105 protein-coding genes, 2 tRNA genes and 1 pseudogene (2 of these 108 running past the window's edge) are annotated in these 115,343 nt (G+C 57.1%); 72 read left to right on the top strand and 36 right to left on the bottom strand.

Annotation, left to right across the window (positions count from 1 at the left end):
- On the top strand, positions 1–59 hold the end of the coding sequence (locus tag ACP86_RS05940; protein ID WP_053113045.1) for an RnfH family protein. It extends 232 nt beyond the left edge of the window; 59 of the gene's 291 nt are visible here — the last part of the coding sequence; its start codon lies beyond the left edge, outside the window; it ends in the stop codon at positions 57–59.
- Here ACP86_RS05940 and ACP86_RS05935 read toward each other — a convergent pair.
- Entirely contained in the window at positions 53–379 is a 327-nt protein-coding gene (locus tag ACP86_RS05935) for an outer membrane protein assembly factor BamE (protein WP_053113044.1), read from the bottom strand. The two genes, ACP86_RS05940 and ACP86_RS05935, sit on opposite strands and share 7 nt — an antisense overlap.
- Positions 380–501: 122 nt before the next feature.
- On the opposite strand from ACP86_RS05935, the gene fur reads away from it, so the two are divergent.
- Positions 502–912, top strand: coding sequence for a ferric iron uptake transcriptional regulator (gene fur / locus ACP86_RS05930; protein ID WP_008171512.1), 411 nt, complete (start codon positions 502–504; stop codon positions 910–912).
- A 104-nt stretch (positions 913–1,016) separates the two neighbouring features.
- Here fur and recN read toward each other — a convergent pair whose 3' ends face one another.
- Positions 1,017–2,696: a DNA repair protein RecN gene (gene recN / locus ACP86_RS05925; RefSeq protein ID WP_053115472.1), complete on the bottom strand. Its 1,680-nt coding sequence runs from the start codon at positions 2,694–2,696 to the stop codon at positions 1,017–1,019.
- Between the two features lie 255 nt (positions 2,697–2,951).
- Here recN and grpE point away from each other — a divergent pair, with 255 nt between their 5' ends.
- From grpE to greA, 7 genes are all read left to right on the top strand, one after another.
- On the top strand, positions 2,952–3,551 hold the full coding sequence (grpE, locus tag ACP86_RS05920; protein WP_008171515.1) for a nucleotide exchange factor GrpE: 600 nt from the start codon (positions 2,952–2,954) through the stop codon (positions 3,549–3,551).
- A gap of 92 nt (positions 3,552–3,643) precedes the next feature.
- Positions 3,644–5,569, top strand: coding sequence for a molecular chaperone DnaK (gene dnaK, locus ACP86_RS05915; RefSeq protein ID WP_014578301.1), 1,926 nt, complete (start codon positions 3,644–3,646; stop codon positions 5,567–5,569).
- Positions 5,570–5,647: 78 nt separating this feature from the next.
- Complete coding sequence (gene dnaJ, locus ACP86_RS05910; protein ID WP_014578300.1) at positions 5,648–6,775, top strand: molecular chaperone DnaJ; 1,128 nt, start codon at positions 5,648–5,650, stop codon at positions 6,773–6,775.
- A gap of 26 nt (positions 6,776–6,801) precedes the next feature.
- Positions 6,802–7,602, top strand: coding sequence for a 4-hydroxy-tetrahydrodipicolinate reductase (gene dapB / locus ACP86_RS05905; RefSeq protein WP_053113043.1), 801 nt, complete (start codon positions 6,802–6,804; stop codon positions 7,600–7,602).
- 194 nt (positions 7,603–7,796) lie between these two features.
- Positions 7,797–8,927: a glutamine-hydrolyzing carbamoyl-phosphate synthase small subunit gene (carA, locus tag ACP86_RS05900; protein ID WP_008171520.1), complete on the top strand. Its 1,131-nt coding sequence runs from the start codon at positions 7,797–7,799 to the stop codon at positions 8,925–8,927.
- Between the two features lie 80 nt (positions 8,928–9,007).
- Entirely contained in the window at positions 9,008–12,226 is a 3,219-nt protein-coding gene (gene carB / locus ACP86_RS05895) for a carbamoyl-phosphate synthase large subunit (RefSeq protein WP_053113042.1), read from the top strand.
- A gap of 4 nt (positions 12,227–12,230) precedes the next feature.
- Entirely contained in the window at positions 12,231–12,710 is a 480-nt protein-coding gene (gene greA / locus ACP86_RS05890; protein ID WP_075267597.1) for a transcription elongation factor GreA, read from the top strand.
- Positions 12,711–12,786: 76 nt separating this feature from the next.
- On the opposite strand, the gene yhbY is transcribed toward greA, so the two are convergent.
- Positions 12,787–13,098: a ribosome assembly RNA-binding protein YhbY gene (gene yhbY / locus ACP86_RS05885; protein WP_008171523.1), complete on the bottom strand. Its 312-nt coding sequence runs from the start codon at positions 13,096–13,098 to the stop codon at positions 12,787–12,789.
- Between the two features lie 386 nt (positions 13,099–13,484).
- Here yhbY and ftsH point away from each other — a divergent pair, with 386 nt between their 5' ends.
- The 13 genes from ftsH to pnp all read left to right on the top strand — a co-directional run bounded on the left by ftsH (position 13,485) and on the right by pnp (position 28,109).
- Complete coding sequence (gene ftsH / locus ACP86_RS05880; RefSeq protein ID WP_169702170.1) at positions 13,485–15,428, top strand: ATP-dependent zinc metalloprotease FtsH; 1,944 nt, start codon at positions 13,485–13,487, stop codon at positions 15,426–15,428.
- A gap of 96 nt (positions 15,429–15,524) precedes the next feature.
- Positions 15,525–16,355, top strand: coding sequence for a dihydropteroate synthase (folP, locus tag ACP86_RS05875; protein WP_008171527.1), 831 nt, complete (start codon positions 15,525–15,527; stop codon positions 16,353–16,355).
- Positions 16,355–17,698: a phosphoglucosamine mutase gene (gene glmM / locus ACP86_RS05870; protein WP_008171529.1), complete on the top strand. Its 1,344-nt coding sequence runs from the start codon at positions 16,355–16,357 to the stop codon at positions 17,696–17,698. Before folP ends, glmM begins: the two co-directional genes overlap by 1 nt.
- A gap of 75 nt (positions 17,699–17,773) precedes the next feature.
- Positions 17,774–18,532 (top strand): triose-phosphate isomerase, encoded by a 759-nt coding sequence (gene tpiA / locus ACP86_RS05865; protein WP_075267595.1) that lies wholly within the window; start codon positions 17,774–17,776, stop codon positions 18,530–18,532.
- 24 nt (positions 18,533–18,556) lie between these two features.
- Positions 18,557–18,937, top strand: coding sequence for a preprotein translocase subunit SecG (gene secG, locus ACP86_RS05860; RefSeq protein ID WP_008171532.1), 381 nt, complete (start codon positions 18,557–18,559; stop codon positions 18,935–18,937).
- A 7-nt stretch (positions 18,938–18,944) separates the two neighbouring features.
- A tRNA-Leu gene (locus tag ACP86_RS05855) sits at positions 18,945–19,029 on the top strand.
- Positions 19,030–19,349: 320 nt separating this feature from the next.
- Positions 19,350–19,811, top strand: coding sequence for a ribosome maturation factor RimP (rimP, locus tag ACP86_RS05850; RefSeq protein WP_008171533.1), 462 nt, complete (start codon positions 19,350–19,352; stop codon positions 19,809–19,811).
- Between the two features lie 55 nt (positions 19,812–19,866).
- Positions 19,867–21,360 carry a transcription termination factor NusA gene (gene nusA, locus ACP86_RS05845; RefSeq protein WP_014578293.1) on the top strand — a complete coding sequence of 498 codons (1,494 nt, stop codon included), beginning with the start codon at positions 19,867–19,869 and terminating at the stop codon, positions 21,358–21,360.
- An 18-nt stretch (positions 21,361–21,378) separates the two neighbouring features.
- Positions 21,379–23,922, top strand: coding sequence for a translation initiation factor IF-2 (gene infB, locus ACP86_RS05840; RefSeq protein WP_053113040.1), 2,544 nt, complete (start codon positions 21,379–21,381; stop codon positions 23,920–23,922).
- A 25-nt stretch (positions 23,923–23,947) separates the two neighbouring features.
- Positions 23,948–24,370 (top strand): 30S ribosome-binding factor RbfA, encoded by a 423-nt coding sequence (rbfA, locus tag ACP86_RS05835; protein ID WP_008171536.1) that lies wholly within the window; start codon positions 23,948–23,950, stop codon positions 24,368–24,370.
- Positions 24,367–25,308: a tRNA pseudouridine(55) synthase TruB gene (truB, locus tag ACP86_RS05830; protein ID WP_053113039.1), complete on the top strand. Its 942-nt coding sequence runs from the start codon at positions 24,367–24,369 to the stop codon at positions 25,306–25,308. Before rbfA ends, truB begins: the two co-directional genes overlap by 4 nt.
- 78 nt (positions 25,309–25,386) lie before the next feature.
- Positions 25,387–25,656, top strand: coding sequence for a 30S ribosomal protein S15 (gene rpsO / locus ACP86_RS05825; protein ID WP_008171539.1), 270 nt, complete (start codon positions 25,387–25,389; stop codon positions 25,654–25,656).
- Between the two features lie 359 nt (positions 25,657–26,015).
- Complete coding sequence (gene pnp / locus ACP86_RS05820) at positions 26,016–28,109, top strand: polyribonucleotide nucleotidyltransferase (RefSeq protein ID WP_227507930.1); 2,094 nt, start codon at positions 26,016–26,018, stop codon at positions 28,107–28,109.
- Here the strand turns inward: pnp and ACP86_RS05815 are convergent.
- The 10 genes from ACP86_RS05815 to ACP86_RS05770 form a co-directional block, all read right to left on the bottom strand.
- The gene (locus tag ACP86_RS05815) at positions 28,106–28,336 is read right to left on the bottom strand and encodes a hypothetical protein (protein ID WP_053113037.1); all 231 of its coding nucleotides are present in this window, start codon (positions 28,334–28,336) and stop codon (positions 28,106–28,108) included. The two genes, pnp and ACP86_RS05815, sit on opposite strands and share 4 nt — an antisense overlap.
- The gene (locus ACP86_RS05810; RefSeq protein ID WP_053113036.1) at positions 28,323–29,201 is read right to left on the bottom strand and encodes an alpha/beta hydrolase; all 879 of its coding nucleotides are present in this window, start codon (positions 29,199–29,201) and stop codon (positions 28,323–28,325) included. Before ACP86_RS05810 ends, ACP86_RS05815 begins: the two co-directional genes overlap by 14 nt.
- Entirely contained in the window at positions 29,171–31,036 is a 1,866-nt protein-coding gene (locus tag ACP86_RS05805; protein WP_053113035.1) for a DUF4105 domain-containing protein, read from the bottom strand. Before ACP86_RS05805 ends, ACP86_RS05810 begins: the two co-directional genes overlap by 31 nt.
- Before the next feature lie 89 nt (positions 31,037–31,125).
- Positions 31,126–31,590 carry a DUF3015 domain-containing protein gene (locus ACP86_RS05800; RefSeq protein WP_008171548.1) on the bottom strand — a complete coding sequence of 155 codons (465 nt, stop codon included), beginning with the start codon at positions 31,588–31,590 and terminating at the stop codon, positions 31,126–31,128.
- Between the two features lie 240 nt (positions 31,591–31,830).
- Positions 31,831–32,532, bottom strand: a complete 702-nt coding sequence (locus tag ACP86_RS05795; RefSeq protein ID WP_008171549.1) for an ABC transporter ATP-binding protein — start codon at positions 32,530–32,532, stop codon at positions 31,831–31,833.
- A 9-nt stretch (positions 32,533–32,541) separates the two neighbouring features.
- Positions 32,542–33,297, bottom strand: a complete 756-nt coding sequence (gene livG / locus ACP86_RS05790) for a high-affinity branched-chain amino acid ABC transporter ATP-binding protein LivG (RefSeq protein ID WP_053113034.1) — start codon at positions 33,295–33,297, stop codon at positions 32,542–32,544.
- A 6-nt stretch (positions 33,298–33,303) separates the two neighbouring features.
- Positions 33,304–34,575, bottom strand: coding sequence for a high-affinity branched-chain amino acid ABC transporter permease LivM (locus tag ACP86_RS05785; protein WP_053113033.1), 1,272 nt, complete (start codon positions 34,573–34,575; stop codon positions 33,304–33,306).
- Positions 34,575–35,498 carry a high-affinity branched-chain amino acid ABC transporter permease LivH gene (livH, locus tag ACP86_RS05780; RefSeq protein WP_014578284.1) on the bottom strand — a complete coding sequence of 308 codons (924 nt, stop codon included), beginning with the start codon at positions 35,496–35,498 and terminating at the stop codon, positions 34,575–34,577. The genes ACP86_RS05785 and livH overlap by 1 nt, the downstream gene beginning before the upstream one ends.
- 162 nt (positions 35,499–35,660) lie before the next feature.
- Entirely contained in the window at positions 35,661–36,773 is a 1,113-nt protein-coding gene (locus ACP86_RS05775) for a branched-chain amino acid ABC transporter substrate-binding protein (protein WP_053113032.1), read from the bottom strand.
- 154 nt (positions 36,774–36,927) lie between these two features.
- Complete coding sequence (locus tag ACP86_RS05770) at positions 36,928–37,836, bottom strand: tetratricopeptide repeat protein (protein ID WP_053113031.1); 909 nt, start codon at positions 37,834–37,836, stop codon at positions 36,928–36,930.
- A 165-nt stretch (positions 37,837–38,001) separates the two neighbouring features.
- On the opposite strand from ACP86_RS05770, the gene ACP86_RS05765 reads away from it, so the two are divergent.
- The gene (locus ACP86_RS05765; protein WP_008171562.1) at positions 38,002–38,496 is read left to right on the top strand and encodes a MarR family winged helix-turn-helix transcriptional regulator; all 495 of its coding nucleotides are present in this window, start codon (positions 38,002–38,004) and stop codon (positions 38,494–38,496) included.
- A 28-nt stretch (positions 38,497–38,524) separates the two neighbouring features.
- Here ACP86_RS05765 and lon read toward each other — a convergent pair whose 3' ends face one another.
- On the bottom strand, positions 38,525–40,975 hold the full coding sequence (lon, locus tag ACP86_RS05760) for an endopeptidase La (RefSeq protein WP_053113030.1): 2,451 nt from the start codon (positions 40,973–40,975) through the stop codon (positions 38,525–38,527).
- A gap of 207 nt (positions 40,976–41,182) precedes the next feature.
- On the opposite strand from lon, the gene trxA reads away from it, so the two are divergent.
- The 3 genes from trxA (at position 41,183) to ACP86_RS05745 (ending at position 42,755) form a co-directional block, all read left to right on the top strand.
- On the top strand, positions 41,183–42,046 hold the full coding sequence (gene trxA, locus ACP86_RS05755; RefSeq protein ID WP_014578279.1) for a thioredoxin: 864 nt from the start codon (positions 41,183–41,185) through the stop codon (positions 42,044–42,046).
- Positions 42,047–42,131: 85 nt separating this feature from the next.
- The gene (locus ACP86_RS05750; RefSeq protein WP_014578278.1) at positions 42,132–42,458 is read left to right on the top strand and encodes a hypothetical protein; all 327 of its coding nucleotides are present in this window, start codon (positions 42,132–42,134) and stop codon (positions 42,456–42,458) included.
- A 63-nt stretch (positions 42,459–42,521) separates the two neighbouring features.
- Entirely contained in the window at positions 42,522–42,755 is a 234-nt protein-coding gene (locus ACP86_RS05745; protein ID WP_014578277.1) for a hypothetical protein, read from the top strand.
- 54 nt (positions 42,756–42,809) lie between these two features.
- Here ACP86_RS05745 and ACP86_RS05740 read toward each other — a convergent pair whose 3' ends face one another.
- Positions 42,810–44,174, bottom strand: coding sequence for a KamA family radical SAM protein (locus ACP86_RS05740; RefSeq protein WP_053113029.1), 1,365 nt, complete (start codon positions 44,172–44,174; stop codon positions 42,810–42,812).
- Between the two features lie 661 nt (positions 44,175–44,835).
- Between ACP86_RS05740 and aceE the strand changes: the two genes are divergently transcribed.
- From aceE to ACP86_RS05715, 5 genes and pseudogenes are all read left to right on the top strand, one after another.
- Complete coding sequence (gene aceE, locus ACP86_RS05735) at positions 44,836–47,499, top strand: pyruvate dehydrogenase (acetyl-transferring), homodimeric type (protein ID WP_053113028.1); 2,664 nt, start codon at positions 44,836–44,838, stop codon at positions 47,497–47,499.
- A 10-nt stretch (positions 47,500–47,509) separates the two neighbouring features.
- Complete coding sequence (gene aceF, locus ACP86_RS05730) at positions 47,510–49,174, top strand: dihydrolipoyllysine-residue acetyltransferase (RefSeq protein ID WP_053113027.1); 1,665 nt, start codon at positions 47,510–47,512, stop codon at positions 49,172–49,174.
- Between the two features lie 305 nt (positions 49,175–49,479).
- On the top strand, positions 49,480–50,013 hold the full coding sequence (gene abiEi, locus ACP86_RS05725; RefSeq protein WP_053113026.1) for a type IV toxin-antitoxin system AbiEi family antitoxin: 534 nt from the start codon (positions 49,480–49,482) through the stop codon (positions 50,011–50,013).
- The gene (locus ACP86_RS05720; RefSeq protein ID WP_227507828.1) at positions 50,006–50,932 is read left to right on the top strand and encodes a nucleotidyl transferase AbiEii/AbiGii toxin family protein; all 927 of its coding nucleotides are present in this window, start codon (positions 50,006–50,008) and stop codon (positions 50,930–50,932) included. The genes abiEi and ACP86_RS05720 overlap by 8 nt, the downstream gene beginning before the upstream one ends.
- 51 nt (positions 50,933–50,983) lie before the next feature.
- A pseudogene (locus tag ACP86_RS05715) lies at positions 50,984–51,208 on the top strand (2-oxo acid dehydrogenase subunit E2); the annotation flags it as partial.
- Between the two features lie 251 nt (positions 51,209–51,459).
- Here the strand turns inward: ACP86_RS05715 and ACP86_RS05710 are convergent.
- Positions 51,460–52,704: a DcaP family trimeric outer membrane transporter gene (locus ACP86_RS05710; protein WP_053113024.1), complete on the bottom strand. Its 1,245-nt coding sequence runs from the start codon at positions 52,702–52,704 to the stop codon at positions 51,460–51,462.
- Positions 52,705–53,080: 376 nt separating this feature from the next.
- On the opposite strand from ACP86_RS05710, the gene ACP86_RS05705 reads away from it, so the two are divergent.
- The 5 genes from ACP86_RS05705 (at position 53,081) to astB (ending at position 59,304) form a co-directional block, all read left to right on the top strand.
- Positions 53,081–54,295: an aspartate aminotransferase family protein gene (locus ACP86_RS05705; protein WP_014578271.1), complete on the top strand. Its 1,215-nt coding sequence runs from the start codon at positions 53,081–53,083 to the stop codon at positions 54,293–54,295.
- A 9-nt stretch (positions 54,296–54,304) separates the two neighbouring features.
- A complete protein-coding gene (locus ACP86_RS05700) occupies positions 54,305–55,324 on the top strand; it encodes an arginine N-succinyltransferase (RefSeq protein WP_053113023.1) in 1,020 nt (339 codons plus the stop codon).
- Positions 55,325–55,385: 61 nt separating this feature from the next.
- The gene (gene astA, locus ACP86_RS05695; RefSeq protein WP_014578269.1) at positions 55,386–56,486 is read left to right on the top strand and encodes an arginine N-succinyltransferase; all 1,101 of its coding nucleotides are present in this window, start codon (positions 55,386–55,388) and stop codon (positions 56,484–56,486) included.
- On the top strand, positions 56,474–57,949 hold the full coding sequence (astD, locus tag ACP86_RS05690) for a succinylglutamate-semialdehyde dehydrogenase (RefSeq protein ID WP_053113022.1): 1,476 nt from the start codon (positions 56,474–56,476) through the stop codon (positions 57,947–57,949). The genes astA and astD overlap by 13 nt, the downstream gene beginning before the upstream one ends.
- Before the next feature lie 14 nt (positions 57,950–57,963).
- Positions 57,964–59,304, top strand: a complete 1,341-nt coding sequence (gene astB, locus ACP86_RS05685; protein ID WP_008169251.1) for an N-succinylarginine dihydrolase — start codon at positions 57,964–57,966, stop codon at positions 59,302–59,304.
- Between the two features lie 22 nt (positions 59,305–59,326).
- On the opposite strand, the gene ACP86_RS05680 is transcribed toward astB, so the two are convergent.
- Entirely contained in the window at positions 59,327–59,962 is a 636-nt protein-coding gene (locus tag ACP86_RS05680) for a TetR/AcrR family transcriptional regulator (RefSeq protein ID WP_008169253.1), read from the bottom strand.
- A 166-nt stretch (positions 59,963–60,128) separates the two neighbouring features.
- On the opposite strand from ACP86_RS05680, the gene ACP86_RS05675 reads away from it, so the two are divergent.
- A complete protein-coding gene (locus ACP86_RS05675) occupies positions 60,129–61,208 on the top strand; it encodes an efflux RND transporter periplasmic adaptor subunit (protein WP_053113021.1) in 1,080 nt (359 codons plus the stop codon).
- Positions 61,208–64,234, top strand: coding sequence for an efflux RND transporter permease subunit (locus tag ACP86_RS05670; protein ID WP_008169259.1), 3,027 nt, complete (start codon positions 61,208–61,210; stop codon positions 64,232–64,234). The genes ACP86_RS05675 and ACP86_RS05670 overlap by 1 nt, the downstream gene beginning before the upstream one ends.
- Before the next feature lie 16 nt (positions 64,235–64,250).
- Here the strand turns inward: ACP86_RS05670 and astE are convergent, their stop codons facing one another.
- From astE to ACP86_RS05640, 6 genes are all read right to left on the bottom strand, one after another.
- Complete coding sequence (gene astE / locus ACP86_RS05665; protein ID WP_053113020.1) at positions 64,251–65,306, bottom strand: succinylglutamate desuccinylase; 1,056 nt, start codon at positions 65,304–65,306, stop codon at positions 64,251–64,253.
- A 160-nt stretch (positions 65,307–65,466) separates the two neighbouring features.
- Positions 65,467–66,189 (bottom strand): ABC transporter permease, encoded by a 723-nt coding sequence (locus ACP86_RS05660; RefSeq protein ID WP_008169264.1) that lies wholly within the window; start codon positions 66,187–66,189, stop codon positions 65,467–65,469.
- Between the two features lie 3 nt (positions 66,190–66,192).
- Positions 66,193–66,897 (bottom strand): ABC transporter permease, encoded by a 705-nt coding sequence (locus ACP86_RS05655; protein WP_053113019.1) that lies wholly within the window; start codon positions 66,895–66,897, stop codon positions 66,193–66,195.
- A 51-nt stretch (positions 66,898–66,948) separates the two neighbouring features.
- Entirely contained in the window at positions 66,949–67,701 is a 753-nt protein-coding gene (locus ACP86_RS05650) for a transporter substrate-binding domain-containing protein (protein WP_053113018.1), read from the bottom strand.
- A 99-nt stretch (positions 67,702–67,800) separates the two neighbouring features.
- Entirely contained in the window at positions 67,801–68,571 is a 771-nt protein-coding gene (locus ACP86_RS05645; RefSeq protein ID WP_008169270.1) for an ABC transporter ATP-binding protein, read from the bottom strand.
- Positions 68,572–68,725: 154 nt separating this feature from the next.
- The gene (locus ACP86_RS05640; RefSeq protein WP_008169272.1) at positions 68,726–69,484 is read right to left on the bottom strand and encodes an FCD domain-containing protein; all 759 of its coding nucleotides are present in this window, start codon (positions 69,482–69,484) and stop codon (positions 68,726–68,728) included.
- 344 nt (positions 69,485–69,828) lie between these two features.
- Here ACP86_RS05640 and dctP point away from each other — a divergent pair, with 344 nt between their 5' ends.
- The 8 genes from dctP (at position 69,829) to ACP86_RS05600 (ending at position 78,000) form a co-directional block, all read left to right on the top strand.
- Positions 69,829–70,875, top strand: a complete 1,047-nt coding sequence (gene dctP, locus ACP86_RS05635) for a TRAP transporter substrate-binding protein DctP (protein ID WP_008169277.1) — start codon at positions 69,829–69,831, stop codon at positions 70,873–70,875.
- Between the two features lie 100 nt (positions 70,876–70,975).
- Positions 70,976–71,680, top strand: coding sequence for a TRAP transporter small permease subunit (locus ACP86_RS05630; protein WP_008169278.1), 705 nt, complete (start codon positions 70,976–70,978; stop codon positions 71,678–71,680).
- Positions 71,677–73,209 (top strand): TRAP transporter large permease, encoded by a 1,533-nt coding sequence (locus ACP86_RS05625; RefSeq protein ID WP_008169280.1) that lies wholly within the window; start codon positions 71,677–71,679, stop codon positions 73,207–73,209. The genes ACP86_RS05630 and ACP86_RS05625 overlap by 4 nt, the downstream gene beginning before the upstream one ends.
- A 22-nt stretch (positions 73,210–73,231) precedes the next feature.
- Entirely contained in the window at positions 73,232–73,657 is a 426-nt protein-coding gene (locus ACP86_RS05620; RefSeq protein ID WP_008169282.1) for a GlcG/HbpS family heme-binding protein, read from the top strand.
- 39 nt (positions 73,658–73,696) lie between these two features.
- Entirely contained in the window at positions 73,697–75,169 is a 1,473-nt protein-coding gene (locus ACP86_RS05615) for an FAD-linked oxidase C-terminal domain-containing protein (RefSeq protein WP_053113017.1), read from the top strand.
- The gene (gene glcE, locus ACP86_RS05610) at positions 75,162–76,229 is read left to right on the top strand and encodes a glycolate oxidase subunit GlcE (RefSeq protein ID WP_008169285.1); all 1,068 of its coding nucleotides are present in this window, start codon (positions 75,162–75,164) and stop codon (positions 76,227–76,229) included. Before ACP86_RS05615 ends, glcE begins: the two co-directional genes overlap by 8 nt.
- Positions 76,230–76,231: 2 nt before the next feature.
- The gene (glcF, locus tag ACP86_RS05605) at positions 76,232–77,440 is read left to right on the top strand and encodes a glycolate oxidase subunit GlcF (protein ID WP_008169287.1); all 1,209 of its coding nucleotides are present in this window, start codon (positions 76,232–76,234) and stop codon (positions 77,438–77,440) included.
- Between the two features lie 119 nt (positions 77,441–77,559).
- Positions 77,560–78,000, top strand: coding sequence for a DUF4124 domain-containing protein (locus ACP86_RS05600; protein WP_008169290.1), 441 nt, complete (start codon positions 77,560–77,562; stop codon positions 77,998–78,000).
- Positions 78,001–78,012: 12 nt separating this feature from the next.
- On the opposite strand, the gene rhtB is transcribed toward ACP86_RS05600, so the two are convergent.
- Both rhtB and ACP86_RS05590 read right to left on the bottom strand, forming a co-directional pair.
- Positions 78,013–78,633: a homoserine/homoserine lactone efflux protein gene (gene rhtB, locus ACP86_RS05595; protein WP_008169293.1), complete on the bottom strand. Its 621-nt coding sequence runs from the start codon at positions 78,631–78,633 to the stop codon at positions 78,013–78,015.
- A gap of 3 nt (positions 78,634–78,636) precedes the next feature.
- Complete coding sequence (locus ACP86_RS05590; protein ID WP_008169295.1) at positions 78,637–79,599, bottom strand: calcium/sodium antiporter; 963 nt, start codon at positions 79,597–79,599, stop codon at positions 78,637–78,639.
- 189 nt (positions 79,600–79,788) lie between these two features.
- Between ACP86_RS05590 and ACP86_RS05585 the strand changes: the two genes are divergently transcribed.
- The 9 genes from ACP86_RS05585 to ACP86_RS05545 all read left to right on the top strand — a co-directional run bounded on the left by ACP86_RS05585 (position 79,789) and on the right by ACP86_RS05545 (position 88,478).
- Positions 79,789–80,229, top strand: a complete 441-nt coding sequence (locus ACP86_RS05585) for a universal stress protein (RefSeq protein WP_053113016.1) — start codon at positions 79,789–79,791, stop codon at positions 80,227–80,229.
- A 166-nt stretch (positions 80,230–80,395) separates the two neighbouring features.
- Positions 80,396–80,584, top strand: coding sequence for a hypothetical protein (locus tag ACP86_RS05580; protein WP_008169300.1), 189 nt, complete (start codon positions 80,396–80,398; stop codon positions 80,582–80,584).
- Between the two features lie 253 nt (positions 80,585–80,837).
- Complete coding sequence (locus ACP86_RS05575; protein WP_075267593.1) at positions 80,838–82,214, top strand: tyrosine-type recombinase/integrase; 1,377 nt, start codon at positions 80,838–80,840, stop codon at positions 82,212–82,214.
- 84 nt (positions 82,215–82,298) lie between these two features.
- Positions 82,299–83,351 carry a tyrosine-type recombinase/integrase gene (locus tag ACP86_RS05570; RefSeq protein WP_053113014.1) on the top strand — a complete coding sequence of 351 codons (1,053 nt, stop codon included), beginning with the start codon at positions 82,299–82,301 and terminating at the stop codon, positions 83,349–83,351.
- 268 nt (positions 83,352–83,619) lie between these two features.
- Positions 83,620–83,772, top strand: a complete 153-nt coding sequence (locus ACP86_RS22030) for a hypothetical protein (protein ID WP_075267591.1) — start codon at positions 83,620–83,622, stop codon at positions 83,770–83,772.
- A 48-nt stretch (positions 83,773–83,820) separates the two neighbouring features.
- Positions 83,821–84,039, top strand: a complete 219-nt coding sequence (locus tag ACP86_RS05565; protein ID WP_053113013.1) for a hypothetical protein — start codon at positions 83,821–83,823, stop codon at positions 84,037–84,039.
- Positions 84,032–86,302, top strand: a complete 2,271-nt coding sequence (locus ACP86_RS05560) for an ankyrin repeat domain-containing protein (protein WP_053113012.1) — start codon at positions 84,032–84,034, stop codon at positions 86,300–86,302. Before ACP86_RS05565 ends, ACP86_RS05560 begins: the two co-directional genes overlap by 8 nt.
- 115 nt (positions 86,303–86,417) lie before the next feature.
- Positions 86,418–86,588 (top strand): helix-turn-helix transcriptional regulator, encoded by a 171-nt coding sequence (locus tag ACP86_RS22025; protein WP_075267589.1) that lies wholly within the window; start codon positions 86,418–86,420, stop codon positions 86,586–86,588.
- Positions 86,589–87,336: 748 nt separating this feature from the next.
- A protein-coding gene (locus ACP86_RS05545) for an IS3 family transposase (protein WP_094182501.1) occupies positions 87,337–88,478 on the top strand; the annotation gives its coding sequence in 2 pieces (ribosomal slippage) (positions 87,337–87,589 and positions 87,589–88,478; 1,143 coding nt in all).
- A 488-nt stretch (positions 88,479–88,966) separates the two neighbouring features.
- Here the strand turns inward: ACP86_RS05545 and istB (ACP86_RS05540) are convergent.
- Positions 88,967–89,722 (bottom strand): IS21-like element helper ATPase IstB, encoded by a 756-nt coding sequence (gene istB / locus ACP86_RS05540; protein ID WP_053113009.1) that lies wholly within the window; start codon positions 89,720–89,722, stop codon positions 88,967–88,969.
- 14 nt (positions 89,723–89,736) lie between these two features.
- Positions 89,737–91,281 (bottom strand): IS21 family transposase, encoded by a 1,545-nt coding sequence (istA, locus tag ACP86_RS05535; protein ID WP_176443039.1) that lies wholly within the window; start codon positions 91,279–91,281, stop codon positions 89,737–89,739.
- A 215-nt stretch (positions 91,282–91,496) separates the two neighbouring features.
- Between istA (ACP86_RS05535) and ACP86_RS23675 the strand changes: the two genes are divergently transcribed.
- On the top strand, positions 91,497–91,706 hold the full coding sequence (locus tag ACP86_RS23675; protein WP_053113008.1) for an MbcA/ParS/Xre antitoxin family protein: 210 nt from the start codon (positions 91,497–91,499) through the stop codon (positions 91,704–91,706).
- 118 nt (positions 91,707–91,824) lie between these two features.
- On the opposite strand, the gene ACP86_RS05525 is transcribed toward ACP86_RS23675, so the two are convergent.
- Complete coding sequence (locus ACP86_RS05525) at positions 91,825–92,793, bottom strand: integron integrase (RefSeq protein WP_053113007.1); 969 nt, start codon at positions 92,791–92,793, stop codon at positions 91,825–91,827.
- A gap of 801 nt (positions 92,794–93,594) precedes the next feature.
- On the opposite strand from ACP86_RS05525, the gene ACP86_RS05520 reads away from it, so the two are divergent.
- The 4 genes from ACP86_RS05520 (at position 93,595) to ACP86_RS05500 (ending at position 97,232) form a co-directional block, all read left to right on the top strand.
- Positions 93,595–93,912, top strand: a complete 318-nt coding sequence (locus ACP86_RS05520) for a hypothetical protein (protein WP_053113006.1) — start codon at positions 93,595–93,597, stop codon at positions 93,910–93,912.
- A gap of 108 nt (positions 93,913–94,020) precedes the next feature.
- The gene (locus tag ACP86_RS05515; RefSeq protein WP_053113005.1) at positions 94,021–94,563 is read left to right on the top strand and encodes a DinB family protein; all 543 of its coding nucleotides are present in this window, start codon (positions 94,021–94,023) and stop codon (positions 94,561–94,563) included.
- A gap of 496 nt (positions 94,564–95,059) precedes the next feature.
- On the top strand, positions 95,060–96,385 hold the full coding sequence (gene ltrA / locus ACP86_RS05510) for a group II intron reverse transcriptase/maturase (protein WP_053113004.1): 1,326 nt from the start codon (positions 95,060–95,062) through the stop codon (positions 96,383–96,385).
- 496 nt (positions 96,386–96,881) lie between these two features.
- Entirely contained in the window at positions 96,882–97,232 is a 351-nt protein-coding gene (locus ACP86_RS05500) for an Imm8 family immunity protein (RefSeq protein WP_053113002.1), read from the top strand.
- A gap of 651 nt (positions 97,233–97,883) precedes the next feature.
- Here the strand turns inward: ACP86_RS05500 and ACP86_RS05495 are convergent.
- Positions 97,884–99,185: an IS1380 family transposase gene (locus ACP86_RS05495; RefSeq protein ID WP_041336316.1), complete on the bottom strand. Its 1,302-nt coding sequence runs from the start codon at positions 99,183–99,185 to the stop codon at positions 97,884–97,886.
- A gap of 318 nt (positions 99,186–99,503) precedes the next feature.
- On the opposite strand from ACP86_RS05495, the gene ACP86_RS05490 reads away from it, so the two are divergent.
- From ACP86_RS05490 to istB (ACP86_RS05460), 7 genes are all read left to right on the top strand, one after another.
- Positions 99,504–100,145 carry a group II intron maturase-specific domain-containing protein gene (locus ACP86_RS05490; protein ID WP_227507827.1) on the top strand — a complete coding sequence of 214 codons (642 nt, stop codon included), beginning with the start codon at positions 99,504–99,506 and terminating at the stop codon, positions 100,143–100,145.
- A 117-nt stretch (positions 100,146–100,262) separates the two neighbouring features.
- Entirely contained in the window at positions 100,263–100,661 is a 399-nt protein-coding gene (locus ACP86_RS05485) for a GFA family protein (protein ID WP_053113001.1), read from the top strand.
- Positions 100,662–100,789: 128 nt separating this feature from the next.
- Positions 100,790–101,203 carry a hypothetical protein gene (locus ACP86_RS05480; protein WP_053113000.1) on the top strand — a complete coding sequence of 138 codons (414 nt, stop codon included), beginning with the start codon at positions 100,790–100,792 and terminating at the stop codon, positions 101,201–101,203.
- 623 nt (positions 101,204–101,826) lie between these two features.
- Entirely contained in the window at positions 101,827–102,075 is a 249-nt protein-coding gene (locus ACP86_RS05475; protein WP_053112999.1) for a type II toxin-antitoxin system Phd/YefM family antitoxin, read from the top strand.
- Positions 102,065–102,355: a type II toxin-antitoxin system RelE family toxin gene (locus ACP86_RS05470; protein WP_053112998.1), complete on the top strand. Its 291-nt coding sequence runs from the start codon at positions 102,065–102,067 to the stop codon at positions 102,353–102,355. The genes ACP86_RS05475 and ACP86_RS05470 overlap by 11 nt, the downstream gene beginning before the upstream one ends.
- Before the next feature lie 358 nt (positions 102,356–102,713).
- Complete coding sequence (istA, locus tag ACP86_RS05465) at positions 102,714–104,219, top strand: IS21 family transposase (protein WP_082220543.1); 1,506 nt, start codon at positions 102,714–102,716, stop codon at positions 104,217–104,219.
- A complete protein-coding gene (gene istB, locus ACP86_RS05460; protein ID WP_053112996.1) occupies positions 104,206–104,946 on the top strand; it encodes an IS21-like element helper ATPase IstB in 741 nt (246 codons plus the stop codon). Before istA (ACP86_RS05465) ends, istB (ACP86_RS05460) begins: the two co-directional genes overlap by 14 nt.
- 441 nt (positions 104,947–105,387) lie before the next feature.
- Here istB (ACP86_RS05460) and ACP86_RS05455 read toward each other — a convergent pair.
- The 4 genes from ACP86_RS05455 to ACP86_RS05440 form a co-directional block, all read right to left on the bottom strand.
- Positions 105,388–105,463, bottom strand: a tRNA-Phe gene (locus ACP86_RS05455).
- A gap of 121 nt (positions 105,464–105,584) precedes the next feature.
- Positions 105,585–105,857 (bottom strand): oxidative damage protection protein, encoded by a 273-nt coding sequence (locus ACP86_RS05450; protein WP_008169302.1) that lies wholly within the window; start codon positions 105,855–105,857, stop codon positions 105,585–105,587.
- Between the two features lie 75 nt (positions 105,858–105,932).
- A complete protein-coding gene (gene mutY / locus ACP86_RS05445) occupies positions 105,933–107,000 on the bottom strand; it encodes an A/G-specific adenine glycosylase (protein WP_008169303.1) in 1,068 nt (355 codons plus the stop codon).
- Positions 107,000–109,165 carry an AsmA family protein gene (locus ACP86_RS05440; RefSeq protein ID WP_053112995.1) on the bottom strand — a complete coding sequence of 722 codons (2,166 nt, stop codon included), beginning with the start codon at positions 109,163–109,165 and terminating at the stop codon, positions 107,000–107,002. The genes mutY and ACP86_RS05440 overlap by 1 nt, the downstream gene beginning before the upstream one ends.
- A 193-nt stretch (positions 109,166–109,358) precedes the next feature.
- On the opposite strand from ACP86_RS05440, the gene ACP86_RS05435 reads away from it, so the two are divergent.
- The 5 genes from ACP86_RS05435 (at position 109,359) to hisF (ending at position 112,779) form a co-directional block, all read left to right on the top strand.
- Positions 109,359–109,820 (top strand): SRPBCC family protein, encoded by a 462-nt coding sequence (locus ACP86_RS05435; RefSeq protein ID WP_008169307.1) that lies wholly within the window; start codon positions 109,359–109,361, stop codon positions 109,818–109,820.
- 138 nt (positions 109,821–109,958) lie between these two features.
- Complete coding sequence (gene hisB / locus ACP86_RS05430; protein WP_007153401.1) at positions 109,959–110,552, top strand: imidazoleglycerol-phosphate dehydratase HisB; 594 nt, start codon at positions 109,959–109,961, stop codon at positions 110,550–110,552.
- A 71-nt stretch (positions 110,553–110,623) separates the two neighbouring features.
- The gene (gene hisH / locus ACP86_RS05425) at positions 110,624–111,265 is read left to right on the top strand and encodes an imidazole glycerol phosphate synthase subunit HisH (RefSeq protein ID WP_053115467.1); all 642 of its coding nucleotides are present in this window, start codon (positions 110,624–110,626) and stop codon (positions 111,263–111,265) included.
- Complete coding sequence (gene hisA, locus ACP86_RS05420) at positions 111,259–111,996, top strand: 1-(5-phosphoribosyl)-5-[(5-phosphoribosylamino)methylideneamino]imidazole-4-carboxamide isomerase (protein WP_008169315.1); 738 nt, start codon at positions 111,259–111,261, stop codon at positions 111,994–111,996. Before hisH ends, hisA begins: the two co-directional genes overlap by 7 nt.
- Before the next feature lie 9 nt (positions 111,997–112,005).
- Positions 112,006–112,779, top strand: coding sequence for an imidazole glycerol phosphate synthase subunit HisF (gene hisF, locus ACP86_RS05415; RefSeq protein ID WP_008169318.1), 774 nt, complete (start codon positions 112,006–112,008; stop codon positions 112,777–112,779).
- Here the strand turns inward: hisF and ACP86_RS05410 are convergent.
- The 3 genes from ACP86_RS05410 to ACP86_RS05400 all read right to left on the bottom strand — a co-directional run.
- Positions 112,776–113,591, bottom strand: a complete 816-nt coding sequence (locus tag ACP86_RS05410) for a divergent polysaccharide deacetylase family protein (protein ID WP_008169319.1) — start codon at positions 113,589–113,591, stop codon at positions 112,776–112,778. The genes hisF and ACP86_RS05410 overlap by 4 nt on opposite strands.
- Complete coding sequence (locus ACP86_RS05405) at positions 113,588–114,994, bottom strand: S41 family peptidase (RefSeq protein WP_008169320.1); 1,407 nt, start codon at positions 114,992–114,994, stop codon at positions 113,588–113,590. Before ACP86_RS05405 ends, ACP86_RS05410 begins: the two co-directional genes overlap by 4 nt.
- Before the next feature lie 97 nt (positions 114,995–115,091).
- Positions 115,092–115,343, bottom strand: partial view of a murein hydrolase activator EnvC family protein gene (locus ACP86_RS05400; RefSeq protein WP_014578244.1) — the 3' portion only. The gene runs 882 nt beyond the window's last position; only the last 252 of its 1,134 coding nucleotides appear in the window; its start codon lies off the right edge, out of view — the gene reads right to left on this strand; the stop codon is at positions 115,092–115,094.

Here is a 115,343-nt window from a genome sequence, read left to right as displayed (position 1 = left end):
AGATCGATCCGAAGCAGGCGCGACTGAATCGGGCGAAAAAGAAAGGTCAGGCTCAGTAGGCCGGCGTTTCTTCCAGCAGTTGTGCCTCGTAATAGGCGTACTGGTCGTTCTCGTAGTACACGATAATGCGCTGTTCCTGGATGTCCCCGCCTTCTCTCTGGAAGGTATACACGTAGTATTCGCGGGAGGGGTCAACCGGGTTGAGCATGAGCGGTGTTCCCATCACGGCGTGCACCTGGCTGCGTGGCATGCCCTCGGTCAGCTGCGTCAGCTCCTCATCGGTAACGATGTTTCCCTGCTGGACGTTGATTTTGTAGACGCCCGGGAAAACGCAACCGGATAGAACGAAAGTGAGAATGAGAGCTGTGAGCTTTTGCATCGCCGGGGGAAATCCTCTATCTTGAAATCGCCTGCCAGAGGCAGGTGTGACACGGGTTAACCGTTCAATGGCGGCTTCATCATACCGGAAGCCGTGAGGCACACCAAAGAGTGAATAGTAACATGTCATCCGAAAACGCCGAATTACGAAAAGTCGGTCTGAAAGTGACTCTGCCGCGGGTCAAAATCTTCAACATTCTGGAGACCGCGGAGGAGCATCACCTCAGTGCCGAAGATGTATACAAGAAGCTTCTGGAGCAAGGCGATGACGTGGGGCTGGCAACAGTCTACCGGGTGCTGACGCAGTTTGAAGCAGCAGGGCTGGTACTGCGCCATAATTTTGAGGGCGGCCATGCCGTGTTCGAGATGGCCGGCGACGACCACCACGACCATATGGTGTGCACCCAGACGGGTGAGGTAGTCGAGTTTGTCGACGAGGTCATTGAAGAGCGACAAAAGAAGATTGCCGAAGAGCACGGTTACGAAATCGTCGACCACAGCCTGATTCTGTACGTAAAGCCGATCAAGTCCTGAGCCTGGCTCGGGTCGTTGGCTGAAGGAACGAAAAAAGGGGCGGGTTTATGGCCCGCCCCAACAGCTCTCAGGATCGAGAGGGGTAGTGGATCGTTGCTCGCGGCTCAGTGATGGGTTGCCTGCCCCTTTGAAAACATTTCCCTGGCATGAGCGATCGTATGTTCGGTCATGTCCACGCCTCCCAGCATTCTCGCCACTTCACTGATTCTGCCCTGATCGTCCAGCGTCTCGATTTTCGAGAAGGTGGCATCCTGCTCGGTGAACTTGCTGACAAACAGGTGCTGATGACACTGGGCCGCCACTTGCGGCAGGTGGGTGACGCAGAGCACCTGTCCGTTGCCGCCAAGAGTCCGTAACAGTCGGCCAACCACCTCGGCCGTGCCGCCGCCAATGCCGACATCCACTTCATCGAAGACCAGTGTGGGTGTGGTTGATGTCTGGGCAACCACCACCTGGATGGCAAGGCTGATCCGCGACAGTTCGCCGCCGGAGGCTACTTTGGCCAGTGGCCGCGCAGGTTGCCCCGGGTTGGCGCTGACCAGGAATTCAATCTCTTCCAGTCCGTGGGGTGCCGGCTCCCCACCGTTGCTGCGGTTCAGGTGTGTAATGAACTGCATGTTGGGCATGCTTAACTGGGCGAGCTCCGCTGCGACCCGCTGATCCAGTTCGGCGGCGGCCCTGGCACGGGCCTCTGACAGCTCCGCGGCCAGTTCATCGAAGTGTCCGCGCTGGCTGTCCAGCTCTGCGGCCAGCTGCTCCAGGCTGCCTTCGCCACCGTCCAGCTCGGCCAGCTCCGCACTCAGGCGCTGATGCAGTTCCGGTAATTCTTCCGGTGTGATCCGGTGTTTGCGGGCCATCTGGTAGATGGCGCTCAGCCGTTCTTCCACTTCCGCCAGTCGAGCCGGATCGGCCTCGTAGTCCTCGACGAAATGGCGAAGGTTGTCGCCGGCCTCACTGATCTGGATCTGGGCTTCGTTCAGCATCTGGATCGTGTCTGCCAGTGCGGGAACATCCACCGGAAGCTGCTCCAGCTGCTGTAACGCCTGGCGCACCAGATCCACTGCGCTGGTTTCATCTTCGGTGCAAAGCAGGGCGGCCTGATGGCTGTTGTGCAGAACCGTATCAGCCTGGCTGAGCTGCGCCTGTTCCTGTTCCAGGTTTTCCTGCTCGCCCGCTTCCAGGGCCAGACGATCCAGTTCTTCCACCTGATACCGCAAAAGCTGGAGTTTGGCCTCTGCTTCATCGGCATTCTGCTGGCGTTCGGTCAGCCGCTGGCGGATCTGGTTCCAGGATTTCCAGGCTTCCCGTGTTTCAGCGGCCAGGGTCTCAACGCCGGCGAACTCGTCCACCAGCTTGCGGTGGGTTTCCTTGCGCAAAAGAGACTGGTGCTGATGCTGGCTGTGAATATCCATTAGCACACCGCCCAGTTCCTTGAGGTGGTTCAGGGGGCAGGGTTGGCCATTGATGTAGGCGCGGGAGCGGCCATCCTTGCTGATGACCCGGCGCAGGATGCAATCGTTGTCGTCATCCAGCTCGTGTTCTGCCAACCATTCGGTTGCCTCGGGAATGCCGGATACGTCGAAGGTCGCTGTGATGTCGGCGCGTTTGGCGCCATGCCGGACGGCGCCGGCATCGGCTCTGCCACCCATGGCCAGGCCGAGGGCGTCCAGAACGATGGATTTTCCGGCGCCGGTCTCGCCGGTCAATGCGGTCATGCCCTTGCTGAACTGGAGTTCCACCCGTTCAGCGATGGCGTAATTGGAAACCGTAAGTTGAGTCAGCATGCAGATAACCTCCGCGTTGTTCCTGAAACCGGCAAAACACTGTGGATGTATACAGTGACTGTGAATATATACAGGGTTTTTGTGGTTTGCAAACCTGAGGCAGGTATTTTCTTCAGGATTGCAGGCTTTGGTGGTTGAAACCTGGAGAGCGGGCCCCATATCCGTTCGCAACGACATTTTCCGGCTCGAGGCGGCCGGAGCCCATGTTCAACCGGCCACTGACAGCGGGCCGCTTTAGATGAAGCAGGAGTAGCCATGAGCACTGACGAGAACCGCAACGAGCATGAGGAACTGAACGAAGCCCTCGAGGCTGCGAAAGAGGAGGCCCAGGCCGCTGAAGGCGAAGCCGGCGACAACGAAACCTCCGAAGTGGAAGCGCTCCAGGCTCAGGTTCAGGAATTCCAGGAGCAGATGCTGCGCTCCCAGGCGGAAATGCAGAACGTGCGCCGTCGGGCCGAGATCGACGTTGAGAAGGCGCACAAGTTTGCCCTGGAAAAGTTCGTCAAGGAGCTGTTGCCGGTAGCTGACAGCCTTGAGAAGGCGGTCGAGAGCACCGAGGGTCACGATGAGTCCGGCGAACTGGTTGCCTCAATTCGCGAAGGCGTGGAAATGACCCTGAGTCTTTTCATGTCCAGCCTGAAGAAATTCAACGTTGAGCAGATCAACCCGGTGGGCGCACCCTTCGATCCCCAGCATCACGAGGCCATGTCCATGGTGCCTGCGCCGGATGCCGAGCCGAACAGCGTGGTAGCCGTGGTGCAGAAAGGGTATCTGCTGAATGGTCGTGTTGTGCGGCCGGCCATGGTGGTGGTCGCGAAAGCGGAAGATGCACCAAAAATTGATGAGCAGGCTTGAAAAGCCGATTAAAGCGCCAATATAGCCAGTAAATAGCGAAAGCGGAGGCAAATGGCCTCCTGGAAAGCATTCAGAAGAATTGGAGTGACTCAATGAGCAAGATTATCGGTATCGACCTGGGAACGACCAACTCTTGTGTAGCCATCATGGATGGCGACAAGGTGAAGGTAATCGAGAACGCCGAGGGTGATCGCACCACCCCGTCCATCATCGCCTACACCGACGATGGTGAGACCCTGGTTGGCCAGTCAGCCAAGCGCCAGGCGGTTACCAACCCGAACAACACTCTGTACGCCATCAAGCGTCTGATCGGTCGTCGTTTTGAAGACGATGTGGTCCAGAAAGACATCAAGATGGTGCCCTACAAGATTGCCAAGGCAGACAACGGTGATGCCTGGGTTGAAGTGAAGGGCGAGAAAATGGCGCCGCCGCAGGTGTCTGCAGAAGTTCTCAAGAAGATGAAGAAGACTGCAGAAGACTACCTGGGCGAAAAAGTGACCGAAGCCGTCATCACTGTTCCGGCCTACTTCAACGACAGCCAGCGTCAGGCTACCAAAGATGCAGGCAAGATCGCCGGTCTGGAAGTGAAGCGGATTATCAACGAGCCGACCGCAGCAGCCCTGGCTTATGGCCTGGACAAGAAGAGCGGCGATCGTACCGTGGCGGTATATGACCTGGGCGGTGGTACCTTTGACCTGTCCATCATCGAAATTGCCGATGTTGACGGTGAGCACCAGTTCGAGGTTCTGGCCACCAACGGTGACACCTTCCTGGGTGGTGAAGACTTCGACCTGAAGATCATCGAGTACCTGGCAGACCAGTTCAAGAAAGACAGCGGTATCGACCTGCGCGGCGATTCCCTGGCGATGCAGCGTCTGAAGGAAGCGGGCGAGAAAGCCAAGATCGAGCTTTCCAGCAGCCAGCAGACCGACGTTAACCTGCCGTACATCACCGCAGACGCGTCTGGTCCCAAGCACATGAACGTGAAGCTGACCCGTGCCAAGCTGGAATCTCTGGTAGAAGACCTGGTTCAGCGCAGCCTCGAGCCGTGTAAAGTGGCGCTGCAGGACGCAGGCATGAAGGCAGGCGAAGTCGACGAGGTTATCCTGGTCGGCGGTCAGACCCGCATGCCGCTGGTGCAGGAAAAAGTGAAAGAGTTCTTCGGCAAAGAAGCTCGCAAGGACGTTAACCCGGACGAAGCTGTGGCGATGGGTGCTGCCATCCAGGCGGCCGTTCTCTCCGGTGATGTGAAGGACGTTCTGCTGCTGGACGTAACCCCGCTGACCCTGGGTATTGAAACCATGGGCGGTGTGGCAACTCCGCTGATCGACAAGAACACCACGATTCCGACCAAGAAGTCGCAGACGTTCTCCACAGCGGACGACAACCAGACCGCGGTAACCATCCACGTGGTTCAGGGTGAGCGTAAGCAGGCTGCCCAGAACAAATCGCTGGGCCGTTTCGATCTGGCTGATATTCCGCCGGCAGCGCGTGGTGTGCCGCAGATTGAAGTTACCTTCGATATCGACGCCAACGGTATCCTGAACGTGTCCGCCAAAGACAAGGCGACCGGTAAAGAACAGTCGATCGTGATCAAGGCCTCTTCCGGTCTGAACGATGACGAAATCGAGAAGATGGTTCAGGACGCCGAGGCCAACGCCGAGGAAGATCGCAAGTTCGAAGAGCTTGTCCAGGTTCGCAACCAGGGCGACGCGATGGTTCACGCCGTTCGCAAGACATTGAACGAAGCCGGTGACAAGGTCAGCGACAGCGAGAAAGAATCCATCGAAGCGTCCATCAAGGAGCTTGAAACCGCTCTGGAAGGTTCCGACAAGGAAGACATCGAAGCCAAGACTCAGAAGCTGACCGAGGTCTCTTCCGAGCTGGCCCAGAAGATGTATGCAGATCAGGCGGATCAGACCCAGCAGGCCGGTGGGCAGGAAGAAGCCCAGGGCCAGAAGTCTGACGATGCTGTCGACGCTGAGTTCGAAGAAGTCAAAGACGACGACAAGCGATAAATCTGACGTACATCAGGTAGTTGGAAAACGCGGGGAGATCCCCGCGTTTTCCGCGTTTAAAAACAGGGTTTTAAAAGCATGGCCAAGCGCGATTATTACGAGATTCTCGGGATTTCCCGGGACGCGGACGAGAAGGAAATCAAGCGAGCCTACCGAAAGCTCGCCATGAAGTACCACCCCGACCGTAACCCGGACGACACCGAAGCCGAGAACAAGTTCAAGGAGGCCAGCGAAGCCTACGAAGTACTGGCAGAGCCGTCCAAGCGGGCTGCCTACGACCAGTTCGGCCACGCCGGCGTTGACGGCCAGGCCGGTGGCGGCGGATTCGGAGGCGGCGGTGCCAGCTTCTCGGATATCTTCGGCGATGTATTCGGCGACATCTTTGGTGGCGGCGGTCGTGGCCGCAACACCCGGGGTGCGGACCTGCGCTACACCCTGGAGCTGGATCTGGAAGAGGCCGTGAAAGGCAAGACGGTCCAGATCAAGATCCCGGGGCATCGCGAATGTGAAGTATGCGACGGCAGCGGCGCCGAGAAAGGCTCCCGCCCGGAAACCTGCAGTACCTGTAAGGGTATGGGGCAGGTGCGCATGCAGCAGGGCTTCTTTACCGTACAGCAGGCCTGTCCGACCTGTCGGGGCTCCGGCCAGATCATCAAGAACCCCTGTAAGGCCTGTCACGGCCAGGGCAGGGTTCAGGAAGAGAAAACACTGTCGGTCAAGGTGCCGCCCGGCGTTGACACCGGTGACCGCATTCGCCTTTCCGGTGAAGGCGAGATGGGCGTCGATGGTGGTCCTCCCGGAGATCTGTATGTGCAGATAGCCGTGCGGGAACATTCCATCTTTACCCGCGATGGCCGCAACCTCTATTGCGAAGTTCCCATCAGCATCGTTGATGCCTCCCTGGGTGGAGAGCTCGAGGTGCCGACACTGGATGGCCGGGTGAAACTGAAGATTCCACCGGAGACCCAGACCGGAAAGCTGTTCCGTCTGCGTAACAAGGGTGTCAGCCCGGTTCGTGGTGGTCCTGCTGGTGACTTGCTGTGCCGTGTGATCGTGGAAACGCCGGTGAATCTGACCAAGCGCCAGAAAGAGCTGCTGGAAGAGTTCCAGAAAACTCTGGATGCCAGTAACGGCACAGAGCACGGCCCGAAGAAGACCTCCTGGTTTGAAGGTGTGAAAAGCTTCTTCGACGAAATGAAATTCTGATCGGCGCGACAAGAAGGAACGCGAGCATGAGGGTAGCAATCATCGGCGCCGCCGGGCGCATGGGAAAAGTCCTGATCGAAGCGGTTGACGGCACTGAGGGTCTCGAGCTGGGTGCCGCCGTGGTCGAGCCCGGCAGTAGCCTGATCGGCGCCGATGCCGGCGAAATGACCGGGATCGGCAAAACCGGCGTCAAAATGGCCGGCAGCCTGGCCGATGTGAAGGATGATTTCGATGTGCTTGTCGACTTCACCTTCCCGGACCTGACCCTGGAAAACGCCGAGTTCTGCAAGGCCAACGGCAAGATGCTCGTGATCGGCACTACCGGCATGTCCGACGCCGAAAAGCAGCAACTGGCCCTGGCCGCCGAGTCCACGCCGGTGGTGTTTGCGCCCAACATGAGTGTGGGTGTTAACGTCGTCCTCAACCTGCTGCGCACCGCCGCCGCAACCCTGGGTGACGACTACGACGTGGAGATCATCGAAGCCCATCACCGGCACAAGAAAGACGCGCCCTCGGGAACGGCCCTGCGCATGGGTGAAGTTGTTGCCGATGCCCTCGGTCGTGACCTGAAAGAGTGTGCCGTCTATGGTCGTGAGGGCTTCACCGGCGAACGAACCCGCAAGGAAATCGGTTTCGAAACCATTCGGGCGGGTGATGTGGTCGGTGATCACACCGTCTTGTTCGCCACCGAGGGTGAGCGTATCGAGGTGACCCACAAGGCAAGCAGCCGGATGACCTTTGCCAAGGGTGCCATGCGGGCCGCTTTATGGCTGAAGGATAAGCCGGCCGGGCTTTATGATATGCAGGACGTGCTGGACCTCAAGTGAGGCCATTTCTCGTGGACACAAAGCGCCATATTTTTTACAATAAGGCGGTTTGACTGCACCAAGCGTACCTTTGCACAAAGATTCTGAAAAAGCGGGACCGAGTTAAGACTCCGTCTCGCTTTTTTGCAACCTGAATTTGCGCTTGCGTTCCTGTTCGTGACGAACCGATACGCCACTCGATGAGGATACAAGCCTTGAGCACACCAGCAATCCTTGCACTCGCAGACGGAAGCCTGTTCTACGGCACAGCCATCGGCGCTGACGGAGAAACCAGCGGCGAAGTGGTGTTCAACACCGCCATGACCGGCTACCAGGAAATCCTGACCGACCCGTCCTACTCCCGCCAGATCGTGACCCTGACCTACCCGCATATCGGTAACACCGGTGTGAACGAAGAAGACATTGAGTCAGACCGCATCCAGGCCGCCGGCCTGATTATCCGCGATCTGCCTCTGCTGGCCAGCAGCTGGCGTAGCAAGGGAACTCTGGACGATTACCTGCGAAGCAACAACATTGTTGGGATCGCCGACATCGATACCCGCCGTCTGACCCGCATCCTCCGGGACAAGGGCTCCCAGAACGGTGCCATCGTTGCCGGTGAAAACGCCACTGCCGAGCGGGCTCTGGAACTGGCAAAAGCCTTCCCGGGCCTCAAGGGTATGGATCTGGCAAAAGAGGTTACCTCCGACAAGATCTGGTCCTGGAAAGAGACGGAGTGGACCCTGGGCGAGGGTTACGGTGAGCGTGAGGAATCACGGTTCAAGGTGGTTGCCTGGGATTACGGCGTCAAGCTGAACATCCTGCGCATGCTCGCCTCCCGGGGCTGCGACATCACCGTGGTGCCGGCGCAGACTCCGGCCTCCGAGGTTCTGGCGATGAACCCGGACGGTGTGTTCCTGTCCAATGGTCCCGGGGACCCCGAGCCCTGTGATTACGCCATCACCGCCATCAAGGAAGTGCTGGAAACCGAGATTCCGGTGTTTGGTATCTGTCTGGGGCACCAGTTGCTGGCCCTGGCCAGCGGTGCCAAGACCATGAAGATGGGGCATGGCCACCACGGAGCCAACCATCCGGTTCAGGATATCGCCACCGGCACCGTGATGATCACCAGCCAGAACCACGGGTTTGCCGTGGATGAGGCAACTCTGCCGGCCAATGTCGAGGCGACTCACAAGTCCCTGTTTGACGGCACCCTGCAGGGCATTCGCCGGACCGACAAGCCGGCCTACAGCTTCCAGGGCCACCCGGAAGCCAGCCCCGGCCCCCATGATGTGGCCCCGCTGTTTGACGAGTTTATCCGCCTGATGGAGGCGCGATCGGCCTGAGACCGATCGCTACGGAAAGCTCACGGGCGCCGCGTGTTGCGCTGCCAGAATTCAAAAGTTGCTGACAGGTTTACCAAGACATGCCAAAACGTACCGACATCCAAAGCATCCTGATCCTGGGCGCCGGCCCCATCGTGATCGGGCAGGCGTGCGAGTTTGATTACTCCGGAGCCCAGGCCTGCAAGGCGCTGCGCGAAGAGGGTTACCGGGTTATTCTGGTTAACTCCAACCCGGCAACCATCATGACCGACCCGGTCATGGCCGATGCCACCTACATCGAGCCGATCACCTGGAAGACCGTCGAGAAGATCATCGAGAAAGAGCAGCCGGATGCGCTGTTGCCCACCATGGGCGGCCAGACCGCGCTGAACTGCGCCCTGGACCTCGAGCGCCACGGCATTCTGGAAAAGCACGGCGTGGAAATGATCGGCGCCAACGCCGACACCATTGATAAAGCCGAAGACCGGGACCGCTTCGACAAGGCCATGAAGAAGATCGGCCTCGAGTGTCCGCGGGCCACGATTGCCCACTCTATGGAAGAAGCCTGGAAAGTGGCTGACGACATCGGCTTCCCGTGCATCATCCGCCCGTCTTTCACCATGGGCGGCTCCGGCGGCGGTATCGCCTACAACCGCGACGAGTTCGAGGAAATCTGTACTCGTGGTCTGGACCTGTCCCCGACCAACGAACTGCTGATTGACGAATCCCTGATCGGCTGGAAAGAGTACGAGATGGAAGTTGTCCGGGATAAAAACGACAACTGCATCATCGTCTGCGCCATCGAGAACTTCGATGCCATGGGTGTGCACACCGGTGACTCCATCACCGTGGCCCCGGCCCAGACCCTCACCGACAAGGAATACCAGATCATGCGGAACGCCTCGTTGGCAGTCCTGCGTGAGATCGGTGTGGAAACCGGCGGCTCCAACGTGCAGTTCGGCATGAATCCGGACACCGGCCGCATGGTCGTCATCGAGATGAACCCCCGGGTGTCCCGCTCTTCGGCGCTGGCCTCCAAGGCCACCGGCTTCCCGATCGCCAAGGTCGCGGCCAAGCTGGCAGTGGGCTACACCCTGGACGAGCTGCGCAACGAAATCACCGGCGGCGTCACCCCGGCTTCGTTCGAGCCGTCCATCGACTACGTGGTCACCAAGATCCCCCGGTTCACCTTCGAGAAATTCCCCCAGGCCGACGCCCGCCTGACCACCCAGATGAAATCCGTGGGTGAGGTCATGGCCATTGGCCGCACCTTCCAGGAATCCCTGCAGAAAGCCCTGCGCGGCCTGGAAGTGGGTTCCGAAGGCTTTGACGAGAAACTCGAAGACCTGGATTCCGAGAATTCCCGGGAAACCCTGACCCGCGAACTGAACGTGCCCGGTGCCGACCGCATCTGGTACATCGGCGACGCTTTCCGGGCTGGCATGACGGTGGAGGACCTGCACGAGCATACCCACGTGGATCCCTGGTACCTGGTGCAGATCGAGGACCTGATCAGGGAAGAGCAGGCGCTGAAGAGTGCCGGTAAGGCCGACATTGACCAGGCCACCCTGTTCCGTCTCAAGCGCAAGGGCTTCTCCGATGCCCGCCTGGCGAAACTGCTGGGCATCTCCGAGGTAAGCCTGCGCAAGCTGCGCCACGATCTGGATATCCGCCCGGTGTACAAGCGCGTGGATACCTGCGCTGCCGAGTTTGCCTCCGACACCGCGTACATGTACTCCACCTATGAGGAAGAGTGCGAGTCGGACGCCAGCGACCGCGAGAAGATCGTGGTGATCGGTGGTGGCCCTAACCGGATCGGCCAGGGCATCGAGTTCGATTACTGCTGTGTGCATGCGGCCCTGGCCATGCGTGAAGACGGCTACGAAACCATCATGATCAACTGCAACCCGGAGACCGTGTCCACCGACTACGACACCTCCGACCGGTTGTACTTCGAGCCGATCACCCTGGAAGACGTGCTGGAAATCATTCACGTCGAGAAGCCCAAGGGCGTGATTGTGCAGTACGGCGGCCAGACCCCGCTGAAACTGGCCCGTGGCCTGGAAGCGGCCGGTGTGCCGATCATCGGCACCAGCCCGGACGCCATTGACCGTGCCGAGGACCGGGAACGGTTCCAGCAGATGATCACCCGCCTGGGCCTGAAGCAGCCGGAAAACGCCACCGTGCGTAGTCACGAGGAAGGCATCCTGGCGGCCCGGGAAATCGGTTACCCGCTGGTGGTACGTCCCTCCTACGTTCTGGGTGGCCGTGCCATGGAAATCGTTTATGACGAGGAAGAACTGGTTCGCTACATGCGCAATGCAGTGCTGGTCTCGAACGACAGCCCGGTGTTGCTAGACCACTTCCTGAACGCCGCCATCGAGGTGGACATCGACGCCATCTCCGACGGTAAAGACGTAGTGATTGGAGGCATCATGCAGCACATTGAGCAGGCCGGCGTTCACTCCGGTGACTCCGCCTGTTCACTGCCGCCTTACACCCTGTCCCAGCAGGTTCAGGACGAAATGCGCGATGCCGTCAAGAAGATGGCCATCGAGCTGGATGTGGTCGGTCTGATGAACGTGCAGCTGGCCTGGCAGGACGGCGAGATCTACGTGATCGAGGTAAACCCGCGGGCCTCGCGTACCGTGCCGTTCGTGTCCAAGGCCATCGGTGTGTCCCTGGCCAAGGTGGCGGCCCGGGTGATGGCTGGCAAGACCCTCAAAGAGCTGGAGTTCACCCAGGAAATCATCCCCAGCTATTATGCGGTGAAAGAGTCGGTGTTCCCGTTCAACAAGTTCCCGGCGGTGGATCCGATCCTTGGGCCGGAAATGAAATCGACCGGTGAGGTCATGGGCCTGGGTGACAGCTTCGACGAAGCCTTCGCCAAAGCCGCGTTGGCTGTTGGTGAGCGTCTGCCGGCCAAGGGCACTGCGTTCATGTCTGTGCGGGATGTTGACAAGCCCGGCGCCGCAAAAGTGGCCCGGGATCTGGTCGAAGCCGGCTTCAAGCTTGTGGCTACCACCGGCACCGCCAAGGCCCTGAAAGAGGCCGGAATCGAGGTTGATCGGGTGAACAAGGTCCGTGAAGGCCGTCCGCATATTGTGGACGCCATCAAGAACGGACAGGTTCAGCTGATCATCAATACCACTGAAGGTCGCAAGGCCATTTCCGACTCGGCCCAGATCCGCCAGTCGGCGTTGCAGACCAAGGTAACCTACACAACAACACTGGCGGGCGGCGAAGCCTTCTGCCGGGCCATCAAGTTCGGCCCGGAGCGCACTGTACGCCGCCTCCAGGATCTTCACGCAGGAAAGTGAGACTATGGCTGACAGAGTACCGATGACAAAGGCGGGCGAGACCCGCCTCCGCGAGGAGCTTCAGAAGCTGAAGTCCGAGGATCGTCCCCGGGTTATTGCGGCGATTGCCGATGCCCGGGAGCACGGCGACCTGAAAGAGAACGCTGAATATCATGCTGCCCGCGAGCAGCAGAGCTTTATTGAAGGCCGTATCCAGGAAATCGAGGGCAAGCTTTCAGCCGCTCAGGTAATCGATGTGACCACCATCGAGAATACCGGCAAGGTGATCTTCGGCACCACGGTACACCTGCTTAACATGGATACGGACGAACAGGTGATCTACAAGATCGTTGGTGAGGATGAGGCGGATATCAAGGCAGGCAAGCTGTCGATTTCCTCACCGATTGCGCGGGCGCTGGTAGGCAAGAGCGAGGGCGATGTGGTCGCCATTCGCGTGCCTTCCGGTACCGTGGAATACGAGATTGAGCAGGTCGAGTACATCTGATCTCGTCTGTGCTGAACGAAAAAAGCCGGCTGGGGTTTTCCCGAGCCGGCTTTTCTGTTTCTGGGTTCCGGGCGGATCAGTGTTTGTGGCGCAACAGGTTGGAGAGCTTGGGGTTCGGCTTTTTGGCCCGGCGCAGTATGACGGCGATCTTGCCGATGGTCTGGACGAGCTCGGCGCCAGAGGATTCGCACAGCGCGGTGATCGCCTCGTGCCGGGTTTCCCGGTCTTGGCTCGCCACCTTGATCTTGATCAGCTCATGATCATTCAGTGCGCGCTCGAGTTCTTCCTGCAGTCCCTCGGAAAGGCCTTTGTCGCCAACAATGATGACGGGCTTGAGGTTGTGGGCAATCGCCCGGTATTCCCGGCGCTGTTCCGGTGAAAGACTCATGATGTAATCTCTTTATTGGTGCAATTAACAAAAGGTCAGCGGCGGAAAGGCTGACTTGAACGTATAATCGACGAATTGTAACAGATCGTTCCGCTGTAAGAATGGCCGTTAACACGTATCGACGTGGGGGCAGCAAGCAGAAGGAACCAACCCGGGTGGCAAGGGTCAAAAGGTTCGCGGAATTGGGGGCGTATTGAGGGTTGCTGTTGTAATTTCAGATATGGCGCCCAATATGAAGGTTAAGGCGACTTTTCATTAAAAAACTGTGTGCTGCGTGTGGCCGATACGGATGGGCCGTTTCTGGTGGACGGGCGTACAATTGGTGTAAGGTGTCAGAAAAGGGTGCTTTGAGAAAGGTTAACCCTACAATTCACAGGTGATGATCCTTGAACGATATGGCAAAAAATCTGGTTCTCTGGCTAATTATAGCCGCCGTGCTGCTGATGGTGTTTCAGAACTTTTCTCCCACCACCACCGGCCAACAAGTCAACTATTCCCAGTTTGTGGAGATGGTCCAGGAAGGCCAGGTCCGTCAGGTCACAATCGATGGGTTGCAGGTTCAGGGTACCCGTGGTGACGGCTCCCAGTTCCAGACAATCCGTCCTCAAGTGTCTGACAACAAGCTGATGGACGATCTGCTCGCGAACAACGTTGAGGTTATCGGTAAGGAGCCTGAGCGCCAGAGCCTGTGGACACAGCTTCTGGTAGCCGCGTTTCCGATACTGATCATCATCGCACTGTTTGTGTTCTTCATGCGCCAGATGCAGGGCGGCGGTGGCGGCAAAGGCCCCATGTCGTTCGGCAAGAGTAAAGCGCGTCTGATGAGCGAAGACCAGATCAAGACCACCTTCGCGGACGTGGCCGGTGTTGATGAAGCCAAGGAAGATGTTAAGGAACTGGTGGATTTCCTGCGAGATCCCAGCAAATTCCAGCGTCTTGGCGGCAGCATCCCCAAAGGTGTCCTGATGGTTGGTCAGCCGGGTACGGGTAAAACCCTGCTCGCCAAGGCTATTGCCGGCGAAGCCAAGGTGCCCTTCTTCTCCATCTCCGGTTCTGACTTTGTCGAAATGTTCGTGGGCGTGGGTGCTTCCCGGGTTCGTGACATGTTCGAACAGGCCAAGAAGCAAAGCCCCTGCATTATCTTCATCGACGAGATCGATGCTGTTGGTCGCCACCGTGGCGCCGGCATGGGTGGCGGTCATGACGAGCGTGAACAGACGCTCAACCAGCTGCTCGTTGAGATGGACGGTTTTGAGGGTAATGAAGGCGTTATCGTAATTGCCGCTACTAACCGTCCCGACGTTCTCGACCCGGCACTGTTGCGCCCGGGCCGTTTCGACCGTCAGGTTGTTGTTGGCCTGCCAGACATCATTGGTCGTGAGCAGATCCTCAAGGTGCACATGAAAAAAGTGCCCCTGGCGGATGGCGTAGAGCCGGTTCTGATCGCTCGTGGCACGCCCGGATTCTCCGGTGCGGACCTCGCAAACCTGGTCAACGAGGCGGCGCTCTTCGCGGCCCGTCGCAACCAGCGTCTCGTGTCCATGGAAGAGTTCGAGCTTGCCAAAGACAAGATCATGATGGGCGCCGAGCGCAAGTCCATGGTGATGAGCGAGAAAGAAAAGCGGAATACGGCTTACCACGAGTCTGGCCACGCTATTGTGGGTCGTCTGATGCCGGAGCACGATCCGGTGTACAAGGTGAGCATCATTCCGCGCGGCCGCGCTCTGGGTGTCACCATGTTCCTCCCCGAGGAAGACAAGTACAGCCATAGCAAGCGCTTCCTGATCAGCTCGATCTGCAGTCTGTTCGGTGGCCGCATCGCGGAAGAACTGACGCTGGGCTTTGATGGTGTGACGACCGGTGCGTCGAATGACATCGAGCGGGCGACCAGTCTGGCCCGCAACATGGTGACCCGTTGGGGTCTGTCCGAGAAGCTGGGTCCGTTGCAGTATGATACCGACAGCGAAGAGCCGTTCCTCGGCCGGTCTGCGGGTCAGTCCCAGACGGTGTACTCACCGGAAACGGCCCAGCGCATTGATGAGGAAGTTCGCAACATCATCGACAGCTGCTACGAAAAAGCCAAGCAGATTCTGGTCGATAACCGGGACAAGCTCGACATGATGGCCGACGCGTTGATGAAGTACGAAACCATCGATCGTCACCAGATTGATGACATCATGGAAGGCCGCACACCTCGCCCGCCGAAAGGTTGGGGAGACAGTGGTCCCGCTGGTGGCGTCAAGGCCGACGAGCCTGAGACGGCGCCGGAGCCAAAGGCTTCCGATGACGGTCGTCATCCCGGCGTTGGCCGGCCGGCCGGAGAACACTGACGGCTAGCAGCTTTTGGTTATAAAAAGAGTGTAGTTCCCTGCGCCGCCCGGATTCCGGGCGGCGTTTGTTTTTGTCATTGTGAAAAAAGGTTTGCCATGAAAATGAATTTTGCCGGGCGGGAACTGGATATGTCCCGCTGCCACGTGATGGGCGTTCTGAATGTAACACCGGATTCGTTTTCCGATGGTGGCCAATATAACCGGCCGGATGCGGCTCTCGTCCGGGCCAGGCAGATGGTTGCCGATGGCGCCACGTTTATCGACATCGGTGGCGAATCCACGCGCCCGGGTGCCACGCCCGTGTCGTTGCAGGAAGAGCTGGACCGGGTCTGCCCGGTGGTTGAGGCAGCAGCCCGGGAGCTCGACGCGGTTATCTCGGTAGACACCAGTGCGCCGGAAGTGATGGCTGAAACGGCAAAACTCGGGGCCGGCCTGATCAATGATGTGCGGGCCCTGCAGCGTGACGGTGCTCCGGAAGTGGCTGCAAAAGCGGGCATACCGGTTTGCATCATGCACATCCAGGGGGAGCCGGATACCATGCAGGATCGTCCCGAGTACCGGAATGTGCGTCGGGAAGTCAGTGCTTTTCTGACCGAGCGCATCCGCGTTGCGGAGCAGGCCGGAATTCGCCCTGAAAACATCCTGCTGGATCCCGGCTTCGGTTTTGGGAAAAGCCTTGAGCACAACCTGCAGTTGCTGGCCTCCCTTGAGCAGATGCACATCCTCGGGCATCCCCTGCTGGTTGGCGTTTCCAGGAAGTCCATGTTGGGCCATATCACTGGCCGTGAGGTGAATGAAAGGTTGCCTGCGAGCCTTGCGGCCGCGACAATAGCGGCCATGAAGGGTGCCAGTATTATTCGTGTGCACGATGTCAGGGAAACAGTGGACGCTATCCGTGTGGTGGCGGCAGTGAAGGAGGCAGGTTAATGTCCGAGAGAAAGTACTTTGGTACGGACGGTATTCGCGGGCACGTGGGTGAGTTTCCGATAACGCCGGAATTCATGCTGAAACTTGGCTGGGCTGCGGGCCAGGCCTTCAAGCGCGATGGTCAGCGCAACAGCGTACTGATCGGCAAGGATACTCGCCTGTCCGGTTACATGTTTGAGTCGGCCCTTGAGGCTGGCCTTGCGGCGGCGGGTGTGGATGTAAAGCTGCTTGGTCCGATGCCAACGCCGGCAATCGCTTACCTGACTCGCACTTTCCGCGCTTCGGCCGGCATTGTGATCAGCGCCTCCCACAATCCCCACCACGACAACGGCATCAAGTTCTTCTCAGCGGCCGGCACCAAGCTGGACGATGCTCTTGAAGCCGAGATCGAGCGCTGGCTGGACAAGCCCATTGAGGTTTGTGGCCCGACTGAGCTGGGCAAGGCCTCCCGCGTTGACGACGCGCCGGGCCGGTATGTGGAATTCTGCAAGAGCACTGTGCCCAATGAGTTTACGCTCGACGGCATGAATATCGTATTGGACTGTGCCCATGGCGCCACCTATCACGTGGCCCCCAAGGTATTTCGGGAGCTTGGGGCCAAGGTTTCGGTTATCGGTGGCGATCCCGATGGGCTCAATATCAACCTTAACGTTGGCTCCACTCATCTGCAGGCGCTCAAGGCAGCAGTGATCGAAAAAAACGCTGATCTGGGGATCGCATTCGATGGGGATGGCGATCGGGTTCTGATGGTGGATCGGGACGGATCCGAGGTCGACGGCGATGAGCTGCTCTACGTCATCGCGTCCCAACGCTTTGCCGAGGATCGCCTGAAAGGCGGTGTGGTCGGTACGCTGATGACCAATCTGGGTGTCGAGCTTGCTTTGAATGAAATCGGAATCGAGTTCGAGCGTGCAAAAGTCGGCGACCGTTACGTGATGGAGCGGCTGCTCGCCAACAACTGGGTGCTCGGTGGCGAAGGCTCTGGCCACATGGTTATCCGCGACTGCACCAGTACCGGTGATGGTATTGTTTCGGCGCTGCAGGTCCTTCTTTCAGTGTGGAAGTCCGGGAAAACCCTTGCGGATCTGCGGAAGGGGATGAGCAAGCTCCCCCAGAAAATGATCAACGTTCGGGTGGCGCAGCGTTTCGATCCGTTCAGTCGTGATGATATCGTAGCTGCGGTGCGCAAGGCCGAAACCGAGCTGGGCAGTTCCGGCAGGATTCTGTTGAGGGCTTCTGGCACAGAGCCGCTGATCCGTGTGATGGCGGAGGGGCAGGACGCCAGCGAGATTCTTCGGGTAGTCGAGGAACTGGCAAAAGTTGTGGAGAAATCCACCGCTTAATTTTGTGTTTTCAGGCGGTTGTCTGCCGGGAGGGAGTGCTGTATAGTTCGCCCTCCCTAACGTTCGGGAACTGTTATGCGTCGGAAGATTGTAGCCGGAAACTGGAAAATGAACGGGTCAAAAGACCTGGCACAAACGCTGGTAAGCGATGTGCGATCCCAGGCGGCCTCTCTTGATAATGGCGTTGAGGTTGTTATCATTCCTCCCGCTATTTACGTCCCGGGCGTAGTTGCCAGCGCAGGCGATGTACTGTCGGTCGGTGTTCAGAACGTGGCGCAATGGGCGTCCGGAGCCTACACCGGTGAGATTTCCGCGGACATGGCGTTGGATCAGGGCTGTCAATACGTCTTGGTCGGTCATTCCGAACGTCGCCAGCTCTTCGCTGAGACAGACGCTGCAGTGGCCGAAAAAGTCGGTCGCATTCTCGCTTCCGGGCTCCAGGCCATGGTTTGTGTTGGTGAAACCCTGGAAGAGCGTGAGGCTGGTAAGGCCGAGACCGTTGTTGCCGCCCAGGTAAAGGCCGGCCTTGCGACGGTCACAAGCGAGCAGTGGCAGCGTGTAGTGGTTGCCTATGAGCCTGTCTGGGCGATCGGAACAGGTAAAACCGCTACGGCACAGGACGCGCAGGCAATGCATGCGTCGATTCGGCAGGTGCTTTCAGAGATGGGCGCGCCGGCCAATGAGATTTCCCTCCTTTACGGGGGCAGTGTAAAAGCGGATAATGCAGCCGCTCTTTTTGCCGAGCCGGATATTGACGGCGGTTTGATCGGCGGAGCGTCGCTCAAAGCAGAAGATTTTGTAAGTATTTGCCGGAGTGTTCCGGCGGGTACCTGAATTTAAAGGTTCGCGAGAGTCGTTATGGATTGGGTAGAAACGCTGGTAGTCGTTGTGCACGTGGTGATCGCGGTGGCGCTGGTGGGTCTGGTGCTGATCCAGCAGGGCAAAGGCGCAGATGCCGGCGCTGCCTTTGGTGGTGGTGCATCGCAGACTGTGTTTGGTAGTCAGGGTAGCGGTAGCTTTCTCACCCGCTTCACGACTCTGCTCGCAGTGGTATTTTTTGTAACAAGTTTCTCGCTGGCGATTTTTGCCAAGCAGCGTGCCGAAGTGGCAGGCGAAGCCGGTATTCCTGTTGTTCAGGAATCCAGCAGCGCAGCCCCTGCTGATACCGCTGCTGACAATGGCGAAGCCGCAGCCAGCGAAGCCGAGGGTGGGGAGTCTGATCTCCCTGAACTCGAGTAAGAATGTTGCCCGGGTGGTGAAACTGGTAGACACGCTATCTTGAGGGGGTAGTGGCGAAAGCCGTGCCGGTTCGAGTCCGGCCCCGGGCACCATATTAGAAGAAAAACGGCTTGGAGTTTCCAGGCCGTTTTTTTTGGTCAGTCCTTGACCAGTCTGTCCGGCGTCTCTATACTCCGGCGGATATTGGGACCTGCCGCTTGGTGCTGGCGGGTTTCTGGCAGGCCAGGTGTCTGTCAGCAGGAAGCGGTACACCGGTTTGCTTCCTGCGAGTTCTTGCAACAAAAGGCCCCATTGTCAGGGGCTTTTTGATTAAGGGGCCTGGCGCAAAGGGCCCTGGTGCATAAAAAGGGCTGATAAAACAGCCCTTTTTTTGTTTTTGGGGCCGGTAAATTGATAACGGAGAAGGCACAACTTGTCAGCCAAGCTTAAGCAACTGGAAGACATTCTTCAGCCCGTGGTGGAAGGTCTGGGGTATGAGTTCTGGGGCATTGAATTCCGCTCGCAGGGCCATCATTCCCTGTTACGGGTGTTTATTGACGATGCCGAAAACGGCATCGGAGTCGACGACTGTGAGAAAGTCAGTCGCCAGATCAGCGGTGTGATGGATGTGGAAGATCCCATCCAGACCGAATACACACTGGAGGTCTCATCCCCGGGGATGGATCGCCCGCTGTTTCGTCTAGAGCAATACGAGGCCTTTGTTGGTCATCAGGTTCAGATTCGTCTCCGGATGGCATTTGAAGGTCGCCGGAAGTTTCAGGGGCTGATCAAAGGCGTGGAAGGTGATGATGTGGTTGTGGTCGTTGATGATCACGAGTATCTGCTGCCATTCGACAGCATTGAAAAAGCCCACATCGTGCCGGTATTTGAGTGAGCGATTTGAATAAAGTCCGTGGACGCACAGTTGATTTTAAGGGCAGGGCAATCCAATGAGTAAAGAGATCTTGCTGGTGGTTGAATCCGTCTCGAACGAGAAAGGTGTCGAGAAGGATGTGATTTTTGAAGCGATCGAGCTGGCACTGGCCACCGCTGCCAAAAAACGCTTTGAAGACGAAGAGGCGGATATCCGCGTATCAATCGACCGGAAAACCGGCGAATACGAAACCTTCCGCCGCTGGCTGGTGGTGGATAACGATGCCGTTCCTGCGCTGGGCACTGAGCTCACCCTGCAGGAAGCCGAGGAAATCGACCCGGCCCTGAAGCCTGGCGATATCCACGAGGAGAAAATCGAATCCGAAGCCTTTGGCCGCATTGGCGCCCAGGCTGCCAAGCAGATTATCTTCCAGAAGGTTCGTGAAGCTGAACGCACCAAGATTGTGGACAGCTACCGCGACCGCGTTGGTGAGCTGGTGTCGGGTACCGTCAAGAAGGTTACTCGCGACAACGTGATTGTCGATCTGGGCGCCAATGCCGAGGCGCTGCTGCCCCGCGAATTCCTGATCCCCCGCGAGACGTTCCGGATGGGTGACAGGGTGCGTTCGCTGCTGCTGGAGATCCGTACGGATCACCGCGGTCCCCAGTTGATTCTCAGTCGCACCTCTCCGCAGATGCTGATCGAGCTGTTCCGCATCGAAGTGCCGGAGATTGCTGAAGATCTGATCGAGATCCGCGGTGCTGCTCGTGATCCCGGTTCCCGGGCCAAGATTGCGGTGAAGACCAACGATCGCCGTATTGATCCCGTTGGCGCCTGTGTTGGTATGCGTGGCTCCCGGGTTCAGGCCGTGTCCAATGAGCTGGGCGGTGAGCGCGTTGATATCGTGTTGTGGGACGACAACCCGGCCCAGCTGGTGATCAATGCCATGGCGCCTGCAGAAGTGGCGTCCATCGTTATGGATGAAGACCGGCACACCATGGAAGTGGCTGTGGCGGAAGACAACCTGGCCCAGGCAATCGGCCGTAACGGTCAGAACGTTCGCCTGGCCACCGATCTGACCGGCTGGACCTTGAACGTGATGACGGAGGAAGAAGCCGGTGAGCGTCAGGAGCAGGAATACAGCCGGCTTGTCGAGCATTTCACTGGCAATCTGGACGTTGATGAAGAATTTGCCGGTGTACTGATCGAGGAAGGGTTTACCTCCATTGAAGAGGTGGCCTATGTGCCAATGGAAGAGATGCTGGCGATCGAAGGTTTTGACGAGGAAACCGTCACCGAGCTGCGCCGTCGCGCCAAGGACGTCCTGCTGAACCAGGCCCTGGCAAGCGAGGAAGCGCTCGAAGGCGCTGAGCCGGCAGAGGATCTTCTGGGAATGGATGGCATGGACCGTAGCCTGGCCTTCAAGCTGGCCGGCATGGGTGTGCGCACCATGGAAGATCTGGCAGAGCAGTCGGTTGGCGATCTGCTCGAGATTGAAGGTATGGATGAAGAGCGTGCCGGTCAGCTTATCATGACTGCACGTGCCCCCTGGTTTGAAGACCAGGCTTAATTCGGGAGGAGGACCAGTATGGCTGAAGTAACGGTAAAACAACTGGCCGAAGATGTAGGCGCTCCCGTGGATCGTTTGCTGAAGCAGATTGTGGAGGCTGGCCTGAAAGCCCGCTCCGAGAATGATTCTGTCTCCAGCGATGAGAAGCAGCAGTTGCTGGCCTATTTGAGAAAGACCCACGGTGAGGCCGACGCCGAACCGCGCAAGATTACCCTGAAGCGCAAGACCACTACGACGCTCAAGGCCGGCAAGGCAAAGACCGTCAACGTTGAGGTTCGCAAGCGCCGTACCTACATCAAACGGGCGGAATTGCAGCCTGAGGCTGAAGCGCCTAAACCGGAAGAGCCGGTAGCTGAGCAGCAGCCGGAGCAGGCACCGGTGGAAGAGGCGCCAAAGGTAGCGGCCGAGCAGGCCCAGCAGCCGGAAGCGGAGAAGCCCGCAGAGGCAGCGACTGCAGAGCAGCCGGAGCAGGCAGAGAAGGCCGAGCCGAAGAAAGAGCCGGAGCCCGAGCCGGTTCCCGCTCCGGAAGATATGCCGATGCCTCCGCCCGAGGGCGATGGCAAGGACCGCAAGCCGAAGAAAAAGAAAGAAAAAGTTCGCGAGCGCGGCGACGAGATCGAAGAGGGCAAGCCGAAGAAGAAGCAGGCAGGCCATCGTGGTCCTCGCAGTCGTCCGGTGGAAGAGCCGCTGGTTATCTCCGAGGATGAGGAAGAGACCACGCTGCGCAAGCCGCTGCGTGCGAAAAAGAAACCCAAAGAGAAGCGTCATGCTTTCGAGAGGCCGACCAAACCAATGGTCAGAGAAGTAGAGATTCCGGAAACGATATCTGTCGGTGACCTTGCCCAGCGTATGGCAGTCAAATCGGCTGATGTTATCAAGACCCTGATGGGCATGGGCGTCATGGCCACCATCAACCAGGCACTGGACCAGGAAACTGCCGTTCTGGTGACCGAGGAATTGGGTCATAAAGCCAAGACCGTCAGCGACGATGCGTTCGAGGAAGAGGTTCTGAGCGAATTCTCCTTCGAGGGCGGCGAAAAGACCAAGCGGGCTCCGGTTGTGAGCGTGATGGGTCATGTTGACCACGGTAAGACCTCCCTGCTGGACTACATCCGCCGTACCAAGGTGGCCTCCGGTGAGTCTGGTGGTATTACCCAGCACATTGGTGCTTATCACGTAGAAACGGATCACGGCATGGTGTCCTTCCTGGATACCCCGGGCCACGCGGCCTTTACCGCCATGCGTGCCCGCGGTGCCCAGTGCACGGATATCGTTGTCCTGGTTGTTGCCGCCGATGACGGCGTGATGCCACAGACCAAGGAAGCCGTCCAGCACGCGCGCTCCGCCGGGGTGCCGATCGTTGTTGCCATCAACAAGATGGACAAGGAAGAGGCCGATCCCGATCGCGTCAAGACCGAGTTGGCGGGCATGGAAGTCATTCCGGAAGACTGGGGCGGTGACGTTCAGTTCGTGCCTGTTTCAGCACACACCGGTGAGGGCATTGAAGATCTGCTGGAAGCGCTGCTGCTTCAGGCAGAAGTGCTCGAGCTTGAGGCGGCAACCGATGCGCCTGCCAAAGGCGTGGTCGTCGAATCCAGCCTTGAGCGTGGCCGCGGTTCCGTTGCGACTGTCCTGGTACAGAACGGTACCCTGCGTCAGGGCGACATGGTTGTAGCCGGTTCCTACTTCGGTAAGGTCCGGGCGATGACCGATGAAGCCGGCAAGCAGGTCAAGGAAGCAGGCCCGTCTATTCCGGTCGAGATCCTCGGTCTGAACGGTACACCGGATGCCGGTGACGAGTTCTTCGCCGTTGCCGACGAGAAGAAGGCCAAAGAGCTGGCCGAGTTCCGTCAGAGCCGTGAGCGGGAGCAGCGTCTCCAGCGTCAGCAGGCCGCCAAGCTTGAGAACCTGTTCGAGAACATGGGCAAGGACGAGGTCAAAACCCTCAATGTTGTGCTCAAGACCGACGTTCGGGGTTCGCTGGAAGCCATCACCAAGGCCTTGCAGGACTTGGGTAACGATGAGGTTCAGGTCAAGATCGTGTCGTCCGGTGTTGGCGGTATTGCCGAGACCGACGTCAGTCTGGCCATGGCAACCAATGCGGTAATCTTCGGTTTCAACGTCCGTGCCGACACAGCGTCCAAGCGCCTGGTTGAGCAGGAAGGTCTGGACCTGCGCTACTACAGCATCATCTATAACCTGATTGATGATGTGAAAGCAGCCCTGACTGGCATGCTGGCACCGGAATTCCGCGAAGATATTGTTGGCATCGCCGACGTGCGTGATGTGTTCCGTTCGCCGAAGTTTGGTCAGGTGGCCGGTTGCATGGTTACTGAAGGCACGGTTTACCGTAACAAGCCGATCCGGGTTCTGCGGGACAATGTGGTTATCTTTGAAGGCGAGCTGGAATCCCTGCGTCGCTTCAAGGACGACGTACCTGAAGTCCGTAACGGTATGGAATGCGGTATTGGCGTTAAGGGTTACGACGTGAAAGTCGGCGACCAGATCGAGGTTTTCGATCGCGTCCGGGTCGAGCGCAAGCTTGAGTCCACCGGCGCGTGATGCGCCCGATTTTGAAGGAAGCCTAATGCCAAGAGAGTTCAGTCGTATTGATCGCATCGGCGATCAGATGCAACGGGAACTGGCCCAGCTCATCCAGCGGGAAGTCAAAGACCCGCGGGTGGGTATGGTCACGGTCAACGCAGTCAAGGTCAGTCGTGATCTTGGCTACGCCGATATCTATGTTTCCCTGCTTTCCACCGAAGAACTGACGGAAGAGTCTCCGGAGGTCCGGGAATCGATTGCGGTGCTCAACAAAGCCTCGGGCTTTCTGCGGGGCCAGGTAGGTCGCGCAATGAAGCTGCGGGTTGTGCCACAGCTGCGTTTCCACTTCGATACGCTGCAGGGATACAGCCGCAAAATGGATAGCCTCATTCGGGAAGCGGTCGGCGACAAGCCGGCCGTTGACCGCACCGACGATGATCAGGATGACCCGGAGCGTAACGCTTGAGCCGCAGACGCAAAGGCCGTGACGTTAACGGTATCCTCGTTATCGACAAGCCGGCAGGTGTTACCTCCAACGGCATCCTGCAGCAGGTGAAGCGCCTGTTCGGGGCCGCCAAGGCGGGCCACACCGGTGCTCTTGATCCCCTGGCCACGGGCGTGCTGCCGCTGTGCTTCGGTGAGGCCACCAAGTTCTCCCAGATGATGCTCGACAGCGACAAGGCCTACATTGCCACCGCCCGGCTCGGAGTCCAAACCGAAACCGGTGACAGTGAGGGCGCCGTCGTTGCCGAGAAACCGGTACCGGCCGGTCTCACCGCGGAGGTGTTGGAGCCGTTACTTGACGGTTTCCGGGGTGATATCCAACAGGTTCCCTCCATGTACTCGGCGCTCAAGCACAAAGGGCGTCCGCTCTACGAATATGCTCGCGAAGGTATCGAGGTGGAACGTCCGGCAAGACCGGTGACCATTTACGAACTGACGCTCCTGGATATTCGCGAGAATGAACTGGATATCGCGGTCAGCTGCACCAAGGGTACGTACATTCGCTCACTGGTTGAGGATATCGGTGAAGCCCTGGGCTGCGGAGCCCATGTGACGGCGCTGCGCCGTACCATGGCGTCCGGGTTCACCCTGGCCGATGCCCATGCCGTGAGTGATCTGGAGGCGATGCGTGAACGGGGTGAAAGCCTTGATGGTCTCCTCGTGGCACCGGATGCCGCGCTGTCCATGTTCCCCGAGCACCGTCTGGCGGGGCAGGCGCTGGTATCGATCTTGAACGGACAACCGGTTAGAATACCGGGTCAGGCTTACGACGGGTTCGTGCGTCTCTATGCGAATGAGAGCGCTAACGAAAGCTTCGTCGGGCTTGCAGAAGCATTCCCGGAAGGCGAGCAGACCAATCTGGTCCCACGCCGACTGGTGAAAAGCAGCGGAAAGCGTTAGGCGCGTCGCTGTCTAGCCGGGCTGTAGAGATGCGCGGTTCGGCCGTATTCGAAAGCATCGCAAACAATGAGGTGAGTTATGGCACTTTCTGCCAACGAGAAAGCACAGATCGTTAAGGATTTTCAGCAAGGTGATGGCGATACCGGTTCCCCTGAAGTTCAGGTGGCACTGCTGAGCGCGAACATCAACAAGCTGCAGGATCACTTCAAGGCCAACAAGCAGGATCACCATTCCCGCCGCGGCCTGATCCGGATGGTAAACCAGCGTCGTAAGCTGCTGGATTACCTCAAGCGCAAGAACGCCGATCGTTACCTGGAGCTCATCCAGCGTCTGGGTCTGCGTCGCTAATCCGGGTCTTTACGACCTGAGGGCTGTGCCGGTACGTCCGGCGGCAGTCGTCAACCAGCAGTCCTCCTCGCGGGGACTGCTGGTTGTGTTTTTCTCCCACTGCAGTTGGATTGTCTGTGTGTTCGAAGGATTCCCTGTCGTAATGGAAAGCCGAAATTGATAGCAGGTTGTTGAAAAGCCCGGGCCTGGCGGCCTCCGGAACCGCCGCCTCCCAGACCGGGGTTTTGCAACAGCCTGTTAGCTTTCAGACGGGTTGCTCTTCAGACCACAGCACATCATCTGCAGAACTATGGTTTCGAGCGCAGGGGCGCCCGGAACGAATCAATCTGGAACAGATAGACCAGGAGTTTTTTGTGGATCTGAAACCTTTCAAGAAATCATTTGAGCTTGGCGGCAAAACCGTCACTCTGGAGACCGGCCGCATTGCCCGTCAGGCAACCGGTTCCGTACTGGTAACCGTGGATGATATTTCCGTTCTCGGCACCGTTGTTGGCGCCAAAGAAGCCAAGCCCGGCCAGCCGTTCTTCCCGCTGACCGTGAACTACTTCGAGAAGACCTACGCCGTGGGCAAAATCCCCGGTGGCTTCTTCAAGCGCGAAGGTCGTCCTTCCGAAAAGGAAACGCTGACCTCCCGCCTGATCGACCGTCCGATTCGTCCGCTGTTCCCGAACGGCTTCATGAACGAAGTTCAGGTCATCACCACGGTCATGTCCTCCAGCAAGAACCAGGACCCGGATATTGCCGCGATGCTGGCGGCTTCTGCCGCTCTGTCCATCTCCGGTATTCCGTTCGATGGCCCCATCGGTGCGTCCCGCGTGGGTTACACCAATGAGCGCGGTTACTTCCTGAACCCGACGTTTGAAGAACTGCAGACCTCCCTGCTGGATATGGTCGTTGCCGGTACTGAAGACGCGGTTCTGATGGTTGAATCCGAAGCCAAAGGCCTGACCGAAGACCAGATGCTGGGCGGCGTGCTTTATGGTCATCAGGAAATGCAGACAGCGGTTACCGCCATCAAGGAATTTGCCGCTGAAATAGGCAAGCCCCGTTGGGACTGGCAGCCGGCCGCCGAGAACACCGAGCTGCTGAATGCCATCAAGGCCGACTTTGCCGGTGCTATCGAGGAAGCCTACGGCATTCGTGACAAGATGGCCCGCTACGAGCGCCTTGGCGAAGTAAAAGCCGCTGCCGTTGAGAAACTGGCCGGTGAAGAGGAAGGCCAACCTTCGGAAGACGAAGTCAAAAAGTACTTCGGCAAGATCGAGAAGAGTGTGGTTCGCCAGCAGGTCATTGATGGCAAGCCGCGGATCGATGGTCGTGACAACAAGACTGTCCGTCCGATCGAAATTGAAGTGGGTGTTCTGCCCAGCGTTCACGGTTCCGCCCTGTTTACCCGTGGCGAGACCCAGGCCATCGTGACCACTACTCTGGGTACGTCCCGTGATGTGCAAATCATTGATGCACTGGAAGGTGAGCGCAAGGATCCGTTCCTGTTCCACTACAACTTCCCTCCGTACTCCGTGGGTGAAGCTGGCCGTGTAGGCACCCCGGGCCGCCGCGAAGTTGGTCACGGTCGTCTGGCCAAGCGTGGTGTTCTGGCTGTTATGCCGACACTGGAAGAATTCCCGTACGCTATCCGTGCGGTTTCCGAGATCACCGAGTCCAACGGTTCCAGTTCCATGGCCTCTGTCTGTGGTTCCAGCCTGGCGCTGATGGACGCGGGTGTACCCATCAAGGCACCGGTTGCCGGTATCGCCATGGGTCTGGTCAAGGAAGGCGACAAGTTCGCGGTCCTGACTGATATCCTGGGTGACGAAGATCACCTGGGCGACATGGACTTCAAGGTGGCCGGTACCCAGGAGGGCGTGACCGCCCTGCAGATGGATATCAAGATCAACGGCATCACCGACGAGATCATGGAAATCGCTCTCGAGCAGGCTCACGCTGCGCGTCTGCATATCCTGGGCGAGATGAACAAGGTGATCTCCGAGCCGCGTGCCGAGCTGTCTGCCCGTGCGCCGAGCATTACCACCATCAAGATCAATCCGGAGAAAATCCGCGACGTTATCGGTAAGGGCGGTTCTGTTATCCGCGCGATCTGTGACGAAACCGGCGCTTCCATCGATCTGGATGATGATGGCAACGTGAAGATCTACGCCGACAACCAGGAAGCTGCCCAGGCGGCGGTGAACCGGGTCAAGGAAATCACGGCCGAGATCGAAGTGGGTGCTATCTACAAGGGCCGCGTTGAGCGCATTGTGGACTTCGGTGCCTTCGTTAACATCCTGCCCGGCAAGGATGGTCTGGTGCACATTTCCCAGATCTCTGATCGCCGTATCGAGAACGTGACTGACGAGCTGAGCGAAGGTCAGGAAGTTCTGGTGAAGGTGCTGGATGTCGACAACCGTGGTCGCGTGAAGCTGTCCATGAAGGAAATCAAGGAAGGCGATTAGCCGACCGATTTCTCTGCCTGATCGTTTTCGGGCTTGATAAAAACCCGCCTTTCCTCTGGATTGGCGGGTTTTTTCTTGCGCTTGGCTTGGTTGCAAGCGGCTGTTGGGTTTCCCTTTTCAAAAGACGCTACGAGCACATCCATGTGCGCTTGTTTCGGGCCGTCCTTGGCCCTCAACACTTTTGAAAAGGGAAACCCAATAGCCGCCCACACTCTATCGCCCAGCATTCATGAAGCGAAGCACCTCTCTCCGGTACCCGGGAATAACAAACGTCGCCCCGTGAGGCGTATCCGTCTGCAAGAACTCTTTGGGCTCCTGTGCTGCCTCAAACAGCGCCTCTCCATGATGAAAGGGAATAATCCCGTCTCGAACGCTGTGGATTACCATCACCTGCACCGGACTGATCCTAGGAATATGATCCACACCTTCGTAGTCGTCGGGTATGGTCCAGCTTAGCGGGATCTGCAACGGCCAGGTAAGCCAGAACCCACCTAATTTCTCCCGGGCGATCTTGCGAAAGCCGGAGAAGGTACCATCCAGGATTACACCGTCCAGCCGGGGCTGTTCCTCCCTCTGAGTCCATTCACTGGCCAGGGCGATTCCGAGACCGCCGCCGAGGCTCTGGCCGAGGATGTATAGGGGGCGGTCGGTCACGTCAGGTTTTTTGGCCAGCCAGCGCAGGCCGGTTTCCACGTCGTGCAGGGCGCCTTCGATGTCCGGGTCGCCAGTAGATTTGCCGTAGCCCCGATAGTCGATGGTAAAGACGTTGTAGCCCTTCTCAGGCAACCACGCCACGTTGAGGATGTGACTGCTGATGTTCTGTGCGTTGCCGTGCAGGAAGTAGACCGTGCCCCTGGCGTTGTTCTCAGGTGCTTGTGCGGGCAGCCACCAGCCATGCAGGGTCTCGCCGTCCTCGGTATCAAGGTAGACGTCCTCGTATTCGAGATTTAGTCGGTCCGGGGTGATGTAGGTGACCCTGTCCGGGTAGAAGAACACGCTACTGCAACCGGACAGCATGAGAACTGCAGCCAGAAGCCCGGGCATCCGGGCGTTGGCGGCGATCAGAAGTAGGCGTGAAGTCCGGCGTGCCATGTGCTCTGGTACCTGTCGTAGTGATCTTCGCGGGTGAATTCGGCGAACAGGCTGAATTCCCGGCCGATGTGCCAGTTGGCTTTGGCGTAAAGCTGATCCTGGCGGTGTTGGCTGCTAACGATCCAGGCCTTGGTTTTGGCACCGGCGAGCAGGCTGAACTGGTTGTTCTGATGGAGCAGGCCGATGTCGGCGCCCGGGGCAGCATCGTAGCCTCGGCGCAGGTCGTCGTCGATTTCAAGGTCGGCGGTGGCGATGGCAAAGGCCTGGGTCTGGTTGCCAAGGCGCCAGCTGCCGCCAGCTCCGCCCTCGAGATAGGGCGTCAGGACCCGATCGTTGCCAGTATCCGTGCGGCGGCCACCAAAACCTACCTGCCAGGACAGTGGCGAGAAAAAGGCGTTCCGCGGGCTCAGGGAGCGGATTTCCACGCCGGTAAGCTGTTCCAGTTGAAGTTCGTCGTTGTCGGTATACAGGCGCGCGTCGAGTCGGAGGAACTGCAGCTGGGCACCGGTACGGTAGCCGGCCGGCGGGTCCAGCACATCGTGGTAGGCCGGGCGCAGGGTCAACTGGGTGAATTCCCTGTGTGCCTGCTGGCCTGCTCCGAGGCTCAGTCGGAAGGTGTCGTGGCCCTGATCATCCCGAACTACCGGTTCGGGTGGTTCCTCGGGCGGTGCGACGTCGCTGATCTGGCTGCGCTCTCTCAACAGGTCATGGGAGAGTGGTGCGGCGATTTCACGGGGCCAGCCGTCGGCCTCGCTCTTGTATCGAACATAATCGTAGGTGGCGTCCAGAACATGTGCTCTTTGCTCGGCTGGCAGTGACTTCACTTCGCTACCATCAGCGGCTACATATCCGTTGGCGACGGCTGCCGCAAGGGTCTGTTGATCGTCGGGCAGGCTAGAGAGACTGTAGGCCACCGACGTGGCAGCCGAGGGGCGGTAGTAGACTTCGCTGACCAGATCCTTGTCGACCACCCAGCGAACCGTGTCCGACGGAATGGCGTGAGTGCTTACTTCCCCCAAAAGGTCCGTGCCCGGGCGGGCAATGTCTATCAGCGCCAACAGGCGATAGGCGCAGTTTTCATCGAAGAAGTAATAATCAAAATTCCGATCCCGTATTTCCCAGGCGTGGGCAATCATCAGGTCCACTTCATCCTGGGTAAGGTTCAGTTTGTACTCCCACAGGTCACGATGTTCGATGTCGGAGTAAAGCCGAATTTTCTCGTAGTACGGCTGGACCGTAGTGATGCCGGGATAGCCGCCGAAAATGCCCTTGTACGCGAACAGCAGTTCACTGTCGTGGGCGGCGGCATCAGCGGCATAGGAGATTGTGTTGGCCAGCAGCAGGTTGGTTTCGTCGTCATCCTGGGGTGGGTCCAGGCGCAGAAACGTGTGGCCGAACATGGAAGACGGGCTGTTGAGGTAAGAGGCGGCAAACACCAGGGTCACCGTCTCGGTGTTCAATGTTTCCGACCATTCCTGGAAGCCGGGACACTCGATTTCCGGTAGCGACAGATCGAGTTGCTGACTGAGCCAGGTCGCCCGTGCCGGGAAGCGGCAGAGGGCGTGGTCGTCGCCTTCCCCGTCTATCTGGATAGCATCCAGGGTGGCTTTGAGCTCTGCCCGGGGGGAGTGCTTGCCATTTTCGCTCAGGAAAAAGGCCGGATCATCGGCCTGGCTGGTATATCCGCTACCAAACCTGTCGGGTTGATAATGAATGAGTGTGAGCCAGGCAGGGTCGAGATGGAGCTCGGTTGCGTGTTCAGGCGAATTGGCCTGGGTCGGCAGGCTGACTGCAAGCCAGATCAGGGCTGGCCCAATGCGAAGCATGTTGCCCATGGGTTGGTGCTGCATCCGGGGTTGAACAGGGTAGAGAATGGAACGATGCGCCGTCCCTGGCGCATGAGAGTCCCTTCAAGGAGCCTGGATCAGGCTGCTACGTATTTGCTGAGTGACTCGTTTTGCTCCAGGAGCGCGACGATGGCGTCCACGGCTTCGCCGGAGGTGGTGTCAGAGTCCGGGAAAATGGTGGCAAAGTTGTCCTGCAGCACCTTGCGGAACGCATCGCGATCCGCTTCGTCAACACCCAGAAGTACTGCCAGGGTGTCCAGGTTCTCGCCGGAACCGCGGGACATGTCCCGGGCCACCTTGTCGATGTTGCTGTCCATGTACATGGCCATGGACTGAACAGACTGGTTGGTCTGGCAGCCAAGGGTACCTGTGGTCATACCAAACGTCTGGTTACCAAAGGTACCGTTGGTGGTTGCAGCGAGTACGTGGGGGGCAATGCCGGATTGTCCTTTCCAGATCATGGCACCGACGCCACAGCCCGGTTGGGCAAAGGCCATGGAAGAGGCACCAAGAAGAATTGCACCTGCGATCAGTTTTTTCATTATCCACTCCTTCCTGTGGTTTAAAGCTGTCGTCGCAATACACAATGCTGCTCCTGACGTGGAGCAGCATTGCGAAAACGGCCCTGACTGGTCTTGTGGAGACAGGTTGACCGTTGATCTGAGTATAGTTGAAATCCAGCCAACGCAAGTTTAAAGATTGGTGAGTATTTGATTTAGCCCCAAAAAAAACCGAAGCAGCGTGCATGCTCCGGTTTTATGCTTCGAGGCAAGGATCCAGGATCAGCCGCCCAGATAGGCGTTCTGGACATCCGGGTTGTTGAGCAGATTCTTGCCCGTGTCGTGCAGGCGAATCTTTCCGGTTTCCAGCACGTAACCCCGGTCTGCCAGGTTGAGGGCCTGGTGGGCGTTCTGCTCGACGAGGAAAACCGTAATGCCTTCCTCGCGAAGCTGGCCGATGATCTCGAAGATCTGCTTGATAATCAGCGGTGCCAGGCCCAGTGATGGTTCATCAAGGATGATCATCTCTGGCCTGCTCATCAGGGCCCGCCCGATAGCCAGCATTTGCTGCTCGCCGCCGGACATGGTGCCGGCACGCTGATGTTCACGTTCCTTGAGGCGCGGGAAGAGCTCGTAGACGTGCTCCTGGCTCTTGCGGATTTCGGCCTTGGTGTTGAAGAAACCACCCATGTGGAGGTTTTCCTCCACGGTCAGGCCCGAGAACACCCGACGCCCCTCCGGAACAATGGCGATGCCGGAGCGCATGATCTGCGCCGTGGATTCGTTGGTGATTTCCCGGCCCTCCAGGAAAATGCGTCCTGAACTGGCCCGGGGGTTACCGCAGACGGTCATCAGCAGCGTGGTCTTGCCGGCGCCGTTGGCGCCGATCAGCGAGACGATCTCACCCTTTTTGACTTCGACAGACACCCCGTGCAAGGCCTCGATCTTGCCGTAGTGGGTATGGACATCTTCTAGTACTAACATGTGTTTACCTCAGGCCTCGCCCAGATAGGCTTTGATCACGTCGTCGTTCTGGCGGATTTCTTCCGGTGTGCCACTGGCCAGGGGGCGGCCCTGGTTGATGACGTTGATGCGGTCGGAAATATCCATTACCAGGCTCATGTCGTGCTCAATCAGCACTACGGAAACGTTGTAGTCCTCTTTCAGGCTGATGATCAGCTGGTTGAGTTCCTTGGTTTCCGCCGGGTTGAGGCCGGCTGCCGGCTCGTCGAGCATTAACAGCTTGGGCTCGGTGACCATGCAGCGGGCAATCTCCAGACGCCGTTGCTGACCGTAGGCGAGGTTGCCGGCTTCCCGGTTGGCCAGATCCAGCAGGCCAACCCGATCCAGCCAGTAGGCGGCCCGATCCAGGGATTTCTGCTCTTTGGTCCGGTAACTGGGGGTTTTGATCAGGCCCGAAATCAGGTTGGTGTTCAGGTGGCGGTGTTGAGCCACCAGCAGGTTTTCCACCACCGTCATCTGGCTGAACAGCCGCACATGCTGGAAAGTGCGCACCATACCCAGTCGGGAGATCTTGTAGTCGGGTTTACCCTGTACTTCCTTGCCCTCGAACAGGATCTTGCCGCCCGTGGGCTTGTAAAAACCGCTCATGCAGTTGAATAAAGTGGTTTTTCCAGCCCCGTTGGGGCCGATGATGGACACAATCTCGTGTTCCTGAACGTCCAGAGACACTTCGTCTACCGCCAGCAGGCCGCCAAAGCGCATGGACAGATTCTGTACTTCAAGCATCGTCTGTCACTCCTGCCTTTTGAGTTCAATATGAATGCGGCGCATGGGCATCAGGCCCTGCGGACGCCAGACCATCATCAGCACCATAGCGGCACCGAAGATCAGCATGCGGTATTCGGAGAACTCACGGGCCAGTTCCGGCAGGATGGTGACAGCGATTGCCGCCAGTACCACACCGATCTGGGAACCCATGCCGCCGAGAACCACGATCGCCAGGATGATGGCAGACTCCAGGAAAACAAACGATTCCGGGCTGATGAAGCCCTGCTTGGAGGCGAACACAGTGCCGGCAAAACCGGCAAAGAAGGCGCCAATGGTAAAGGCGGACAGCTTCACTGCGGTGCGGCTGAGACCCAGGGAGCGGGCAGCGATCTCGTCTTCCCGCAGTGCTTCCCAGGCCCGGCCCACGGGCATCCGCATGAATCGACGGATTACGAGCGCGGTGAATACCGCCAGAACCAGGGCAATGAGGTACAGGAAGATAACCTTGTGCTCACCGCTGTAGGCGATGCCGAAGGTTTCGTGGAACGAGGTGTTGCCCTCTTCCTTCACCCGGCGCCCGAATTCCATGCCGAACAGGGTTGGATCGGGGATGCCACCAATGCCGTTGGGGCCGCCAGTCAGCGTCGTCCAGTTGTTCAGGAGTATCCGGATGATCTCGCCAAACCCGAGGGTTACGATGGCCAGATAATCCCCCCGCAACCGGAGTACCGGAAAGCCCAGCACCAGACCGAACAGGGCGGCAAGCAGAGCACCGATAGGCAGTGCCAGCCAGAACGAAATGCCGGTGTACTGGGAGAGCAGGGCAAAGGTGTAGGCGCCCACGGCGTAGAATGCCACGTAGCCAAGATCCAGAAGTCCGGCCAGACCGACCACGACGTTCAGGCCAAGGGCCAGCATCACATAGATCAGCACCAGTGTGGCCAGATCCACGGAACCGCGGGACACGAAGAAGGGCCAGAATAGTGCAAGAACCACGATGCCGGTCAGTACCCAGGACTCAATCTTTGCCCGACGGTTTTCCGCCATCGGCTCTTTGTTGGATTCGGGCAGAGGATGGGGAATGCTCTTCAGGCCTCCCATGATCTGTTCCCGGAACATCTGGAACAGGAATACGATCACTGCCGCGAGCAATACCATCACGATGGTGGTGGCATCGGCGCCGGTCAGGGTCACGTTGATGCCCTGGGCCTCAAGATTGAACCCAATGATCGGGTAGGAAATGATCAGTGTAATGAACGCGCAGAAAAGTGCGTGTCTGAAATTGTTAGCAGCCATCAGATCTTCTCAACCTCCGGTTTGCCGAGCAGGCCGGTGGGTTTGAACAGCAGAATCAGAATCAGCAGGCTGAATGAGATCACATCCTTGTACTCACCGCTGAGGTAGCCGGAGGTCATGCTCTCTGCCACGCCCAATATCAGTCCTCCCAGCATCGCGCCGGGTATGCTGCCAATGCCGCCAAGTACCGCTGCGGTAAAGGCTTTCAAGCCGGCAATGAAGCCGAACAGAGGATCAACCGAACCGTAGTACATGCCCAGAAGCAGGCCGGCAACGGCTGCCAGTGCCGCACCGATCACAAAGGTTGCCGAGATGATCCGGTTGGTGTCGATGCCCAGCAGGTTGGCCATACCCAGGTCCTGTGACACGGCCCGGCAGGCGCGGCCAGTCCGTGAACGGGAAATAAACAGGGACAGGGCTGTCATACAGATCAGTGTGGTGATGAAGATGGTGATCTGCATATAGGACAGGGACATCTGGAAACCGTCACCGGAACCGAAGTTGAAACCACCGTCAATCAGGGCCGGGAAACCAATGTTGCGGGATCCCTGTGCCAGGTGAACGTAGTTCTGCAGGAAGATGGACATGCCGATGGCGGAGATCAGCGGGATCAGGCGGTGACGCCCCCGCACGGGCCGGTAGGCCACCCGTTCCACTGCCCAGCCCATGGAGCTGGAGACGATCATGGCACACAGCAGTGCGACGATCAGTATCAGTGGCAACCAGGCAATGCCAAGAGCGGCGAGGCCGGTAATGGCAATCAGCGCCGTGTAGGCACCGATCATATAGATTTCACCATGGGCAAAGTTGATCATGCCGATGATGCCGTAAACCATCGTGTAGCCGATGGCGATCAGGGCGTAAGTGCTCCCGATCGTCAGCCCGTTGATGAGCTGCTGTGAGAAATAAAGGAGGTCTTGCATTGTTATGGGACTCCGAAAGCCTGCTCCCTCCGCTACCACACCCCGTGTCCGGGATATCCGGGCAGGAAGTGGGGGAGGATCAACAGGAGCCTAGAAAAACACCTTCTCCCGGATCGCGGTGAGAAGGTGTTCTCATGATTACCGTTTGTTAACGATTTTGGCTTAGTTTACCGGAGTTTTGCTTCCATCTGAATGCCATTCGTACACAACAAACTCGAATGACTTCATGTCGCCGGCCTTGTCGTATTCAACGGTGCCGATCGGAGTCTGGAAGGTGCCTTCGCGCAGCGCAGCGGCAACATCGAACGGATCGGTGGAGTCGGCCGCTTCAATACCTTCTGCCACCAGTTGAACCGCGGTGTAGGAGGTCAGAACGAACGGACCGGAAGGATCCTCGCCTTTGTCCTGGAACGCCTTCACGAGCGCCTGGTTTTCAGCTTTCTGATCGAATGCCGGTGGCAGGGTTACCAGGAGGCCTTCGGCTGCTTCGCCGGCGATAGTATTGATGTCCTTGTTACCCACGCCCTCTGGGCCCATGAAACGGGCATCCAGACCAGCGGAGTCAGCCTGGCGCAGGATCAGACCCAGCTCCGGGTGGTAACCGCCGTAGTAAACGTAGTCCACATCAGCTTGCTTGAGCTTGGTGACCAGTGATGAGAAGTCCTTGTCACCGGCGGTGATGCCTTCGAACATGGCGATTTCAACGCCAGCGTCCTTCAGGGTGTCACGAACCGCGGTGGCAATACCTTCACCGTACTGCTGCTTGTCGTGAACGATGGCCACGCGCTCAGGACTCTGTGAGGCGATGTAGTTGGCGGCAACCGGGCCCTGCATGCTGTCGAGGCCGATCGTACGGAACACCAGTTCATAGCCACGCTCGGTAATTTCCGGGCTGGTGGAAGCCGGCGTCACCATCAGGATGCCTTCATCTTCGTAGATGTCAGATGCGGGCTGGGTAGAGCTGGAGCACAGGTGGCCGATTACAAAACGAACGCCATCGTTGACCAGGCTGTTGGCAACCGTTACGGCCTGCTTCGGGTCACACACGTCGTCGTATTCAACGGCAACGAGCTCTTCGCCCATGACACCGCCATTGGCGTTGATCTGCTCGATCGCCATGCGGGCGCCAGAGAATTGCATGTCACCATACTGGGCAACGGGGCCAGTCATGGGGCCGGCGATACCGATCTGGATTTCTGCGGCGGCGTGGCCGGCACCCATCAGGGCGACGGAAGTACTAACAGCGGTTACGAGTTTTTTTACTGAAGTTCTCATTGAGTCTGTCCTGTTTTATTTCAGGGTTATTCTTGTGTTCTCAGAGAGTTAAAAAAACACCACACCTCACTGCTTGTCAAGCAGATGGCTCTGGAGTTTGCTCCGGAACACGGGCCAGTCTGCAAAGGCAAAACCCGTGCCGCTCTGAACGTTGTCACGCGTCCCTGCCGTCTTCTTCATCCTCTGAGACCAGCACCCGGAAGCTCTCATGTTCGCGGAGCTGATCAAAACTCACGTCTACGGAAGCATCGTCGCGGTATGCCTCGGAAATTTCAATAGCTTTCTTCAAGGTGCTTACTGCGTCCTCCCAGCGGCCGATTTCCGCATAGGCGCATGCCAGCTGATAGTGCGCGTGGCCATTATCCGGTGCAAGCTTCAGCGCGCGTTGGCAGAGACTGATGGCCCACAACGGTTCCTGCATTTCCAGGACAGCGTCGGCCTTGTAACTCAGAGCTTCCACATCATCCGGGCGAAGATCCAGAATCTGGTCGTAGGCGGAAATCTTGTTCTGCTGTGAGGTTTCCTGGCTGGCTTTCAGCCACAGGGAATGCACTTCGTTGGTGCGCTCGATCTCGGCCTGGTTCTGGTGAATGATGTCGGATTTCTGCTTGAGCTGGTCCTCGATGAACTCGAGCCGTTGCTCATACTCGATCACCAGCTCGTTGACCCGTTTTTCGGCCAGACTGGTCAGCTGATTGCGCATGTCCCGGATGGAGTTCCAGCCGATCACCACGAGAATGGAGGTGGCGCCGGCGATCAAGTAAAAGAAGTAGGTAACGGTATCGGTGGCATAGGACATGGTTTTGTCGGCAACGGACAGTTCCTTGTCTACCACCTTTTCGATCAGTTCTGCGCGGGTGTTCTGCATTTCTTTGCGCAACGCTTTGCTCTCTTCTAACAGGTAAAGCTCGATGAAAGGGGTATACATCGGCTTTTCCAGCGTCTTGATGCTCTCTCTCAGGTCTTCTGAGGTGAGTTCTCCCTCTGGCCCCAGTTTATCCTGGGCGAAGAGGGTACCGGCGAACGTCGTCATCAAAAGAAAAGGCAGGAAATACTTGATCATCGGGCGCATTCCGTCCGTCTGTCGTAAGTGGAACAAGTGGGAAACCTTAGCATAGTGGAAGGCCGAAGAAATGCCGGGAATCTCCCTGACTTGCAATCATGGGTGCAAAGACCTCTAATAGTTAGGGGTATAAAGAAATTCCCATGACCGAATCGGAGTATTGCTGTGAACAGTTATGAAGATGTACTGGTAGCTCTCAGGCGGGTTATCCGGGCGACGGACCTTCATTCGAAGCGTCTCAGCAAGCATGCCGGGCTCACGGGGCCCCAGCTGCTGATCATGAGAACGATTCGGGATCTGGGCGAGGTGACTATCGGCACCATTGCGGAAAAGGTCAGTCTCAGCCAGGCGACGGTAACCACCATCCTGGATCGCCTCGAGCATCGGAAACTGGTTTATCGGGTACGCAGCACCCAGGACAAACGTAAGGTTCACGCGCACCTGACCGAGGAAGGTGCAGATCTTCTGGCCCGGGCGCCCAATCCGTTGCAGGAGGATTTCATCCAGAAATTCCAGAGCCTGGCAGAATGGGAGCAAACGATGATCCTGGCTTCGCTTCAGCGGGTGGCCAACATGATGGATGCGGATGATATTGATGCATCACCGGTGCTAACCGTTGGGTCGGTTCTGAAGGATGACGGGTGGAAGGAGAAAGCCTGACCTCAATGAGCCAGGCTTTCTCCTGCCATTAGTGCACCGAAGACCCTTTCCTCGGCTTATTGGCGAAGCACACCTGGAAAACATCGCTGTAATGCTTGGCAAAGTTCACCGCCAGGCCTTCCTTCAGGTACTGCGGCAGCTCCTCATAATCCCCCCGATTGGCTTCCGGCAGGATCAGGTTACTGATTTTCTGCCGACGCGCCGCAATGACCTTCTCTCGAATGCCGCCTACCGGCAGCACCTGTCCGGTCAGGGTGAGCTCTCCGGTCATGGCGATGTTTTGTTGTGGCGCCTCTCCGCGTGCGATCGACAGCAGGGCGGTGGCCATCGTGACACCGGCGCTGGGGCCATCCTTCGGCGTGGCGCCTTCGGGCACGTGCAAGTGCACGAAGGACTTGTCGAAGAACGTCGGGTCGCCTTTGAAGCGCTTGAGGTTTGAGGACACATAGCTGTAGGCGATTTCTGCGGACTCTTTCATGACATCACCCAGCTGGCCCGTCAGTTTAAAGCCGCGTTGTGCGCTGTGAATCCTGGAGGCCTCGATGCTCAGGGTGGCTCCGCCCATGGCGGTCCAGGCCAGGCCAGTGACAACGCCGGTGCCTTTCAGGGATTTCTCTTTCTTGAACGAAGGCCGCCCCAGATAACTCTGCAGATCCGACACGCCCACCTTGACCGGCTGGTCCGGGTTTTCCAGCAGCTTCACGATCCCCTTGCGGAGTATCTTGTGCAGGAGTTTTTCCAGGCTCCGCACGCCGGCCTCTCGCGCATAGCCCTCAATAACCTGCTTGATCGCTGCGTCCGTGATGTTGAGCTGCTTTTTCAGCAGCCCAGCCCGCTTCAGCAGTCTGGGAAGCAGGAAGTGCTTGGCGATGGCCAGTTTCTCTTCCGCGATATAGCCGGACAGACGAATGACATCCATGCGGTCCAGCAGCGGCCGCGGAATCGTGTCCAGCTGGTTCGCGGTGCAGATGAACAGAACCTTTGAGAGGTCCATGCGAACATCGAGATAGTGATCAAGAAAGTCCCGGTTCTGTTCCGGGTCCAGCGTTTCCAGCAGGGCGGATGCCGGGTCACCCTGGAAGGAGGCGCCGATCTTGTCGATCTCATCCAGCATGATCACCGGGTTCGCAACCTTGGAATCCTTCAGCGCCTGAACAAACTTGCCCGGCATGGCGCCGATGTAGGTGCGACGGTGGCCTTTGATTTCGGCTTCATCACGCATGCCGCCCACGCTGAAGCGGTAGAATTTCCGGCCAAGTGCGTCCGCCACGGAATGGCCTATGGACGTCTTGCCAACGCCCGGTGGGCCGACCAGCAAGAGGATCGAACCGCTGACCTCGCCCTTGAACGTTCCTTCCGCCAGAAATTCGATGATTCGGTCTTTCACATCGTCGAGGCCGTCGTGGTCGCGGTCGAGTATCCGACGTGCTTCGGCCAGATCGAAGTGATCTTCCGAGTGAACGCCCCAGGGAACCTGGGTTAGCCAGTCGAGATAGTTACGGGTAACGCCATATTCCGGGGAGCCCTGTTCCAGCACCTGCAGTTTTTCGAGTTCATCCCGGAAACGCTCCTGCACAGCCTCGGGCGGTTGCAGCTCTGCCATGCGCTGCTCGAAACGCTCCACGTCTGCGGTCTTGTCGTCCTTGGCCATGCCCAGCTCACGCTGGATGACCTTGAGCTGTTCCTTCAGGAAGAACTCGCGCTGGTGCTTCTGTACCTTGGCGTTAACCTCTTCGCTGATTTCCGACTGGAGCCGAGCGACTTCCTGTTCCTTGCGCATCAGGAGCAGGACTTTTTCCATGCGGCGGAGCAGGGGAACGGTGTCCAGCACATCCTGCAATTCGTTACCCGGAGCGCTGGTCATCGAGGCGCCAAAGTCGGCAAGCGGAGAACTGTCATCCGGCCCGAACCGGGACAGGTATTGTTTTACCTCCTCGCCGTATAACGGATTGGTGCGCAGCAGCTCCTTGATCGCGCTAATAATGGCGAGGGTGTAGGCCTTGAGTTCGTCTGCCTCTTCTTCCGGTTCTGCCGGATATTCCACTTCAACCAGGTACGGCGGTTTGCGGCGCAACCACTGGACAATCCTAAAGCGTTGAAGCCCCTGAGCGATGAACTGAACCTTGCCGCTTTCATTCTGGGCATGATGTACGCGCACGGCGCAGCCGATAGTCTCCAGCTGTTCGCTGGCAGGTACGCCTGCCTCCGCATCCTCTTCTTCCACAAAACAGATACCCATGACCTTGTGGTCGGTTTCGCCGACCCGCTTCAGGGTTTCCTGCCACGGATTCTGGTTGACCACCACAGGCTGCACCTGGGCCGGGAAAAACGGACGGTTCGAAACCGGCAGCACGTACATGCGCCGGGGCATCATCTGCTGGGGCAGGGCAAGGCTCTTGCTGTGCTCGTCCTTGCCGATATATTCGGTCACGTCCTCTTCGAATTCCTCTAGTGAATCGTTTTGCGTCTCATCATTCATGCCGCGAGTATCCATCCGGAAAGGTTGTGAATCTGCCCGGGACGGGCTGCTGCGTCATTGCCCCGGGGCGTTGCTTATTAGCTATGTAACGGCAGATACGGTGATTTCAAGGAGTTGGGTTGGCGCTGTTGGCGCTTGAATTTCCGGGAGTTGGCCCCATGTCTCTGGCAGTTTCCGATGATTCATACGACTTTTCAGGTGCCTTGCATGAGCAACTCTCCGTATATTTTTGACGCCACCATGGAAAACTTTCAGCAGAAGGTGATGGAAGCCTCTGCCAGCACACCCGTTCTGGTCGATGTCTGGGCTGAGTGGTGCGCTCCGTGCAAGCAGTTGATGCCCTTGCTGGAAAAACTCGCTGAGGATTACCAGGGCGCGTTCATGCTCGCCAAGGTGAACGCCGACGAGCAGGAGCAGCTTACCTCCAGCCTTGGTGTGCGCAGTCTGCCAACGGTCATTCTGGTCAAGAACGGCCAGGCGGTGGATGGATTTAACGGTGCGCTGCCGGAAAACGAAATCCGCAAGGTTCTGGACAAGCATGTTGAAGCGCCGAAGGAGGATCCGTATGACAAGGCCCATCGGATCTGGGAAGAGGGCGATGTTGAGGGAGCGCTGGCCATCCTGTCGCAGATGAACCAGGAGGATCCCGAGAACCTGAAGGTACTGATTGATCTTGCCCAGCTGAAAGCGGAGATGGGTGATCTTGAGACGGCTGAACAGGTACTGGAAAGCCTTCCGCCGGAGGAGAAGATGCAGCACCAGGCAAAGCAGTTGGCGGCCCGCCTGAAGTTTCTCCGGCAGTCTGCCGAGCTGCCACCGATCAAGGATCTCGAAATGGCGCTGGAGCAGGATCCCAAAGACCCGAACGCTCTGCATCAGTTGGCGCTCCACCACGTATTACAGGAGAACAACGCCGAGGCCATGGATCTTCTGATCCGTTTGATGCAGGTGGACAGTAAATACAAGGACGAAGTGGCCAAGACAACGCTGATCGAGCTGTTCGACAAGCTGGGTAACAATAACCCGGATGTGCGGACCTATCGGCGAAAGCTCTATACCCTGATGCACTGATTAGGTTGCTCGGGGAGATCAGAACCCGAGGTTGAATCCGGGGCCGGGTGAATGTCTTCATCCGGCCCTCGTTCAAGCAAACACAATGCTCAAGCTCCCACCCCAGCCAGACAATTGCGAACTCTGCGAACGCCCGGTTGCCAGGCTCACCCGGCACCACCTTATCCCCAAGCACCTGCATCGGAAGAAGCGCTTCCAGAAACTGTTCACCAAAGAAGATCTGATCACCCGAACCCTGTGGGTGTGCAGGCCGTGTCATAACGCCATTCATAAAGCTCGCTCGGAATACGAACTGGGTCTGTACTTCAACACCCGGGAAAAGCTGCTGCAGCTGGAGGAGTTGCGGACGTTTGTTGAGTGGCTCAGGGACAAGCCAGAGGGGTTTGTGCCCAAGTTTGTGAGGCAAAAATAACGAACCTGATCCAATGACTAATAGATGCAGTATTCATAGGCTCATTTATTGGGAGAGGTCATTATGCGTAGTCGAAAAGATGATCGTCGAATTCAGCGATTTCTGGCTTTGAGCGCCCTTATTCTTCTCACTCCATGGATCCTCATTGCCGGCTTGCTGGCGATGGAGAACGTCCAGGATGGGGTTCTGGGTAATGGTGGTCTGCAGGTAGCGTTGATTGGCATTATCGGGGCTGTGTTCGGAGCCCTGGTCTTTTGGGTTATTCCCAACTGGAAAGCGCGTCGTTCCAATCGCTGAAAAGCAAAGCGGCCCCGTCACTGGGGCCGCTTTTTATCACGCCAGGGCCGGCCTTTAGCCGTTGCCCCTCTTCATGGCTTCATACTCATCTTCAAAGAAGAACTTCTCTTCGCCAAAGGCCGGTTCCAGCTCGTGTAGCCAGGTGGCCGTCTCGCTGTACTTGGCGAAGAACGGGCGCTGAACCCAGTCCGGATTACGACCCTGCAGGAAGCGCAGGACGAACACCTTCTCGCCGTTGATTTCAGTTATACCCTGAATCTCCACCTTGCCGGGGCCGGCGCTCATGGAGGGGCCGCGGGCGGTCCGGGCCAGGCCGCTGACCTTTTTCATGGCTTCCCGATAGATGTGGAAGGCTTCGGCGAGAGGTACTTCAAAGTAGTTTTTGGCACCGGTGTCCCGCTCTACAAACATGTAGTAGGGGATGATGCCCAGCTGCACTTCCTTCTTCCACAGTTTTGCCCAGGCGTCGGCATCGTCGTTGACGTGCTTGATCAGCGGGCCCTGGGCTCGGATCTCGGCGCCGGTGGCGCGGATACGTCGGATGGCCTCTTCGGCGATCTCGGTGGTGATTTCCTGCCAGTGGTTGTAGTGGGCCATGATGGCCACGTGCTTGCCGGCGTCCACGAGACGAGCGAACAGATCGATCAGCTCATCCGCATCCTTGTCGGTCACAAAGCGGTAGGGCCAGAAGGTGAGGGCCTTGGTGCCGATGCGGATGGTCTGGATGTGGTCGAACTCGGGCTGCAGCAGTGGCTCGAGATACTGCACCAGGTTCTTGGTTTTCATGACCATTGGATCACCACCGGTCACCAACAGGTCGGTTACCTCGGTGTGCTCCTGCAGGTAGCCGTGGAGCTTCTCGGCTTCGGTGCTGGCCATTTTCAGGTCCTTGTCACCGACAAACTGTGCCCAGCGGAAACAGAAGGTGCAGTAAGAGTGGCAGGTCTGACCCTGGGCCGGGAAAAACAGCACTGTTTCGCGGTACTTGTGCTGAACGCCGTCCAGCACCTCACCGTCGAGCTCCGGCATGTTCATTTCCATCTGGCCTGCCGGGTGCGGGTTCAGTTCATCCCGGATTTCCTTGGCAACCGCCTGGATCTCTTTTTTGTCGGCACCTTCCCGGTGCATTGTTGCCATGCGCTCGTAATGCTCTTCTTTCAACATGCCTTTCTGGGGGAAGACAAGCTGATAGATCGGGTCGTTGGGAACCTTGTCCCAGTTGATCAGTTCATTGATCACATATTCGTTGACCCGGAACGGTAGCACGCTGGCTACCACCTTCATTTCAAACAGCGTCTCCTCAGGGAGATTCTGAATAACTTCAATCTTGTCGAGCTGGCGGTCTGTGTAGACCTTGAAACGCCGTTCCTCGAACTCGGTAGTGGGAATCCGGTTCGGAAAGGTGACGATGGAGTTCATAGATCGCCCTCTGTTGGTGCCAATGACGGAAAAAGTGGTCCGACCACTTTTCGGTGGTTAAAAATCAGGCAGGCGAGTATACATAAACGGGGGATTATTTTCAGGTCTAATTAAAAAGTTCCGGTAAATTAGATGGGTAGAAGAGTTGAAGGCTCAGAATATTCAACAAAAATCGCTAACGGCGGCGAATGTGTAGCGAATTGCGGCGAGGATATCGTTTAGCGTGGTAATCAATTTTCCGGTTGATAAGAATGCTACGACATTGGTCGCAGTCTGGTTGTCTGATGGTCCAAAAACGGTCATTCTTCCGTAAGTAACCGCAAAGAGCGCCCCTGAAATGGATTTGGATAGGGTGTAAATTGAATTTAGCGTTAAAAATGTAGTAAAAAGACGACAAAATGGGTTGGCTGATCCGCGCGCTTCATCGGCATACCGATCATTCGTGGGGCCAAAAGCCCGTAAATCGGGTGCGATCGGGCAGGAAAAGTGTGAAAGCTGTTCTATGCTTTGTACAGGTTCTGTGTACTGGGAGCCGGTACACCTGTCAGGCTGACATACCCACAACAAAACACTGCATTTCATCGCAGCTTATCGACACCGCAACGCGCCCGGCTGCTGATCGTGGCGGCGCTGCACTTTTTGATGCCAAGGGGAGGGTTTGATGTACCAGGACGATGATCCCATTGAAACCAGTGAATGGCTGGACGCGCTGGAATCTCTGATCGAGAACGAAGGCGTAGACCGGGCCAAATACATTCTTGAGAGGCTCTCTGAACGGGCGAGCCGTGACGGAACCGAACTGCCATATTCCATTACCACGCCATTCCGGAACAGTATTCCTGTGTCCCAGCAGGCGCCGATGCCCGGCGACCTCTTCATGGAGCGCCGTATTCGCTCCCTGATCCGCTGGAATGCCATGGCCATGGTTATGCGCGCCAACCAGCGTCCCGGAGATCTTGGCGGCCATGTCTCCTCGTTCTCGTCGGCTGCGACCCTCTACGATGTTGGCTTTAACTACTTCTTCCATGGTGGCGACGAAAAGCGCGAATCCGATCTGGTTTATTTCCAGGGGCACTCATCTCCGGGCATCTATGCACGTTCCTATCTTGAAGGCCGGTTCGATGAAAAAGATCTCGACAAGTACCGCGAAGAGGTAGATGGCACCGGCCTTTCGTCTTACCCGCACCCCTGGTTGATGCCGGATTACTGGCAGTTCCCCACGGTTTCCATGGGTCTGGGCCCGATTCAGGCCATTTATCAGGCCCACGTAATGAAGTACCTGGACAGCCGGGAGCTCATCGAGATGGGCGATCGCAAGGTCTGGTGCTTTGTCGGTGACGGCGAGTGTGACGAGCCGGAAACCCTGGGGTCTATCTCCATGGCCGGCCGGGAAAACCTCAGCAACCTGATCTTTGTGGTTAACTGCAACCTTCAGCGTCTGGACGGCCCAGTCCGTGGTAATGGCAAGATTATCCAGGAACTTGAGGGTGTCTTCCGCGGTGCCGGCTGGAACGTGTTGAAGGTCGTTTGGGGTCGCCACTGGGATCCCCTGTTCGAGAGGGACAAAGAAGGGAAGATGCAGCGCGTCATGGACGAGGTCTGTGACGGCGACCTTCAGAACTTCAAGAGTAATGGCCCGGCCTATACCCGTAAGAATTTCTTCGGCAAGTACCCCGAAACAGCCAAGCTCGTTGAGGACCTGTCGGATGAGGAGATCAACAAGCTCAACCGGGGTGGCCATGATCCTTACAAGATCTATGCAGCCTTCCATCATGCCATCAATAAGAACGGTGGGCGTCCGACCGTCATACTGGCTCATACCATCAAAGGCTATGGCTTTGGTGAGGCCGGCGAGGCGCAGAATACCGCTCACTCTCTTAAGAAGCTCGATATCGAGCAGCTTAAATCGTTCCGCGACCGCTTTGCAGTGCCGCTGAAGGATGAGGAGCTCAAGGACGTTCCCTACTACCGGCCAGCGCCGGATAGCCCGGAAATCGTCTACATGAAGAAGCGCCGGCAGGAATTGGGTGGTTTCTATCCCAAGCGCCGCAAGGATTGCCAGCCGCTGCAGATTCCTGATCTGGACATCTTCAAAGCGGTACTGGAGGGCTCCGGCGACCGGAAGATCTCCACCACCATGGCCTTCGTCCGTATCCTGACAGCTCTGACCAAGGACAAGCGCATCGGCAAGCGTGTGGTACCCATCGTGCCCGACGAAGCCCGTACCTTCGGTATGGAAGGCATGTTCCGTCAGCTCGGCATCTACACCGCCGAGGGCCAGAAGTATGTGCCGGAAGACCGTGACCAGATCATGTACTACCGGGAAGACAAGAAAGGCCAGATTCTTGAGGAAGGCATCAACGAAGACGGCTCCATGGCAGCGTGGATGGCGGCAGCGACCTCCTACAGCACCAACAACTTCCCGTTGATTCCGTTCTACATCTTCTATTCCATGTTCGGTTTCCAGCGGGTTGGCGATCTGGCGTGGGCATCCGGTGACATCCAGGCCCGTGGTTTCCTGATCGGCGGTACCGCCGGCCGGACCACCCTGAACGGCGAAGGCCTGCAGCACCAGGACGGCCACAGCCACGTGCTGGCCAACACCATTCCGAACTGTAAAGCCTACGATCCGGCTTATGGTTATGAAATGGCGGTCGTGCTCCGCAAGGGTATGAAGGAGATGTTCGAGGACAACCAGAACGTCTTCTACTACCTGACCATCGAAAACGAGAACTACGAACAGCCTGCCATGCCCAAGGATTGCGAAGACGGCATTATCAAGGGCATGTACAAGTTCGAGTCTGTTGAAACCAAGGGCAACAAGAAGACGCCTCGGGTTCAGTTGCTTGGTGCGGGCGCTATCCTCAACGAGGTGCGCGCTGCCGCCCAGATGCTGAAAGACGACTGGGGTGTTGCCTCCGATGTGTGGAGTGTTACCAGCTTCAACGAGCTCGCCCGTGAGGGCCTGCACGTAGAGCGCTGGAACCGCCTGCACCCAGATGACAAGCCGAAGAAGGCGTATGTTACCCAGTGTCTGGAGAAGCAGACCGGGCCAGTGGTTTCTTCCACCGATTACATCAAGCTGCACTCCGAGCAGCTCCGGGCGTTCATCCCGAAAACCTTCCTGACCCTGGGCACCGACGGCTTTGGCCGCAGCGACACCCGGGAAAAGCTGCGCAGCTTCTTTGAAGTCGACCGTTACTACGTAACAGTCACGGCGCTGTCAGCTCTGGCCAAGGACGGTGAGGTGAAGAACGATGTGGTTCTCGAAGCCATGCGCAAGTACGGAATCGATCGCAACAAAACGAACCCGGTGCTGAGCTAAGGAGACCGCCATGAGTGAACAGGAAATCAAGGTTCCGGATCTCGGCGGTGCGGATGAGGTCGAGGTTATCGAAATCACCGTCAGCGCAGGGGATTCGGTTGAAGCAGAAGATCCGATTCTGACCGTAGAGTCAGACAAGGCCTCCGTGGAGCTGCCGTCGCCCGGAGCCGGCAAGATTACCAAGATCACCGTTAAGGTGGGCGACAAGGTCAAGGAAGGCGACGTCGTAGGGATGATGGAAGCCAGTGCCGATGGTGGTGGCTCTGACGATTCCAAGAAAGAGCCGGAAGGAAAAGCCGAGGAAAAGAGCGAAGCCAAGGAGCAGGAGAAATCCGAAGAGAGCAAGCCGGCGCCGAAGAAGGCTTCCGGTGGCTCACGCAAGGAGACCGTGAAGGTTCCTGCGCTGGATGGCTTCGACAATGTTCCGGTAATCGAAATCAATGTCGCCGAAGGCGATACCATCGAGGCTGACGATCCGCTGGTTACCGTGGAATCGGACAAGGCCACCATGGAGATTCCCTCGCCGTACTCGGGCAAAGTGGGCAAGATCCTGGTGTCCGAGGGTGACAAGCTCTCCGAGGGCCATGAGCTGCTGGAGATGACCGTTCAGGAAGAGGGCGGCGAATCGGAAGACGACTCCGAGCCGGCGTCTGAAGAACCGGCGAAGGAAGCGAAGTCGGAGCCCGAGTCCGAAGAGAAGCCAAAGCAGCAAGTAGAGTCTGCCCCTGAACCTCAGGGTGCAACCTATGAGCCGCCCACGCCTGGCGCGAAGGTCCATGCTGGCCCTGCTGTTCGCAAGCTGGCCCGTGAGCTGGGTGCCGATCTGGCCCGCATCAAGGGCTCTGGCCCGAAGAGCCGGATTATCAAGGACGATGTCCACGCCTATGTGAAGAGCCAGTTAAAGCAGGCTCAGCAGGGTAGCGGTGTTGCCACCGGCTCCGGTATCCCCGGGGTCAAGCTGCCAGACTTCAGCCAGTTTGGTGAAGTGAAGCGTGAGGCCATGTCGCGGATGATGTTCGCCACGGCCAACAACATGCAGCGCAGCTGGCTTAACGTGCCTCACGTCACCCAGTTCGAGGATGCGGACATCACCGATATGGAGGATTTCCGCAAGGCCCAGAAGGCAGCCGGCGAGAAGAAGGGCGTTAAGATGACGCCGCTTCCGTTCCTGCTGAAGGCCTGTGCCACGGCGCTGGCAGAACTGCCCCAGTTCAACGTGTCTCTGGACATGGAGCGCAAGGAGGTGGTTCGCAAGAAGTACATTCACATCGGGATTGCGGTGGATACGCCCAACGGGCTGATGGTGCCGGTTATCAAGGATGTGGACAAGAAGGGCTTGTGGGAGCTTGCTGCCGAGAGCGCCGAGCTTGCCCAGAAAGCCCGGGACAAGCAGTTGAAGCCGGCAGAGATGCAGGGTGCCTGTTTTACCATCACCAGTCTGGGTGGTATTGGCGGCACCGCATTTACGCCGATTGTGAATACGCCGGAGGTGGCGATTCTGGGTGTTTCCAAGGCGGCGATGAAGCCGGTTTGGGATGGCCAGGCGTTCCAGCCCCGGTTGATGCTGCCGCTGTCGCTGTCTTACGATCACCGGGCGGTGAACGGGGCCGATGCGGCGCGGTTCACTTCGGTGCTCAGTCAGCTTCTTGGGGATATTCGGACTCTGCTGCTGTAACCGTTTAGCCCCGTGCTGTGTGTCCTCCCAGCCTTCGAGCTGAGGGGGCAACAAAGGCGGGCATACCTTTTCAGAACACGCTACAAGCACATCCATGTGCGCTTGTTTCGGGCCGTCCCTGGCCTTCAACAGTTCTGAAAAGGTATGCCCGCCTTTGTCGTTCCGGCGCTTCTGTTTTCTCCTTAGGTTCTCCGTCAAGTGGACAATAACCACGCTTTAAAGTGGTTTATTTGAACACCCTGGTTTACTATGTAGACATTAATCGCGTTTTAAAGTGTTTTTAGTGATCACCAGCGGGGGAGGTAATGAAGCAATCAGACGCCATTAAACGCCTGGCAACATTCGACCTGGAGGGGCGGTACGTCTATTCATCCAAGGACCTGGCAAAGCTGTTTTCTGAAGAATCCGACCGTAGCCGGCAGGCAACGGTTGCGCGCCTGGTAAGCAGCGGTATTCTTGAGCGGCCCTCCAAAGGCGTCTATGTGTATAAGCTCTCCCGTCACAAGGATTCAGATCTACTTGAACGGGTGGCGAAGACTCTTCGTCGTGGGGAGTACAACTACATCAGCCTGGAATCCGCGCTGTCTGAATACGGTGTGATTTCCCAGGTGCCGGTAGGTCGCATTACGGTTGTTACCACGGGGCGGAAAGGGGAATACAAAACCCCGTATGGGGTGATTGAGTTCACCCACACCAAGCGGTCTGTTACCGATATTCTCGCTGGAGCGAGGGATAGAGGGCGTCCACTGCGAATCGCGACCAAAGAGGCAGCGCTGCGAGACCTCAAGCGAGTGGGTCGAAACACTCATTTGATTGACCCGGAGGAAGCGCGTGCGTAAATACAATCAAGAGAACTTTCAGCGGCTTGTTGCATTGGCCATGCGGGATCCCAATCTTGCCAATATGCGGCCCGTGATTGAAAAAGAGATCATCCACTTCGATCTTCTTTTTGTGCTGGATCAGGAGGGCCTGCTGAACGATCTGGTGTTCCAGGGCGGCACGGCTGTCCGCCTTTGCTATGGTGGCAAGCGGTTTAGTGAGGATCTGGATTTCGCTGGTGGCGTAGATTTTTCATCCACCCGGCTCGCGCAGATGAAGGATTGCATCCTTGATTATCTGAGCACCCGTTCCGGTGTTGAGGTTAGTGTTAAAGAACCAAAGTCATTGCGCAAGGAGCCAGCATACTCTGAACGCAATGTGGATATGTGGCAGATCGCCATTACCGCTTCACCTGAGCGGCCAGACCTTCCCAGGCAGCGAGTCAAGCTTGAGGTGGCAAATATTCCAGCCTACACATCTGTTCCGCAGGCGCTGATTCGTACCTACGATTTCTTGCCCGACGGGTATGAAGACTTGTTGATCATGACGGAGGATAAAAGCGAGATCATGGCCGACAAGCTGGTATCGTTGCCGGCCACGCAAAAGTATGTTCGTCATCGTGATATCTGGGACCTGGCGTACTTGTCTCAGGAAAAGGCAGTTGTGCGCCCGGATCTGGTATTGAGCAAGATCCGGGATTACCAGATCGAGGACTATGGAGCAAAACTGGAAGCAATTATTGGCAGGCTGCCCGAAATCATCAGAGGTAAATCCTTCAGGGATGAGATGAACCGGTTTCTGCCAGTGGATGTGATAGAACGGACGCTGGCAAAGGAGAAATTCACTGAATTTTTACACAGCCGTGTTCTCAGTTTGCTCGAGCAAGTCAGGGATGAAATCGATTCTGATCAATCGGCCAACTCTTCGTTTTTGATGTAACTGTGCACGCGACTGTTATTGCCGAGCGGGTGGGCCATTCCGAACCGGTTTGGCGGCACGGCATTTACGCCGATTGTGAATACGCCGGAAGTAGCGATTCTGGGTGTTTCCAAGGCGGCGATGAAGCCGGTTTGGGATGGCCAGGCGTTCCAGCCCCGGTTGATGCTGCCGCTGTCGCTGTCTTACGATCACCGGGCGGTGAACGGCGCCGATGCGGCGCGGTTCACTTTGGTGCTCAGTCAGCTTCTTGGGGATATTCGTACCCTTCTGCTGTAATGACCGCTGGATCCGCTCCCGGCCTTTGAGGTTTGGGGGCGGCTCCTTTGACTTGAAAGGGTGGTGCGCCTGTTTCCCAAAGGACATGCCGAAGCTGTTTCCCGAAGAAGCGGAACCTAGCCGACAGGCAATGCTCGCCCGGTTGGTGGCCAGCGGTATCCTTCGCTCTGGTTTGCCATTCTGTTCCTCCAAACAAAAACCCCGGCCGGAGCCGGGGTTTTTGCTGGATCAGTTAACTTCGGAAGGAGAAATCAGAAGCTGAACTGAGCCGCCAGTTGCAGGCGGGTGTTTTCGGCTGCATCGCCGTTGGCATCTTCTTTGTTCTGGTAGGACACTTCCACACCCACCGTTACAGGATCAGCCACCTGGTAGAAGTTGCTCAGGTGAGCGCTCTGCAAGGTTTTGAATGAGTTCGGGAACAGGGCTTCATCCTGATCGCCTTCTGCAAAACCGTAGGACAGGCTTGTGGTGAACTTGGGTGTCCAGGCGTGACTGGCTGCCACGTTGAAGCCGTAGGCTTCGATGGTTTCCAAGTCGCCATTGGCGCCGATGTAGGCTTCGCCGATGCCGCTACGAGTTGAGTCGCTTTGGTTGTTGCTGAACGAGGTGTAAAGATAACGACCCACACCATCACCGTAAATGGCGCCTGCCATCAGTGTGGTGTCTGAGGTCACGTTCAGGCGACCGGCTGCCATCAGACCATAGCCAAACGCTGAATCATCACCTGTGGCGGTGTCGCTGGTGAAGGAGCGGCCCAGGGCGCCCACCTCGAAGCCACCGCCAGAGCCGGACCATTTGTACCGCGCGGTCAGATCCGGCATGGTATCCCGTGCGCCCGCGAAACCGGTGGTTTCGGAGTTCTCCGCCGACATGGACAGCTGGCCGTCGCCGAGGCCCATGGTGTAACGGAGCTGTGCCTGGCGGATGAAGGTGACACCCACCGGGCCGTTAAAGTCTACCGTGCTTGGGTAAGCGATAAACTGCATGAAGTTACTCCACGTCTGGCCCGCAAGCCATCCGTTGAGCTGGCCGTAGGCGTGGCGAATGCGAAGTGAACGGGAGTTGGAGAACACTTCGTTGCCGCCGTTGCCGTAAAAATCGGCTTCGACGACGGTCTTGGCTTCGCCAAGCTCGGTCGGGGTGCTGGTGCCAAGACGGATCCGGGACTGGCGCGCATGGGCACGGAATGAAGCATCCCCGCCATCACTTGATGTGTCAAGCGCGGTTACGTCGCCGAGGTCGCCAAGATCCTGGTCGGTGTCATAGATCATGTCCAGCTTGACATAACCGCCAATGGTTACCGAGGTGTTGGTGCCCGGCAGAAGCCAGCCCTTGGAATCGCTGGCTGCCTTCATTTCGCTGACCTGGCTGCGCAGATCGTTGATTTGCTTCTGAAGTTCATTTGCCGATTGTGCCAGGGCGGGTTGGGAGGTGATTCCCAGAACTGCTGCCGCTGCGGTCGCACGAATGGCCAATCTCAGTTTGTTGCTTTGCATCGTTGTTGTCTCCACACATTTTTTTTGTCGGACCCGGAGAATAAGGTAGTTACGAATTGGTGACAATTCAAATAAATAATTTCGAACGTTAGACCAATGTCTATGCTGGCTTTTCGAGCAGATACAGCCATCTGCGGTTATCTGCAGGTTGCAGACCGGCATCGCCTTGCCTGAAAGTACCCCTTCGGGAACAGCCCGGTTTCCGTTGGCTGCGGGTTCCGCTGGCGCAGTCGGTTGTCACCGGATGTTCTTATGCCCTCAGTGGCGTATTATGGTACATGAGGTCTGGCGGCCGGGTGCTGATCTGGCGCGGGCCGCCTGATGATTTTCAGTTAATTGCCTGGCAGGCCGCCAGCCGCTTTCCCGAGAGAGATTTATGAATAAAGAACCCGTCAGCCGCGAACTGTTCGATGAAGTCATGGTGCCCAACTACGCTCCCGGTTCCATCATTCCGGTGCGAGGAGAGGGCTCCCGGATCTGGGATCAGGAAGGCCGCGAGTTCATCGATCTCCAGGGCGGCATCGCAGTGACCTGCCTGGGCCATTCCCATCCGGGGCTGGTGGGCGCGTTGCACGATCAGGCTGAGAAAATCTGGCACCTGTCCAACGTGATGACTAACGAACCCGCCCTGCGTCTGGCGAAAACTCTGTGTGACCTCACCTTTGCCGAGCGCGTGTTCTTCGCCAACTCCGGAGCCGAGGCCAACGAAGCGGCGTTCAAGCTGGCCCGTCGGTACGCCTGGGAGCATCACGGTAAAGAGAAGAACGAGATCATTTCGTTCAAGAATTCGTTTCACGGGCGCACCCTGTTTACCGTGAGCGTAGGCGGCCAACCCAAGTACCTGGAAGGTTTCGAGCCGGCACCCGGCGGCATTCACCATGCCGAGTTCAACGATCTGGAATCCGTGAAGAAACTGATCTCGAAGGAGAAAACCTGTGCCATCGTGGTTGAGCCCATTCAGGGTGAGGGTGGTGTTATGCCCGGCGACCAGGCATTCCTTCAGGGGCTGCGAGATTTGTGCGACGAAAATGACGCATTGCTGGTGTTTGATGAGGTTCAGTCCGGCGTTGGCCGAAGTGGCCACTTCTACGCCTATCAGATGTATGGCGTGGTGCCGGATATTCTCTCCAGTGCCAAGGGGCTTGGCGGCGGTTTTCCGGTCGCAGCCATGCTGACCACGGCCAAGGTTGCAGCCAGCCTGGGCGTCGGTACTCACGGTAGTACCTACGGCGGTAACGCACTGGCCTGCGCCGTGGCGCAGCGGGTAGTGGATACCGTCAGCCAGCCGGAGATTCTCAAGGGTGTGAAAGCCCGTTCCGACAAGCTCCGCAAGGGCATGATGGATATTGGCGAACGCTACGGCGTGTTCACCGAAGTGCGCGGTGCCGGCCTGCTGCTCGGTTGCGTGCTCACCGAGAAATGGCAGGGCAAGGCCAAGGACTTCCTGAACGCCGGGCTGGAAGAGGGCGTGATGGTTCTGGTGGCCGGCGCAAACGTGATTCGTTTGGCGCCATCCCTGATTATCCCGGAACCGGACATTGAATTAGCCCTCGAGCGTTTCGAAGCGGCAGTGAAAAAACTGACGGCCTAAGGAGATCTTATGTGGCTGGTACGTCCGGCTGAGCCGGATGATCTGGACCAGATTCTCGCCATTGCGGGCACCCAGTGTGCCCGTCTTTCTTCCACCCTGCCCAAACAGGGCGACGCCCTGGCCTACAAGATCGAGCAGTCCCTGGCGTCGTTTGCCGGCCGGATCAGCGCAGAGGATGACCCTCCCAGGTTCCTGTTCGTGCTTGAGGACACTGAGACCGGAGACATCGCCGGCACGGCCGGTATCGATGCCCATGCCGGCAATGGCCAGCCTTTTTACAGTTACCGGCGGGATGCCCTGATCCATGCCTCCCATGAACTGGGAGTGTCCCGCCGTGTGGAGGTGTTGTACCCCTCCCACTCGCTGACCGATGTATCGCTGCTGTGCTCTTTCTCGATCCGCCCGGAGCTGCAGGGCACGGATGCGTTCGAGTTGCTGTCGCGGGCCCGGATTCTGTTTATTGCTGATCACCGTGAATGGTTTACCCAGCGTATGGCCGTCGAAATTCAGGGCGTTCAGCTCGAAGACGGGAGCGTGCCCTTTTGGGACAGCCTTGGCCGGCATTTCTTTGATATGGATTTTGAAACGGCGGACCAGTACTCCGGGCAGCTCAGCAAAACCTTCATTGCCGAGCTCATGCCGCCCAATCCCATTTATGTGACGCTGCTGAGTGAAGCGGCCCAGAAGGCGATGGGGCAGCCGCACCAGATTACCGTACCCAACTTTGAGTTGCTCCAGCGGGAAGGGTTCCAGCCCGGAAACTATCTGGACATTTTTGATGCCGGTCCGGTTCTTGAAGCTCGTACCGACAGCCTGAAAACCCTCGTGACCAGTCACCCGAAGGAACTTCATGGGACCAACGAGGACTCCGGCGAAACCTGTCTCATTGCCGCTGGCGAGGGTGAACAGTTTCGCTGCACCCTGACACCGGTCGCCGAAACACTGGACGACAAACTCAAGGTGCCGGTCTCGACCTGGCATACGCTGAACCGGACCGCAGGTGACCGGGTAAGGATCGCGCCGCTATGACCTATTCGGGAACCGAGGACGCAGTTAAGTATCAACCCGCCGGGATCACGGAGGCGACACCATGCTGGTAATTCGCCCGTTGCAGGAAAACGATCTGGACGACCTGTATGCCATGGCCCAAAGCGCCGGGAAAGGGCTGACCACCCTGCCGGCGGATCGCGAGCTGCTGCAGAAGAAGATCAATCACGCCCGTGAAACCTTCAACCAGCGCATTGCACCGGAAGCAGGGCTCTATCTCTTCGCTCTGGAGGATACCGAACGCAAGAAAACGGTCGGTATCAGCGGTATCCAGGCTCGCGTTGGTCTGGATGAAGTTTTCTACAATTACCGTCTGAGCGTCACCGTCAATGCCTCGAAAGAGCTGGGTGTGCACGTGCGGACTCCAACGCTGCATCTGTCAAACGACATGACCGATACCAGCGAAATCTGCTCCCTGCTGCTCTCCGATGAGTACAAAGGCGGAGGCAGCGGCCTGCTGCTTTCCCGCTGCCGGTTCATGTACCTGGATGAATTCCGCAAACACTTCTCGGAAAAAATCTTCGCGGAAATGCGGGGCGTGTCGGATGCCAACGGCCGGAGCCCTCTGTGGGACGCGCTGGGAACCAAATTCTTCGACATGGAGTTCAGCGAAGCGGACATGCTCTCGGGGCTGGGCAACAAGTCGTTTATTGCCGAGTTGATGCCCAAGTATCCGATATACCTGTCCATGTTGCCGGATTCCGCACGTGCCGTGATCGGCCGGGTCCATGACAACACCGCTCCGGCACTCCGGATGCTTCAGTCCGAGGGGTTCAACTTCAACGGACTGGTAGACATATTTGATGGCGGGCCCGTGGTTGAAGCCTTCGTTCACAATGTCCGGACGGTTCGCGAAGGCATGAACCGGCACGCCATGGTCACTCGCAAACCGGTCAACCTGGACGTTCCATCTGAGGAGCGGGTCATGGTTTCGAACCGCTCATTCCGGGATTTCCGGGTGACTACCGTGCCGATAGATTGTATCGGACCGGATACCGTCAGCCTGCCACCTGAAGTTGCCGAAGCCTTGCAGATTGAATCTGGCGATCCGGTTCGCCTGGCCCCCTTGAAAGACTCGGGGCTGCTGACCAAACATAGTTATAGAAGCTCAGTACCGGGAGGTGCATCGAAATGGCAAAGCTGACGGGTGAACTGTTTATCGACGGGCTCTGGCTACCGGGCCACGGGCCGGTATTCGAATCTGTCCAGCCGGTGACCGGTGAAACACTCTGGGATGGCGAAAGCGCCAATCTGGAGGATGTGGATGCGGCCGTTCGTGAAGCCCGCAATGCCTTTGTGAAGTGGCAGCGCAAGAGCTTTGCCGAACGCCAGGCCGTTGTTGAAGCCTTTGGTGAACTGCTTGAGGCTCACAAGGAAGAGCTGGCACACCAGATTGGCCTGGAGACCGGCAAGCCGCTGTGGGAATCCCGCACGGAAGTGGCGGCGATGATCGGCAAGATCGGCATTTCCGTGAAAGCCTACAACGACCGTACCGGGACATCTGAATCCGATGTTGCCGGTGGTCACGCCGTGCTCAGGCACCGGCCCCACGGGGTCGTTGCGGTTTTCGGCCCCTACAACTTTCCAGGGCATTTGCCGAATGGCCACATAGTGCCGGCTTTGCTCGCCGGTAACACGGTGGTGTTCAAACCGAGTGAGCTGACCCCGGGGGTCGCCGAGCTGACGGTAAAACTCTGGGAGAAGGCCGGCATTCCCGATGGAGTGATCAACCTCGTCCAGGGCGCTTCTGCCACGGGCAAATCCCTGGCCGGCCACCCGTTGATTGACGGCCTGTTCTTTACCGGCAGTTCTACCGTGGGTCATCTGTTGCACAAACAGTTCGGTGGCCAGCCTGAGAAAATCCTGGCCCTGGAGATGGGCGGCAACAACCCGCTGATCGTTCAGGATGTGGCTGATGTGGATGGTGCAGTGCACCATGCCCTGCAGTCGGCCTTCCTGTCGGCCGGTCAGCGCTGTACCTGTGCACGTCGCCTGCTGGTACCCAAGGGCAAGAAAGGTGACGCGTTCATCGACCGGCTGGTGGAAGTCTCCGCCCGAATCAAGGTCGGCGAGTTCGATGCCGATCCGCAGCCGTTTATGGGCTCCGTGATTTCCGCGGAGGCCGCCGAAAAACTCCTGGCGGCCCAGGCCAGCCTGCTTGAGAAGGGCGGCAAATCCCTGCTGGAGATGAAGTCCCTGAAGTCCGGAACCGGCCTGCTGTCGCCTGGTATCGTGGATGCCACAGGTCTGGACGTGACCGATGAAGAGTTCTTTGGCCCCTTGCTGAAGGTGTATCGCTACAAGAGCTTTGATGATGCACTGGCACTGGCGAACGATACTCACTACGGGCTGTCAGCGGGCATCCTGACGGACGACCGGAAACTCTATGAACGGCTGGTGGAAGAAGTGCGCGCCGGTATCGTGAACTGGAACCGGCCGCTGACCGGCGCCAGCAGCGCGGCGCCCTTTGGTGGTGTTGGCGCCAGTGGCAATCATCGCCCGAGCGCCTACTACGCTGCCGACTACTGTGCCTGGCCCATGGCTTCTCTGGAGGCCGGCAAGAGTGAGATGCCAGAGTCTCTGGCACCCGGCCTCAATTTCGATTAACGGAACCCAGTGCCATGGTGAAACACGCGGTTGAAGCAAACTTCGATGGTCTGGTCGGTCCCACCCACAATTACGCGGGACTGTCCTGGGGCAATGTAGCCTCCAAATCCAATGTCAGTTCCGTCTCGAATCCGAAAGAGGCGGCACTGCAGGGCCTGGCCAAAATGAAGCGCCTTGCGGACCGGGGCTATGTGCAGGGCGTTCTGCCTCCCCATGAGCGGCCGCATATTCCGACACTTCGGGCCCTGGGGTTCGAAGGTCCGGACGCTCGCGTTCTCGAGCAGGCGGCCAAATCCAGTCCATCGATCCTGGCGGCAGTCTCTTCTGCGTCGCCGATGTGGACGGCCAATGCGGCCACGGTATCGCCGAGTGCCGATACCTCTGACCATCGCGTGCATTTCACTCCGGCCAACCTGAGCGCCAAGTTCCACCGTTCCATTGAGCATGCGGTGACCGGACGGGCTCTGAAATCCATTTTTGCCGACGAGAGCTATTTTGCGCACCATCCGGCGCTGCCATCAGTGAGCCACTTTGGCGATGAGGGCGCGGCCAACCACACCCGGTTGTGTGCCGGTTACGGTGAGCCCGGCGTGGAACTGTTTGTGTATGGCCAGATGGCGTTCAACGAGCAGGCTCCGGCTCCGAAGAAATACCCGGCACGGCAAACGCTTGAGGCATCCCAGGCGGTGGCACGGCTGCATGGTCTCAGGGACCAGAATGCGGTGTTTGCCCAACAGAATCCGGACGCCATTGATGGCGGCGTTTTCCACAACGACGTGATAGCGGTGGGCAACGGTAATACGCTTTTCTACCATGAAATGGCGTTTCTTAACGAAGCGCAGGTGCTGGCGGACATCAGGGAGCGGCTCACCGGTGCCGAGCTGGAAGCGGTCCGGGTCAGCAGTGCCGATGTGCCGCTGGAAGATGCCGTGGCCTCCTACCTGTTCAACAGTCAGTTGCTGAACACACCCGACGGCATGCTGCTGGCGGTGCCCGGCGAGTGCCGAGAAGTGGCTTCGGTCAGCCGTTATCTGGATGGCCTGGTGAAGTCCGGCGGGCCGATCACCGCGGTGGAAGTGTTCGACGTCAAGCAGTCTATGCGCAATGGCGGTGGCCCGGCCTGTCTGCGGTTGAGGGTGGTGCTCAACGACGATGAGCTGAAAGCCATCAACCGGGGTGTGTTGCTCACCGATGAACTCTATGAGCGCCTGACCACCTGGGTGGAAGCCCATTACCGGGATGAACTCAGCCAGAACGAGCTTGGCGATCCGATGTTGCTGGAGGAGGTTCGCAAAGCCCTGGACGAACTCACCGGGATCATGGGCCTGGGCTCCATCTACGATTTCCAGCTCTAGCAGCCTGCCGGGCTGCGAGTTGTCAGGCAGAAATCGACGACGTCAGCATATCCATGGTGTGCCGGATCAGCTGCTCGGCCGGAAACGCCGGGTTACCCTCGCCCATTTCCGACTGGCAGAGCAGGATCACCCCGTGCAGGGCCCCGCGCAGGTACAGTGCGGTCTGAACGGGGTCGTTGATCCGGTCGCGGTTCATGGTGCCGTCCCGTAGCCCCAGTTCGATGGCCCCCACCATCAGCTCCATCAGGTCTGATTTGGAGCACAACATTTCCTCTGCCTGACTTTCGTCTGCCTCTGCCATGGCGGTGGACGCCTTGGTCAAAGCCGAGAAGTAATCCGGTTCCTCCAGATAGAAGCGATAATAGGATTCTCCCATCGCCCGGATCTGGCTCAGCCCGTTATCCGCGGTCTGTCTTGCCTCTTCAAATCGACGGAACAGGCTATGGCCAGCCCTGAGCATAATGCCCCTCTGTATCGCAGCCTTGTCCTTGAAGTACACGTACAGCAAGGCCCGGCTAAGGCTGGCGGTACGGGCGATGTCGTCCATGGACGTGCGTTCGTAGCCCTTTTCCGAGAACACCAGTTCGGCGGCGTCCAGGATGGTGTCGTAACGGGCCTGTTTCTCACGCTCGCGACGGGTTTTCAGCGGTTCGCTCATTCAATCATCCGGTAAGTTGGCAACAGCACGCATAGGATACCTGAAATCGAATCAAACCCGATTATTGACAAAATGTCAAAGAATGACATGATGTCTAAATCAATCATCGGGTTTCTCCAGGGACAGGACCCCGCCAACTACACAAGCAAGGATGAAAGGAAGAGTCATGACACCACTTCGAATCCCCGTTGCCATCGTTTCTCTTGCGGTTTTTTCACTGTTTCTGTCGGGCTGTAAAGCCAGTGACGTAGCCCCGGAGTCCGGGCAGCAGAAGGTTTCAGTGCGTGTGTCTGAAGTTTCCGGCGGCGAGAGCCAGGATATGCCGCTGCGGTTTTCCGGAATTGTTCGTGCTACCCAGCGAGCGACACTGACCTTCCAGGTCAGTGGCACCCTCAAAGAGCAGGCGGTGGAGCTCGGTCAGAAGGTGCAGGCCGGTGATCTGCTCGCCCGGGTCTACAATCCAGGCCTGGAGCCGGCCCGGGATTCTGCCAGGGCCCGCCTGGAAGAGTTGAGAACCCAGTATCAGCAGGCTCAGCGGGAGTGGGAACGCTCCAGTCGATTGCACGAGCGCGGTGTGGTGTCCGAGCAGACGCTGGAGCAGCTTGCCGCTCGGCGGGATTCCCTGGAGGCCAGCGTAGCAACGGCGCGGGCCTCCCTGGCGGAGGCAACCCAGCTGCTCGAGGAAAGTACACTTCGGGCGCCCTTTTCCGGACGGGTTGAAGCCCTGCTGGTGGAGCGGGACGAATTCGTGGCGGCCGGACAGCCGGTGATGCGGCTTTCCTCGCCCGAGGGCCGTGAGGTCGAGGTGCGGGTACCGGCGTATCTGCTGGATCATGTCGAGCTGGAGCAAACCTTGCCTGTCTGGTCCGTCCAGGACCGCAGCCGCCCCGCACAATCCGGTTCGGTGGTCGAGATTGCCCAGGCCGGCGCCATTCGCGGCGAGCTGCATCCGGTTCTGGTGAGCCTGCCGGTAAACACCCTGGAGCCCGGCCAGCCGGTAGAAGTGGGCATCACGCCTGTTCGGGAATCTGCCATCACAGTGCCCCTGCTGTCGGTGATCCGCAACGCCGAGGGCGTCAGTGTGTTCCGGGTCCGGGATAATGTGGCCTCCCGTGTTGCGGTGGAAGTCGACCGGGTCGTGGGCGAGCGGGTGGTGGTTACCTCTGGCGATTTGTCCCCGGGTGACCTGGTGGTTTATGCCGGCATGACACGGCTGGCGGACGGTGATGCCGTGGAGGTGCGCTGATGACCCGCCGGCTTCTGAACTGCCAGCGTCTGCTGGGCATGGTGGTGACCATGCTCTGCCTGTTGGGTATCGCGGCTTACAGCACCATGCCACGCCAGGAAGACCCGTCGTTTCCCTACCGGGCCGGCCTGATCAGCATCAACTATCCGGGTGCCAGCGCCGAGGCCGTTGAACGGCTCGTACTCAGGCCCCTGGTGGATGAACTTCGGCAGGTGGAGGAGGTGGATTATACCCAGTCCACCGCCCGTACCGGCGTTGCCATCGTGCGCCTGCGCCTGAATGACGACATCTACGACACCGACCCCGCCTGGGACCGAGTGCGCCAGGCCATGGAGCGCGCGAAGCAGGACTTCCCGGACGATGTGGGCCGGATGGTACTTGATGACCGTCTAATCGATATTCCTGCCATCGTCATGGCCGTAGGTGGCTCGCCCTCGGTAACGGAACTATCCGACGTTGCTGAACGGTTGAAGCAGAACCTCTCGGATTTGCCGGGGGTTTCCCGGATTGAGCTGGAAGGCGATGCAGACGAGCAGATTACCCTGGCACTGGACGATGCCGCGCTCTTCCGGCTTGGTATCTCACCGGCGCGGGTGCTGGACACGCTGGCGCGGCGAAACCAGACCATTCCCGGCGGCTTCGTGGTGGTCAATGGCCGCCGCCTGTCGGTCCTTCCCAACAGCGAGTTTGCCGATATTGACGCCATCCGCGCCACGCCCATTGAACTTCCGGATGGCTCACAGGTGCCCCTGGCCGCGGCAGCGGATGTCTGGCGTGGACCAGTAGAACCCAGACAGCCGGAAACCTGGTACGACGGCGAACGGGTGGTGCTGGTCTCCATCATTATGGAAGAGGGCACCACCGATGCGATCCGCTTTGGTCAGCGGGTGCGCGAACGCATGGAGCAGATTCGCGGAGACTTTGAACCCTACGAGATCCGGGAGATGTTCTTCCAGCCGGACAAGGTGCAGGAACGGCTCGATAACCTGGCCTGGAGCCTGGTGCTTTCAGTGCTGATCATCGTGGCGGTGGTCTTTACCGGCATGGGCATTCGTATGGGGCTGCTGGTCGCGTCCATTCTGCCCATGGTTGCCCTGATCAGTGTCGGGCTCTATGACCTCGGTGGGGGCGTGCTGCATCAGATCGCCGTCATTGGCATGGTGATCTCATTGGGCATCCTGATCGACAACGCCATCGTGATCGTCGAAAACATCCAGGGGCACCTGGATGAGGGCATGCGGCGGCTGGATGCCCTGCGCCAGGCCGTCAGCGAGCTGGCCGGCCCGCTGGGTGCCTCAACGGGAACGACACTGGCGGCCTTCGCACCCCTGCTTCTGGCCAAGGGCGGTGCTGCGGATTTCACCCGTGGCGTGCCGGTTATGATCATGCTGACACTGTCCGTCAGCTATCTGTTGGCTATCTCCGCCGTTCCCTTGCTGGCGGCCAGATTCCTGAAGCCCCGCCGCAAGGCGGGCCAGGACCGATTGATCGGAGTAGCCCGTTTTCTGGGTGGCCTGGTATCCCGTTACCCCGGACGGCTGATTACCGCCGGCGCCATACTTGTGGGCATCAGCCTTGCGATGACCCCCTTCATGGCCCAGCAGTTCTTTCCGAATGCCGATCGCCCGAGGGTGATTGTCGAAGTCTACATGCCCGAAGGCACCGACCAGGCCCGCACGGCTGAGGCCACGGAAAGTCTGGAGCGAATTATCCGTTCACAGCCGGACGCCCTGAAGGTCCACCGGTTCGTAGGCTTCACCGGACCTTCATTTTATTACAACCTGCAGCGCGCCCCCCAGGCACCGAACCGGGCACGGCTGGTGGTTACCACACCCACACTGGAAGACACTACCGGCATGATCCGCTGGATTCGCGCGCACGTGAAAGACCAGATGCCGGAACTGGATGTGACCGTGGGTATCCTCGGGCAGGGGCCGCCCAGGGCTGCGCCGGTGGAAATCCGTGTCTACCATGCCAATGATGGTGCCCGGATCGAAGCGGTGGAGCGGATCTTCAGCATTCTGAGAGGCGTTGAGGGCACGGTTGATGTCCGCCATGACCTGGATATTGGCGTTCCGAGTATTGCCATCAACGTCGACGATGCCACGGCGGCCCGCTACGGCCTGACCCGGGCCGATGTGGCCCAGAGCCTCTATGGCCAGAGCTTTGGTGTGGTGGCTGAGCGCTATCGCCAGGAAGAGGATCCCATCCCCTTGGTGCTGCGTTCCCGCGAGGGCACGGCCCTGTCGCTTTCACGGTTGCTGTCAGTGAATATCTACAACGACCGGGGGGACGCCGTACCGCTCTCAGCAGTAGCGACAGTGGATACCACCTGGGAACCGGCGGCTCGATACCTGCGTGATGGCGTAAGAATGAACACCGTCACGGCTAATCTCGAAACCGGTTACAGCTTCAGCCAGGCTCTGGACGGCCTTTACGCAGGGCTTGAGAGAAACCCGTTACCGCCGGGTACCCGCATGGCCATGGGCGGCGATGCTGAGGGCTCCGGTGAAGCCAATACCGCATTGCTCACCGCAGCCCCCATCGGGATGCTTTTGCTGCTGTTCTTCCTGCTGCTGCAGTTCAACTCCTTCCGCCGGGTCGGCATTATCCTTCTGACGGTGCCGCTGGCTACCGTCGGTATTTTCCCCGGATTGGTGCTGTCCGGCTCACCCTTCGGTTTCCAGTCTCTGCTTGGCGTGATCGCCCTCGTGGGAATCGTGGTGAACAACGCCATCGTTCTGCTGGACGTGATGGATCGGGAACTGGAGAAAGGAAGAGACATCCGCGACGCCATGCGCAACGCGGTAGAGCAGCGCACCCGCCCGATCCTGCTGACCACAGCAACCACCGTGGCCGGCCTGCTGCCATTGGCGTTCTCAAGCTCCACGCTCTGGCCACCCATGGCCTGGGCCATCATCTCCGGCCTGCTGGCCTCAACGGTGCTCACGCTGCTGGTCATCCCGGCTGTCTGCACCCAGTTGATCAAAGCCAGCGTGCCGGAACCCGAAAACGCCCCGGCCTGATCAGCCGGAACGAGGGTCAGATGAAACTTTCATCTGACCCCGTTTCTGGCCGGATCATCAGCCCGACTCGATGGCCCACCGGAACCTCCGGATTGGGGAACACAATCGCCTCTGGTGAATGCCCCACCCGGTAACTGGTCTCGTCGTCCTCCCAGATGACTGTGCCGGGCTGATACTCGGTGAAATTGGCGACATCGTCCGGAATGTGGAACCGGAAGTTCTTCCCGGTGTTCAGAATCTCATGCACCACCTCGAACACCGTCAGGTGATCAAACGGCGGCTGCGGCGCAGGTGAGGGTAGCCCCCGGAACCGCCGTCGCAAGGCATCCTGGATGCCGGAAAAGCGCCCCAGATCATTCTGACCAAACGGCCGAACCTTACCCAACTCCATGGTAAAACTCTCGGCCTTCAACAGCGACGAGGAAAACGACGAAAACGTGGTGCCCGCCTTGTGCTGCAGCAGAAGCGTCTCCACCTCCGCCTCCAGCAGAAAATCACGCTGGTCGACCGGAACCGTCCGGCCCTCAACAAACGGATACAGTGCAAACCGCTCCCGGTGTGACGGCCGAATGGCCGTGTGCAGGTCGTAGTGATAGAGCGCCTGGGGATTGGCCATGGCAAACTGCCGGCAAGCCTCCTCAAGCTCCTGCGCCCGCGCAGCCTCGGCCAGCCCCTCATACTCGTTCCGACTATGCGCGCCATCGAACAGCCGATTGAGGTTCACTTCCAGAAAGCGCTTCCCTGCGACCATCGCGGGGGGATTACCCAGAATCAGCAAGACCGGGCAAGCCAGCTCCCATTCGCCCTCAATCAGTTCGGAAACCAGTCCGTTAAGAACCTCAATGGGCGCTGTTTCGTTCCCGTGAACACCTGCGGAAACGATGATGGCCTCGGCATTCGGGTTGCTTCGGCCAGCCGGGGGAACAATGTCCAGAACACCCACGGCCTTGCGGCTGATTCGGGTACCGTCGGGGAGAAAGGTCTTGATTTCTGGGAGTGATGCGGCTGGGTTGTCCAGGGCGTGGGAAAGCCAGTCACAATTCGTTCCGAACAGATCTTGTTTTGCCGACATAGAAGCCCCGAACCAGGTTTGGGGGCGGGCAGGGTATTGCCTCCCGGGAATGTCTGAAGCCATGGATGGCTTCAGTCAAGCGCACATGGATGTGCTCGTAGCGTTTCCCGGGAGGCAATACCCTGCCTGCCCGGGCACTGAAGTATGATGTTCCGCGGGCTCAGCCGTTCACCGGCCGCTGATGCTTCAGAAGATGAGTTTCGAGTTTGCGGAAAGCAAAAACCAGTATAAACGTGAGCGCCATATAGCAAAGTGCCACAAAGATAAACGCATCAAACGGCGCATAAAACCGGGAGTAAATATTACGGGCTGCTCCCGTCAGATCCACAATGGTTACTACACTCGCAATCGCACTGGCGTGCAGCATGAAGATCACCTCGTTGGAGTAGGCCTGCACCGCCCGCCGCGCTGCACTTGGCAGCACAATCCGCCGCATCCGCATAAACCAGTTCATGCCATAGGCTTTGGCTGCTTCAATTTCACCGTTGGGTGTAGATATGATCGCACCGCGGATAATCTCCGTGGTATAGGCCGCCGTGTTCAGTGTGAAAGCCAGCAGTGCCGGGTAGAAAGGCTCCCGGAAAATCTCCCACCAGAAGGTCTCCTGGATGCCCTCAATCTGGGCCAGCCCGTAATAGATGATGTAAAGCTGGATCAGCAATGGTGTGCCGCGGAACAGATAGGTGTAAAGCCACACCGGGCCGGAGACGAAGGGGTTGCGAACCGTCCGGAGGATGGCCAGCGGAACCGCCACCAGCAAACCGATAACCAGGGACAGAAACACCAGATGCACGGTGGTCACCATGCCATCCCAGTATTCCATGATGGTCATGGCGGTAAAGATTTCGTTCTGGTTCAGCCACTCGGCAATGAAATCAGGCATCCGTTAACCCCCCTGAACCACGCCGACATTGGCCCGTTTATCGAGCCACTTGATGAACAGCTCAGACCCCGCCGTAAGGGCCAGATAGACAAATGCCACCGGAATGAAAAAGTGGAACGGCATGCGCTCCGCCTTGGCGGCTTCCTCCGCCACACGAACCATGTCGGTCAGGCCAATGATCGAAACCAGGGCGGTGGTCTTCAGCAGAACCTGCCAGTTGTTGCCCAGACCGGGCAGGGCATGGCGCAGCATCTGCGGCAGCATGATTCTGCGGAAGGTATGAAAACGGGTAAAACCATAGGCCCGGGCAGCCTCAATCTGGCCGGTTTCAACAGCCAGGAACGCGCCCCGGAAAGTTTCGGTCATATAGGCGCCGAAAATCAGCCCGATCGTTACAACGCCGGAGATAAACGGGTCGAACTGAAAGAAAAAGTCGATCTCGTAAGTTTCCCAGATGTAATCCGAGAGCATATTCACTGCAACCTGGCCGCCATAGTAGAACAACAGCATCATGACCAGATCGGGCACGCCACGAATCAGAGTGGTGTAGGTGGTCGCGATACCTTTGGCAACCCGGCTTTGCGACAGTTTGGCAGACGCGCCAATCAGTCCCAGGGCAACCGAGAGAGCAAGAGACAGGAAGGCCAGTTCAATGGTGACTATTGCCCCATCCATCAGGGCCGGGCCATAGCCTTTCAGATCAAGCATGGGAAAGTCCGGTAAGCAGGGGCGGCCCCAACGGGCCACCCCTCGGCAGATTTACATCTTGATGTCGTAAGCGAAGTACTTCTGCATGATGGTGTCGTAGGTACCATCTTCCTTCAGGGTGCGAAGGGCAGCGTTCACTTCTTCGGCAAGCTCGGTATCGCGCTGGCGCATGGCAACACCCACGCCCTGACCCAGCTTGACCGGCTCACCGACTTCCTTGAAGCCTTCCTTGGTGAGGACGGTCTGCTCGCCAACCGGATAGTCTACGAACACAACGTCCAGACGCTGGCCTTCGAGGTCCAGAACCATGTCATCGGCGGTGGTGTAACGCTTGATGTTGACAATGCCACCCATGTTTTCGGTGACGTAGGTGTCCATGGTGGTGCCGCGCTGAACGCCGACGGTCTTGCCTTCCATCGCATCCATGTCGGTGACGTCGCTGTTGAAGCTCTCAGGGCCGAACCAGCCACCCGGGGTGTTGTAATACGGCTCGGAGAACAGAACCCGCTCTGCGCGCTCCGGCGTGATGGACATGGACGACATGATCAGATCGAATTTACGTGCCAGCAGGCCCGGGATCATGCCGTCCCATGCCTGGATCACGAATTCGCAGTTGGCGTTCATTTCTTCGCACATGGCTTCGGCCAGTTCCACTTCGAAACCGGTCAGTTCGCCATTTTCGTCTTTGTACTCAAACGGCTCGTAGGGCACGTCGAAGGCGATACGCAGATCCCGTTCCTGGGCCTGTGCGCCACCAGCAATCAGGGCGAGGGCGCAGCTTGCTGCAAAAATCATTTTTTTCATGTGTCACTTCTCCAGTGGTTTGCCTTTTGGGCTTTATTTTTGATGGAAGTTTTTGGTTCCAGCATTTTATTTTTCACCGGTTCAAGATAGCACCGAGTGTCAGAAGTTGGGAGTCAGGAACTGCTTCATGCGTTCCGAATCCGGGTGATCAAACACTTTTTCGGGGGTACCCTGTTCCTCGATCACGCCCTGATGCAAAAACAGGACCTGACTCGACACATCCCTTGCGAACGCCATTTCGTGGGTAACCACGATCATGGTGCGGCCTTCCTCGGCCAGGCTTTGCATAACCTTCAGTACTTCCCCCACCAGCTCAGGGTCCAGCGCCGACGTGGGTTCGTCAAACAGCATGACTTCCGGTTCCATGGCCAGGGCCCGGGCAATAGCCGCCCGCTGCTGCTGGCCACCGGACATCTGGGCCGGGTAGTAGTCCTTGCGCTCGTAGATGCCCACCTTGTTCAGATAGGCTTCCGCGCGCTCGATGGCTTCCTTCTTGGGAACCTTGAGCACGTGGATCGGCGCTTCAACGATGTTCTCCAGCACCGTCATGTGAGACCAGAGATTGAAGCTTTGGAACACCATGGAAAGTTTGGCGCGGATCAGCTCAACCTGCTTGTTATCCGCGGGAATGCGTTCGCCCCTGCGGTTGGTCGTGAACTTTATTGGGTCGCCGTGCACGATAATGTCGCCGGAAGTGGGGGTTTCCAGCAGGTTTATACAACGCAGGAGGGTGCTCTTGCCGGAGCCGGAGCTGCCGATCAGGGAAACCACGTCGCCTTTGCGGGTCTCCAGTGAAATACCTTTGAGCACTTCAAGCTGGTCAAAGGTCTTGTGAATGTCCCTGCAGATCAAAGGCGACTGGTCCGCCATGGGTGACTCCTGGGGCTGTAATTCAAAGGCGCATGTTTTACGGACTGTGGATACGGAAATCAATCCCTTAAAGAGAGCGTTTTACCGAATTTCACCGCCGTTCGCTGCATGACATTGTGGTCGAATGATTGTTCAATGCAAGCTTTTTGCCATGCTAGGCTTCTGCCCGCAAATGATCATTCGCTTTGTCCTGTTCAATGGGCAGCCTGATCAGTTTGCCTCCGTCTTTCTCCATGTCTCTCATGGCCTCACTGACAAACCGTACGTGGGCCATCGCCACCTTCTGGGCGTTGGCCGGCTTGCCAGCGATGACGGCCTCATACAGCTGCCGGTGCTGGCGGACGATTTTCTTCCGCATTTCTTCTCTCGGGTTCAGGTTGGCAACCGAGGCCTGAACGGTCAACAACATCATGTTTTTCAGGCTGTTGAGCACATGCACCAGTACCGGATTATGGGATGCCTCGACAATCGCAAGATGGAAACCATGGTCGAGACGGGCGTTACGAAGCGGGTCGGTATCCTCAAGCGCCCGGAACGCCTTCGTGATGCGATGCCGGTCGAGGCGGGTTGCCCGCAGGGCAGCGAGATAGGCGGCCTGGCCTTCCAGTTGTTCGCGTACTTCCAGAAGGTCGAAAAGTGTGCGGGGATGTCCCTCGAAAAGATGCATCAGCGGACTCTGTTCTCCCAGCTCGCTCGCGCCGGGCACCATGCTGGCCACAAACGACCCCTTGCCGTGGCGGGTCTCAATAACGCCGCGGCCCTGAAGCTCATGCAGGGCTTCCCGGATCACTGCGCGGGAAACACCCAGCCGGGTCGCCAGTTGGCGCTCGGACGGTATCTTCTGCTCCGGAGCCAGCCCGCCGTCGAGAATAAGGCGTTCCAGCCGATATGAGATTTCCTGGGAGATTGCCATTTGGGGGCCTGTTTATGCTCTCTGGTCTGACCAGTGAATGCTTCTGATTGTAGGTGTTTCCGTTCTCAGCTGATGTGCGTCCGAGCCCGTTAAATATGGCCGATTCAGAGTATTTCGTCCATTTTTAATACTTCAAAAACTGGTCAGACCAGTGCTCACCGAACTGGACTAAACCCGGATTGGCTACGAATATCATTCTAATGTCGGCCTGCGCCGGCGTTGCCATAGACGCTGATAAAAACAAAGCCAACGGAGACGTTTCGATGAATTCGAAGAATAACATCCGAAATAGCTGTGACACTGGCGAGACCCCACCTCGCAGAAGTTTCCTCAAGACAATCGCCATGGGCGCCACTCTGGCAGGCGCAATGCTCATGGGCGCAGGTCAGGTCCAAGCTGCTACCACGTGGAAAATCCAGTCGACCTGGGACGCGGGTACGGTGGGCTACACGCTCTTCGAGGAGTGGTGTAAGAGTATTGAGGCCAAGTCCGGCGGAGAGCTCAAGTTCCAGTGCTTCCCGGCCAAGGCGGTTGCTGCCGACAACAACGCGCTGTTTGACGCTGTTCGTAACGGCGTGCTGCAGGGTATGAACCCGTTCACCCTGTACTGGGCGGGCAAGATCCCTGCCTCTGTGTTCCTGTCTTCCTACCCAGCGGGTCCGGATCAGCCCCATCAGTGGGACACCATGTTCTACTCCATGGGTATGCTCGAGAAGACCCGGGAAATCTACAAGAAGTTCGGCCTGTTCTACGTTGGCCCGATCCAGCACGATGCCAACATCATCCATTCCAAGCAGCCGGTAAACAGTCTTGACGACCTGAAAGGTATGAAGATCCGCGTACCCGGAGGCATGGTTGCCGAGGTTTTCCAGCAGTTTGGCGTGTCCACGGTCAGTCTGCCGGGCTCGGATATTTTCCCGGCTCTCGAAAAAGGCACCATTGACGCGGCGGACTTTGTAGGTCCTGCGGTCAACTACGAGCTGGGCTTCTCCCAGGTTACTGACTACATCATCTTTGGACCTCCCGGCGTGATGTCTATCTACCAGCCGGTGGACCTGATGGATCTGACCGTCAGTCTGCGTGCCTGGAACTCTATCTCGCCTGAGCTTCAGCAGCTGGTTGAGGACGAGGTTCGGATCTACTCCCAGAAGCACTACCTGGCCATCCAGGCGCGCAACATCGAGGCGATGGAGAAGTTCAAGGCGGATGGCGACACGGTTACCCGCCTGAGCCAGGAAGATCTGGAAACCTGGCGTAAAGCTGCGATCCCCATCTGGTTCAACTGGGCCAACAAGAATGATGACGCGCGCGCCATCCTGGATATCCAGCTGAAGTACATGATGAACGACACGGTTGGCTACATAACCGAAGAAGACATCAAGGGCTTCTGAGTTCCAAAGCTCAAATAAAAAACGACACACGAGGAAGGCAGGGTTAGCCGACTAAGGATTAGCCCTCCCTTCCTCGCTCTTTGATCTGGGTGGTAACAACATGTCTGATCTGAGTTCCTTTGGCTTTGTTTTGCCGCACTGGTTCTACTGGGGCTGGCTTGCGGTAATGCCATTGCTCATGATGGCTTGGGATAAGTGGAGCAGTAAGCACGGCGGAGATGACGCCGAGCCCGAGAAAACGGTTTCCGAGCTGCAGTCTGAAGAAGATGATCCTCTTGCTCACTTTGAGTACGAGGGTAACTGGTTTACGAAAATCGTTGACTGGATGTGCGAGAAGTCAGGTCTTTTCGTTGCGTTCTGGACCATCAACGCCGTGCTTTTCTATTTCTTTGAAGTGGTGATGCGATACATCTTTAACATGCCAACGATCTGGGTGCATGAGGCCAGCTTCCTGATCTTCGGTATGCAGTACATCCTTGCCGGTGCCTTTGCGCTGTTGCACGGAGCGCACGTTCGGGTAGACGTCGTCTACAACTTCCTGCCGGTTCGCGGGCGCGTGGGCATGGATATTTTCACCTCCATGTTCTTCTTCATATTTGCAGCCGTTCTGGCCACCACATCCTGGACCTTCTTCCAGGACTCCCTGATGATGCAAGAGACCACTGTCGAGACCTGGGGTATCCAGTATTACCCCGTGAAAGGCGTGATGTTTGTGGGCGCAATCCTGTTGCTGCTCGCCGGCTTTTCGAAGCTGCTTAAAGACATCGTACTGTTCATCCGTCTCGGTCAGGAGCGCACATCATGAGTACAACAACTGCAGCGCCCAGCAGCGGCATGGCCGGAAAACTGGGTACATGGTTAATGATCATCGCCACCGTGGGTCTGGCGTTTGTCATCTGTGTTGAACTGATCAACATTCTCTTTTATGACCCATGGAGTGATGACAAATTCCTCTTCAAGCTCTCGGGTAGCTTGTCCGGCGTCGAAATCGGGCCGTTGACCTACCTGATGTTTGGATCTCTGGCTGTCGCCCTGATGATGGGGCTGCCGCTTGCTTTCGTGACCGGTGGTCTTGGTGTCATGTTCATCTACCTGGTGGGTGACGCCATGATGTTGAACATTGTCCCCGGCCGGATCTTCCCGTTGATGGCAAACCCCGACATTGCTGCGATCCCTCTGTTCATCTTCATGGCGTCGATGCTTGAACGCGCGGGCCTGATCGAAGAAATGTTCAGCGTGGTTTACAAGTGGATGGGCGGCATCAGTGGCGGCCTTGCTGCTGCAACCATTGTCGCCTCTACGATTCTGGCTGCGATGGTCGGTGTTATCGGTGCCGCCGTTGTCACCATGGGCATTATCGCACTGCCGGCCATGTTGAAACGTCATTACGACCACAAGATTGCCATCGGCTCCATCATGGCGGGTGGAACCCTGGGTATCCTCATTCCGCCTTCGATTCTGGCCATTCTGTATGCCGTTGTTGCACAGCAGTCTGTGGGCGAGCTTTATCTGGGCTCTCTGTTGCCCGGTCTGATGCTCTCCGGTCTGTACCTGACTTATGTTCTGGTGCGCAGCTGGCTGAATCCGAAGCTGGGCCCGCCCATTCCGGTGGAAGACCGGATCAGTCTGAAAGAAAAGCTCAAGCTTCTGGGCAACCTGATTGCACCCCTTGCACTGGTTGGTCTGGTTCTGGGCCTGCTTTTCGGTGGTATTGCCACGCCGGTTGAAGCGGCTGGTATCGGTTCGTTCGGTGCCATTATCGTTGCGATGATGCACAAGAAGTTCTCGATTGCCGGCCTTCGCGAAGCCTCCGTGACCACGGCCAAGGCGTCTGCCATGGTTCTGTGGATCATGTTCGGTGCATCGGTATTCGTCGGTTTCTACATCCTCCAGGGTGGTCAGCAGTTTGTCACCGACGCCATACTTGGAACCGGCATGTCGGCGTACGGGATCCTGCTCCTGCTGATGGTCTTGCTGGTGGTTCTGGGTATGTTCCTTGACTGGGTTGGTATCCTGCTGCTGGCAGTGCCCATCTTCATTCCGATTGTGAAGGCGCTGGAATTCCCTGGCTTGTTCGGCTTCCCGCCGGTAGCCGGTGACGACGTGGTGCTCTGGTTCGGTGTGTTGTACCTGGTGAACATGCAGATGTCTTTCCTGAGTCCGCCGTTTGGTTACGCACTGTTTTACATCCGCGGCGTTTGTCCTCCGGAAATCTCCATGGGTACCATCTTCAAGTCTTCCCTGGTGTTCCTGGCGATTCAGGCGTTCGGACTGTTCATGTGTGTCCTGATCCCCGGCATCGTAACCTGGCTGCCAGGGCTGGTTTACGGTTAATCAAATCAAGGAGTAAAGCTTTATGTTGACGATCAAACGACTGGACCTTGCCGAGGCGCGCATCCTCATTGAGGGCGCGGCTGAAAAGGCCCGTGAAATCGGTGTGCCCATGTGCATCGCTGTGGTGGACGAATCCGGCAATCTGGTGGCCTTCGAGCGCATGGACGGCGGCAAGATCACCAGTGTGACCATTGCCCAGGACAAGGCCTTCACGGCGGCTGCGGCCAAGAAAGCCACCCATGACTACAACAAGGTGAACGTGCCCGGCAGTCTCGCTTTCGGTATCCACACCGAAGTTGGCGGGCGCATCAGCTCTGTTGGCGGTGGTCTGCCGGTGATCGTCGACGGCGAAGTGGTGGGTGGTATCGGAATCAGTTCCGGTACCCCCCAGCAGGATATGGACTGTGCCCAGGCCGGTCTTGACCACTTTGAAACAAAACGCGGTTGATGACTGTCACACTGACGTAATTCGAACCCAGAGAGTGCTATGACTACCAAGCCGAAAGTCAGCAAAGCCGAGCTGGCGGAGCAGTTCCGGGCGTTTATCGACCCGGACTACGTCATCACCGATGACGAAACCATGAAGCCCTACGAATGCGACGGCATGTCGATGTATTGCGAAATGCCGTTGCTGGTGGTGCTGCCGGAAACCGTTGAACAGGTGCAGCGGGTGATGCGCATCTGTAACGAGAACGCGGTACCTGTGGTGGCCCGTGGAGCCGGAACGGGACTCAGTGCCGGTGCCATGCCCAACAAGGAGGGCGTGGTACTGTCGCTGGCCAAGTTCAATCGCATCGTGGAGATTGATCCGCTGGCCCGAACGGCAAGACTGCAGCCCGGGGTGCGAAACCTCGCCATCAGCGAAGAAGCGGCCCAGTACGGTCTGTATTACGGGCCAGATCCTTCCTCGCAGATCGCCTGCACCATTGGCGGTAACGTGGCCGAGAACTCGGGCGGCGTGCATTGCCTCAAGTACGGTCTGACCGTTCACAACATCCTGAGCGTGGAAATGGTCACCGCCGAGGGTGATGTCGTGACCGTGGGCAGTGATGGTCTGGACGGCTGTGGGATGGACCTGCTTGCGCTGATGACCGGCTCCGAGGGGCTGCTGGGTGTGGTGACGGAAGTCAAAGTGAAGCTGTTGCCGAAACCCGAAGTAGCCCAGGTTGTCATGGCCGGGTTTGATGACGTGCAGAAAGGTGGTGACGCCGTGGGCGGGATTATCTCCCACGGCATTATCCCTGGTGGCCTTGAAATGATGGATGGCCACGCCATCATCGCAGCGGATGACTTCGCCCAGGCCGGCTACCCGCGGGACGCCAAGGCGTTGTTGCTCTGTGAAGTGGACGGCACCGAGGAGGAAGTTCACGAACACATTGCCCAGGCCGAAGAAGTCTTCCGAAAGCTGGGTGCCACTTCGGTTCGGACCTCTCAGAGCGAGGAAGAGCGAGCCCTGCTGTGGAAAGGCCGTAAGTCTGCGTTCCCGGCCGTGGGCCGGATTTCACCGGACTACTACTGCATGGACGGTACCATTCCCCGTCGTGAGATCGCCTATTTTCTGACGGAAATGGAGAAGATGTCCGAGGAGTTTGGTCTGCGCGTCGCCAACGTGTTCCATGCCGGCGATGGCAACCTGCACCCGCTGATCCTGTTTGATGCGAATGTGCCCGGCGAATTCGAGCGCACGGAGGCCTTCGGTTCACGCATCCTGGAAATGTGTGTGGAGGTAGGTGGCTGCATTACCGGTGAACACGGCGTTGGCGTTGAAAAGATTCGCCAGATGGCAGTGCAGTTCAACGATGAGGAGCTCCAGCAGTTCCACGACGTAAAGGCCGCGTTTGATCCCGCCGGTATCCTGAACCCGGGCAAGGGCGTACCGGCCCTTCGGTTCTGCCAGGAATACCGCTCCCTTGAGCACAAACAACACACGCACGAACATACGGAAGCCGCCCATGGCTGATATTTCCCAACAGTTGAAGGAGCAGGTGCTCCAGGCCCGGGAGAGCGGGCACAAACTCAATATTGTCGGCGGTGGCACCAAGGCCTTTATGGGCCGGGAAGCCGACACCGATGCCGGAACCCTCAACGTGGGCGAGCATACCGGTATCGTTGACTATCACCCGGTGGAGCTTGTTTTGACCGTCCGTGCCGGTACGCCGCTGAGCGAAATCGAGGCGACTCTGGCTGAAGAAGGTCAGTGCCTGCATTTTGAGCCACCCCATTTTGGTGCCGCCTCCACCATCGGCGGCACCCTGGCCTGTAACCTTTCCGGTCCGGGACGCCCCTGGGCCGGCTCGGTGCGTGACCAGGTGCTGGGTATCCGGCTGCTCAATGGCAAGGGCGAACATCTTCGCTTTGGTGGTCAGGTCATGAAAAACGTGGCCGGCTATGACGTATCACGTCTTCAGGCCGGTGCCCTGGGAACTCTGGGCGTAATCACTGAAATCAGCATGAAAGTGATGCCGAAACCGGCCGCTTCCCTGACCCTGGTTCAGGAAATGGGCATGGACGAGGTGGTTCACTATATGAACAGCCGGGCGGCCGAGCCCAAGCCCATCACCGCCGCCTGCTGGGTGGACGGCAAGGTTTACCTGCGCCTGGCCGGTGCGAAATCCGGTGTGGAAGCCACCGCTGAAAAGTGGTCCGGCGAAGTGATGGAAGAGGGCGACCACTTCTGGCGACAGGTGCAGGATATGCGTCACGAATTTTTTGCCGGTAACGACGTGCCTTTATGGCGCTTCTCCGTTGGTTCGACAGCTGCCACACCGAAACTGGAAGGTAACTGGTTTATCGACTGGGCCGGTTCCCAGCGCTGGTTCCGTGGCGCCGGTGAGCTGAAAGATCTGGAGCCTGCGGCCCGAGCTGCCGGTGGCCAGGTCAGCCTGTTCCGTGGTGGCGATCGCACCGGTGAGGTGATGCATCACCAGCCGGAGGCCCTGAAGGGCATTCAGCGCCGCATCAAGAATGCCTTTGATCCGGACAATATCTTCAATCCCGGACGTTTATACAGCTGGTTGTAATTATGCAGACGAATCTGGTTCAACAATTTGCTAACACCAAGGAAGGCCAGGAAGCCGAGTCGATCCTGAGGGCCTGTGTGCATTGTGGCTTTTGCACCGCGACCTGCCCGACCTATCAGGAACTGAACGACGAGCGTGATGGTCCTCGTGGCCGGATCTACCTGATGAAGATGTTCCTGGAAGGGGCGGAAGTTACCGAGAAAACCCGCGAGCACCTGGACCGCTGCCTGACTTGCCGCAGCTGTGAGACCACCTGTCCGTCCGGTGTCCAGTATGGGCGTCTGGTGGACATCAGCCGCGGTCTGATGGAAAAGGAGATGCCCAGGGAGCCGAAAGACAAGTGGCTGCGCTGGGCCCTGGCGCGGGTGATTCCCAACCGCCAGTTGTTCGGTGTTCTGCTTCGTCTGGGGCAGGTTTTCCGCCCGGTATTACCGGAAAAACTGCGCACCAAGGTGCCGCCCAGAAAGCAGGCCAGCCCCTGGCCTGCAGCCAGTCACAGCCGTATTGTGCTGGCACTGGCCGGTTGCGTGCAGCCTTCGGCCACTCCGAATACCAATGCAGCCGCCGCCCGGGTTCTGGATCGGCTCGGCATTACCATGGTGGAAGCCCCGGAGGCTGGCTGCTGTGGTGCCGTGAATTATCACCTTTCCGAGCACGAGAAAGGCCTGGAAAGAATGCGCCAGAACATTGATGCCTGGTGGCCCGCTATCGAGGCGGGTGCTGAGGCAATCATCATGACGGCTTCCGGTTGCGGGGCGATGGTTCAGGATTACGGTCATCTGTTGAAGGACGATCCGGTCTATGCCGCCAAGGCCCAGAAGGTGAGCGAACTGTGCACCGATCTCGGCGCCTTTTTGCTGAAACAGGATCTGGAAAAGCTCAAGGTCCGGCAGGACCCGGGCAAGGTGGCATTCCATTGTCCCTGCACCCTGCAGCACGCAATGAAGCAGAACGGTGTGGTGGAGCAGGTGCTGACACGGGCGGGTGTTAACCTGGCTGCGACCAAGGACAAGCACCTTTGCTGTGGGTCTGCGGGCACCTATTCGGTGACCCAGCCGGAGATGAGCCAGAAGCTGCTTGGTAACAAACTGAAGGCTTTGACCGTCGACAATCCGGACCGCATCGTGACCGCCAATATCGGTTGCCAGATGCACCTGGAAACCAAGTCGCCGGTGCCGGTGCAGCACTGGATCGAGCTTCTCGACCAGTAAAACCGAAATCGGGGTCGGATGAGGTGTTCATCTGGCCCCTAGCCTATCTGCCCCCAAGCCCGGGGCTTTTTTCGCTATACTGCCCCACCAAATTACCGAACCACAGGGAGTGGAACCGTATGCCAAGGATGATGGCTGGTCTTGTTTTGTCTTTATTTCTCACTTCAGCAGTCAGTGCCGAGGTATACACCTGGATAGACAGCCGGGGCGTAGCGCATTTTTCCGATTACCCGCCGGGAGAAATTCCCCATAAGCAGCTTGACGTGCAGGCGCCTGTCACGGTGCCGATGTCCGAGAATCTCGGGCAAGGCAAACGCGTGTCAGGAATCCGCAAAGAGGTTGAAGGCCTGCTTGCCTCCGGTCGCCCGACGGGCTCCGGAGCAACGGCAAAAGAAAAGGCCGATGCCGAGCTGGAGAAGACCTGCGCAACCTATAGAAGCAAACTGGAGCGGATCCAGTCTAAACTGCGGGCGGGCTATAGCAACGACCGGGGGAACAGTCTCCGGCAGCAGCGCAGGACGCTCAGCCAAAAGCTGAGCCGCGAGTGCATCCTGCGCTGATTCAGGCTGATATCAGGCGCGCTTGAAGCTGGCCAGGGCGACAGCGGCGGTCACAAACAGGCCGCCAAATACGCGGTTCATCTGCCGCTGGCGCCGGGCTGTGGTCATAAACCGGAACAGCTGGCTTGCCAGCAGGGCGTAGCCGAGCATTACCAGGCAATCCACCAGAATCAGTGTGATGCCCATGGTGAGCAACTGCGGGCCATGGGGTGCGCCTGCTACCAGAAACTGTGGAAACAGGGCCACCAGAAAGACCGTGGCCTTGGGGTTGGTGAGGTTCACGAACACGGCATTCCAGAACCGCTTGTACCCGCTAACGGGCTGACGGTCATCGTCCATGGATTCCATCACAGGCTCTCGCCATTTAGAAATGCCCAGCCAGATCAGGTAGGCAACACCCAGCCATTTGATAACCGACAGGGCGATGTTGGAGGACGCGATGATGGCGCCGAGGCCGGCACCCACCAGCAGAATCTGGATGCCAAAACCAAGCTGCAGCCCCATGATTGCCGGCAGCGATCGGCGAACGCCGTAACGCATACCATTACTCATGGTATTGATCGCCCCTGCACCCGGGGACACACTGATCAGAACGGCTGCAACAAGGAAGGTCAGCCAGGCTGCAAGTGACATGATTTACGCTCCCGAAAAAGCCAACAGATACACGGTATAAGCCACGAAGGCAAGTAGCAGGGCGCTCCCTTCAAACCGGTTGACACGTCCGGGCCCGCGGAAGCCATAGCACATGGCAAACAGAACCAGGGTGAGGGCAGCCATTACCGGGAAGTCACGGGTGAGCACTTCTGGCGCCACCGGCATGGGGGCAATCAGTCCTGCAATCCCCACGACGGCAAGGGTGTTAAACAGGTTGGAACCCAGAATGTTGCCCAGGGCCAGATCATGCTCTCCTTTGCGGGCGGCAATGATGGATGAGGCAAGTTCCGGAAGTGATGTACCAACGGCCACGATGGTCAGGCCGATAACCAGATCGCTGATGCCAAAGGTGGTCGCCAGATCAACCGCACCCCACACCAGTATGCGGGAGCTGATAATCAACAGCAGCAGTCCGACCACCAGCCATAAAATGGCTTTGCGCACTGGCATTGCGTTCACTTCTTCGGTCATCTCTGTAGCGAGAGCATCGTCTGGTTGCCGAAGGCCCTGGTAGATGCTCCAGCCAATCAGTACAACGAAAGCCAGCATCAGACCGATGGCATCCATCCGGCTCAGATCTCCGTCCCACAGTTGCCAGCCGGCAAAGGCGGTGACCAGAATGAGTATGGGTAGCTCCTTTCGCATGACCTGGGAGTGAACGGCGATCGGCGCCAGCAGGGCTGTGATGCCCAGAATCAACGCAATGTTGGTGATATTTGAGCCATAGGCGTTGCCCAGAGCCAGACCGGGATTACCCTGCGAGGCCGCCAGTGCAGACACGGCCATCTCTGGCGCAGACGTGCCGAAACCCACCACAACCATACCGATGAGCAGTGGTGGCGTACCGAAGTGGCTGGCTGTGGTAGCCGAGCCTTCCACAAATTTGTCCGCACTCCACACCAGCAGAATCAGGCCTGCAATGATCGCCCCAATGGCCATCAGCATTTCAATCACTCCTTGTCATCAATTGCCGTCTCGGCAGCGCAAGGATTAATGGTGCCACAGGTTCCGGCAATAGGTACAAATGCGCTTCGACCATAAAACCGATCCCGCTGTAATTGATTTCAATCAACCCTCGTATGGCCGCAGCAATGTTAGTTTGGTTAAACATTGATCAGGAAAGGAGTTGATGACATGGCAAATGGAAATCAAAGCATCGTAGTCGCGTGTGACGGTTCGGAGCATTCATCACACGCCGCCAAAATGGCAGCAGAGTTTGCCAAAGCGACGAGCCAGCCACTCAAACTGCTTGCCGTCTTCCCCGGTACCAAGCTCGAGAGACTGATCGTAAGTGGCATACCGCAGAGTGACATTGACGAACAAGCCAGCGAATACGGACGCAAGGCATTTGATGCCGCGAAGCAGGCGGTAAGCGGGATTGTTGAGCCGGCGGAAGAAGTCCTGCTAAAGGGTGATCCGGCCAAGGAAATCGTCGAGTACCTCGATGAACATCCCGGCTCCCATATGTTTCTGGGGCGCCGCGGCGACTCTACGTTGAGAAGCCTCACTCTTGGCAGTGTGAGCGAGAAGGTCGTCAGGCATGCCCATCGTCCGGTGACGGTGGTTAGTGAGTAACCGGCAAAACTTGGTAGACTCTCCAAAGCCCGCATGAAGCGGGCTTTTTCATTTCTGATCCTCAATGCACTCCATGTTTCGCCACAATTCATGCGAAAAACAACCGAGATAGCTCTGTGGCAGAGACTTTATGCTGACCGGGTAAATTCAACGAAACGAGGTGGCTATGAAGACTGCAGAGTTGATTGAGAAGTGGCTTGATAAGTGCGACCTGGCGAGACTGGCCCAGGAGCGCTACAAAGAAGATCCGAGCCCCACCAATTACTCGGAACTGAAAAGGGCCATGTGTGAGCGACGGTTGATGGAAGAGCGCATTGATCCCAGGACTAGCAATGCCCAAAGAATCCCAGCATGAGTCGGCTTTCTAGGGCGTCAGAAACAACAAAACCCGCACAAGGCGGGTTCTGTCTGAATTCTTAATGGTGCCCGGAGGCGGCACCATTTTCATGTCTCATCTTGCCGCAAGAAGTCTCTAACTGTTTGATCTGTATTATTAAATATTCCTGATTGCTCAAATTTCAGTATCGTTTTGTCTCATCGGACTGCGCTCAATCGCACGGTTAATGATGGGACAGATGATGGGGCATTGAGATTCGGGAGGTTAGAGAATGCCTAAAATTGCACCAGAACTGGGGGCTCTCCAGGTCAAGCGGCTGGCTCACGGGACAGTCAAAAAGGCGAAGAACGGAATAAATGTCGGCGATCCATGCCCAGCGCTTCATGCAGTGGGTGGTGTCTCTGGGCTCTATTTGTATTGCCGGCCACCAACGGGATCAAATAAAGCTGCTGCACGTTCATGGATACTAAGAACGGTAGTTGGCTCTAAACGGATTGACTTGGGATTGGGGCCTTATCCTGAGGTTTCTTTGGCTAAGGCGCGAGAGAAAGCCGGAGAGCTCAAATATCGAATTCGTTTCGAGGGCCATGATCCAATCGCGGCAAAAAAAGCAGCAAAATCGAACCTGATAGCTGAGCAAGCGAAACAGAGAACGTTTGCGGATGTGGCGTGGCAGTACTACGACAAAAAACGCATCGAATTTCAGGGGCGTGAACCGGAAAAACAGGCGCGTAGACTTGAACAGCACCTTGAAGACTATTGCCTACCGACTCTTGGCCAAATCCTGATTTCTGATCTTGAAACCCGACATGTGGTGCAAGCCCTCAGTGAAATCTGGATGGAAAAGACCCCGACGGCCGACCGTGTGCGGATCACTATACAAAATGTGTGCGAAATGGTTCGGAACGATGGCGTGCTCCGAAATGGATTGAACCCTGCGCACTGGCGTGGAAACCTTGAACATTTCCTAGCCTCACCTGCAGCTATTCACGACGAGGAACACCAACCAACCTTGGGCTATGAAGCACTGCCGAAGTTCTGGGGGTTACTGCAGAATCGGGACACTGTCCCTGCGAGGGCGTTGGAGTTTCAGATACTCACAGCGGCTCGTCCGGGAGAAGTTAGATTTGCTGAATGGGATGAAATCGATTTCAAGGCAAGGGTCTGGACAGTCCCGGGATGGAAAGTTAAAGGTCGTAGAGACAAGAAAAAACCTCATAAAGTCCCGCTAACAAAGCGGGCAATTGAGATTCTTAAAATGATGCCGCGAGATGAGGGAAGCTATATTTTTCCAGGATACCGCGGTAAAGAAATAATGAGTGAAAACGCTCTGAATAATACTGTTAAGGAAGTCCATGAGCTAGATGTAAAGGCTGGCGGAATAGGGTTTGCGGATCCTGAGTCCAGAAAAACGGCAACTGCTCACGGAATGCGATCGGCCTTTAAGGACTGGGCTACTGAAAAGGGAAACACCCAGGATTATGTTTCTGAGCTTGCTCTCTCTCATATCGACACAGCATCTACCCGGGCGGCATACCAGCGAGGACACTTGCTTGAAAAGCGTTTAAAGCTAATGAATGCTTTTGAAAAATATGTTTACTCGCGCTCTGGGAAGGAAAGAAATAATTCAGTAAACGCGTCTAATTGATCAAAAGGAGCAATTAGGCGCACCAACTGCATCTCTGTCCCCAGTAATTTATTTCTTTCACGTCCACCTTTCTCGGAGAATTCTATGAAAATCGATCCTGATCAAACCACTAACGTTCACCGTGTTCGGAACGGTGTTGCCTATGAGATTCCTGTGGGAACAATGGTTTTTGCAACCGTCGCTCAACAATACTACGAGATGAAATGCCGGACGTTTGCAGGACGCTGCCCGGAGAAGCAAGCGTTGAGGCTGCAGGTGACTCTGGAAAAGTACTGCTTTCCTTCGCTTGCTAATGTTTCGATGTCTGAGTTCAATTCAAATGATGTTGTACGAGCACTGAAACCGACCTGGGGAGTAAACCCGACGGTTGCAGAGCGGGCAAGAGCAACTATCGCAAAGGTCTTCGAAATGGCGCAGGCTCTTGGCATTTGCCAAGAAGGTCCAAACCCGGCTGCCTGGTCGAATAATTTGGAACACTTTCTGCCACGGCCTTCAGCGATCTGCCAGCCAGCGTATCCGCCCGCAATCAATTATCGAGACCTCCCCCGGTTTTTTCGTGTGTCGCGGAGTTTGGATTCAACCCAAATACGAGCGCTGGAGGTTATGGTGCTCACGGCTGCACGAGCGGACGAAGTCCGTACTGCGCTCTGGAGTGAGTTTGATATCAGGAAAAGGTTATGGACAATTCCAGCGTCGAAAATCAGGTACCAGCGTAATGGCTGGGACCACATGGTACCTATCCCCGAGCGAGTGATTGAGATTCTGGAATCCCTGCCGGGGAGTGAGACTGACGCTGTATTCCCCGGGCTCAGGGGGCGGAGATTCTTGGGGGAAAACGCTCTAAACAATGCCATAAAGAGGGTGCATGAAGTGGATCTGGAAAACGGCGGGTCAGGATTTCTTGACCCGGAAACCGGGAGAGTTGCTACTGCTTCTGGTATGCGCCGTGCTTTCAAAGCGTTTGCTGTAGGGGAAGCAGGAGCTTCAGAGCACCTCGTAAAGCTCGCGCTGTCCCAGTTGGATAGGGCAACTGTTAACCGATCGCCTATTTTGGTTCAGGCGGTTTCAAAGCGGCGGGTGCTCATGGAACAGTTCGCGAAGTACGTCTTGCCCCTTGATAATAACAGCCGCGAATAAAATGTAGGCTGGTACTCAGTGGCCGGTTGCTAGCTCAGGGCAATGGGCCACTGACCAATTCCCGGCACATCCTGGTTCCAGACCACGTTTTCATCCAAGACCGCTCTGATCGGCCGACATAAAAATCTTTGAAATTAATGCCTTAAGGCATTCGATCGCAAGAATCTCGATTTTCCCGCCAATCGCGCTGCTTACCACTGTCGCCGCGCTCGGTACATTTGTCGGTGTCCATCACGGACAGCCAATAAACCGAGTAGAGGACATTCCCATGAGTAAGAAAGTATCCCCAAAGCCCATGACCAAATCCGATGCAGCTCGCATCCAGAGCGCCACCGCCCAACAAAATGGTGGTCAGGTACCTGCAAACTCGTTTGGTGCCAGAGCTCAGCGGGCATCGGCTCGGAACGCTGGTAAGAAGTAACGGCGAGAAGCGGGCCTTGTGCCCGCTTCCTCATTAGGGGAGAGTTTAATGAAACGGATCAGCAGCAACAAAGACGTAAACAAACTTGTCCATAGACTTCGCCGGGAGGGGTGGGTGTATCAGTCAGGGAAGAAACATGGGAAAGCGGAGCTACCCGGCATCGGCAAGGTAATCATTCCGAAAAGTCCCAGCGACCGGAAGGCCCTTCTCAACCTCACCCGGGACATCCGGCATCTAGAGCAGCAGAGGTGCTGGAACAATGCCTGAAAACAAGTCTCCTTACCCAAATCATTTGGAAATCGTGCGGGCACTTTCCCGAGCTCTGGACCTCAAGTTCGAGAGCCAATTCCTGGATGATCAGGTAGCCAATCCGGATTTCGATTTCCGGTTTGTCGGGCTGGCGGTGAAACGGGGGCTGCGCGAGCCTTTGGAGCACCATGTTGATGCGCAATTTGCGAACGACATAGTCCGGTGGCTTGAACATTTCTTTGAACAGTACAGTTCGTTCGTAGCCAAACTAAGCCTTGAGGGGTTGTCGCGTGAGAAAGCGGAACAGTTATTGGCGGCCCACCTATTCAGCTTTTATGGAGCCTTCGTGCTCAAGGAGTTATGCAGACGGCGCCAAGGGCCGGCTGCTGAAACGCTGTTGAATGATCAAAAGCAAGCGATTGCGATTACTGCTTCGTGGGCTTCAGTGAAGATTCGACCATGGCCTGGCTACGTGTCGACTTGGAGCAAGCAACAAGCCGATAAATTCCGAAGGTGGCAGTCAGGAATTGAGTTGCCGTCGCTATCGTCACTGAAGACTCTTTTCCGTTCGCCAGAAGCAAGGAGTATGTTGGGGCAAGCTGATTCGATGCGGCTCTATACTCTATTTGTAATTGCTCGCGCTGTAGATTGGTTTCGACGTCAGACATTTGGGCAAATTTCACTGACCCATGGTTTAGGCAGCCTCCGCACCGGCAAACACCATAAGCCCATCGGCTATGTGCTGGCGGAAGCGCATTCTGCTGAAACGATGGATACTCAGCGCCTGCATGCAGATATTGACTTTCTGGCAGAGGGCCTGAATCCCTTTAGGCCTAAGCAACCAGCTGATTGCGAACTGCTTCGAAGTAGGCTGACCGATTTCAGCCAAAAAAGGCAGGTTCTTGATCCTATCAGCACGACTGTTTTCTGGGAGCATTGGTTTGAAGCCCGGTTACACATGCTGTCGGGCTCCTTAGAGCTGGCGGCCAACGATTACAAAAAGGCCTTTGAACATGCCTATTTCCGGGCAGGGCGGAACCAGGAAACCATTATTCTGGAAGCTCTGGTAGTAACGGCGATGCTGGACCGCCCAGACAAAAATTTTCTGAAGAAGCTTCGTAACGCCCAGGTATTGCTTGGTATGGAGTTGCCACTGAAACCTGAGCAGCAGGACTTCAGGTCCAAATACGATGACCACGTGGAGCCGTGGTTCATTGATTTATATCGGGGACATTTCAGGAAAAGGTTTCCAGAATCTGGAGCGTTTCCGGGAGTAAAGTATCCACGACGCGATCAGGCACTGGTCGGGCCGATCCTGGTTACAGATGAGTTGGGGCAAAAGAAACCAGATCTTAGGCATCCTGACAGGAGAATCGCCACTGGAGACGGCCCGAGTAAAAAGTGGCCGCAATTGGTCTATTACACTTGGTTGGGAGATCGGGATGGGGTTTCCGCTTTGCTTAAAGCCGGAGCGGATCCTAATAAGCTCTCTCAATCCGGCGAGTCGGCTCTACTGCTCTCCATTCTGGCCCTTGATGTTACCGAGCTCAGCAATCAAGACTTTGATCTCGGTTTTTTTAAAGCCATCACTCAGGCCAAGCATAACCATCAAACACTGAACTGCCGCACTCAGAAGAAGAGACTCGCACCCCTGCATGCGGTGCTTAATACGAATCAGATTGAGGTACTAGAAACCTTGCTGGACATGGGATGTGAGCCCGACTTTCGAGCCGGGGTCGAAATGAGTACCCCCCTATACCATTGTCTGGAAAAAATCGGCTTGCTGACAGGCAAAGCGTCTCCGCTGAAGCAACTTCAGAATGCGCCTAATGACCAAATGCTGTTGGATACTATTCGCCGTTATTCCGGGGGACGGGAGGGACTGACGCTTGAACAGGTGCAGAAAAAGCTCCGCCAGCAATACAACGATCCTCGATATCAGTCTCTTCTCGCTACGGTTCAGGATTTGCTCGTAGGAGAGGTGAAAAATCGCCTCGATCTGGATGAACTTCGGGCAATGGCTCGATTGTTGGTTCAGAAAGGGGCAGATCCGAATGCTGTGCACACCTATCCTGTTAAAGGCTATACGCCAATGATGCTTGCTGTCGAAAATGATGAGGACGATCTCGTTGAGTTCATGCGTGAACACGGTGGTGGATCATTGGCGACCACCTATCGGCATGACAGAACAGGCAGAGAAATCGGTTGCCGGCAAATTGCGTCATATTTCCAGGCGACCAAGGTGTTGAAGCGCTTTTTTAGCACAACGGGTAAAGATTAGTGGAAAACCTGGCTTATCTCCGCCTAATTACGAGAATCGGTTAATTTAACGAGTCTACAGGAGCTTCAATCTCGCTAATGTATCTGTATCCATCAACAGTGAGGAGTTCACAGATATGTACATGAGAGATGAAGATGTGGCGAGAAGGTTCGGGGTAGCTCGGTCGACCATTTGGCGTTGGGTTCAGCTGGGCCTTTTCCCGAAACCCTACCGACTTGGTCCATCTACGACACGCTGGCACGAAAAGGATATCATCGCTTTTGAAGCGAATGCCGCAGGGCGCTGAAGACTTGCTTGGTTCAAGCCTTGGTTTATAGCCGGGAAGCTGGTGACTGATGGATTTCAGGCCCATCAGTCACCAGCTTTGTTCTTCAGTGCTCTGCCGTTTAAGTCGGTTAATGAGTCTCTTGGTGTGCGGGGACATTACGCTAGAGATTTCCCGGATGCTTTGATTAGTAGCGATTAGTAAAAAATTCTACTAATGGCTTTTTCGCGTCAATCGAAGAGCCCGCTTGAGTATTATGTACATTCTGACCGACTATCGGTACAGGCGCTGCCAATAGGCAGACACGTGTCTACTCGATAACTAACCAATGATGTTTGTAGGCGATTCTTGGACGCCTATTGCCCTGAATTTTAACAACTGCGTTTACCTGAATCTGCGAGTCCCCCCCTTTGATATTGCGCTTCAGCGGTGCTCGGCTGCCAATCTATTCCCAGTCGGTCGAGGGCTTCTTTGGCTACTTGCTCGAATCCACCAGGGGTGTCGAGCATTGGCTGATGTGTGATTGTGTTGGTTCTGATTCTGGCAAGAAGCCCTTCACCAATGGGTGCTGGAACGTTGGTGAGGTTAGCAAGGACTTGCTCTACTTCGCTCGCGTTGCCCAAGTCAGAAAAGTCCTCAGGCAAAAATACGTAGCGCCCTCTGGAGATGATTCGTTCTCGTATTGCATCAATTGACCCTACCCCAGAATTTAGGTCCATTTAAAACTGGAAAATCCGGCATGATAGAACCCTGAGCAGGAGATCATGCCATGAAGCGATCCCGTTACACCGAAGAGCAGATAGCCTTTGCCCTGAAGCAGGCCGAGCTGGGTACCCCGATCCTGGAAGTCTGTCGCAAGATGGGCGTCTCGGACGCCACCTTCTACAACTGGCGCGAGAAGTACGGCGGCCTGGGGCCATCCGAGCTGAAGCGACTCAAGCAGCTGGAGGAGGAGAATCATCGCCTCAAGAAGCTGGTAGCGGACCTGAGCCTGGACAAGGCCATGCTTCAGGACGTGGTGGCAAAAAGGCTCTGAGACCGCCTCGTAAACGCCAACTGGTGGCTGACTTACAAGCACGGTACGGAGTCAGCGAGCGCCAGGCGTGTGCGGTCTTGCAGTTTTCTCGGGCGTCTTGTCGATACCAATCGGTGGCGAGGGATTCATCGGCATTGTCGATGAGGATCCGCGAGATTACTCTCACGCGGCTTCACTACGGTTACCGGCGTGTGCATGTCCAACTCCAACGAGAGGGCTGGCGTGATAACCACAAGCGGGTTTGCCGGCTTTATCGGGACCAGGGATTGTCGCTTCGCCTCAAGCGTCCCAGGCGCAACAAGGCAGCCAAGAACCGTCAGCCACTTCAACAAGCCAATCATCCCAATCACATCTGGGGTATGGATTTTGTCTCGGATGCGCTGTTTGATGGCCGCAGGCTACGCCTGCTGACGATCATCGACCTATTCACCCGGGAGTGCCTTGGCATTGTGGTTGGACAGAGCCTGAAGGGCCACGATGTTCAAGAAGCCCTGACGGCGATTGCACGGTTTCGAGGTAACCCGGAGGTTCTCAAGACCGACAACGGTTCTGAGTTTGCCGACAAGGTCATGGACCGCTGGGCCTATGAGAGAAACATCGAAATCGACTTCTCGCGACCAGGCAAGCCTACCGACAACGCAACGGTAGAATCGTTCAATGGACGACTCCGGCAGGAATGTCTGAATGAAAATTGGTTCTTGTCACTGGCCGACGCCAGGGAGAAAATCGAAGCGTGGAGGACGTTCTATAACCAAGTCAGGCCCCATTCCGCATTGGAGTGGTCCACGCCCTCGGACTACGCCAGGAAACATGCGGTTTCACGAAGAAAACAGAAGCAATTGGAGCCGGATTTTTCCAACTCTGGGTGGACCTAATACGGGGTCAGGGTCAATGATGAACATTACTAAGATCACGATGGATTAGAAAGTTGGGTGCAGGTCAATATAAACTAAAACTTTACGAGGAAGCTCCATGGATCAAAGGCTAGGAGTGGCTACTGTAACGGGATAAGTCCAGTCCGTGTCGTCGCCAGGCTTGTTGAGTGTCTCTGTAACTGTGGCAGTGCTGCCGAAACAAGACAGGTTCAGTGACGCGGTGTCACCCTATTGAATTAGATTTTTGACCCGTCTAATTCCACAATACACGAACTCGCAGTTTGACCAAGCGATTGCACAGAAGAGCGCACTTAGCAGGGATTTTGGATGTCGGTCAGGATAGAAGAGCAGTGGCTGGGGTATTGATATGAGTGAAGAGCGAGTCATAGCGGAACTGCGTATTCCGGCGAACGTGACCGGTCATTCCGGGGATCGTGACCGATTTGCACACGGCCATCACGCTGGAGTCGATTTTGTACTCTGAGCGGTCACGATGGGTCAACCGATTCCGTCTTTTGTATTTTCGCTTTTCGCAGTGATTCCCCCTTCAGATTGAGCCGGTGAGCACCGTGCAGGAGCCGGTCCAGGATGGCGTCGGCGAGCGTGGCGGAGCCGATGCAATCGTGCCAATGCTCCGTTGGTAACTGGCTGGCAATGAGCGTTGAGCCACGGCCGTGGCGGTCCTCGATCACCTCCATCAGGTCCTGGCGCTGTTGCGCGGTTACCTTCTGCATGCCCCAGTCGTCCAGGATTAGCAGGTCGGTTTTTAGCAACTGGTTCATCAGTCGGGCATAGCTGCCATCGCCATGAGCGATGCGCAGTTGTTCGAACAGGCGCGGTACCCGCAGGTAGCGAACCGAGAGGCCTTGCCGGCAGGCCTGGTTGCCCAGGGCGCACGCCAGCCAGGTCTTACCGCAACCGGTCGGCCCGGTAATGCACAGGTTCAGGGACTGACGGATCCAGTCACAACTGGCCAACCCGGCCATACGGGAGCGTTCCAGTCCTCGTGGGTGGCGGTAATCAATGTCTTCCACGCAGGCTGGCACCCGCAGCCGGGCTGCTTTGAGCAACCTCTCCAGCCGGCGGTTTTCCCGGTGTAGTACCTCCCGGTCGATCAGTAGCGCCAGGCGCTCCTCGAACGCCAGGTCGTGGGTGTCGGGCTGTGCCCGCTGTTGTTCCAGGGCATCGCACATGCCAGTCAGCTTGAGCTGGCGCAAGGTATCGAGGGTGTTATGAGTCAACATCGATTTCTCCGGGATCAGTGGTAGTAGCGGGGACCGCGAACGTTGGTGTGAACAGGCAAATCGGCCAGTTCCGGCTCTTCCTCGTTCAGTGGCAGAGGCAACTGATCCAGACCCTGCTTCAGGATCGAGCTGATGCTCTGGTAGCTGGCCGAGTTGATGGCCAGCGCTCGACTACAGGCCTGCTCCAAGCGGTCACGGCTGTAGCGGCGACTGAGATTCAGTAGACCCAGGCATGACCGGTAACCATGCTCCGGATGAGGGCGATCCTTGAGCTGTCGCTGCACCACGTCCAGCGTGGCGGGGCCGATGTCACTGGCCCAGTTCAGGAACCTGCCCGGTGACCAGTTCTGATGGGCCTGATGGGACTTGGGCATGTGCTCGGTCAGGGTGACGAAGCGGCCCTTGCCATGCCGTGGATGCAGAGCCACGCGCTGGCCTTTGTGCATGACCTCAACAGATGTATCGGTAACCCGAACATCCAGTTTCACGCCCACCAGGGCGTGAGGCACGCTGTACAGCCGCTTGTCGATCTCGATGTGGTAGTCGATGCCCGGTCGCGCCTTGCGCCACTCGGCGTAGACGTAGGGCGTTGTCGGCAGTGGCTTCAGCGCAGGTCGATCCAGTGCTTCGAACAGGCTCTGGCGGCTCTCTGAGCGCCCCTGGAACGGGCGCTGGTTGAGTGCCGGTAGCAACTCTGCGATGGCCGAGTTCAGTTCGGCCAGTGAGAAGAACGTCCGGTGTCGCAACCGGGCCAGGATCCAGCGTTCAACCAGCAGCACAGCGGCTTCGGCCTTCGCTTTGTCCTTGGGCTTGTAGGGGCGTGCCGGTAATACCGCCGTTTGGTAATGGGCCGCCAGTTCCGCGTAGGTCTCGTTGATCTGGGGCGTGTATCGGTCTGCCTTGGTGACCGCTGCCTTGAGGTTGTCCGGAACCAGAAGTTCCGGCACGCCACCATAGAACGCCAGCATCCGCTGGTGGGAGGCGATCCAGTCCGGCAGGCTTTGGCTCCAGGTGGCCTCGGCGAAGGTGTAGCTGGACGCGCCCAGCACGGCCACAAAGACCTGAGCCTTGCGCATTTCGCCGGTGCTGCGATCCACCACGGGAACCGTGGGGCCGCAGTAGTCGATAAAGATCTTCTCACCCGCCCGATGGACTTGACGCATGCTGCGCCGCTGCCGACCACGCCAGAGCCGGTAGTGATGACAGAACTGACTGTACCGGCGAGCATTGTCGCCGTGGCGCTCCACGTACTCAGCCCACAGCAGTTGTAGGGTTACGCCCTTGGTCTTCAGCTCCTGATGGACCTGAAAGTAGTCGGGCTCCGCAAAGCGTGCAGGCGGCGTCTTGGCCGGGAACAGCTGGGCCTCCAGCCGCGCTTCGTCCGTGCCTTCCGGCAACGGCCAGGTGATGCCCTGTGCGGTGGCCAGGCTGACGTACTTGCCCACCACGCCCTTGGAGAGGCCGCAGGCACGGGCAATGCGTTCGTGGCTCAGGCCCGCTTCGTACTTGAGGCGCAAGACCTCAATGATTTGTCGCATGGAAATCCTCGCTGCCGGCATCCGCCCTTCCTCGTGATGAAAAAGAAACGGGTATGCCGGATAAAGTTGAAGAATTCCAGCGCGTTGGCAGTGATTCCGGAGGAACGTGACCGATGATTCCGGCATCGTGACCGGCGATTCCGGAAAAGTACCCGAAATCGGTCACGATAAAACGGAATGAGCGGTCACGATCGCCCGGAACAGGCGGTCACGTTCAAACGGAATGGCCGGTCACGATGGGCCGGAATATGCAGGAACTGAGGAAGCAGGTCTATCGTGGGGTTCTTGAGCTGCACGAGGGCGATAAAGCGACTGCTGAACTGTGGCTGTCATCTCCGATTCGGGCTTTGGGCGATCAAGCCCCGGTCGCGCTGATGGGCACTGAGGTGGGGGTCCTGAAAGTTCGAAATTTGATTAGAAAGTGGGAGGAGGGCGCTGTCTCATAGAATATGACCATTCGAGACTTTTGAGCAGTCAAAAAGTTCGGCTTTAAACAAAAGCGAACATTCGCCGCACCCCCAATTCCTGGCTTTTATGCCCCTTAAACGGGTAAGAAATAGCCCATCAAGAACTTGGCAAACGATCAAAAGGGCTGACCGTTCCAGCACGTCGATCGCCAATGATATGCGTGTAGATTTCGGTCGTTCGAATGTCGCTATGCCCGAGAATTTCCTGAACCGTCCTGATATCGCTACCCGATCTCAATAACTCTGTCGCAAAGGCATGCCGAAAGGTATGAGCGGTCACACGCTTGGTGATTCCCGTGGCCAGAACGGCCTGCCTCAATCGCCGCGAGTACGATGAATGATGAAGATGGTGGCGGCACACATAACCAGCGATGGGATGAACGCATTTTGTTGCGGATGGGAACAGGTACTGCCAACCAAAGTCCTTCATGGCCGGTCCATACTTCTTGTGAAGAGACGTCGGCACTGACGTAAGCCCGAATCCTTCGGCCAGGTCGGACTCATGTACTGTCCTGACATGGGCGAATTGCCGCTCGATTTTTTCTCTAAGATTGCCTGGAATCAGTGTGTATCGATCTTTCCGCCCCTTACCGTTGAATACGAGCAAGTTGCGGCTTTTGAGGTCGATGTCTTTCACGCGAAGCGAGAGGGCTTCATTGATTCTCAAACCGCATCCATAAAGAAGCGCGGTAATGAGCCAATACTCCGCTTCCATGTTGCGGAGAATAGAAGCGACTTCTTCGGGGCTCAGAACGGTCGGCATGCGCCGAGGCGTTTTCGTCATCTTGTAGTGTAGGTTTTCAATTTCACGTTTCAGCACATGTTTGTAGACAAAAATAATCGCACATAGCGCCTGATTTTGAGTGCCCGGACTGACTCGCCGATTGACGGCGAGGTGATTCAAGAAGCGCTCGATTTCGTGATTGCCCATGACTTTTGGGTGCTTCTTGTCATTGAAAAGGATGAACTGGCGAACCCAGTAAAGATAGGATTTTTCGGTTCGGTAGCTGTACTGCTTCGTCCTGATCTCTGTGCGGACCGATTGCAAAAACGGTGATTTGGACACGATTGCCCTCCTTGGCTGATAGCTGTACATCCATACAGTTATAATGAAAAACCTCCCAAAACGCCAAAATTCTTGCGGTTTAATTTGCGCGGTTCTGCACGTTTTTCACAAAGAGGCTCTGTAGCTTACTGTTTCAAAGGAGGAAATTTCCGGCCTTCCGTGTTTAACTTGCACAAACGCGCACGGATAACCCGAGTGCAAACTTGTCACAGTATCGGCAGCGCGATAGCGGGCTCTGACCCAGAGATAAAGCTTTGAAAAGTCGTTGTTATTTAGGATGTGAATCAGGTTTGGACGGGGAGGTGGCGTTGGGGTTTAATAAGAATACAAACTAATATGCTGTTAGCTGGTAGTGCCCTGGTCTTTTTTGGTGGTTGGGTGCTGTTGGCCTTGGCCGAAACCGGGTAACAAAGCCTGAATCAATGGCGTTCTGCCAAGGCCGTCAAAGTCCGTCGTCTTGCTGGTAGCTCATCAGAGTTTGGTGTTGGTATAAAGGGGGGCGTTTGCGTTGCGGGGCCGTCCGCCGAAACCCGGTTCCTTGCTTACCTGCTACTCTGAAGTTCAGGTTCATCCGCGCATCAAAGGCGGTGGTTTTAATCACGGTGCATCGGCGTGTGGCGGTGCCAGGGCAACGGAGCATTCGGCCATGTTGGCCGGCAGAGATCAGGTTTCTGTGGCAACTTCAGCTAACAAGTCGCTCAAGTTCGTTCCCGGCCTGACGGCCGTCCACCGGACGCCCTTGTCAGGGCGCCGCTTAGCTTCGCGTTATGCAGGTACTGAGATCTAACCAAGGAGGGTGAGGTGAAGGAAGTCCTTGATACCATTGATTCGGCGATAAAACGCCTTGTTTCGCCAACTGCAATGCTGGTGGCAGCAGCGCTTCTCACTCGTGGGCTTGATAAGCCAGGCAGCAACACCTTCGTTATCCATGGACTGATCTTTCTCTTGGTGGTTTATGCCTTTGGTTACCTTGCGTTTTCTGCGGCAGTTGCGATCAAGGAATTTGATGAATTGGGGCTTCGGTTTTGGCAAAAAGGCGTATTCGGATTGTCTTTTATGTTGCTGTACTTGGTGCTTTTTGTCGCAGCCATCTACTTCGGGCTCGGCAAAATTGCATAACCAGTAGTTGTAGTTCGTTCCGGGCCTCCGGCCCTACACCGGACGCCCATTTCGCTGCGCTGCATGTGCGCCGCTAAACAAAAGCGTTATACATGAGAGGGAACTCAGGTGAGCCTGAAAGATCACTTTGAATTGCTGTCCATATACAACCAATGGATGAATTCCAGAATTTACGAGTCTGCAAGTTCGCTCTCTGCAACAGACTTAACTCAGGATCGCGGGGCTTTTTTCGGCTCTATTCTTGGAACTCTGAATCACATCGTCGTTGGTGACACGATCTGGCTGAAGCGGTTTGCCCACCATCCATCCTGCGTGGGCTCGTTGCAGGAGGTCGCCAACCTTCCAAATCCGACAAGCCTAAGCCAGATAGTGTTTGACGATATTGGTAGCTTATTCGAACATCGGACTTGGCTTGACCGGCAGATTATTAGCTGGATAGCCGGGTTAACCCAAAGCGATCTGGATTTCGTTCTCAGCTACCACAACACCAAAGGGATTCCGGCCAATAAGCGATATTCGAGTCTTGTCCTTCATTTTTTTAACCATCAGGCTCATCATCGAGGGCAAGTTTCCGCTCTATTATCACAGGCAGGTGCGGACGTTGGGGTTACTGACCTATTGGCTCTGATTCCGGAGGAAACTCACGTATAACCAGTCGCTGTAGTGCGTTCCCGGCCCGAGGGCCGTCCACCGGACGCCACTGTCGTGGCGCCGCTAAGCTCAGCGTGTGTGCCGGGCATGGCACAGAACTAGGGAGGTGAAAGTCCTCCTGCCAGGTGTTCGCAGAGCCGAAGGCTAGGAGAAGGGCAAGGGCGTCATCGCGAGGTGGGGTCTGAAGGAAGCCCAATCCAAAGCGGCGGGACGACGAACAGGAACCCGATACGAGGTGTGGTACATCCGGGGCGAGCGGGCACGTGACCGCGAAGCCCTCCTTCTGCGACTGGGGTGTACTTTATAAATCGGGCGTTCACGTCGTGAAAGCTCTGTGCCTTACCCCGGGAGGTCTGCCACGTGTGGACGGACCCACTGAGAGACGAGCGATCGTCTCTGATCGCGTGGCAGAAATCAGCAGAGGGCATAGTAGGTTCGCCCGTGAACCGAAGGCCCGAACAGAGACAGGAGTCGAGAGTCCGTGCAGGGAAACGGGATGGCATCCGCAAAGCAGCTAGCGCTGCCCCTGGAGTCTCCAGGGGATGAACCCGTTGCCGGAAACCGGGAAGGCTCGCACTCCGTTCAACCCTCACCGTGGATGGCGCGTGTGTTGAGCAGGGACAACCTCAATCGCGCCCTGAAACAGGTTCGACGTAACAAGGGAGCGCCGGGCATCGACGGCATGACCGTGGATGAGTTGCCGGATTATCTGCGCCAACACTGGCCCGAGATCCGGCAGCAACTGCTCCAGCAGACCTACCGACCAAAACCGGTCCGGCGGGTTACCATCCCCAAAGCCAACGGCGGTTCCCGCCCTCTGGGCATTCCAACGGTGCTGGATCGCTTTATCCAGCAAGCAATCGCTCAGGTTATCCAGCAGGACTGGGAACCGCGCTTCCACCCACACAGCTACGGCTTCCGTCCGGGACGCTCTGCGCATCAAGCGGTCCGATACGGACAGCGCTGCGCCCGGGAAGGTCGCAACTGGGTGGTGGATCTGGACCTGGAAGCCTTCTTTGACCGGGTAAACCATGATCGCCTGATGGCACGTCTGAAACGGCACACGCCGGACAGGCCGATGCTCAGGTTGATCAACCGGTACCTGAAGGCAGGTGTACAGATCGACAGCCGCAAAACACCAACACCCGAGGGCGTACCACAAGGCGGGCCACTATCTCCGGTGTTGGCGAATGTGATGCTGGATGAACTGGATTGGGAGCTGGAGCGGCGCAACCTGCGCTTCGCCCGCTACGCGGATGACTGCCAGATCTACGTGGGCAGTCACCGCGCAGGCGAGCGGGTGATGGTGAGTCTGACGCGCTTTATCGAGGACTCGCTGAGGCTCACAGTGAATACACGAAAGAGCGCGGTAGACCGGCCCTGGAAGCGCAGCTTCCTGGGCTTCACCCTCAGCCGGAAAGGGCAGCGATTGAAAGTGGCTGACAAAGCCATCACCAAGCTGAAAACCCAGATCCGGCTACTGAGCCGCCGAACACGGGGCCACTCACTGGCCCGGGTGATCGCAGATCTGAAAGAGACCCTGCTTGGTTGGAAAGCGTACTTCGACGCAGCCGAAGTACTGAGCCCGCTGCGGGACCTGGACAAGTGGATACGGCGGAGAATGAGAAGTTACGTGTGGAAGCAATGGGGCCGAAGGGGGTATCGTGAGCTGAGAAAGCGGGGTGTCCCGGTCAGATTGGCCTGGAACACCGCGAAATCAGCCCACGGCCCGTGGCGGCTGAGTCATTCGCCGGCCCTGCGGGAAGCCTTACCGGCCCGGTTGTTCCGGAGCTATGGACTGCCGGAACTGGCAGTGCGGTAACGGGTTGAATCAAGTCACTGAATCGCCGTGGTACGTGATCCGTATGCCCGGTGATGTGGGAGGAGGGGCATCGTGAGGTGCCTCCCTATCCCGATTAAATTTAAGGGAGCCTATGCAGGACACTGGATCGGGATTCGTCAGCACGCTGGAGTCGCTTGCCCAATCTTTCGTAGTTGCTTCGGTGCTTTGGATGATGTTTCTGGTTGTGGCTTGGCCCTTTGTTACAGTGTCGAGGCTGGTTTTTTACATCGGTTCCTTCGGATCTGTTAAACCAACTTATCGACAGGCCCTAGAGCATCAGGGAATCGTTGGTTTGGCTTTTCTCATTTTTGTGCCCCTTCTTTTCTATGTTCACATCGTTCATGGGGCTCGGCTCTATGGCAATCAGTCAGACTGAATTTAACAAAGCCAGGCACGGCGACGCCTACTACATTGCGGCTTCGCCTCCATTTCGTAGCCGCGCATGCTGGCGGCGTTAACTAGCGAGGAGTCACATATGTACGCCCGGCTCAAAAGTATCATGAGCCCAGATTTGGACTACGGGTCGTCACCGGAGGATCCTGAAAACTGCCATGTCCTGATCGAGGCGGAAATTGGGCCGTCCGAAAGCGAAGGGGCGGAGATATTCTCTTTCGAGGTGGTCACGCCTGCGGCCATCAAATCGTTGCCTGCTCCCTCATGGCTGAGAGGCTATTTGCTTCTCCCTGTGTTTTCCTGGGTAGGCGTAGAGGAAGCGGTTAATAAATTGCTGATGCAGTGCTCGGGATCGGACTGGAATGAAGTTTCCAAAAAACTATCCCAAACTCTCGGTTGGGAATTCGAGGATTACGAGCCCCATGCTAGTTAACAAGGCCATGCATTCTGTTCCGGGCCTGCGGCCTCCACCGGACGCCCCTGTCGGGCCGCCGCTTATTTCAGCGTTAGGAGCAAGGGAATGTTGTTGGACTTAATCCTTTTTATCGTATTCCTTGTTGTTGGAGTTCGAGTCGCGTTATCGGTCCGTCGAGAGTCGGCAATTTTTAATGAATTGAAGGGTCCTAAAAGCCTGGTCTGGCTTGTGCTTTTGGTACCTTTGTCACCTATCGTGTTGATGATAGTGCCCATTCAAATCGGGTGGCTTCCAGCAGCCATCTTAGCCTCAGCTTGTTGTATTCCAGCTTTAGTGCAAGCCCGACGAAGCATTTCAGTTTTCGAAACATCAGGCACCTCAAGAAGTGATACAGCCCTTAAATCGTCTCACACTGCTTTTGGTCTGTCTTTGGCTGGTTTAATTTATGTTTGCATCTTTGTGGTACTGGCTGTTCTGGCAAGTGGCTTCGGTGGGTAGCGCTCCTAACCCGGATTTCTCATAGTGCTCCAACAACCTTCGCAGACCAAGCCTGGTAGTGCCAGATCCGAGTGGTCATGGTCGAAGTTGGCGATTATTTAGCCAGTTTCCGGCATTCAGGCACAACTCCCCCTTTCCCCCATTGGTATCGGGCCGGGGGAGCCCGATTATCTACTGGGGCACCAAGCGCTGAACCAGTGCTGAGAGATCGTTCTTGTGTGGATAGCTATCACTCATCAACACCCGTATTCGGCGGGTGTTGCGGATGATGACTGCGCCAACCTTGATCAGCTTCAAGCGCAAGGTGCCGGCACTCATACGTTCGAAGGGCGTGTTTTTCAGATGCACCCGCAAACGCTCGAACAGGGTGTAGGCGAAGCCGGATAAGATCAGCCGCCACTGGTTGGTCCACCAGTGTGTGCTGGAGGTGCGACCGGCAAACAGATCCAGTTGTTGATCCTTGATCCGGTTCTCCATATCACCCCGTGCGCAATACTGTTCGTAGTAGAGCTTGAATCCGTCATCGTAGCGGGAGCTGATAACGAACCGGGGGTTCGGGCCTTGAGGGCCATATTCCAGGCGCGCAACCACCCAGCGTGGCTTATGCCAGCTTCGGGCTTTGTAGCGGAAGCGGAAGGTGCTGGCGAGCTTATGGCCATGAGCCTCGTAGTAGGTCCGGACTTTGTCCATGGCTGGGGCGGCAAGCGCCTCCAGCCGCTGGTTGCGGGCCATGCCTACGATGTAATCCACCTGGTTGCGATCGCACCAGGCCAGCAGTCGGGGCTTGCTGAAGTGGGAGTCGCCCCGGAACACGATCCGGGTCTGTGGCCAATACTCGCGAATAAATCGCACCAGCAGCGCCAGAATGGCCCAGCTGTGCCGGGCATCACCTCGATTGCTGGTGCGCAGATAGCTCACCAGCAAGTGCCTACCGCAGAAGACGTAAAGCGGGAAGTAGCAGTGATGGTCGTAATACCGGTTAAAGAACTTACCCGGCTGGTCGCCGTGCACCGGAATATCGGTGCCGTCAAAATCCAGCACGATTTCCTTGGGCGGCTTCTCATGCTGCTCGATAAAGTGGTGCCAGAGCAACTCATGCGCTTTGACAATGGTTTGCCGATCCATCGCCTGCTCCATTCGACAAAGCGTGGACTTGCCGGCCAGAGTCGAGGCATTCCCCGTGGCGGTTTGTAGTGCCTGATCAAAGCGAAGCGCTTCATGATCATTCAGATCTTCGTAGCCGCTGGCCACGCCGTAGACGCGCTGCCGGATCATGGTGTTGAGCCCATGACGAATCATGCGGGCATCCCGCTGGTCGGTCAGCGTCTCGGCCAGTCGCTGGGTTAGCCGGTGTTGTTTATCGACTTCGCGCAGTAACAACACACCGGCATCCGAGGTGATATGGCCTCCGGAGAAATCGGCTTCAATCTGGCGGCGGGAGAGTGGCGAGAAGGTCAGTTTTTGAGGTACCATTTTGGATAGCGGCTTTTAGTGTGGGTTTTTGTGTAGGAACTTGAATTCTAACACTTTAAGCCGCTTCTTCCTTCCTCATGCTACCTTCTTCATGAGAAATCCGGGCTAACCAGTCATTCCAGTTCGTTCCGGCCCTGACGGGCCTCCACCGGACGGCCTTTTCTCCGCTTCGCTGCGAAAAGGCCGCCGCTGAATATTGGCGTGTGTGCCGGGCATGGCACAGAACTAGGGAGGTGAAAGTCCTCCTGCCAGGTGTTCGCAGAGCCGAAGGCTAGGAGAAGGGCAAGGGCGTCATCGCGAGGTGGGCCATAGTCTCCGGTGTTGGCGAATGTGGTGCTGGATGAACTGGACTGGGAACTGGAGCGGCGCAACCTGCGCTTCGCCCGCTACGCGGATGACTGCCAGATCTACGTGGGCAGTCACCGCGCAGGCGAGCGGGTGATGGTGAGTCTGACGCGCTTTATCGAGGACTCGCTGAGGCTCACAGTGAATACACGAAAGAGCGCGGTAGACCGGCCCTGGAAGCGCAGCTTCCTGGGCTTCACCCTCAGCCGGAAAGGGCAGCGATTGAAAGTGGCTGACAAAGCCATCACCAAGCTGAAAACCCAGATCCGGCTACTGAGCCGCCGAACACGGGGCCACTCACTGGCCCGGGTGATCGCAGATCTGAAAGAGACCCTGCTTGGTTGGAAAGCGTACTTCGACGCAGCCGAAGTACTGAGCCCGCTGCGGGACCTGGACAAGTGGATACGGCGGAGAATGAGAAGTTACGTGTGGAAGCAATGGGGCCGAAGGGGGTATCGTGAGCTGAGAAAGCGGGGTGTCCCGGTCAGATTGGCCTGGAACACCGCGAAATCAGCCCACGGCCCGTGGCGGCTGAGTCATTCGCCGGCCCTGCGGGAAGCCCTACCGGCCCGGTTGTTCCGGAGCTATGGACTGCCGGAATTGGCAGTGCGGTAACGGGTTGAATTAAGTCACTGAATCGCCGTGGTACGTGATCCGTATGCCCGGTGATGTGGGAGGAGGGGCATCGTGAGATGCCTCCCTATCCCGATTATCACACAGGGAGGTGAGTCAATGATTCAATCTGGAAGCTGCCTTTGCGGCGGCGTCCAATATGAAGTAGCGGGCGACCTTAGCGATGTTTACAACTGCCATTGCTCCATGTGCCGCAAGCTTCATGCGGCGGCTTTCCGAACCTGTGCAAAGGTACGGGTCGATGACTGGCGGACTGTCAAGGGCCAAGAGCTGCTCAAAACCTACGAGTCCTCGCCGGGAGAGTTCAAGGTTTTTTGCGCAAACTGCGGTTCAAGCATTCATACAAAGTTCGATTCAAAACCGGAAGTCTATGCGCTGCCATTGGGTACTCTCGACACCGATCCAGGTGTACGTGCAGACCGCCATGTTTTCGTGGGCTGCAAAGCTCCGTGGTTCGAGATTACCGACGATTTGCCTCAATTTATTGAGAATGACTGAGGCAGTGATAACAAGCCGCGTAAGGCGTCCCTGTCGGGCGGCCGCTTCGCTCAGCGTTATGCAAATTTAGAAGAGATATGAGATACGAAGTTCGATGGAAAGAATTTTGGAAATCGGTGACAAAGCGCATGGCGTTGCTGCTCATTTTCTCAACTGTAGGCACATTCGCCTTTCGGTACCTTACTTCTGGATTTGATCTCAACGAAACATTTGGAAACGTATCGTTTCTAGAAGTATTGGGGCTAATCTTTGGCTGTTGGGCTTTCTTCGCCATTTTCACATTTTTCATTGCCTTTTGGTTGAGATGTGCACATATAACAATAAGAGAAGGAATTATAAGCGGACGCAATTATTGGGGGCGAAAAAAATCCTTTCCCCTGAAGTACCTAAAATCAATCGATATCTATAGTGCAAACGGCGTAAAAGCCGTGGTAGCAAACGGAGGCTCATTTGGTAAAGTCTTTATTTACTACCAAACGGAGAAACTTCACGAGATCATAGAAGTGTTGGAGGCTAACCTTCCTGGCAACATGGAGGCATAATGCATGACAAGTGAAGGCAAGGGATGCTCCCGACGTCACACCCTTGCTGCTCGCTTTTTTTGGTAATGCGATGGGCAAGCTTTTAGCTTGGGAAACACCTTTTTTGTTGCATCTCTTCCCCAAGGTCTGGATATCGATGGGCGCGCACCTCGGGGAACTGTCTGTTTCTTGTAGAGGGTGAGAAACGTTGGCGCGTCTGCTTTGAGAGCGTCGTAGCACTCAAGATTTGCGATGAGAGCTTTGATCGGAATGCGCGGTTTCACGTCAAGCGTGATCGGCAACAGTTGTTCTCATACACTTGGGAAGAGTCTCCGTGGCGCCAAGAGTTCCAGGCAGAGCTAGCAAAGATGCTGGAGGAAAAGCCCCTTTGCCATTAGGTGTTTCTTGGTGGAGATCATAATATTGAGGTATTGGCGCTAGGAAGGGTCCAAATTGAACCGTCTTCATAACAATGCCAGTCACGGGGACGTCCACTGCTGTGGGATCAGAATAAAGTTGGTAACAAGATAATAGAGTTGGTAACCGAAAAATTGCTTTATGCGATCTATTAAAAGGTCTTTGCCTTGCGCATGAGCCCGATCACCCTTAAAGTATGACCTGTTAACAGGTCTTTGGAGGGCGTTGTGACCAATCAAATTTATTCTGAAGTGACCGCGAGCATTTCAGAACTCAAAAAAAATCCGATGGCGGCCGTGGATTCAGGAGAGGGGTTTCCGATCGTTGTTCTAAACCGCAACAAACCGGCGTTCTACTGCGTTCCGGCTGAAATCTACGAAGCCATGCTTGACCGACTAGACGACCAAGAGATGGTGGCAATCGTGAAAGAGAGACTTGTAGAGCCAAGTATTCGAGTCGATCTGAATGAGCTTTAAGTATTCGCTTGCATTCAAACCATCAGCTCTCAAGGAATGGAAGAAGCTCGCTCCGGCAATTCGAGATCAGTTTAAGAAGAAGTTAGCGAAACGCCTCGAAGAACCTCACGTTCTAGCTGACGCCCTGTCGGGGCTACAAGGTTGCTACAAAATCAAATTAAAGAGTGTTGGATATCGTTTAGTCTACCAGGTTGAGGACGGTGATATTTTAGTGACCGTCGTAGCCGTGGGGCGGCGGGAACGCGGCGATGTGTACAGCAAGGCGAAAGATCGAACGTGAGCATAAGTTACCAACTTTATTAGTAAGAACTGGAAGAGTCTTCGGTAGTCCAATAGCGGTTTGTGCCAAAAGTTACCAACTCTATTTTTCAGGCTCTTGTTCACAAGGCTATTTCATGCTGTCTATAGGTCTGATCTGTTACCAACTTTATTCTCCTCACACAACTGCATTGCGGCTTCGCATCCATTCCGCAGCCGAGCATGCTCGCAAAGTTATTCCCCATGTTAGTGGCCAATTAAAATGACCCACTACTGGCCATTAATTTTGACCCACCCCCGGGTGGCCGTCAGGCCACAGAACCAGCTACTGTCCCCCGCTTTTATCGATAGCCGGGGGCATGTCAGTGAAGGAGTGGGTTGTGATACACAAAATCAAGGCACTGCACGATAACGGCAAAGGGTTGTCGATCCGCGCCATCAGTCAGGAACTGGGTTTGTCCCGCAATACCGTCCGCAAGTATTTGCGGATGGATGAGAATGTGATTTCAGAACAGATTGAAGATCCCTCACGCACCAAGCGCCTCGATGATCACCGGGATTATCTGGTGCATTTGCTCAAGCAATTCCCCAAGCTCAGCGCCGTCAAGATTGCCCGTAAGCTTCAGGCAAAGGTCGGCGACTTACCGGCCTCAGATCGCTCCATTCGCCGTTATGTGCGAGTGCTCAAGGAGGAAGTGGCCTCGGCCCAGATGCGCTATTACGAGCCCATTCTGGAGGATGTGCCCGGTGTTCAGTGTCAGGTGGACCCCGGTGAGTTGCGCGGCGTGCTGATCGGTGGCGAAGAACGCACGCTGCATTTTGTGGTGTTCGTGCTGTCGTACTCGCGGTTGATGTACGTGGGCCTGGCCTTCCGCCCGCTGGATACCCAGACGTTTATCCAGCTCCATGACGAAGCCCTGCGGTACTTCGGTGGCCTGCCGGATGAGAGCGTTTACGATCAGACCAAGCTGGTGGTGATCAACGAACAGTACCGCGAACTGACGCTCAACCAACGGTTTCATGAGTATGCCACCACGGCTGGATTCCGGATCCATGCCTGCGAAGGCTATGACCCGGAGAGCAAGGGCAAGGTGGAAGCCGGTGTTAAGTACGTCAAGCAGGATTGCCTCTACGGTGAAGTCTTCCGGGATCAGGAACACGTGCGTCAGCACATGCAGGACTGGGTTGAGAGCGTGGCCAATGTCCGCATCCACGGCACCACCGGCGAACCACCCCGGGAACGCTTCGAACGGGATGAGCGAGAACATCTGGAGGCCTACCTGTCACCGGCTTGCGTACAGCCTGTGGCCCGCGAGACACGGCAGGTGGACAAGACCGGCCTGATCGCTTGGAAGGCCAACAAGTACTCCGTGCCCATGGCCTGGCAGCAGGCCCGGGTGGGCGTTCTGGAGTCCGGCAGTCAACTCCATATCAGCGACCTGAACACGGGCGAAGTCATTGCCAGTCATGCGCTGTGCGCCGACAAGGGCAAGGTGATCAAGAACACCCATCACTACCGGGATCATGCCCAGCGCGTGAACAAGCTGGAAGCTGGCATCAACGCCCTGATCAGCGACGAGACCGGGCACCGGTTGTGTCAGCAGCTCAAGCGCTCCGAGCCCAAGATCTACAAGGATCAGTTGGTGGCTGCCCGTGACCTGCTCAAGCGCCATGCGCCGGTGGATCCAGAGTTGATCACAGCGCTGGCAGAACGCCCCGGCATGACGGCCACACGACTGCAAAACTACCTGGAAGCAGCCCAGGCGGCCGTTCTGCGGGAGCGACAGCCGGAATCGTTACCGGAACCCAAGCAGGCATTGGATCTGAGCGCCTACCAGCGTCTTGGCCGCTCCAGTGGCCAGGGGGTGACCCATGAGCCAGCTTGAACAGACTGTAGCCCGTTACCGCAGCCTGCGCCTGAGCGCAGCCGCCGATGAACTAATCAACCTGCTGGCCGAGGCAGAAGCCAACGAGATGTCCTATCTCAGCTTCGCGGATCGGCTTGCCGAACACGAACTGGTTCAACGGCAGGACAAGCGCATCCACCGGAATCGGAAGATGGCCGCGTTCCCCGCCGAGAAGCGCCTTGAGGGCTTCGACTACCGGCACCAGACCACCATTAATAAACGCCAGGTGAACGCCTTGCTGGACTTCCAGTTCCTCGACGAACGGAACAACCTGGTGTTCATTGGCCCGCCGGGTGTGGGCAAGACCCACCTGGCCATCGGTATTGGCCACAAGGCAGTGGAAGCTGGTTACCGGGTATTGTTCCGCAATGCCCTGGATCTGGTGGAAGAGCTGGAACTGGCCGAGATGAAGGGTGAGCTGAAAAAACGGGTCAGCGCCCTGGCCAAATACGACCTGCTGATCATTGATGAGCTGGGTTACCTGCCCATGACCCGGCAGGCCCGCTACAATCTGTTCCAGTTGATCAACAGCCTGTACGAATACCGGTCGATCATCTTGACCACCAACAAGGACTTCACCAGTTGGGGCGAGTTCTTCCACGACGACAACGTGGCGGTGCCGATCATTGACCGGGTCATCCACCATTCGCACATCTTTATGTTGGGAGGAGAAAGCTATCGACTGAAGCAAAAAGCCACAAGATAGACTATGAAAGGTTGGTCAATTTTATTGGCCAAAGGTGGGTCAAAATAAATGGCCATTGACACCCCAACCTGAAGGTCCGCTTTGCGACCTTAGCGGCCAAGTCATGGCCTCAATCTCAGGCCACGGTACGTTAGGCACGCTCCGTGGCTGCCTTTCGCAGCAATGTTGGTTAGAGGGGTTGCTCTTTTAAGAGGTCTCGCTCGAATACAGACGAATTCGCCTTTGGCCAAGTAATTGGCTGGATAGTAACTTTGTGGTTGAATGGAAGAGCAAAACAGGCGATTACGGAAGATTTGGTTGTACAGAGCTAATTCCGTCAAGAAATACAGAAAAATTACGCTTAGGCAGTATTTGGATGTTTTCTAAGCAAATCTGGGATGTGGGGACTAATGATGGGAAACCTCTCAAATCCCTCCTAAGTTATTGATTGGAGGGAAAGAGTGGTGCCCGGAGGCGGAATCGAACCACCGACACGGGGATTTTCAATCCCCTGCTCTACCAACTGAGCTATCCGGGCATGTTGCGCTACTGCTGTGCAACGGGGCGCTATTAAACCGGTTTCGATGTTTTGAGTCAAGGCTAGGCCGGAAAAATTTCTGAATCTTTTCAGGCATGCTCAGGCTTTGATCAATCCGGGGTTATTGTTCCGGTGGAACGTAGCCCTCGGCCTTGTCGAACGGTTCGTTGTTGAAAAAATGTTCCATCTGCGCCTGCAGGTACTTGCGGGTGTTGGGGTCCATCAGGCTCAGGTGTTTTTCGTTGATCAGCATGGTCTGCTGGGCCTGCCATTCTTCCCAGGCCTGCTTCGAGATGTTCTCGAAAATGTCCTGGCCCTTGGCGCCGGGCATGGGCGGGAAGTCCAGGCCTTCCAGTTCTTTCTGGTATTTGCGGCAGAAAACAGTACGGCTCATGATGGCTCCTGTTGGCAAATGTTGCTGGCGGTGATGATAACAGATCGTTGCGGCTGAGGGGGCCAGCGCACTGGATCAAAGCAGAGCTGCTTGCTCCGGTTCGGTAAGCAGCGACCGGATTGGAGCAGGCAGGCCGAGGTTCAGGGCTTCATGGCGGTGTAGCCATTTCAGATGATCCTTGTCTGCAACGGTGTTGGCGCCGCCGGTGACGTTTAGTCGGGCGGGCTGTATGTGCAGGTGGTAATGGGAAAAGGTATGTCGAAAGCCGTTGATAAGCTCTGGTTCTGCGCAATCCAGCCCCAGGCTCTGTTCGCAGGCTTCCTGAAGCTCATCGGCTCCGTAGGCCGGGTCTAGTTCCGGCAGGCTCCAGAGGCCGCCCCAGATGCCACTGGGCGGGCGACGCTCAAGCAGAATGCGCCCCTCGCCATCCTCAAGAATCACCATCCAGGTGGATTTCTCCGGCTTGGCCTTTTTCGGTTTGGAGCCGGGGTAGAGTGAGGTTTCACCCTGGGCGTAGGCTCTGCAGCCCTCTTGCAGCGGGCAGCTCTCGCAGGCCGGGCGGCTGCGGGTACACACCATGGCGCCGAGATCCATAATGCCCTGGGTGTAGTCGCGCACCCGCTGTTCCGGAGTGTGCTCTTCGGCCCGTTGCCACAGCTGGTTAAGCACGGCTGTCTGGCCGGGCCAGCCGGGGATGGCATGGTAGCGTGCCAGCACCCGTTTCACATTGCCATCCAGTATGGCGGCGCGAATGCCGAAGGCCTGGGCCAATATGGCGGCGGCTGTGGAGCGGCCAATGCCGGTCAGGGATTCAAGCTCCTCCTGGGTTTGCGGGAACTCACCATCGAACTCGCGCACCACCGTCTGGGCGGCTTTCTGCAGGTTGCGGGCCCTGGCGTAGTAACCAAGGCCGGACCAGTGGCTGAGCACATCATCCACCGGGGCTTCGGCCAGGGCATGAACGTCCGGGAAGCGTTCCATGAACGCTTCGAAGTAGGGGATAACCGTGGTTACCTGTGTCTGCTGCAGCATGATTTCGGAAACCCACACACGGTAGGCATTCCGGTTGTGATGCCACGGCAGGTCATGCCGGCCGTGGCAGTCGTACCATTGGAGCAGTTTGTTGGCGAAGCTGTCCGGCATCAGTTGAACAGTCCTTTGAGTTTGTCGCCGATCTGTTCCTGCACCTTTTCTTTAACCTTCTCTTCCGCCTTGGCTTTTGCCTTGTCCACTTCCTCACGGGCTTTCGCCTTGGCGGCATTTTCGGCGATGGTCTTCAGGGTGTCCCGGAAGCGGGAGCCGTCAAAGGAGCAAAGTCCTGCCGGGTCCTCGGCGAAGTTGCCACGGCACTCCACGGGAATAACCGCGTTTTCTACATATTCGGTAACGCGGCAGGCGTTGTCCCGGTGGATTTCACCAACGACTCTTAGCCCAACCTCATAATCCAGTTCGCTCTGGGCCAGATCCACCGTGCCATTGCCCTCGAGGCGCATGCCGGCCAGCGCCGCCACGAGATCTGTGTTGTTGAGGCTGTTGCCGTTGATTTCCAGGGTGCCGCGCATGTCGTTGAACGGCGTGATAGTGCCCCAATCGGTGGTCGTCAGCTCATCCTGGTTGACCAGAGCGATGCCCTGGCAGGCCATGCGTGTGAGGTTCATTCGGCGGAACTCGCCCTCTGCGAGGTTGAAGCTGATCTGTCCGTCAGCATTGCTGCGCAGTGCCGAGATCCGGTTGCCAGAGGTGTTGGCGTTCACTTTGAGATTTGCCCCGCCGGCGAGCATATCCACTTCTGCCAGATCGGTGAGCAAAGGCAGGGTCTGTACATTGGTTACGTCTGAGCCAACGGTCCATTTCGGATTGTCGCTGCGGGCGTCGATGGTCACGTTGGCACCAAAGCTGCCCTCGTACAGTTTGCCGCTGAACTCATCAACCTTGAGCAGGCCGTTTTTCGCGGTGGTGCTGGCTTTGATTTCGTTGATAGTCAGGTTGCTGACGATCAGCTGGCCGAGTCCCAGATCAATATCCAGCAGCAGGCTGCGAATGGTCTCCAGGGGCAGAAGGTCGCCTTCGGGTCCGGCTGCAGCGGTTTCCTGGGATGCGGGTGCTTCCTCCGCCTCTCCTTCCGCTTTCGGTGGCAGGTATCGGTCGGCATTCAACTGGTCGCCCTGGAGCTGGAAGACAACGCCTGTGTCGGCAAGGTTGTAACTGCCGGAACCAGTGAAGGTGGTGTCATCCAGTTTGATGGTCAGGTCGGTGAGCTCCACCTTGCCGGCCGGACCGCCAATACCGGTGGAGAAGGCGATGGCTTCAAGTACGTCCGGATCGCTGGTTTCCACCGGGGGCTGGCCGAGGTTGTTCAGAAGATCCTTTAGCGAGAACTCGGCGATGGAGATCTCGCCGCTCAGGGTTGGCTTGTCGCCGAATCCGGTAACGTCAAGATCGGTCGACAAGTTCAGGTTGGCCAGGCTGGCGGTAAAGCCGCTCAGGTTAGCGGTCTCGTTTTCCAGGTTCGCCCTGGCAGAGCCCGCCAGTTCAGCCGTGACCTCTTTGCCACCGAACGGCTCTCCGGTCATGTCGAACACGGCATTCAGACCGGATACGGCCAACTCGTTGAGAGCCTCGTTGGCGGCGAGGCGGGCGCTGATATTGCCATCCACTTCAAACGTGGGCTGGGTGGTGGCTACCCGGAACCCGATTTCCAGCGGGAACTCGGAGCCCAGAGTAATGTTGCTGGCGTTGACGGTGAAATTCTCCAGCGTGACCGACTGGCCGGTACTCTTGTCGGTGTAGTGCACCTGGGCATTGCTGATCTGAACGTTTTCAACGTTGAAGTTCAGAGGCTCGCCGCCGGCGCCCTCGCTCTCCTGTGCCTGTTCATCCTGGGTTCCGGCCGTTTCCTCGGTTGCCGTTCCCGCCGCCTTCTCGGGCATAATGCGGGTCCAGTTGCCGTTGCCCTGTTCGTCCACTTCGAGTCGGGCGTCCAGCCCGTCCAGTACGAAGGTATTCACCCTCGGGGACATGGCAATCAGTGACCAGAAATCGATCTGGGCCACCAGTTGCTCAAGGGCAACAAAGCGGTCACCTTCCAGGGTGGCCTCTACGGAATTCAGCTCAAGGCCAAGTGGGATAAAAGACCAGCCGATGTCGCCTTCAAGGACCAGATCCAGGTTCGTGGCATCCTCAACGGCCTGTTCAATCTGCGGTTTGTAATCGTTGGGGTTGATCACGGCCATGGCGATGGCAACGGCAGCCACGGCAAGAACGATCAGTGCAACGATGGCAATCAGCACATAACGGACGGCTTTCATGATTCAGGCTTCCTTCCTATTTTTAGGAGCTTGCAGTATTCGCTGTGAATACCGACGCTAATGACCCAAAGGATAACGCAGGGTTAACAAATTAACAGCGCGGGAGTATGACAATGCGGTAGTGTTGGGCCAAAATACACGACCCTGATTTTCGGACTACATTGATACCTATAAACACAAGAAGGAGTTGGCCGTGGCTATTACCGTTTCGATTGAGCTGAACCGCGAACTTGAGATTCCGGGCAGCTATGATGAAGTGTTCGATTTGCTGGCGGATGTGCCACGTTCAGCCAGTCACTTCCCGAAAGTCCACAAACTTACCGACCTTGGCGATAACGCCTACCGTTGGGAAATGGAAAAAGTGGGCGTCGACAAACATGCCATCCAGTCGGTGTACGCTTGCAAATATCACTCGGACAAAGACGCCGGCAAGATTACCTGGGAGCCGGTGAAGGGCGAGGGCAATGGCGTCGTGAGTGGTTCCTGGACCATCAAGTCCAAGGGCGATAATGCCACCGCCGTGAAGTTCCAGACCAGCGCAGAGTTGACTGTGCCCCTGCCCAGCCTGCTCAAGTTGGCCATCAGCCCGGTTATCAAGCACGAGTTCAACAGCCTCGTAGACACTTACATGAACAATCTGAAGAAGGCGTTCTGACGCAGCCCTTTCTGCCATATACCTGCACTTCGCTATCGTAGCGATTAAACCGGTTGTGGGACTCCAGCCGACATAAAAGGTATAATCGCCGGATCGAATTTTTCCGGCTTTATGCCGCTCAATTGTCACGGAGTCCCCATGGCCGAACGCAAGGCTCGGGTAGAGAGAAATACCCTTGAAACCCAGATCACCGTTGAGATTGATCTCGACGGAACCGGCAAATCCAGTTTCGATACCGGCGTGCCGTTTCTGGAGCACATGATGGACCAGATCGCCCGCCACGGTCTGGTGGATCTGAATATCGTTTCGAAGGGCGACCTGCACATTGATGACCACCACACCGTGGAAGACATCGGCATAACCCTTGGCCAGGCCTTCAAACAGGCGGTTGGCGACAAAAAGGGCATTCGCCGCTACGGCCACGCTTATGTCCCGCTGGATGAGGCGCTCTCCCGAGTCGTTATCGATCTGTCCGGTCGCCCGGGCCTGATGATGGATGTGCCGTACACTCGCGGTGCCGTGGGTGGCTTTGACGTCGACCTGTTCGAGGAGTTTTTCCACGGCTTCGTGAACCATTCCATGGTGACCCTGCACATCGACAATCTGAAGGGTAAAAACACCCACCATCAGATTGAAACCGTGTTCAAGGCCTTCGGCCGTGCCCTGCGTATGGCGATTGAAATGGACGAGCGGATGGCCGGTATTACACCGTCTACCAAGGGTTCGCTGTAAACGCCTCGTCGTCAGAAGGCTCGCTTTAACCGGTCATGTTTGACCGGTCAATCAAGGACACCGCAACAACCATGAAAACCGTTGCCATTATCGACTACGGCATGGGCAATCTTCACTCTGCCAAAAAAGCAGTTGAGCACGTTGCCCCGGACACCACCGTGCTGGTCACCGACAACGCCGAAAAAATCCGTGAAGCCGATCGTGTCATCCTCCCTGGCGTTGGTGCCATTCGCGACTGTATGGCCGAAATGCATCGTCTCGGGGTAGTGGATCTGGTTCGTGAGGTCTCTCAGGATCGCCCGTTTCTTGGCATCTGCGTGGGCATGCAGGCCCTGATGTCCCGCAGTGAAGAGAACGGCGGCGTTGACTGCATCGGCCTGTTTCCTTCGCAAGTACGCTATTTCGGTGACCACCTCACGGAAAACGGCGAGCGCCTGAAAGTGCCCCACATGGGCTGGAACCAGGTGCAGCAGACCATTGATCACCCCCTTTGGCATAACATTCCCGAGGGTGACCGTTTCTACTTCGTGCACAGCTTCTACGCAGAAGCCGAGGGCAACGCCGATATGGCAGGCCGCACCCGCTATGGGGTGGACCTTGCGGCAGCAGTCGCGCGAGACAATATTTTTGCAGTGCAATTCCACCCGGAGAAAAGTGCCCGGGCGGGCCTGCAGTTGCTCGAGAATTTTACAAACTGGACTGGAAAATGCTGATAATTCCTGCAATCGATCTGAAAGACGGTAAATGTGTACGCCTGCGTCAGGGCCGGATGGACGACTCCACGGTGTTTGGTGACGATCCTGTCAATATGGCCACTCGCTGGGTGGAAGCCGGCGCCCGCCGGCTGCACCTGGTTGACCTGAACGGCGCGTTTGCCGGTGAGCCGGTCAACGGCGAGATTGTCCAGGCCATTGCCCGTAAATACCCGGATCTTCCCATCCAGATCGGTGGCGGTATCCGGTCGGCAGAAACCATCGAAGCCTACCTGAAGGCCGGTGTGCAGTGGGTCATCATTGGCACCAAGGCGGTGAAGGAGCCGGAATTTGTTACTGAGATGTGCAAAAAATTCCCGGGTCACATCATCGTCGGCCTGGACGCCAAAGACGGCCGCGTGGCCACCGATGGCTGGGCGGAGGTCTCGGAAGTGATGGCTACCGATCTTGCCAAGCGCTTTGCCAACGACGGCGTGGACGCGATTGTGTACACCGATATCAGCCGAGACGGCATGATGCAGGGCGTTAATGTGGAAGCAACAGCCGCACTGGCAGAAGAGGGCGGAATTCCGGTTATCGCCTCTGGTGGCGTGACCAATATGGATGATCTGAAACGCCTGGCTACCGTGGCGGACAAGGGCATCCTTGGTGCCATCACGGGTCGTGCGATCTATGAAGGCACCCTGGATGTCGCTGAAGCGCAGGCTTTCTGCGACGGTCTGAAGGGGTAAGGGCGGCTTATGGCTCTGGCGAAACGCATCATTCCCTGCCTCGATGTCGATAAAGGCCGCGTGGTGAAGGGCGTCAATTTCGTTGATATCCGCGATGCCGGCGACCCGGTGGAAGTGGCCCGTCGTTACAATGAGCAGGGTGCCGATGAAATCACCTTCCTCGACATCACGGCCAGCCATGAGAGCCGTGACACCACCTACGAGACCGTTGAACGAATGGCGGCGGAAGTCTTCATTCCGCTGACTGTCGGCGGTGGTGTGCGTACCGTGGATGACATACGCAAGCTCCTGAATGCCGGCGCAGACAAGGTGTCGATCAATACCGCAGCCGTGTTCAACCCGGAGTTTGTCCGGGAAGCGGCGGACCGCTTTGGCAGCCAGTGCATCGTGGTGGCCATTGATGCCAAGCGGGTGAGTGAACAGGGCGAGGAGCCCCGGTGGGAAATCTTTACCCACGGTGGCCGCAAGCCCACAGGGCTGGATGCCGTGGAATGGGCCCGCAAGATGGTGGAAATGGGCGCTGGTGAGTTACTGCTGACCAGCATGGACCGGGACGGCACCAAGATCGGATTTGATCTCGGGCTGACCAAAGCCATCAGCGATGCTGTGATTGTGCCGGTGATTGCCTCAGGCGGTGTCGGAGAGCTGCAGCACCTGGCTGATGGCGTGACTCAGGGCGGTGCCGATGCGGTATTGGCGGCGTCAATCTTTCACTTCGGACAGCACACCATTCCTGAAGCGAAGGCCTTCATGAAGGCTCAGGGCATAGAAGTCCGCGATTAATCCTTCTTTGCAAAAGCAGGTCGAATGGCCTGCTTTTCTCCTTCCGCAAACATCTCCCGATTGCCGTTGCGCATGGCCCAAAGGCCGCTGACCGTGGCAATGGCGATGCCTTGCTCATCCAGTTTGGGTAGGTGCTTCTCCAGGTAATCCACGGTGACTTTGTGAGGATGGCCAATGCCGATGGCGCTACCGTTTTCTTTGGCGCGCTTGATCAGCAGTTTGAACTGGCGGTCCACAAACTCTTCGGTCTGTTCGTGGTCGAGAAACACGTCCCGGGTCATGGTCGGAATGCGGTACGCCGCTGCGACATCACCGGCCACGGATGAGGCGATGGTGCGGCTGTCGATAAAGTACACGGGGTAGCGGAACAGCTCTTTCATGACCCAGTCCATGGGCTGCAGCTGCTGGGTCAGCAGGCTGCCCATGTGGTTGTTCACGCCCTGGACATGGGGAATCGACTGCAAGGCACGGCGAAGGGTGGTCACCATGCTCTGTTCGTCCATCTCGGGGGTCAGGCCGCCCGGGCCCAGGCCATAGTTGCGGGTGTTGGCCATGGGGGCGTGCAGCATGATTTCCTTGTGCTGCTTATAGGCGAGCCGGGCCAGGCTGTCCGTGTGTGGACGGTAGGGCAGAAAAGCGAGTGTCAGCGGCTGATCCAGGTTTGCCAGTCGCTCACCTTCAACAAGGCTGTGGCCCATGTCATCAATAATGATGGCAATGGTGGGCGGCAGTGCTTTTCGGGCCGGCTCCGCGGACACCGTGCCGGCGGTAAAACAGAATGCTACGGCCAGCAGAGTACTGACTACTCTCACTGATCGCTTCCTTCTGCCTTGGCGCTCTTGTTCGGGTTCAGAATCCGGATTCCCTTGAGCAGGTTCAGTGCCGAGCGTAGCTGATAATCCCGGTCGGCAAGAGAACCGGTTGCGTTCTGGGCATCATCGTTTCCATCCTGGTCCTGCCCCTCGTTCTGCCCTTCAAGGTGCCCGCTCAGATCCGCTTCGGTGAAGAACGGCTTGCTGTCGAGCTCCTTGAGTTCCGCCGGCCGTACTTCAATATCGGGTTTGATGCCGGTGGCCTGGATGGAGCGGCCATCCGGTGTGTAATAGCGCGCGGTAGTCATCTTGATGGCGTGGGTCTCATCCAGCGGAATGACCGTCTGGACGCTGCCCTTGCCAAAGGACTTTGTGCCCATCACCACAGCGCGCTCATGGTCCTGAAGCGCGCCGGCGAGGATTTCTGAAGCAGAGGCGGAGCCGCCGTTGATCAGCACGACAATAGGCGTGCCTTCCATGATGTCGCCCGATCGCGCGCTGAAGCGCAGGCGGGAACTCTGGATGCGGCCCTCGGTGTAGACGATCAGTCCGTCATCAAGCAGGGCATCTGCGGTCTCTACGGCCGCCTGCAGCACCCCGCCCGGGTTGTTGCGCAGGTCGATAACAAGGCCGTCAAGATCGCGTCCGAGTTCGTCTTCCAGTCCGTTGAGGGCATCCTTGAACTGCGAGCCGGTATCCGCCTGGAACTGGGTAATGCGAACATAACCGTAACCATTTTCCAGCATTCGGGATTTCACGCTGGTGACCTTGATAACGTCCCGTTCCACTTCGATTTCGATGGGAGCGCTTTCCCCCTCACGCATAATGGTGAGCGTCAGGATCGAGCCGGGTTTGCCCCGCATTAGCTGGACAGCCTCTTCCAGGCTCATGCCTTTAACCGGTTTTTCATCCAGCTTGATGATCAGGTCCCCCGCCTGAACCCCTGCCTTCTGCGCTGGCGTGTCGTCGATGGGGGCAATCACTTTCACAAAGCCGTTTTCCATGCCCACTTCAATGCCCAGCCCGCCGAACTCGCCGGAGGTGCTCTCTTCGAGCTCTTCGTAGTCCTTGGGTGCCAGGTAGGTGGAGTGAGGATCGAGGTCTGACAGCATGCCTTTAATGGCGCTTTCGAGGAGTTTGCGATCGCTTACTTCCTCGACGTACGCATCTTTGATGCGGCTGAATACCTCGGTGAACTTGCGGAGGTCTTCCAGTGGCAGCTGCTTCTCCGGATCCGGCAGGCTTATTTCCACGCGTTCGCCGTTCTGGATGCCTTCCAGCAGCTGCTCGGTGGCGGCGTCTTTATCCTGGGCCCAGGCCAGTCCGGAAGCGGTTGCGAAACAGGTAGCGAGAGCAATGCTGCGTAATGGCAAGGCGTGGAGTGTACTTCTGACCCGTTTCATTCACATATCCCGTTTTTATTCCGATAGTTGGACTGGTTTCCCTGACTCCGAACAGTATGGCGTTACCTGCGGCGTTTGTCAGCCCTCCCGGGGGCTCTCAGTTTGCCAGCCATCGGCCAGGGTTGTCGGGTTTACCATTGTGCCGGACTTCAAAGTAGAGCGCCGGGGAATCTGTGCCGCCGGTACGGCCCGCCTGGGCAATGGGTTCGCCGGCAGCCACCCAGTCGCCTGGGCTGGTAAACAAGCTGCTGCTGTGGCCGTACAGGGTCATGTAGCCGTCGCCGTGGTCGATGATGGTGATCAGGCCAAAGCCCCGAAGCCAGTTGGCAAACACCACCCGGCCATAGTG

Origin of the sequence: Marinobacter sp. CP1, from assembly GCF_001266795.1 — a bacterium.
In the GTDB taxonomy this organism is placed as follows: Bacteria; Pseudomonadota; Gammaproteobacteria; order Pseudomonadales; family Oleiphilaceae; genus Marinobacter; species Marinobacter flavimaris.
This window is presented reverse-complemented; position numbering and strand designations above follow the sequence as displayed.

Coding starts and splice junctions, on each gene's coding strand:
- ACP86_RS05935 (WP_053113044.1), bottom strand. CDS start 379: ATGCAAAAGCTCACAGCTCTCATTCTCACTTTCGTTCTATCCGGTTGC.
- fur (WP_008171512.1), top strand. CDS start 502: ATGTCATCCGAAAACGCCGAATTACGAAAAGTCGGTCTGAAAGTGACT.
- recN (WP_053115472.1), bottom strand. CDS start 2,696: ATGCTGACTCAACTTACGGTTTCCAATTACGCCATCGCTGAACGGGTG.
- grpE (WP_008171515.1), top strand. CDS start 2,952: ATGAGCACTGACGAGAACCGCAACGAGCATGAGGAACTGAACGAAGCC.
- dnaK (WP_014578301.1), top strand. CDS start 3,644: ATGAGCAAGATTATCGGTATCGACCTGGGAACGACCAACTCTTGTGTA.
- dnaJ (WP_014578300.1), top strand. CDS start 5,648: ATGGCCAAGCGCGATTATTACGAGATTCTCGGGATTTCCCGGGACGCG.
- dapB (WP_053113043.1), top strand. CDS start 6,802: ATGAGGGTAGCAATCATCGGCGCCGCCGGGCGCATGGGAAAAGTCCTG.
- carB (WP_053113042.1), top strand. CDS start 9,008: ATGCCAAAACGTACCGACATCCAAAGCATCCTGATCCTGGGCGCCGGC.
- greA (WP_075267597.1), top strand. CDS start 12,231: ATGGCTGACAGAGTACCGATGACAAAGGCGGGCGAGACCCGCCTCCGC.
- yhbY (WP_008171523.1), bottom strand. CDS start 13,098: ATGAGTCTTTCACCGGAACAGCGCCGGGAATACCGGGCGATTGCCCAC.
- folP (WP_008171527.1), top strand. CDS start 15,525: ATGAAAATGAATTTTGCCGGGCGGGAACTGGATATGTCCCGCTGCCAC.
- glmM (WP_008171529.1), top strand. CDS start 16,355: ATGTCCGAGAGAAAGTACTTTGGTACGGACGGTATTCGCGGGCACGTG.
- tpiA (WP_075267595.1), top strand. CDS start 17,774: ATGCGTCGGAAGATTGTAGCCGGAAACTGGAAAATGAACGGGTCAAAA.
- secG (WP_008171532.1), top strand. CDS start 18,557: ATGGATTGGGTAGAAACGCTGGTAGTCGTTGTGCACGTGGTGATCGCG.
- nusA (WP_014578293.1), top strand. CDS start 19,867: ATGAGTAAAGAGATCTTGCTGGTGGTTGAATCCGTCTCGAACGAGAAA.
- infB (WP_053113040.1), top strand. CDS start 21,379: ATGGCTGAAGTAACGGTAAAACAACTGGCCGAAGATGTAGGCGCTCCC.
- rbfA (WP_008171536.1), top strand. CDS start 23,948: ATGCCAAGAGAGTTCAGTCGTATTGATCGCATCGGCGATCAGATGCAA.
- rpsO (WP_008171539.1), top strand. CDS start 25,387: ATGGCACTTTCTGCCAACGAGAAAGCACAGATCGTTAAGGATTTTCAG.
- ACP86_RS05815 (WP_053113037.1), bottom strand. CDS start 28,336: ATGCTGGGCGATAGAGTGTGGGCGGCTATTGGGTTTCCCTTTTCAAAA.
- ACP86_RS05810 (WP_053113036.1), bottom strand. CDS start 29,201: ATGGCACGCCGGACTTCACGCCTACTTCTGATCGCCGCCAACGCCCGG.
- ACP86_RS05805 (WP_053113035.1), bottom strand. CDS start 31,036: ATGGGCAACATGCTTCGCATTGGGCCAGCCCTGATCTGGCTTGCAGTC.
- ACP86_RS05800 (WP_008171548.1), bottom strand. CDS start 31,590: ATGAAAAAACTGATCGCAGGTGCAATTCTTCTTGGTGCCTCTTCCATG.
- ACP86_RS05795 (WP_008171549.1), bottom strand. CDS start 32,532: ATGTTAGTACTAGAAGATGTCCATACCCACTACGGCAAGATCGAGGCC.
- livG (WP_053113034.1), bottom strand. CDS start 33,297: ATGCTTGAAGTACAGAATCTGTCCATGCGCTTTGGCGGCCTGCTGGCG.
- ACP86_RS05785 (WP_053113033.1), bottom strand. CDS start 34,575: ATGGCTGCTAACAATTTCAGACACGCACTTTTCTGCGCGTTCATTACA.
- livH (WP_014578284.1), bottom strand. CDS start 35,498: ATGCAAGACCTCCTTTATTTCTCACAGCAGCTCATCAACGGGCTGACG.
- ACP86_RS05775 (WP_053113032.1), bottom strand. CDS start 36,773: ATGAGAACTTCAGTAAAAAAACTCGTAACCGCTGTTAGTACTTCCGTC.
- ACP86_RS05770 (WP_053113031.1), bottom strand. CDS start 37,836: ATGATCAAGTATTTCCTGCCTTTTCTTTTGATGACGACGTTCGCCGGT.
- lon (WP_053113030.1), bottom strand. CDS start 40,975: ATGAATGATGAGACGCAAAACGATTCACTAGAGGAATTCGAAGAGGAC.
- trxA (WP_014578279.1), top strand. CDS start 41,183: ATGAGCAACTCTCCGTATATTTTTGACGCCACCATGGAAAACTTTCAG.
- ACP86_RS05750 (WP_014578278.1), top strand. CDS start 42,132: ATGCTCAAGCTCCCACCCCAGCCAGACAATTGCGAACTCTGCGAACGC.
- ACP86_RS05745 (WP_014578277.1), top strand. CDS start 42,522: ATGCGTAGTCGAAAAGATGATCGTCGAATTCAGCGATTTCTGGCTTTG.
- ACP86_RS05740 (WP_053113029.1), bottom strand. CDS start 44,174: ATGAACTCCATCGTCACCTTTCCGAACCGGATTCCCACTACCGAGTTC.
- aceE (WP_053113028.1), top strand. CDS start 44,836: ATGTACCAGGACGATGATCCCATTGAAACCAGTGAATGGCTGGACGCG.
- aceF (WP_053113027.1), top strand. CDS start 47,510: ATGAGTGAACAGGAAATCAAGGTTCCGGATCTCGGCGGTGCGGATGAG.
- abiEi (WP_053113026.1), top strand. CDS start 49,480: ATGAAGCAATCAGACGCCATTAAACGCCTGGCAACATTCGACCTGGAG.
- ACP86_RS05710 (WP_053113024.1), bottom strand. CDS start 52,704: ATGCAAAGCAACAAACTGAGATTGGCCATTCGTGCGACCGCAGCGGCA.
- ACP86_RS05705 (WP_014578271.1), top strand. CDS start 53,081: ATGAATAAAGAACCCGTCAGCCGCGAACTGTTCGATGAAGTCATGGTG.
- ACP86_RS05700 (WP_053113023.1), top strand. CDS start 54,305: ATGTGGCTGGTACGTCCGGCTGAGCCGGATGATCTGGACCAGATTCTC.
- astA (WP_014578269.1), top strand. CDS start 55,386: ATGCTGGTAATTCGCCCGTTGCAGGAAAACGATCTGGACGACCTGTAT.
- astD (WP_053113022.1), top strand. CDS start 56,474: ATGGCAAAGCTGACGGGTGAACTGTTTATCGACGGGCTCTGGCTACCG.
- astB (WP_008169251.1), top strand. CDS start 57,964: ATGGTGAAACACGCGGTTGAAGCAAACTTCGATGGTCTGGTCGGTCCC.
- ACP86_RS05680 (WP_008169253.1), bottom strand. CDS start 59,962: ATGAGCGAACCGCTGAAAACCCGTCGCGAGCGTGAGAAACAGGCCCGT.
- ACP86_RS05675 (WP_053113021.1), top strand. CDS start 60,129: ATGACACCACTTCGAATCCCCGTTGCCATCGTTTCTCTTGCGGTTTTT.
- ACP86_RS05670 (WP_008169259.1), top strand. CDS start 61,208: ATGACCCGCCGGCTTCTGAACTGCCAGCGTCTGCTGGGCATGGTGGTG.
- astE (WP_053113020.1), bottom strand. CDS start 65,306: ATGTCGGCAAAACAAGATCTGTTCGGAACGAATTGTGACTGGCTTTCC.
- ACP86_RS05660 (WP_008169264.1), bottom strand. CDS start 66,189: ATGCCTGATTTCATTGCCGAGTGGCTGAACCAGAACGAAATCTTTACC.
- ACP86_RS05655 (WP_053113019.1), bottom strand. CDS start 66,897: ATGCTTGATCTGAAAGGCTATGGCCCGGCCCTGATGGATGGGGCAATA.
- ACP86_RS05650 (WP_053113018.1), bottom strand. CDS start 67,701: ATGAAAAAAATGATTTTTGCAGCAAGCTGCGCCCTCGCCCTGATTGCT.
- ACP86_RS05645 (WP_008169270.1), bottom strand. CDS start 68,571: ATGGCGGACCAGTCGCCTTTGATCTGCAGGGACATTCACAAGACCTTT.
- ACP86_RS05640 (WP_008169272.1), bottom strand. CDS start 69,484: ATGGCAATCTCCCAGGAAATCTCATATCGGCTGGAACGCCTTATTCTC.
- dctP (WP_008169277.1), top strand. CDS start 69,829: ATGGGCGCCACTCTGGCAGGCGCAATGCTCATGGGCGCAGGTCAGGTC.
- ACP86_RS05630 (WP_008169278.1), top strand. CDS start 70,976: ATGTCTGATCTGAGTTCCTTTGGCTTTGTTTTGCCGCACTGGTTCTAC.
- ACP86_RS05625 (WP_008169280.1), top strand. CDS start 71,677: ATGAGTACAACAACTGCAGCGCCCAGCAGCGGCATGGCCGGAAAACTG.
- ACP86_RS05620 (WP_008169282.1), top strand. CDS start 73,232: ATGTTGACGATCAAACGACTGGACCTTGCCGAGGCGCGCATCCTCATT.
- ACP86_RS05615 (WP_053113017.1), top strand. CDS start 73,697: ATGACTACCAAGCCGAAAGTCAGCAAAGCCGAGCTGGCGGAGCAGTTC.
- glcE (WP_008169285.1), top strand. CDS start 75,162: ATGGCTGATATTTCCCAACAGTTGAAGGAGCAGGTGCTCCAGGCCCGG.
- glcF (WP_008169287.1), top strand. CDS start 76,232: ATGCAGACGAATCTGGTTCAACAATTTGCTAACACCAAGGAAGGCCAG.
- ACP86_RS05600 (WP_008169290.1), top strand. CDS start 77,560: ATGCCAAGGATGATGGCTGGTCTTGTTTTGTCTTTATTTCTCACTTCA.
- rhtB (WP_008169293.1), bottom strand. CDS start 78,633: ATGTCACTTGCAGCCTGGCTGACCTTCCTTGTTGCAGCCGTTCTGATC.
- ACP86_RS05590 (WP_008169295.1), bottom strand. CDS start 79,599: ATGCTGATGGCCATTGGGGCGATCATTGCAGGCCTGATTCTGCTGGTG.
- ACP86_RS05585 (WP_053113016.1), top strand. CDS start 79,789: ATGGCAAATGGAAATCAAAGCATCGTAGTCGCGTGTGACGGTTCGGAG.
- ACP86_RS05580 (WP_008169300.1), top strand. CDS start 80,396: ATGAAGACTGCAGAGTTGATTGAGAAGTGGCTTGATAAGTGCGACCTG.
- ACP86_RS05575 (WP_075267593.1), top strand. CDS start 80,838: ATGCCTAAAATTGCACCAGAACTGGGGGCTCTCCAGGTCAAGCGGCTG.
- ACP86_RS05570 (WP_053113014.1), top strand. CDS start 82,299: ATGAAAATCGATCCTGATCAAACCACTAACGTTCACCGTGTTCGGAAC.
- ACP86_RS22030 (WP_075267591.1), top strand. CDS start 83,620: ATGAGTAAGAAAGTATCCCCAAAGCCCATGACCAAATCCGATGCAGCT.
- ACP86_RS05565 (WP_053113013.1), top strand. CDS start 83,821: ATGAAACGGATCAGCAGCAACAAAGACGTAAACAAACTTGTCCATAGA.
- ACP86_RS05560 (WP_053113012.1), top strand. CDS start 84,032: ATGCCTGAAAACAAGTCTCCTTACCCAAATCATTTGGAAATCGTGCGG.
- ACP86_RS22025 (WP_075267589.1), top strand. CDS start 86,418: ATGTACATGAGAGATGAAGATGTGGCGAGAAGGTTCGGGGTAGCTCGG.
- istB (WP_053113009.1), bottom strand. CDS start 89,722: ATGTTGACTCATAACACCCTCGATACCTTGCGCCAGCTCAAGCTGACT.
- istA (WP_176443039.1), bottom strand. CDS start 91,281: ATGCCGGCAGCGAGGATTTCCATGCGACAAATCATTGAGGTCTTGCGC.
- ACP86_RS23675 (WP_053113008.1), top strand. CDS start 91,497: ATGGGCCGGAATATGCAGGAACTGAGGAAGCAGGTCTATCGTGGGGTT.
- ltrA (WP_053113004.1), top strand. CDS start 95,060: ATGGCATCCGCAAAGCAGCTAGCGCTGCCCCTGGAGTCTCCAGGGGAT.
- ACP86_RS05500 (WP_053113002.1), top strand. CDS start 96,882: ATGTACGCCCGGCTCAAAAGTATCATGAGCCCAGATTTGGACTACGGG.
- ACP86_RS05495 (WP_041336316.1), bottom strand. CDS start 99,185: ATGGTACCTCAAAAACTGACCTTCTCGCCACTCTCCCGCCGCCAGATT.
- ACP86_RS05485 (WP_053113001.1), top strand. CDS start 100,263: ATGATTCAATCTGGAAGCTGCCTTTGCGGCGGCGTCCAATATGAAGTA.
- ACP86_RS05480 (WP_053113000.1), top strand. CDS start 100,790: ATGGCGTTGCTGCTCATTTTCTCAACTGTAGGCACATTCGCCTTTCGG.
- ACP86_RS05470 (WP_053112998.1), top strand. CDS start 102,065: ATGAGCTTTAAGTATTCGCTTGCATTCAAACCATCAGCTCTCAAGGAA.
- istB (WP_053112996.1), top strand. CDS start 104,206: ATGAGCCAGCTTGAACAGACTGTAGCCCGTTACCGCAGCCTGCGCCTG.
- ACP86_RS05450 (WP_008169302.1), bottom strand. CDS start 105,857: ATGAGCCGTACTGTTTTCTGCCGCAAATACCAGAAAGAACTGGAAGGC.
- mutY (WP_008169303.1), bottom strand. CDS start 107,000: ATGCCGGACAGCTTCGCCAACAAACTGCTCCAATGGTACGACTGCCAC.
- ACP86_RS05440 (WP_053112995.1), bottom strand. CDS start 109,165: ATGAAAGCCGTCCGTTATGTGCTGATTGCCATCGTTGCACTGATCGTT.
- hisB (WP_007153401.1), top strand. CDS start 109,959: ATGGCCGAACGCAAGGCTCGGGTAGAGAGAAATACCCTTGAAACCCAG.
- hisH (WP_053115467.1), top strand. CDS start 110,624: ATGAAAACCGTTGCCATTATCGACTACGGCATGGGCAATCTTCACTCT.
- hisA (WP_008169315.1), top strand. CDS start 111,259: ATGCTGATAATTCCTGCAATCGATCTGAAAGACGGTAAATGTGTACGC.
- hisF (WP_008169318.1), top strand. CDS start 112,006: ATGGCTCTGGCGAAACGCATCATTCCCTGCCTCGATGTCGATAAAGGC.
- ACP86_RS05405 (WP_008169320.1), bottom strand. CDS start 114,994: ATGAAACGGGTCAGAAGTACACTCCACGCCTTGCCATTACGCAGCATT.